The organism is Roseovarius sp. M141, from assembly GCF_024355225.1.
GTDB lineage: Bacteria > Pseudomonadota > Alphaproteobacteria > Rhodobacterales > Rhodobacteraceae > Roseovarius.
Genome location: NZ_VCNH01000008.1, coordinates 853,627 through 965,000, shown reverse-complemented (window position 1 = coordinate 965,000; position 111,374 = coordinate 853,627). Strand labels below are relative to the sequence as shown.

General features: G+C 63.7%; 114 protein-coding genes, 1 pseudogene and 2 riboswitches (2 of these 117 only partly in view). Of the genes and pseudogenes, 54 read left to right on the top strand and 61 right to left on the bottom strand.

Going from position 1 to position 111,374, the window contains the following annotated elements:
• On the top strand, window positions 1-142 hold the final stretch of the coding sequence (locus FGD77_RS08825) for an aspartate aminotransferase family protein (protein ID WP_255008612.1). 1,256 nt of this gene lie to the left of the window's left edge; only the last 142 of its 1,398 coding nucleotides appear in the window; its start codon lies beyond the left edge, outside the window; the stop codon is at window positions 140-142.
• A 235-nt stretch (window positions 143-377) separates the two neighbouring features.
• Here FGD77_RS08825 and FGD77_RS08820 read toward each other — a convergent pair whose 3' ends face one another.
• The 4 genes from FGD77_RS08820 to FGD77_RS08805 form a co-directional block, all read right to left on the bottom strand.
• Window positions 378-983, bottom strand: coding sequence for a hypothetical protein (locus FGD77_RS08820; RefSeq protein WP_255008610.1), 606 nt, complete (start codon window positions 981-983; stop codon window positions 378-380).
• Between the two features lie 33 nt (window positions 984-1,016).
• Entirely contained in the window at window positions 1,017-1,154 is a 138-nt protein-coding gene (locus FGD77_RS08815; protein ID WP_255008608.1) for an aa3-type cytochrome c oxidase subunit IV, read from the bottom strand.
• A gap of 199 nt (window positions 1,155-1,353) precedes the next feature.
• A complete protein-coding gene (locus tag FGD77_RS08810) occupies window positions 1,354-1,812 on the bottom strand; it encodes a DUF6173 family protein (protein ID WP_255008606.1) in 459 nt (152 codons plus the stop codon).
• A complete protein-coding gene (locus FGD77_RS08805; RefSeq protein ID WP_255008604.1) occupies window positions 1,809-2,876 on the bottom strand; it encodes an MBL fold metallo-hydrolase in 1,068 nt (355 codons plus the stop codon). The genes FGD77_RS08810 and FGD77_RS08805 overlap by 4 nt, the downstream gene beginning before the upstream one ends.
• Before the next feature lie 102 nt (window positions 2,877-2,978).
• Here FGD77_RS08805 and FGD77_RS08800 point away from each other — a divergent pair, with 102 nt between their 5' ends.
• Window positions 2,979-3,905 (top strand): L-threonylcarbamoyladenylate synthase, encoded by a 927-nt coding sequence (locus tag FGD77_RS08800; RefSeq protein WP_255014155.1) that lies wholly within the window; start codon window positions 2,979-2,981, stop codon window positions 3,903-3,905.
• Window positions 3,906-3,959: 54 nt separating this feature from the next.
• Here FGD77_RS08800 and FGD77_RS08795 read toward each other — a convergent pair whose 3' ends face one another.
• Window positions 3,960-4,550 (bottom strand): YqgE/AlgH family protein, encoded by a 591-nt coding sequence (locus FGD77_RS08795; RefSeq protein ID WP_255008602.1) that lies wholly within the window; start codon window positions 4,548-4,550, stop codon window positions 3,960-3,962.
• 107 nt (window positions 4,551-4,657) lie between these two features.
• On the opposite strand from FGD77_RS08795, the gene FGD77_RS08790 reads away from it, so the two are divergent.
• Window positions 4,658-5,470 (top strand): protein-disulfide reductase DsbD domain-containing protein, encoded by an 813-nt coding sequence (locus FGD77_RS08790; RefSeq protein ID WP_255008599.1) that lies wholly within the window; start codon window positions 4,658-4,660, stop codon window positions 5,468-5,470.
• 181 nt (window positions 5,471-5,651) lie between these two features.
• Here the strand turns inward: FGD77_RS08790 and moaB are convergent, their stop codons facing one another.
• Genes moaB through FGD77_RS08775 form a run of 3 tightly spaced genes read right to left on the bottom strand, consistent with a single transcriptional unit; the run spans window position 5,652 to window position 7,591 of the window.
• Entirely contained in the window at window positions 5,652-6,194 is a 543-nt protein-coding gene (gene moaB / locus FGD77_RS08785; RefSeq protein ID WP_255008597.1) for a molybdenum cofactor biosynthesis protein B, read from the bottom strand.
• Between the two features lie 3 nt (window positions 6,195-6,197).
• On the bottom strand, window positions 6,198-6,815 hold the full coding sequence (locus FGD77_RS08780) for a LysE family translocator (RefSeq protein ID WP_255008595.1): 618 nt from the start codon (window positions 6,813-6,815) through the stop codon (window positions 6,198-6,200).
• Window positions 6,812-7,591: a uracil-DNA glycosylase family protein gene (locus FGD77_RS08775; RefSeq protein WP_255008593.1), complete on the bottom strand. Its 780-nt coding sequence runs from the start codon at window positions 7,589-7,591 to the stop codon at window positions 6,812-6,814. Before FGD77_RS08775 ends, FGD77_RS08780 begins: the two co-directional genes overlap by 4 nt.
• A 172-nt stretch (window positions 7,592-7,763) precedes the next feature.
• On the opposite strand from FGD77_RS08775, the gene FGD77_RS08770 reads away from it, so the two are divergent.
• From FGD77_RS08770 to plsY, 5 genes are read left to right on the top strand one after another with little or no spacing between them, the layout of a single operon-like run.
• Window positions 7,764-8,720, top strand: a complete 957-nt coding sequence (locus tag FGD77_RS08770; protein WP_255008590.1) for an aspartate carbamoyltransferase catalytic subunit — start codon at window positions 7,764-7,766, stop codon at window positions 8,718-8,720.
• Window positions 8,717-9,271, top strand: a complete 555-nt coding sequence (locus FGD77_RS08765; protein ID WP_255008588.1) for a hypothetical protein — start codon at window positions 8,717-8,719, stop codon at window positions 9,269-9,271. The genes FGD77_RS08770 and FGD77_RS08765 overlap by 4 nt, the downstream gene beginning before the upstream one ends.
• 5 nt (window positions 9,272-9,276) lie before the next feature.
• Complete coding sequence (locus FGD77_RS08760; RefSeq protein WP_255014154.1) at window positions 9,277-9,720, top strand: hypothetical protein; 444 nt, start codon at window positions 9,277-9,279, stop codon at window positions 9,718-9,720.
• A gap of 1 nt (window position 9,721) precedes the next feature.
• On the top strand, window positions 9,722-11,014 hold the full coding sequence (gene pyrC / locus FGD77_RS08755; RefSeq protein WP_255008586.1) for a dihydroorotase: 1,293 nt from the start codon (window positions 9,722-9,724) through the stop codon (window positions 11,012-11,014).
• Window positions 11,014-11,619, top strand: coding sequence for a glycerol-3-phosphate 1-O-acyltransferase PlsY (gene plsY / locus FGD77_RS08750; protein WP_255014152.1), 606 nt, complete (start codon window positions 11,014-11,016; stop codon window positions 11,617-11,619). Before pyrC ends, plsY begins: the two co-directional genes overlap by 1 nt.
• Before the next feature lie 36 nt (window positions 11,620-11,655).
• Here the strand turns inward: plsY and FGD77_RS08745 are convergent, their stop codons facing one another.
• From FGD77_RS08745 to FGD77_RS08735, 3 genes are all read right to left on the bottom strand, one after another.
• Window positions 11,656-12,429, bottom strand: a complete 774-nt coding sequence (locus FGD77_RS08745; protein WP_255008584.1) for a 3'(2'),5'-bisphosphate nucleotidase CysQ — start codon at window positions 12,427-12,429, stop codon at window positions 11,656-11,658.
• A complete protein-coding gene (locus FGD77_RS08740; RefSeq protein ID WP_255008582.1) occupies window positions 12,416-13,780 on the bottom strand; it encodes a TldD/PmbA family protein in 1,365 nt (454 codons plus the stop codon). The genes FGD77_RS08745 and FGD77_RS08740 overlap by 14 nt, the downstream gene beginning before the upstream one ends.
• A 184-nt stretch (window positions 13,781-13,964) precedes the next feature.
• Window positions 13,965-15,485: a DUF2125 domain-containing protein gene (locus tag FGD77_RS08735; protein ID WP_255008580.1), complete on the bottom strand. Its 1,521-nt coding sequence runs from the start codon at window positions 15,483-15,485 to the stop codon at window positions 13,965-13,967.
• Window positions 15,486-15,617: 132 nt separating this feature from the next.
• Between FGD77_RS08735 and FGD77_RS08730 the strand changes: the two genes are divergently transcribed.
• The 6 genes from FGD77_RS08730 (at window position 15,618) to FGD77_RS08705 (ending at window position 20,311) form a co-directional block, all read left to right on the top strand.
• The gene (locus tag FGD77_RS08730) at window positions 15,618-16,376 is read left to right on the top strand and encodes an SDR family oxidoreductase (RefSeq protein WP_255008578.1); all 759 of its coding nucleotides are present in this window, start codon (window positions 15,618-15,620) and stop codon (window positions 16,374-16,376) included.
• Entirely contained in the window at window positions 16,373-16,993 is a 621-nt protein-coding gene (locus FGD77_RS08725) for an enoyl-CoA hydratase/isomerase family protein (RefSeq protein WP_255008576.1), read from the top strand. The genes FGD77_RS08730 and FGD77_RS08725 overlap by 4 nt, the downstream gene beginning before the upstream one ends.
• Before the next feature lie 1,170 nt (window positions 16,994-18,163).
• Entirely contained in the window at window positions 18,164-18,781 is a 618-nt protein-coding gene (locus FGD77_RS08720; protein ID WP_255008574.1) for an autoinducer binding domain-containing protein, read from the top strand.
• Window positions 18,782-18,883: 102 nt separating this feature from the next.
• Window positions 18,884-19,519 carry an acyl-homoserine-lactone synthase gene (locus FGD77_RS08715; protein WP_255008572.1) on the top strand — a complete coding sequence of 212 codons (636 nt, stop codon included), beginning with the start codon at window positions 18,884-18,886 and terminating at the stop codon, window positions 19,517-19,519.
• Between the two features lie 89 nt (window positions 19,520-19,608).
• Window positions 19,609-19,731: a hypothetical protein gene (locus tag FGD77_RS08710; protein ID WP_255008570.1), complete on the top strand. Its 123-nt coding sequence runs from the start codon at window positions 19,609-19,611 to the stop codon at window positions 19,729-19,731.
• A gap of 22 nt (window positions 19,732-19,753) precedes the next feature.
• Window positions 19,754-20,311, top strand: a complete 558-nt coding sequence (locus FGD77_RS08705; RefSeq protein ID WP_255008568.1) for an autoinducer binding domain-containing protein — start codon at window positions 19,754-19,756, stop codon at window positions 20,309-20,311.
• Between the two features lie 690 nt (window positions 20,312-21,001).
• Here FGD77_RS08705 and FGD77_RS08700 read toward each other — a convergent pair.
• Window positions 21,002-22,246 (bottom strand): IS3 family transposase, encoded by a 1,245-nt coding sequence (locus FGD77_RS08700; protein WP_255008566.1) that lies wholly within the window; start codon window positions 22,244-22,246, stop codon window positions 21,002-21,004.
• A 628-nt stretch (window positions 22,247-22,874) separates the two neighbouring features.
• Here FGD77_RS08700 and FGD77_RS08695 point away from each other — a divergent pair.
• From FGD77_RS08695 to FGD77_RS08680, 4 genes are all read left to right on the top strand, one after another.
• Entirely contained in the window at window positions 22,875-23,510 is a 636-nt protein-coding gene (locus tag FGD77_RS08695) for a sugar transferase (protein WP_255008564.1), read from the top strand.
• Between the two features lie 565 nt (window positions 23,511-24,075).
• Window positions 24,076-25,566, top strand: coding sequence for a glucan biosynthesis protein (locus tag FGD77_RS08690; protein ID WP_255008561.1), 1,491 nt, complete (start codon window positions 24,076-24,078; stop codon window positions 25,564-25,566).
• A 191-nt stretch (window positions 25,567-25,757) separates the two neighbouring features.
• A complete protein-coding gene (gene mdoH / locus FGD77_RS08685; protein WP_255008559.1) occupies window positions 25,758-27,545 on the top strand; it encodes a glucans biosynthesis glucosyltransferase MdoH in 1,788 nt (595 codons plus the stop codon).
• Complete coding sequence (locus tag FGD77_RS08680) at window positions 27,532-28,716, top strand: OpgC family protein (RefSeq protein WP_255008557.1); 1,185 nt, start codon at window positions 27,532-27,534, stop codon at window positions 28,714-28,716. The genes mdoH and FGD77_RS08680 overlap by 14 nt, the downstream gene beginning before the upstream one ends.
• Window positions 28,717-28,753: 37 nt before the next feature.
• On the opposite strand, the gene FGD77_RS08675 is transcribed toward FGD77_RS08680, so the two are convergent.
• The 9 genes from FGD77_RS08675 to FGD77_RS08640 form a co-directional block, all read right to left on the bottom strand.
• Window positions 28,754-30,538 (bottom strand): SLC13 family permease, encoded by a 1,785-nt coding sequence (locus FGD77_RS08675; RefSeq protein WP_255008554.1) that lies wholly within the window; start codon window positions 30,536-30,538, stop codon window positions 28,754-28,756.
• A 212-nt stretch (window positions 30,539-30,750) separates the two neighbouring features.
• The gene (locus FGD77_RS08670; RefSeq protein WP_255008553.1) at window positions 30,751-32,391 is read right to left on the bottom strand and encodes an MFS transporter; all 1,641 of its coding nucleotides are present in this window, start codon (window positions 32,389-32,391) and stop codon (window positions 30,751-30,753) included.
• Window positions 32,392-32,510: 119 nt separating this feature from the next.
• Window positions 32,511-33,791 (bottom strand): aspartate aminotransferase family protein, encoded by a 1,281-nt coding sequence (locus FGD77_RS08665; RefSeq protein ID WP_255008552.1) that lies wholly within the window; start codon window positions 33,789-33,791, stop codon window positions 32,511-32,513.
• Window positions 33,792-33,973: 182 nt separating this feature from the next.
• Window positions 33,974-34,117, bottom strand: a complete 144-nt coding sequence (locus FGD77_RS08660) for a hypothetical protein (RefSeq protein ID WP_255008551.1) — start codon at window positions 34,115-34,117, stop codon at window positions 33,974-33,976.
• Window positions 34,114-34,524: a hypothetical protein gene (locus tag FGD77_RS08655; RefSeq protein ID WP_255008550.1), complete on the bottom strand. Its 411-nt coding sequence runs from the start codon at window positions 34,522-34,524 to the stop codon at window positions 34,114-34,116. The genes FGD77_RS08660 and FGD77_RS08655 overlap by 4 nt, the downstream gene beginning before the upstream one ends.
• Entirely contained in the window at window positions 34,521-35,108 is a 588-nt protein-coding gene (locus tag FGD77_RS08650) for a dimethylsulfonioproprionate lyase family protein (RefSeq protein WP_255008549.1), read from the bottom strand. Before FGD77_RS08650 ends, FGD77_RS08655 begins: the two co-directional genes overlap by 4 nt.
• A complete protein-coding gene (locus tag FGD77_RS22430) occupies window positions 35,105-35,419 on the bottom strand; it encodes a zinc-binding dehydrogenase (RefSeq protein ID WP_369682712.1) in 315 nt (104 codons plus the stop codon). The genes FGD77_RS08650 and FGD77_RS22430 overlap by 4 nt, the downstream gene beginning before the upstream one ends.
• A gap of 5 nt (window positions 35,420-35,424) precedes the next feature.
• Window positions 35,425-36,165 carry a hypothetical protein gene (locus tag FGD77_RS08645; protein ID WP_369682711.1) on the bottom strand — a complete coding sequence of 247 codons (741 nt, stop codon included), beginning with the start codon at window positions 36,163-36,165 and terminating at the stop codon, window positions 35,425-35,427.
• A complete protein-coding gene (locus FGD77_RS08640) occupies window positions 36,162-38,612 on the bottom strand; it encodes an FAD-dependent oxidoreductase (protein WP_255008548.1) in 2,451 nt (816 codons plus the stop codon). Before FGD77_RS08640 ends, FGD77_RS08645 begins: the two co-directional genes overlap by 4 nt.
• A 67-nt stretch (window positions 38,613-38,679) precedes the next feature.
• On the opposite strand from FGD77_RS08640, the gene FGD77_RS08635 reads away from it, so the two are divergent.
• Both FGD77_RS08635 and FGD77_RS08630 read left to right on the top strand, forming a co-directional pair.
• Window positions 38,680-39,591 (top strand): MurR/RpiR family transcriptional regulator, encoded by a 912-nt coding sequence (locus FGD77_RS08635; protein WP_255008546.1) that lies wholly within the window; start codon window positions 38,680-38,682, stop codon window positions 39,589-39,591.
• Window positions 39,588-40,706, top strand: a complete 1,119-nt coding sequence (locus FGD77_RS08630; RefSeq protein ID WP_255008543.1) for an aromatic ring-hydroxylating dioxygenase subunit alpha — start codon at window positions 39,588-39,590, stop codon at window positions 40,704-40,706. The genes FGD77_RS08635 and FGD77_RS08630 overlap by 4 nt, the downstream gene beginning before the upstream one ends.
• Before the next feature lie 102 nt (window positions 40,707-40,808).
• On the opposite strand, the gene FGD77_RS08625 is transcribed toward FGD77_RS08630, so the two are convergent.
• Together FGD77_RS08625 and FGD77_RS08620 are read right to left on the bottom strand one after the other, a co-directional pair.
• Window positions 40,809-41,144 carry a helix-turn-helix transcriptional regulator gene (locus FGD77_RS08625; RefSeq protein ID WP_255008541.1) on the bottom strand — a complete coding sequence of 112 codons (336 nt, stop codon included), beginning with the start codon at window positions 41,142-41,144 and terminating at the stop codon, window positions 40,809-40,811.
• A gap of 89 nt (window positions 41,145-41,233) precedes the next feature.
• Window positions 41,234-41,593 (bottom strand): hypothetical protein, encoded by a 360-nt coding sequence (locus tag FGD77_RS08620; RefSeq protein ID WP_255008538.1) that lies wholly within the window; start codon window positions 41,591-41,593, stop codon window positions 41,234-41,236.
• A 77-nt stretch (window positions 41,594-41,670) separates the two neighbouring features.
• Here FGD77_RS08620 and FGD77_RS08615 point away from each other — a divergent pair, with 77 nt between their 5' ends.
• The 12 genes and pseudogenes from FGD77_RS08615 to FGD77_RS08560 all read left to right on the top strand — a co-directional run bounded on the left by FGD77_RS08615 (window position 41,671) and on the right by FGD77_RS08560 (window position 51,539).
• On the top strand, window positions 41,671-42,408 hold the full coding sequence (locus FGD77_RS08615) for a cytochrome c biogenesis CcdA family protein (protein WP_255008535.1): 738 nt from the start codon (window positions 41,671-41,673) through the stop codon (window positions 42,406-42,408).
• A 12-nt stretch (window positions 42,409-42,420) separates the two neighbouring features.
• The gene (locus FGD77_RS08610; RefSeq protein ID WP_255008532.1) at window positions 42,421-42,999 is read left to right on the top strand and encodes a thioredoxin family protein; all 579 of its coding nucleotides are present in this window, start codon (window positions 42,421-42,423) and stop codon (window positions 42,997-42,999) included.
• A gap of 95 nt (window positions 43,000-43,094) precedes the next feature.
• Entirely contained in the window at window positions 43,095-43,571 is a 477-nt protein-coding gene (gene soxX, locus FGD77_RS08605) for a sulfur oxidation c-type cytochrome SoxX (RefSeq protein ID WP_255008530.1), read from the top strand.
• Between the two features lie 48 nt (window positions 43,572-43,619).
• Window positions 43,620-44,042 (top strand): thiosulfate oxidation carrier protein SoxY, encoded by a 423-nt coding sequence (soxY, locus tag FGD77_RS08600; protein WP_255008528.1) that lies wholly within the window; start codon window positions 43,620-43,622, stop codon window positions 44,040-44,042.
• 14 nt (window positions 44,043-44,056) lie between these two features.
• Window positions 44,057-44,386 carry a thiosulfate oxidation carrier complex protein SoxZ gene (gene soxZ, locus FGD77_RS08595; protein WP_255008526.1) on the top strand — a complete coding sequence of 110 codons (330 nt, stop codon included), beginning with the start codon at window positions 44,057-44,059 and terminating at the stop codon, window positions 44,384-44,386.
• Between the two features lie 25 nt (window positions 44,387-44,411).
• A complete protein-coding gene (gene soxA, locus FGD77_RS08590; protein WP_255008524.1) occupies window positions 44,412-45,257 on the top strand; it encodes a sulfur oxidation c-type cytochrome SoxA in 846 nt (281 codons plus the stop codon).
• Between the two features lie 65 nt (window positions 45,258-45,322).
• Complete coding sequence (gene soxB, locus FGD77_RS08585; protein ID WP_255008520.1) at window positions 45,323-47,020, top strand: thiosulfohydrolase SoxB; 1,698 nt, start codon at window positions 45,323-45,325, stop codon at window positions 47,018-47,020.
• Window positions 47,017-48,315 carry a sulfite dehydrogenase gene (gene soxC / locus FGD77_RS08580; protein ID WP_255008517.1) on the top strand — a complete coding sequence of 433 codons (1,299 nt, stop codon included), beginning with the start codon at window positions 47,017-47,019 and terminating at the stop codon, window positions 48,313-48,315. Before soxB ends, soxC begins: the two co-directional genes overlap by 4 nt.
• Window positions 48,299-49,315 carry a c-type cytochrome gene (locus FGD77_RS08575; RefSeq protein WP_255008515.1) on the top strand — a complete coding sequence of 339 codons (1,017 nt, stop codon included), beginning with the start codon at window positions 48,299-48,301 and terminating at the stop codon, window positions 49,313-49,315. The genes soxC and FGD77_RS08575 overlap by 17 nt, the downstream gene beginning before the upstream one ends.
• A gap of 131 nt (window positions 49,316-49,446) precedes the next feature.
• Window positions 49,447-49,731: pseudogene (locus FGD77_RS08570) on the top strand (cytochrome c); the annotation flags it as partial.
• 30 nt (window positions 49,732-49,761) lie between these two features.
• Window positions 49,762-51,030 (top strand): NAD(P)/FAD-dependent oxidoreductase, encoded by a 1,269-nt coding sequence (locus FGD77_RS08565; protein ID WP_255008513.1) that lies wholly within the window; start codon window positions 49,762-49,764, stop codon window positions 51,028-51,030.
• A 77-nt stretch (window positions 51,031-51,107) separates the two neighbouring features.
• Entirely contained in the window at window positions 51,108-51,539 is a 432-nt protein-coding gene (locus tag FGD77_RS08560) for a DUF302 domain-containing protein (protein ID WP_255008511.1), read from the top strand.
• 111 nt (window positions 51,540-51,650) lie between these two features.
• Here FGD77_RS08560 and FGD77_RS08555 read toward each other — a convergent pair whose 3' ends face one another.
• Together FGD77_RS08555 and FGD77_RS08550 are read right to left on the bottom strand one after the other, a co-directional pair.
• Entirely contained in the window at window positions 51,651-52,595 is a 945-nt protein-coding gene (locus FGD77_RS08555; protein WP_255008509.1) for an MBL fold metallo-hydrolase, read from the bottom strand.
• Window positions 52,592-53,509, bottom strand: a complete 918-nt coding sequence (locus FGD77_RS08550; RefSeq protein ID WP_255008507.1) for an MBL fold metallo-hydrolase — start codon at window positions 53,507-53,509, stop codon at window positions 52,592-52,594. Before FGD77_RS08550 ends, FGD77_RS08555 begins: the two co-directional genes overlap by 4 nt.
• Before the next feature lie 259 nt (window positions 53,510-53,768).
• Between FGD77_RS08550 and FGD77_RS08545 the strand changes: the two genes are divergently transcribed.
• From FGD77_RS08545 to FGD77_RS08535, 3 genes are all read left to right on the top strand, one after another.
• Window positions 53,769-55,337, top strand: a complete 1,569-nt coding sequence (locus tag FGD77_RS08545) for a Re/Si-specific NAD(P)(+) transhydrogenase subunit alpha (RefSeq protein WP_255008505.1) — start codon at window positions 53,769-53,771, stop codon at window positions 55,335-55,337.
• 13 nt (window positions 55,338-55,350) lie between these two features.
• Window positions 55,351-56,814: an NAD(P)(+) transhydrogenase (Re/Si-specific) subunit beta gene (locus FGD77_RS08540; RefSeq protein WP_255008503.1), complete on the top strand. Its 1,464-nt coding sequence runs from the start codon at window positions 55,351-55,353 to the stop codon at window positions 56,812-56,814.
• Window positions 56,815-56,944: 130 nt separating this feature from the next.
• Complete coding sequence (locus tag FGD77_RS08535; RefSeq protein WP_255008502.1) at window positions 56,945-57,235, top strand: hypothetical protein; 291 nt, start codon at window positions 56,945-56,947, stop codon at window positions 57,233-57,235.
• Between the two features lie 233 nt (window positions 57,236-57,468).
• Here the strand turns inward: FGD77_RS08535 and eda are convergent, their stop codons facing one another.
• The 10 genes from eda to glpD all read right to left on the bottom strand — a co-directional run bounded on the left by eda (window position 57,469) and on the right by glpD (window position 69,198).
• Window positions 57,469-58,122 (bottom strand): bifunctional 4-hydroxy-2-oxoglutarate aldolase/2-dehydro-3-deoxy-phosphogluconate aldolase, encoded by a 654-nt coding sequence (gene eda / locus FGD77_RS08530; RefSeq protein ID WP_255008501.1) that lies wholly within the window; start codon window positions 58,120-58,122, stop codon window positions 57,469-57,471.
• 3 nt (window positions 58,123-58,125) lie between these two features.
• Window positions 58,126-59,937 (bottom strand): phosphogluconate dehydratase, encoded by a 1,812-nt coding sequence (gene edd / locus FGD77_RS08525; RefSeq protein WP_255008500.1) that lies wholly within the window; start codon window positions 59,935-59,937, stop codon window positions 58,126-58,128.
• Window positions 59,938-60,044: 107 nt separating this feature from the next.
• Complete coding sequence (glpK, locus tag FGD77_RS08520; RefSeq protein ID WP_255008499.1) at window positions 60,045-61,535, bottom strand: glycerol kinase GlpK; 1,491 nt, start codon at window positions 61,533-61,535, stop codon at window positions 60,045-60,047.
• 66 nt (window positions 61,536-61,601) lie between these two features.
• Entirely contained in the window at window positions 61,602-63,311 is a 1,710-nt protein-coding gene (locus FGD77_RS08515; RefSeq protein ID WP_255008498.1) for an ABC transporter substrate-binding protein, read from the bottom strand.
• A 51-nt stretch (window positions 63,312-63,362) separates the two neighbouring features.
• A complete protein-coding gene (locus FGD77_RS08510; RefSeq protein ID WP_255008497.1) occupies window positions 63,363-63,638 on the bottom strand; it encodes a DUF2160 domain-containing protein in 276 nt (91 codons plus the stop codon).
• Between the two features lie 30 nt (window positions 63,639-63,668).
• Complete coding sequence (locus FGD77_RS08505; RefSeq protein WP_255014150.1) at window positions 63,669-64,508, bottom strand: carbohydrate ABC transporter permease; 840 nt, start codon at window positions 64,506-64,508, stop codon at window positions 63,669-63,671.
• 42 nt (window positions 64,509-64,550) lie between these two features.
• Window positions 64,551-65,423: a carbohydrate ABC transporter permease gene (locus FGD77_RS08500; protein WP_255008496.1), complete on the bottom strand. Its 873-nt coding sequence runs from the start codon at window positions 65,421-65,423 to the stop codon at window positions 64,551-64,553.
• Window positions 65,420-66,505 carry an ABC transporter ATP-binding protein gene (locus tag FGD77_RS08495; RefSeq protein ID WP_255008495.1) on the bottom strand — a complete coding sequence of 362 codons (1,086 nt, stop codon included), beginning with the start codon at window positions 66,503-66,505 and terminating at the stop codon, window positions 65,420-65,422. The genes FGD77_RS08500 and FGD77_RS08495 overlap by 4 nt, the downstream gene beginning before the upstream one ends.
• Entirely contained in the window at window positions 66,505-67,587 is a 1,083-nt protein-coding gene (locus FGD77_RS08490; RefSeq protein ID WP_255008494.1) for an ABC transporter ATP-binding protein, read from the bottom strand. The genes FGD77_RS08495 and FGD77_RS08490 overlap by 1 nt, the downstream gene beginning before the upstream one ends.
• A 15-nt stretch (window positions 67,588-67,602) precedes the next feature.
• Window positions 67,603-69,198 (bottom strand): glycerol-3-phosphate dehydrogenase, encoded by a 1,596-nt coding sequence (glpD, locus tag FGD77_RS08485; RefSeq protein WP_255008492.1) that lies wholly within the window; start codon window positions 69,196-69,198, stop codon window positions 67,603-67,605.
• A 252-nt stretch (window positions 69,199-69,450) separates the two neighbouring features.
• Here glpD and FGD77_RS08480 point away from each other — a divergent pair, with 252 nt between their 5' ends.
• From FGD77_RS08480 to FGD77_RS08455, 6 genes are all read left to right on the top strand, one after another.
• A complete protein-coding gene (locus tag FGD77_RS08480; RefSeq protein WP_255008490.1) occupies window positions 69,451-70,221 on the top strand; it encodes a DeoR/GlpR family DNA-binding transcription regulator in 771 nt (256 codons plus the stop codon).
• Window positions 70,222-70,342: 121 nt separating this feature from the next.
• Window positions 70,343-71,524 carry a beta-ketothiolase BktB gene (gene bktB, locus FGD77_RS08475; RefSeq protein WP_255008488.1) on the top strand — a complete coding sequence of 394 codons (1,182 nt, stop codon included), beginning with the start codon at window positions 70,343-70,345 and terminating at the stop codon, window positions 71,522-71,524.
• A gap of 189 nt (window positions 71,525-71,713) precedes the next feature.
• Entirely contained in the window at window positions 71,714-72,172 is a 459-nt protein-coding gene (locus FGD77_RS08470) for a hypothetical protein (RefSeq protein ID WP_255008486.1), read from the top strand.
• 13 nt (window positions 72,173-72,185) lie between these two features.
• Complete coding sequence (locus tag FGD77_RS08465; protein WP_255008484.1) at window positions 72,186-74,057, top strand: alpha/beta hydrolase; 1,872 nt, start codon at window positions 72,186-72,188, stop codon at window positions 74,055-74,057.
• Window positions 74,058-74,086: 29 nt separating this feature from the next.
• Window positions 74,087-75,055: a bifunctional enoyl-CoA hydratase/phosphate acetyltransferase gene (locus tag FGD77_RS08460; RefSeq protein ID WP_255008482.1), complete on the top strand. Its 969-nt coding sequence runs from the start codon at window positions 74,087-74,089 to the stop codon at window positions 75,053-75,055.
• On the top strand, window positions 75,048-76,241 hold the full coding sequence (locus FGD77_RS08455) for an acetate/propionate family kinase (protein WP_255008480.1): 1,194 nt from the start codon (window positions 75,048-75,050) through the stop codon (window positions 76,239-76,241). Before FGD77_RS08460 ends, FGD77_RS08455 begins: the two co-directional genes overlap by 8 nt.
• 69 nt (window positions 76,242-76,310) lie before the next feature.
• Here FGD77_RS08455 and FGD77_RS08450 read toward each other — a convergent pair whose 3' ends face one another.
• Window positions 76,311-76,742 carry a hypothetical protein gene (locus FGD77_RS08450; RefSeq protein WP_255008478.1) on the bottom strand — a complete coding sequence of 144 codons (432 nt, stop codon included), beginning with the start codon at window positions 76,740-76,742 and terminating at the stop codon, window positions 76,311-76,313.
• 235 nt (window positions 76,743-76,977) lie between these two features.
• On the opposite strand from FGD77_RS08450, the gene FGD77_RS08445 reads away from it, so the two are divergent.
• Window positions 76,978-77,397, top strand: coding sequence for a universal stress protein (locus FGD77_RS08445; protein WP_255008476.1), 420 nt, complete (start codon window positions 76,978-76,980; stop codon window positions 77,395-77,397).
• 80 nt (window positions 77,398-77,477) lie between these two features.
• Here the strand turns inward: FGD77_RS08445 and cobF are convergent, their stop codons facing one another.
• From cobF to cbiE, 7 genes are all read right to left on the bottom strand, one after another.
• The gene (gene cobF, locus FGD77_RS08440; RefSeq protein ID WP_255008474.1) at window positions 77,478-78,215 is read right to left on the bottom strand and encodes a precorrin-6A synthase (deacetylating); all 738 of its coding nucleotides are present in this window, start codon (window positions 78,213-78,215) and stop codon (window positions 77,478-77,480) included.
• 58 nt (window positions 78,216-78,273) lie between these two features.
• Window positions 78,274-78,951: an energy-coupling factor ABC transporter permease gene (locus tag FGD77_RS08435; protein ID WP_255008471.1), complete on the bottom strand. Its 678-nt coding sequence runs from the start codon at window positions 78,949-78,951 to the stop codon at window positions 78,274-78,276.
• Window positions 78,952-79,007: 56 nt separating this feature from the next.
• A riboswitch (cobalamin riboswitch) is annotated at window positions 79,008-79,189 on the bottom strand.
• 27 nt (window positions 79,190-79,216) lie between these two features.
• Entirely contained in the window at window positions 79,217-79,936 is a 720-nt protein-coding gene (gene cobA / locus FGD77_RS08430; protein WP_255008469.1) for a uroporphyrinogen-III C-methyltransferase, read from the bottom strand.
• Window positions 79,933-81,249, bottom strand: coding sequence for a cobyrinate a,c-diamide synthase (locus FGD77_RS08425; protein ID WP_255008467.1), 1,317 nt, complete (start codon window positions 81,247-81,249; stop codon window positions 79,933-79,935). Before FGD77_RS08425 ends, cobA begins: the two co-directional genes overlap by 4 nt.
• Window positions 81,242-82,036, bottom strand: a complete 795-nt coding sequence (gene cobM / locus FGD77_RS08420) for a precorrin-4 C(11)-methyltransferase (protein ID WP_255008466.1) — start codon at window positions 82,034-82,036, stop codon at window positions 81,242-81,244. Before cobM ends, FGD77_RS08425 begins: the two co-directional genes overlap by 8 nt.
• Window positions 82,033-82,401, bottom strand: coding sequence for a cobalamin biosynthesis protein (locus tag FGD77_RS08415; RefSeq protein WP_255008463.1), 369 nt, complete (start codon window positions 82,399-82,401; stop codon window positions 82,033-82,035). The genes cobM and FGD77_RS08415 overlap by 4 nt, the downstream gene beginning before the upstream one ends.
• On the bottom strand, window positions 82,398-83,597 hold the full coding sequence (cbiE, locus tag FGD77_RS08410; protein ID WP_255008460.1) for a precorrin-6y C5,15-methyltransferase (decarboxylating) subunit CbiE: 1,200 nt from the start codon (window positions 83,595-83,597) through the stop codon (window positions 82,398-82,400). Before cbiE ends, FGD77_RS08415 begins: the two co-directional genes overlap by 4 nt.
• Here cbiE and FGD77_RS08405 point away from each other — a divergent pair.
• The gene (locus FGD77_RS08405) at window positions 83,596-84,351 is read left to right on the top strand and encodes a cobalt-precorrin-6A reductase (RefSeq protein ID WP_255008459.1); all 756 of its coding nucleotides are present in this window, start codon (window positions 83,596-83,598) and stop codon (window positions 84,349-84,351) included. The genes cbiE and FGD77_RS08405 overlap by 2 nt on opposite strands.
• On the opposite strand, the gene cobJ is transcribed toward FGD77_RS08405, so the two are convergent.
• From cobJ to FGD77_RS08370, 7 genes are read right to left on the bottom strand one after another with little or no spacing between them, the layout of a single operon-like run.
• Entirely contained in the window at window positions 84,324-85,076 is a 753-nt protein-coding gene (gene cobJ / locus FGD77_RS08400; RefSeq protein WP_255008457.1) for a precorrin-3B C(17)-methyltransferase, read from the bottom strand. The genes FGD77_RS08405 and cobJ overlap by 28 nt on opposite strands.
• On the bottom strand, window positions 85,073-85,816 hold the full coding sequence (gene cobI / locus FGD77_RS08395; protein WP_255008455.1) for a precorrin-2 C(20)-methyltransferase: 744 nt from the start codon (window positions 85,814-85,816) through the stop codon (window positions 85,073-85,075). Before cobI ends, cobJ begins: the two co-directional genes overlap by 4 nt.
• On the bottom strand, window positions 85,813-86,442 hold the full coding sequence (locus FGD77_RS08390) for a precorrin-8X methylmutase (RefSeq protein ID WP_255008453.1): 630 nt from the start codon (window positions 86,440-86,442) through the stop codon (window positions 85,813-85,815). Before FGD77_RS08390 ends, cobI begins: the two co-directional genes overlap by 4 nt.
• Window positions 86,439-87,572, bottom strand: coding sequence for a cobalamin biosynthesis protein CobG (locus tag FGD77_RS08385; protein ID WP_255008451.1), 1,134 nt, complete (start codon window positions 87,570-87,572; stop codon window positions 86,439-86,441). The genes FGD77_RS08390 and FGD77_RS08385 overlap by 4 nt, the downstream gene beginning before the upstream one ends.
• A complete protein-coding gene (gene cobN / locus FGD77_RS08380) occupies window positions 87,569-90,874 on the bottom strand; it encodes a cobaltochelatase subunit CobN (RefSeq protein ID WP_255008449.1) in 3,306 nt (1,101 codons plus the stop codon). The genes FGD77_RS08385 and cobN overlap by 4 nt, the downstream gene beginning before the upstream one ends.
• Before the next feature lie 4 nt (window positions 90,875-90,878).
• Window positions 90,879-91,937 carry a cobalamin biosynthesis protein CobW gene (cobW, locus tag FGD77_RS08375; protein ID WP_255008448.1) on the bottom strand — a complete coding sequence of 353 codons (1,059 nt, stop codon included), beginning with the start codon at window positions 91,935-91,937 and terminating at the stop codon, window positions 90,879-90,881.
• Entirely contained in the window at window positions 91,930-92,325 is a 396-nt protein-coding gene (locus FGD77_RS08370; RefSeq protein WP_255008447.1) for a DUF1636 domain-containing protein, read from the bottom strand. The genes cobW and FGD77_RS08370 overlap by 8 nt, the downstream gene beginning before the upstream one ends.
• Before the next feature lie 94 nt (window positions 92,326-92,419).
• A riboswitch (cobalamin riboswitch) is annotated at window positions 92,420-92,628 on the bottom strand.
• Window positions 92,629-92,838: 210 nt separating this feature from the next.
• Here FGD77_RS08370 and FGD77_RS08365 point away from each other — a divergent pair.
• The gene (locus FGD77_RS08365; protein ID WP_255008446.1) at window positions 92,839-94,065 is read left to right on the top strand and encodes a glutathionylspermidine synthase family protein; all 1,227 of its coding nucleotides are present in this window, start codon (window positions 92,839-92,841) and stop codon (window positions 94,063-94,065) included.
• A gap of 47 nt (window positions 94,066-94,112) precedes the next feature.
• Window positions 94,113-94,694, top strand: a complete 582-nt coding sequence (locus FGD77_RS08360; RefSeq protein ID WP_255008445.1) for a DUF1190 domain-containing protein — start codon at window positions 94,113-94,115, stop codon at window positions 94,692-94,694.
• A gap of 68 nt (window positions 94,695-94,762) precedes the next feature.
• Here the strand turns inward: FGD77_RS08360 and FGD77_RS08355 are convergent, their stop codons facing one another.
• Together FGD77_RS08355 and FGD77_RS08350 are read right to left on the bottom strand one after the other, a co-directional pair.
• On the bottom strand, window positions 94,763-95,257 hold the full coding sequence (locus tag FGD77_RS08355) for a YidB family protein (protein ID WP_255008444.1): 495 nt from the start codon (window positions 95,255-95,257) through the stop codon (window positions 94,763-94,765).
• 39 nt (window positions 95,258-95,296) lie between these two features.
• Complete coding sequence (locus FGD77_RS08350; RefSeq protein WP_255008442.1) at window positions 95,297-95,554, bottom strand: GlsB/YeaQ/YmgE family stress response membrane protein; 258 nt, start codon at window positions 95,552-95,554, stop codon at window positions 95,297-95,299.
• A gap of 444 nt (window positions 95,555-95,998) precedes the next feature.
• On the opposite strand from FGD77_RS08350, the gene FGD77_RS08345 reads away from it, so the two are divergent.
• Window positions 95,999-96,499, top strand: a complete 501-nt coding sequence (locus FGD77_RS08345; RefSeq protein WP_255008440.1) for a DUF2244 domain-containing protein — start codon at window positions 95,999-96,001, stop codon at window positions 96,497-96,499.
• A gap of 87 nt (window positions 96,500-96,586) precedes the next feature.
• Here the strand turns inward: FGD77_RS08345 and FGD77_RS08340 are convergent, their stop codons facing one another.
• Window positions 96,587-97,051: a GatB/YqeY domain-containing protein gene (locus FGD77_RS08340; protein ID WP_255008438.1), complete on the bottom strand. Its 465-nt coding sequence runs from the start codon at window positions 97,049-97,051 to the stop codon at window positions 96,587-96,589.
• Here FGD77_RS08340 and FGD77_RS08335 point away from each other — a divergent pair.
• The 3 genes from FGD77_RS08335 (at window position 97,050) to FGD77_RS08325 (ending at window position 100,492) form a co-directional block, all read left to right on the top strand.
• Window positions 97,050-97,181 carry a hypothetical protein gene (locus tag FGD77_RS08335; protein WP_255008436.1) on the top strand — a complete coding sequence of 44 codons (132 nt, stop codon included), beginning with the start codon at window positions 97,050-97,052 and terminating at the stop codon, window positions 97,179-97,181. The two genes, FGD77_RS08340 and FGD77_RS08335, sit on opposite strands and share 2 nt — an antisense overlap.
• A 141-nt stretch (window positions 97,182-97,322) precedes the next feature.
• Window positions 97,323-98,486 carry a glutamine-hydrolyzing carbamoyl-phosphate synthase small subunit gene (gene carA / locus FGD77_RS08330; RefSeq protein WP_255008435.1) on the top strand — a complete coding sequence of 388 codons (1,164 nt, stop codon included), beginning with the start codon at window positions 97,323-97,325 and terminating at the stop codon, window positions 98,484-98,486.
• Between the two features lie 80 nt (window positions 98,487-98,566).
• Complete coding sequence (locus tag FGD77_RS08325; RefSeq protein ID WP_255008431.1) at window positions 98,567-100,492, top strand: glycosyltransferase; 1,926 nt, start codon at window positions 98,567-98,569, stop codon at window positions 100,490-100,492.
• A gap of 9 nt (window positions 100,493-100,501) precedes the next feature.
• On the opposite strand, the gene FGD77_RS08320 is transcribed toward FGD77_RS08325, so the two are convergent.
• Complete coding sequence (locus FGD77_RS08320) at window positions 100,502-101,146, bottom strand: GntR family transcriptional regulator (RefSeq protein WP_255008429.1); 645 nt, start codon at window positions 101,144-101,146, stop codon at window positions 100,502-100,504.
• 109 nt (window positions 101,147-101,255) lie between these two features.
• Between FGD77_RS08320 and FGD77_RS08315 the strand changes: the two genes are divergently transcribed.
• The 3 genes from FGD77_RS08315 to FGD77_RS08305 all read left to right on the top strand — a co-directional run bounded on the left by FGD77_RS08315 (window position 101,256) and on the right by FGD77_RS08305 (window position 103,510).
• A complete protein-coding gene (locus FGD77_RS08315; protein WP_255008428.1) occupies window positions 101,256-101,900 on the top strand; it encodes a pyrimidine 5'-nucleotidase in 645 nt (214 codons plus the stop codon).
• A 94-nt stretch (window positions 101,901-101,994) separates the two neighbouring features.
• The gene (locus tag FGD77_RS08310) at window positions 101,995-102,219 is read left to right on the top strand and encodes a hypothetical protein (protein WP_255008426.1); all 225 of its coding nucleotides are present in this window, start codon (window positions 101,995-101,997) and stop codon (window positions 102,217-102,219) included.
• Between the two features lie 79 nt (window positions 102,220-102,298).
• On the top strand, window positions 102,299-103,510 hold the full coding sequence (locus FGD77_RS08305) for a UbiH/UbiF family hydroxylase (protein WP_255008424.1): 1,212 nt from the start codon (window positions 102,299-102,301) through the stop codon (window positions 103,508-103,510).
• On the opposite strand, the gene FGD77_RS08300 is transcribed toward FGD77_RS08305, so the two are convergent.
• From FGD77_RS08300 to FGD77_RS08290, 3 genes are all read right to left on the bottom strand, one after another.
• Window positions 103,507-104,634 (bottom strand): aminotransferase class V-fold PLP-dependent enzyme, encoded by a 1,128-nt coding sequence (locus tag FGD77_RS08300; protein ID WP_255008423.1) that lies wholly within the window; start codon window positions 104,632-104,634, stop codon window positions 103,507-103,509. The two genes, FGD77_RS08305 and FGD77_RS08300, sit on opposite strands and share 4 nt — an antisense overlap.
• Window positions 104,635-104,713: 79 nt before the next feature.
• Entirely contained in the window at window positions 104,714-105,172 is a 459-nt protein-coding gene (locus FGD77_RS08295) for an Lrp/AsnC family transcriptional regulator (RefSeq protein WP_255008421.1), read from the bottom strand.
• A complete protein-coding gene (locus FGD77_RS08290; protein WP_255008419.1) occupies window positions 105,169-105,624 on the bottom strand; it encodes an Lrp/AsnC family transcriptional regulator in 456 nt (151 codons plus the stop codon). The genes FGD77_RS08295 and FGD77_RS08290 overlap by 4 nt, the downstream gene beginning before the upstream one ends.
• A gap of 130 nt (window positions 105,625-105,754) precedes the next feature.
• Between FGD77_RS08290 and ilvC the strand changes: the two genes are divergently transcribed.
• Together ilvC and FGD77_RS08280 are read left to right on the top strand one after the other, a co-directional pair.
• Complete coding sequence (ilvC, locus tag FGD77_RS08285) at window positions 105,755-106,777, top strand: ketol-acid reductoisomerase (protein WP_255008417.1); 1,023 nt, start codon at window positions 105,755-105,757, stop codon at window positions 106,775-106,777.
• 76 nt (window positions 106,778-106,853) lie between these two features.
• The gene (locus FGD77_RS08280; RefSeq protein ID WP_255008415.1) at window positions 106,854-107,780 is read left to right on the top strand and encodes a DMT family transporter; all 927 of its coding nucleotides are present in this window, start codon (window positions 106,854-106,856) and stop codon (window positions 107,778-107,780) included.
• An 18-nt stretch (window positions 107,781-107,798) separates the two neighbouring features.
• Here the strand turns inward: FGD77_RS08280 and folP are convergent, their stop codons facing one another.
• The 4 genes from folP to FGD77_RS08260 all read right to left on the bottom strand — a co-directional run.
• On the bottom strand, window positions 107,799-108,812 hold the full coding sequence (gene folP / locus FGD77_RS08275) for a dihydropteroate synthase (protein ID WP_255008413.1): 1,014 nt from the start codon (window positions 108,810-108,812) through the stop codon (window positions 107,799-107,801).
• Between the two features lies 1 nt (window position 108,813).
• The gene (locus FGD77_RS08270; RefSeq protein WP_255008410.1) at window positions 108,814-109,746 is read right to left on the bottom strand and encodes a dihydroneopterin aldolase; all 933 of its coding nucleotides are present in this window, start codon (window positions 109,744-109,746) and stop codon (window positions 108,814-108,816) included.
• 99 nt (window positions 109,747-109,845) lie between these two features.
• Window positions 109,846-110,472, bottom strand: a complete 627-nt coding sequence (locus FGD77_RS08265) for a cell wall hydrolase (protein WP_255008408.1) — start codon at window positions 110,470-110,472, stop codon at window positions 109,846-109,848.
• Between the two features lie 175 nt (window positions 110,473-110,647).
• Window positions 110,648-111,374, bottom strand: partial view of a putative PEP-binding protein gene (locus FGD77_RS08260; RefSeq protein ID WP_255008406.1) — the end only. The gene runs 1,832 nt beyond the window's last position; 727 of the gene's 2,559 nt are visible here — the last part of the coding sequence; its start codon lies off the right edge, out of view; its stop codon occupies window positions 110,648-110,650.

The following is a 111,374-nucleotide window of genomic DNA, read 5'->3' as shown; positions in this document are numbered from 1 at the left end:
CGTCATCATCGGCATGACCAACCGCTCTCTGCCGGGGTTCAACAACACGCTGTGCTACTCACCCGCGCTGATCGCCACCAAGGACGACATTGACGAACTGATCACAGCCACAGACAAGGGCCTGACCAAGGTCTTCGGTTGAAACACTCCGCATCCGCCGCCCAACCAAGGCGCGGCGGATGGCCCTCGGGCGAATACGCCCCACTTTCATCGTTCCTGAAAATACTCACGCGCGGCGCGCTCCCGCCCGCGCAGCCTGCACCGGCATAAGCCATTCCGCGTCACCCGCCCACGCGCCAGTCCCGAGGCCCGCAGGGGCCGAGACATACCGCATGCGCCCCGCGCATTCCGCCGGATAACTGAAACGTCAGGCCCGGTCAGACCTTGGACGGATCCCACTGGGCCAGCACCTTGGAATTGTCGTCGCCATCATATTCATAGAGCACCTGCTCCCTGACGCCCGGCAACGCGCCAAATTCGGCGGCCAGCGTCTTGGGGCGCCATGTTTGGCTGATCTTGCCGGGGAACAATTGCGCCAGAATACCCGACGTACTGCGCGCGCAGTACGCCTGCGGCACGGCGCCATATCCAAGGGCCAGTTGCATTGCCCGTTCAGCCACGTCCGGCGTCACGTCCAATTCCTGAATCTGCACATGAAAGGTCTTGCGCGCATGAAACCGGGTATAGACATCGGCGACCGGGGGCGTCACGCCAAAGATCACGTCGTTGCGCTCGGGAATCGTCTCATGTTTGAACGATCCCGCGGGATCCCAGATCACCCGCTGCTGGCCATTGATCATCAGCGACGTATGTGCCCCCGTCCCCGTCTTGTTGTTCAGCATTGTGAACAGCGTCAGACGCGGCGGCCCGTCATGGCGGTAGGCTGCGCGCTCAACCGCCTCGTCCGTGGCCCAGACACCCGGCGGCGCGGCGCAACCGGCAAGCGCAAGGATGCCGCAGAGGGCCAGTATGAAAAAGCGCATCTGGCCCCTCCGTCGCGCCGCAAGGCGGGCAGTTCAGGCGTTGACCAGCGCCATGAAGATCAGAACGCAGATTGAAACGATGGCGACGCGCACGACCCATTTCATAAAGCCGTCAAAGGTCTTCTCCTGGACCGCGGTATCCATCTCACCATGTTTATAGTGCTCAGCCATGTGAAGTTCCGTCCTCTGCGTGCCGAATTCCCCGGCTGGTTATAGCGTCTTGCCAGAATTCTCAATCTGGAATTATGGCGAAACAGGTGCGATGCGCAAGCGTCTCGGGCGTTTTCCGGTCAATCAGTTGCCCCGGATCGAATGCAAGACGCGATACTGTAATCTTGCAATGCTGTCACCATGAAAGCAGCACCGGGGCCTAGTCCTTGTCCAGTTCCGCCGCCAGACGAAAGCCGATCCGCTCCGGCTCGGCCTGCGCCTTGGGTTTTGCCTGGGCGCGCAGGATCACGCTCAGCTGGTTGACATGCTGCACCAGCTGCGTTTTGCCCCCCGCCGCGTCGCTGCCGTAAAAGGTGATGATGTCGGGATCGAAATATCCCATACCTTCGATTTTCAACACGCCCGCGTCGCTTCCCACGAACCCCATCGCGACCTCATGTTCGTTATCCAGCATCTTTTCAAAGTTCTGGATATACAGGATCAGCCGCTCATAGGCCCATTGCGCCGGGCTTTTCTTCTCGACCGGCTTATCAATGATGCTGTCGGGTGCATCTCTGGTCACGCTGCCACGGCTGCCATCCTTGTGCACCTCGCGGCAGCGGGGCATCAGCGCGTCCGCTTCGGCGGCCTCGGCGGTTGTCCTGATCTCGTCGCTCATGGTTCGGCTCCCACTGCTTGCCATAGCCACGCGCCATCCTCGCGCGGGCGGCGCGTCACCCGGCCCAGCTTATGCAAGTGATTGAGATGTGCAACCGCCTCGACCAATGCCAGACCATACGTGCCCGCGTCGATCCGGCGCTTGAACAGCGGCACAAAGCATTCCGCTGCCGTATACGGGTGCGTCAGATGCGCCTCCAGCCGCCGCAGCGCGCCGTGGTGGTTCTCGATCAGCTGGCGCATCCGCAGGGGCAGACCGGTAAAGGGCAGCTTGTGCCCCCCCAGCACCAGATGATCCTCGCGCGCATGGGTAGCCAGCCGGTCGCAGGCCTCCAGCCAGTCCGCCAGCGGATCGGCCTCCGGCTCGGTCGCGTAAACGCCGATATTGGGGCTGATCGAGGGCAGGATCTGATCCCCGGCGATCACCAGATTGCAGTCCCGGCTCCACAGCGTCAGATGCTCGGGCGCATGCCCACCGCCGACGCGCACGTCCCAGACGCGCCCGGCGGCTTTGACCGTGCCACCCTCCTGCAACCTCGTGTATCCCACCGGCAAGGGCGCGCAGACATCCGCGAAATTGTAAGGCCGCGCACCCTGCCGCGCCGCATATATCTCGGGGTCCATGCCGGCCCGGCGCCAATGCTCCAGCGCTTGCAGCGTGGGCCGCGCCTCCTCGTCCATGATCAGCATGCGCGCCATCAGCCACGCGGTGCGGGTGGTCAGCAGCTCTGCCCCGCAGCGCTCCATCAGCCAGCCCGCCATGCCGATATGATCGGGATGATGATGCGTCAGGATGACCCGCCGCACCGGGCGCCCGGCCAGCGGCCCGGTCAGCAGCCCCTCCCACAGGGCAATTCCCCGGCGCGACCGGATGCCGGTATCAACGATGGTCCAGCCCTCCGCATCCTCCAGCGCATAGATGTTGACATGATCCAGCGCCATCGGCAGCGGCAGCCGGATCCACAGAACGCCGGGCGCGATTTGCGTCGCCCCGCCTATCTCGGGCGGTGCCGCCCAAGGATAGCGGATGCCGCTCGGCTCTACGCCTGTCGTCACTGGCCCCATATCCAGCCTCCTTCTTGGCAATTGCAGCCCTGCGCGCTAAGCAGGGCGCGCATCCTCCCTAACCGCATTGCCCCAAGGATTCCAACGCAAGTGCACACCCGCATGCTCTCCGTCGATGAGGCCGGCATCAGCGACGCAGTATCAGCGCTGGCAAACGGCGATCTGGTCGCCATCCCGACCGAAACAGTCTACGGCCTTGCCGGCGACGCGCGCTGCGGCATGGCGGTGGCCCGCATTTTCGAGGCCAAGGGCCGCCCCAGCTTCAATCCCCTCATCGTTCATGTTCCGGATATCGCGACGGCGCGGCTATACGGTGTGTGGTCGGATATGGCCCAAACGCTGGCACAGATCCACTGGCCCGGCCCGCTGACACTGGTCCTGCCCCTGCGCGCGGATGCGGGCCTCTCGACCCTCGTCACCGCTGGACAGGACAGCGTCGCGCTGCGCGTCCCGGCCCACCCCACCGCACTGGCGCTGCTGCGTGCGTTCGGCGGCCCGCTGGCCGCGCCGTCGGCCAATCCATCAGGACAGATCAGCCCGACACGACCCCCGCATGTCGCCAGCGGCCTTGGCGGACGCATCGCCGCAATCCTGGATGGAGGGGCCTGCGGGGTCGGCGTGGAATCCACCATCATCGGCCTCACAGGCGCCCCCACCCTGCTGCGCCCCGGCGGCCTGCCCACCGAGGCGATCGAGGCCGCCATCGGCGCCCCGCTGGCCCGGCACACCGATGGCGACCCAATCACCGCGCCGGGCCAGCTTGGCTCGCATTACGCGCCCAACGCCACGATGCGGCTCAACGCCGACAGCGCAGGCCCGGATGAGGTGCTGCTTGGCTTTGGACCCACACATGGCGCCGCGCTGAACCTGTCGCCCACTGGCGATCTGACCGAGGCCGCAGCGAATCTTTTCGATCACCTGCACCAGATGGACCGCACCGCGCGCACCATTGCAGTTGCCCCGATTCCCGACCACGGCCTCGGGCGCGCCATAAACGACCGCCTGCGCCGCGCCGCCGCGCCGAGATAAGCCCGGCTCTTTCAATGTTCTGAAAATACTCTCGCCGAAGGCGAAACTGCCCTGTCAGGCCGTACCGGCCTCGGACGACAATGCCAGCGGGTCGATCCCCAGCGCCGCCAGCGCGGCGCTCCATTTGGCAGCATTGGGCGTGCGAAATATCAGCTCTGTGCTGGCGTCGCAGATCAGCCAGCCATTCTGCCCGATCTCGTCCTCCATCTGGCCCGCACCCCAGCCGGCATAGCCCAGCGCGACCAGCGCGTGGCCCGGCCCCTCACCTGCGGCCATATCCTCCAGAATATCCAGCGTCGCGGTCATGGAAAACTGTCCGTCCACCTCCAGCGTCGATATGGACGACCGGTATCCGGCCTCGTGCAGGACGAAACCGCGCCCATGCTCGACCGGGCCGCCAAAATGGATGGGCATCTGGCGCGCGCCGGGGGCGGCCTCGATATCCAGCTGCTCCAGCAGATCGCTCAGCTTCAGATCGTCGGCCAGCTTGTTCAGGACCAGTCCCATCGCGCCCTCAGGCGAATGGGCGCAGACATAGACGATGGATTGGCCGAATCGCGGATCCTCCATTCCCGGCATGGCGATCAGGATGCGGCCCGTCAGGTCCATCATCATAGGCGAGGCGGTATCTGGTGGCGTCTTCATACCCTACAGAATGGGTGCTGCCGCCGGACAAGGCAAGGGGCGCTATTGCCGCGCGTTGACCGGAATGTGAGTTGGCTTTTACCGCGCCAAGGGGCATGTCGAAGGGTATGAAACATATTCTCCTGCCCCTCATCGCCGCTCTGGGCCTTGGCGCCGGTTTGCCCGCCGCCGCGCAGACCATGGACGCTGTCACCTCCGCACGGGTGCTGCCGGGCTGGCGCATGGCCGACGGTACGCATATGGCCGCGGTCGAACTGCGCCTTGCACCGGGGTGGAAGACGTACTGGCGCGCGCCGGGCGATCTGGGCATTCCGCCGCGTTTCGACTGGCGCGGATCGCAAAACCTTGCCGGTGTCGATATCCGCTGGCCCACGCCCCGGCGTATCCAGCAGGGCGATGATGTAACCATCGGCTATCACGACATTCTGGTGCTGCCGCTGCATGTGCTGGCACAGAACGCCGACAAGGGCGTCACGCTCAGCGGTACGGTAGATCTGGGCGTGTGCCGCGATGTGTGCATGCCCCTGACGCTGAGCCTCAGCGCCGATCTGCCCGCAAAAGGCGCGCCGCGCGACGGACGCATTGCCGCCGCGCTGGCCGACCGTCCCCTGACCGCGTCCGAGGCTGGCGTGCACGCTGTCAGTTGCACCGTTTCCCCCGGCAAGGACGGCCAGTTGAACCTGCGCGCCGAGCTGACCCTGCCGCCCACCGGCGGACCCGAATCGGCGGTCATCGAGGCGGGTGATCCGAATCTGTGGATTGCGCAGCCTAAACTCAGCCGTCAGGGCGACCGCCTGATCGCCGAGACGCGGCTGGCCCATTCCGGCGGGCGGGCCTTTGCGCTGGATCGGTCAAAACTACGGCTGACCATCGTAGGCGCGCGGCAGGCGGTGGATATCAAAGGCTGCCCGGCAGGCTGATCAGGCGCGCCACCAACACCGGCATAGAGCACCAACGCAGCCGGACTCCCCGCAGCCCTTGGCGGGATGCGAACCTCGCCGTAGATGATCAGCACCGGGGGGCGATGGTGGATGGTCCTCGCTCGGACGGCGCAGGCGGCAACGGCCTAACATAGGCCTTCAAACCGAAATACCAAGCGCGTCACTTGCGGCGCTGATGCTCGTCCAGACGCGGCATGATCTCGACAAAGTTGCAGGGCCGGTGACGGTAGTCCAGTTGCAGCGCCAGGATTTCGTCCCAGGCGTCCTTGCAGGCACCGGGGCTGCCGGGCAGCGCGAACAGATAGGTGCCCATGGCGACGCCCGCCGTTGCCCGGCTCTGCACCGCGCTGGTGCCGATCTTGGCCATGCTGACATGGGTAAAGACGGTGCCGAAGGCGACGATTTCCTTTTCATAGACTTCGCGATGCGCCTCGACGGTCACATCGCGGCCCGTCAGGCCGGTTCCCCCGGTCGAGATGATCGCATCAATCGCATCATCCGCGCACCACGCGCGCAGCTGCGCCGCAATCTCCGCGCGTTCGTCCCGCACGATAGTGCGGGCCGACAGGATATGCCCCGCCCCCTCGATCCGCTGCACCAGCGTATCACCGGACCGGTCGTCGCTGGCCTGCCGCGTGTCGCTGACGGTCAGCACGGCAATGCGCACTGGGATAAACTCGCGGCTCTCATCAATACGGCTCATGGGTCAGGCCCTTTCCAGAATGGCCAGCCGCAGGGCCAGCGCAGTGAATATCCCCGCCGAGGCGATCCCGAGCCCGCGATTGAACCGCTCGGACCCGGCAACAAGGCGGCCGAGGCTGCCGGCAAAGACGCCCACGGCGCCGTTTATGACCAGCCCGCCAAATCCCAGAATGGCGCCGAACACCATGAACTGCGGCAGCAAGGCGCGCGCAGGGTCGACGAACTGCGGCAGGAAGGCCAGCACGAAGAAGATCACCTTGGGGTTGGTCAGGTTCACCACCAGACCCTCGCGGAACGCGCGGCCCGCAGACATCGGGCGCCCCTTGGCGCGCATCGGCCCGGCACGCAAGGCGCCCTGCGCCAGCCACATCAGATAGGCCACGCCGATCCATCGAATGACGTCAAAGAGCCACGGGACCGCCGCCACCAGCGCGCCAAGGCCCAGTGCGGCCAGCGTCACATGCACCAGCGATCCCAGCGAAATACCGGCGCTCGCCGCCATCGCCTCGCGCGGGCCGCCGCGCAGGCCCTGTCCAAGGCAGAACATCATGTCCGCCCCCGGCGTCAGGTTCAGCGCCAGCGCGGCAGGCACGAAGGCCAGCAGAACCCACGGATCCATCATGCCCCGCCCTCGTGCAACCGTGCCTGAACCGCCAGCAGATCCGCCCAGGCCGCGCGCTTGGCACCGGGCATGCGCAGCAGATAGGCCGGGTGCAGCATGGGCATCGCAGGCGTGCCCCACGCCTCATCCCACTGGCCGCGCAGCCGCGTGATACCCTGCTTGCCCAGCACGGTTTGGCAGGACGTGTTGCCCATCAGGATCAGTATATCGGGCTTTGCCAATGCCACATGCCGCTCCACAAAGGGACGCATCATCTCGATCTCGTCCGGCTTGGGGTCCGCGTTCTGCGGCGGGCGCCACGGCATGACGTTGGTGATATAGACGTTTTCGGCGCGGCTCAGGCCAATGGCGCCCAGCATCCGGTCCAGAAACTGCCCGGCCCGCCCGACAAAGGGGCGCCCGGCGCGATCCTCCTCGCGACCCGGTGCCTCGCCGATGATCATCACGCGTGCGCCGGGCACACCATCCGAAAACACCAGATTGCGCGCCCCGCGCTTCAGGTCGCAATGCTCATAGGCTGCCAGCGCGGCGCGCAACTCCTCCAGATCGCCTGCGCCCTCTGCCGCCTTGCGCGCTGCCGCAACAGCGCCCCCGCCCGTGGCAGCCACCGGCGCCACCTTAGCGGCAGGCCCACCCGTCAGCGCCACCACCTGCGGCGCCTTCGCCTGTACCTCATAGCGGTTGACAGGCACGTCTCCGATCGCCTCATCGGCGCCCAGTTCGACCTGCCACTCCAGCAGCGCCCGCAAGCTATGAAAATCCAATGCCGAATCCATGCGCTCAAACTACTCCGCCGCCACGCCGGGCGAAAGCAGGCAATGCGCCCGGCATCGTTCAATGTTCTTCAAATACTCATCTCGCGCCTCTGCTCTGCACATCGGCTTGCCGATTGAACGCAACCCCGCTGCATGCGATAACGCCCCCACCTGCCAAACCGGAGCCATGCCCTTGTCCTTCGACCACACCCACCTTCTGGGGATCGAGCCTCTGGCCCCCCGTGACATAACCACGATCCTCGATCTGGCGGACCAATACGCCGACCGGGGCCGCAGCGCGGCCAAGCATGGCGATGCGCTGGCGGGCCTCACCCAGATCAACATGTTCTTTGAAAACTCCACCCGCACGCAGGCCAGCTTTGAACTGGCGGGCAAGCGGCTGGGCGCTGATGTCATGTCGATGGCGATGCAGGCCAGCTCCATCAAGAAGGGCGAAACCCTGATTGATACCGCCATGACGCTGAACGCGATGCACCCCGATCTGCTGGTCGTGCGCCACCCCCATTCGGGCGCGGTGGACCTGCTGGCGCAGAAGGTGAACTGCGCCGTGCTGAACGCGGGCGACGGACGACACGAACACCCCACGCAGGCGCTGCTGGACGCGCTGACGATCCGGCGCGCCAAGGGGCGGCTGCACCGGCTGAACATCGCGATCTGCGGCGATATCGCCCACAGCCGCGTGGCGCGCAGCAACATCATCCTGCTGGGCAAGATGGAGAACCGCATCCGCCTGATCGGCCCGCCCACATTGATGCCCGCCGGCATCGGCGACTTCGGTGTCGAGGTCTATGACGATATGAAAAAGGGGCTGGAGGGCGTCGACGTCGTGATGATGCTGCGCCTTCAGCGCGAGCGGATGGACGGCGGTTTTATCCCGTCCGAGCGTGAGTATTATCACCGCTACGGGCTGGACGCCGAAAAACTGGCCCATGCGGCGCCCGACGCCATCGTCATGCATCCCGGCCCGATGAATCGCGGCGTCGAGATCGACGGCGAGCTGGCGGACGACCTGCGCCGCAGCGTGATCCAGCAGCAGGTGGAAATGGGCGTGGCCGTGCGCATGGCGGCAATGGACCTTCTGGCGCGCAACCTGCGCGCGCGCCAATCAACAAAGGCGGTAATGGCATGAGCGACAAGATCGACATCAAATCCAGCGAGACCGGCATCGTGCGCGTCTTTGCCGTGGATATCGCGACCGACGAAATCGCCGCGTTCATCGCCCGCAATGGCCGCTGGCCCCTGCGCGAGGCGTTGGGGGCCGAGACGCTGGATCCCGAACATATCCAGGTGTTTGATGCCGCCGATCTGACCGGCGTCGGTCTGCCCGCCTATCTGATCGACGGCCACGCCATCCCCGAGGACCAGATCGCGCCGCTGCGCGGTCGGCTGGACGCCCAGACCGGCACGGTGATGGTGATAACCTCCAGCGCCTTTGCCGGCACGGCGCAGGTTCTGACGCCACGCGCGCCGCTGCGTCTGATCGCCAGCTTTTCCGAGGCGCACACGCCGATCACCTTCGGCGCGCTGCCCGATGCCTCGGCCCAGCCCGGGCAGCCCGACCCCGATACGCCCGCACCGCGCAAGAAACCGTCGGATGCGGCCATGTCGGGGCGCGTGGCGATGGTGGTGCTGCTGGTCCTGGCGCTATTGGTCGTCGTGATGGTCTGGATCGCCTCGTGAGCAACATGGCGCCCCCTTCACCCCCGGCGCTGGCGCCGGGCGAAACGGTGCGCCACGTCTTTCGCGCGGACAGGCGCGCCTATTGGCGCGATCACGCCTGGATGGCCGCCGGGGCGATGGCGCTGGGCATGGCGATCCTTGCCGCGATGGGCAATGCGCATGTCTGGACCGGCGCGGTCGGCGGTCTTGCCGCGATCGCCCTGCGCGCGTTCTACCTGTCGAGCGAGGCGTTGCACGCCGAATGGCAGCTGACCGATCGCCGTCTGCTGGGGCCGGGCCCCACTGCCGTCACCCTCAGCGATATCGAAAAGGTACGCGGCATCGGATCGGCGGTTCAGATCATCACGCGCGGCGGGGACAAGTTTCTGCTGAAATTCCAGCCCGACCGCCAAGCCGCCGAGGCCCGCATCAGTGCCGCCGCGGGCATCCCCAGCGCCAAAGATAAATGACATGACCAGAACCCTCATCACCAACGCCATCCTGATCGACCCCGAGGCCGGGACCGAAACCCCCGGCAGCCTGCTGATCGAGGAGGGGCGCATCACCGCGATCCTGCCCGGCGACGACCGGGCCGATTTCGGCGACGGGCCAGCACGCGTGATCGACGCAGGCGGTAAACATCTGGCACCCGGCATCGTCGATATCGGCGTCAAGGTCTGCGAGCCGGGCGAGCGGCACAAGGAAAGCTATCGCTCCGCCGGGCTGGCCGCCGCCGCAGGGGGTGTCACCACCATCGCGACGCGGCCCGATACGCTGCCCGCCATCGACAGCCCCGAAGTGCTGGAATTTGCCCGCCGCCGCGCGAACGAGGCCGCGCCGGTCAATGTCCTGCCCATGGCCGCGCTGACCAAGGGCCGTGAGGGCCGCGAGATGACCGAAATCGGGTTTCTCATGGATGCCGGCGCCGTCGCCTTTACCGATTGCGACCATGTCGTGCAAAACACCAAGGTGTTCGCCCGCGCCCTCACCTATGCCCGCGCCTGCGGCGCGCTGGTCATCGCCCATCCGCAAGAGCCGGGTCTGTCGGCGGGCGCCGCCGCCACCTCGGGCAAGTTCGCGTCGCTCTACGGCCTGCCCGCTGTCAGCCCGATGGCCGAGCGGATGAGCCTAGACCGCGACATCGCCCTGCTGGAAATGACCGGCGCGCGCTATCACGCCGACCAGATCACGACAGCGCGCGCCCTGCCCGCGCTTCAGCGCGCCAAGCGCAACGGGCTGGACATCACGGCCGGTACGTCGATCCATCATCTGACCCTGAACGAGCTGGACGTTGCGGGCTATCGCACCTTCTTCAAGGTCAAGCCGCCCCTGCGCAGCGAGGAGGACCGCCAAGCCATCGTCGCAGCCGTGCGCGACGGGCTGATCGACACGATCAGTTCGATGCACACGCCGCAGGACGAAGAGAGCAAGCGCCTGCCGTTCGAGGAGGCGGCGTCAGGCGCCGTCGCGCTGGAGACGCTGCTGCCTGCTGCGCTGCGCCTTTACCATGCGGGCGATCTGGATCTGCCGGTGTTGTTCCGCGCGCTGTCGCTGAACCCGGCCAAGCGGCTGGGGCTGGAATCGGGGCGGCTGGCGGTGGGCGCCCCTGCCGATCTGGTGCTGTTCGATGCGCACAAACCGTTCGTGCTGGACCGCGCCACCCTGCGCTCGAAATCGAAAAACACCCCCTTTGACGGTGCCCGCATGCAGGGCCGCGTTCTGGCGACCTATGTCGCTGGCACCATAGTATACGAGGCCGAATGATGCCCCTGATTGAAACCTCCGCTGCTTTGCTGATCCTGTGGGCCACCGTCGGCTATCTGCTGGGGTCGATCCCGTCGGGCATGATTCTGGCGCGCGTTCTGGGGCTGGGTGATCTGCGCAGCATCGGGTCGGGCAATATCGGCGCCACGAACGTTTTGCGCACCGGGTCCAAGGGCGCGGCGGCGGCAACCCTGCTGCTGGACGCGGCCAAGGGCGCGGTGGCCGTGCTGCTGGCGCGCTGGCTGGCAGGCGAGGATGCGGCGCAACTGGCCGGGCTGGCGGCGTTTCTGGGCCATTGCTTCCCGGTCTGGCTGGGGTTTCGCGGCGGCAAGGGGGTGGCGACGTTCCTGGGTCTGATGCTGGCACTCGCGTGGCCGGTGGGTCTGCTCTGCTGCGCGGCGTGGCTGGGGACGGCGCTGATCACGCGCATATCGTCCCTGTCGGCCTTGGTGGCAGCGGTCAGCGCGCCGGTCTGGATGCTGCTTCTGGGCGCAACGCAGATGCTGGTGCTGGGCATGTTGCTTGCCGCGTTGATCCTGTGGCGGCACCGCGCGAACATCGCGCGGATACGCGCGGGCGCGGAGCCGAAGATCGGCGCGAAGTAAGGGCGATCGGCGCGGCGGGCTTGAATTGGGGCAAACTCAGACCAGCCCGTCAATCATCACACGGTGCAAGAGCGGCCCGGCGGCCACCATGCCATCGACCTGCGGCACCGCATTGTTAAAGCGCAGCACCTGCCCCCGCCTATCGGTCGATAGCGCCCCCGCCTCGCGCAGGATCAGATCGCCGGCGGCCACGTCCCATTCCCACGTCTTGCGCAGGGTCAGCATGGCATCAAACCGCCCCTCGGCCACAAGGCTGAGGCGATAGGCCAAGGACGGGCGGTGTTCGCGCTTGAACGCAGGCACCGGGCCGCGCCAGTGATGCGCCTCCAGCATTGGGCGCGCCGCCAGAAGGCTGGCCCCCTCGGCGCGGTCCGCCCCGCTGGCATGGATCGGCAGACCGTTCAGCGTGGCCCCTTTGCCCGCAGCGGCGGCATACATCAGGTCCAGCATCGGCAGATAGACGACGGCGGCAGTCACGACGCCCTCGTCCACAACGGCCAGCGCATGCGCCCAGGCGCGGCTGCCGTCGATGAAACTGCGGGTGCCATCGATCGGATCGATGATGAAGGTGCGCGGCGCGGCGGCGCGCAGGGGGTCATGCGCGCTTTCCTCGCTGAGCCAGCCATAGGCGGGGCGGGCGCTGCGCAGGCGGGCCTCCAGCACATCGTTCACGGCCAGATCGGCCTCGGTCACGGGGCCGGCATCCTCGGGCTTGTCCCATCGCTTGACGGTGGCACCGCTGAAACGCGTTGCCACCTCGCCCGCCGCGCGCGCGGCGTCGATCAGCAGCGGCAGGTCACGCGCCGGCAAGGGTCATCCCCTCGACCAGAAGCGACGGCACCACCGACGACAGATGCGTGCGCGCGTCATTGGCGGGTGTCAGGCGCATCAGCATGTCGTGCAGGTTTCCGGCGATGGTCAGTTCGTTCACCGGATAGGCGATTTCGCCATTTTCGATCCAGAAGCCCGAGGCGCCGCGCGAATAATCCCCCGTGTTGGGGTTGATGGTTGACCCGATCATGGATGTCACCAGCAGGCCTGTGCCCATGTCGCGGATCAGGTCGCCGCGACTGGCCGTCCCTTGGGTCAGGGCAATATTCCAGGTGCCGGGGCGCGGCGGGCCGGACATGCCGCGCTTGGCATTGGCCGTCGATCGCATCCCCAGCTGGCGCGCGCTGGCGAGGTCCAGTACCCAGCCGGTCAGCACACCGCGATCCACGATGGCGCGCCGTTGCGTCGCCAACCCCTCGCCGTCATAGGGGCGCGATCCGGCAACGCGGGGGCGGTAGGGATCCTCAAGGATGCTCAGCCCTTCGGGCAGCACCTGTTTGCCCAGCCGGTCGCGCAGCCATGTCGCGCCGCGCGCGACGGCGGCACCGTTGGCAGCGCCCAGCAAATGCCCGATCAGCGAGGTCGAAATCCGCTCGTCGAACAGCACCGGATAGGCGCCCGTCTTGGGGCGGCGTGCGTCCAGACGTTCGGCGGCGCGCTGACCGGCGCGCGTGCCGATATCCTCGGCGCTGCGCATATCGGCATCCCAGATGCGCGCGTCACCGTCTGAATCGCGCTCCATCCCGGCACCGGTCCCGGCGATGGCGGTGCAGGAGATGTACCAATCGGTGCGCCGGTGATCGGCGGCAAAGCCGTTGCTGGCGGCCAGGCGCACATGGCGCCGCTCGTAACCCGCCGTCGCGGCCTGCACCTGAGTGACGCCCGGCACGGCCTGCGCGGCGGCCTCGGCGGCGGCGGCGCGGCGCTGTAATTCGGCCGGCTCAGGCTCGGGTGCGGGATCGGCCAGCTCCAGCGCGGCGATATCCCAGTGCTGCGCCAACTGGTCCGGGTCCGCAAGGCCGGCATAGGGATCCTCGGGCGCCTCGCGGGCCATGGCGACGGCACGCTCGGCCAGAATATCCAGCGTTTCTGGACGCGTGTCGGAGGACGAAATGTTCGCCTGCCGCCGCCCGACCAGAACGCGCAGGCCCAGATCGGCGGCCTCCGACCGCTCGGCCTGCTCCAGCGCGCCGCCGCGCACATCGATGACCTGACTGGCGCCAGAGGCCACGATCGCATCTGCGGCGTCCGCGCCGGCCCGGCGCGCGGCCGCAAGAACGGCCTGAGCCAAATCGTCGAGGGCCAGATCTTGAGTGGTGGGACGGGTCATGCGATGCCTTTCGAATGAAGCCTCAGAGGTAGTCCGCGCATGCCGCCTGCGCAAGGGGCGGCGCGCCCGGATGCGAAAGCTGCGCGAGCGGACGAAACACCCCAGAAAACGAAACGGGCCAGAGGATACCCCCGGCCCGCCTTGTGCCCGGCGTCCCCAAAGGGGCACCGCAAATGTCGCGCCGTTATTTCAGGCGTTGACCATTGGCCAGTATCTGGCCCTCTTCGGTGAATTCGATTTTTGAATTCAGCACGTCCTCGCCTTCGCCCGGCACGGCGAACACACCCATCATCATGCGCACGCCCATCACCTGTTCTTCGGGCACAAAGCCCATCGCCACCAGTTTGTCCAGCAGGGCATTGGCGCCGGTCAGTTTCAGACCAATATCGCCGATCGGCTTGGGCATCCCGTCAAACGTCACCTTGTCGGTGTTGTCGAAGGTCACGGCACCCTCGCCAGTCAGCTCGGCGCCGGCGATGCGCAGCAGCAGACGGTCCAGCGACAGGGCATCCAGCTCGCCCGGCACTTCAGTGCCGTCCTCGACCGCCGCCATCTGCGCGGCGTCCATCAGGTTGGCCATCACCCGGGCCTTGCCCGACATCTCTAGCGCCAGGGTGGCGGGATCGCGCGGCAACTGCGCCGCCGGATCGAACATTGCCCAGATCGCATCGCTGACCGTCAGATCACCCAGCACGAAGGTCAGGCCGAAATCCTGCGCTGCCTCTTTCTGTGCGATCGGCATGTCGAGCGCGAATTTACCCTCGGCCATAGCCATCGAGACGGGGAAGGGCAGATCGGGCACTGTCATCTCGATAGCCAAATCGTTCGATGTGCCGCTGTAATGCACACCGTCCTCGTTCATCTTGACGCTCAGCTCACCGCCTGAACTGGCGCTGGTGCCGCGGGTGACCACGCCCTCTTCGGTGGCGGTAAACGTGCTGGCATCCGGACCAAAGGTATAGGAGCCATCGACGGCAAAACCGGCTGCCAGCGCGGCGGCGATGTTTGACATGTCCATATCCGTCGGCAGCGTGGCGGTGCCCAGCATCTGAAGGTTGTCGATCTGCCCGGTCATCTCGAATTTGCTGGTCGGGTCTTCGGGGTCGACCATGGCGATTTCGTAGGTGACGGGGCCGGAATCGATCTGCTGATTGGACTGGCGCAGATCGCCTGCGGTGGTCACGGTGCGGCCATCGACGTCCTGCAACGCGATGCTGGCGGCGCCGAAATCAACCGGCTTGCCCTCTGACACAAGGTCCGACATCTCAACGCCCACAGACGCGGCCGTATAGGCATACGTCATTTCCGAGGCATCGCCCGACACCGTCATGTCCAGGTCCGACGTGGTATAGATCAGATCAAAGCTGACCGGTTCGGGCCCCTCGACAGCGACCGAGACCGGCATGCTTTCGGGGAAGCTGATCGAAACCGTGCCGTCGCCGTTATCGGTCAGCGACAGTTCGGGGAACTTTACTTCGGTATCGGCGCCGCCCTCGGGGGCGTCCAGCGACATGACGATATCGTTCAGCCTCAGATCGCTGCCCGACGGCGTTTCACGCGCGGACACGGCAAAGCCGAAATCCGTCATGTAGGCCTTCCAGTCGGTCCAAACCTCGGTTGGCGTCACATCCGCGACTGCCGTTCCAGCCGACATACTCAGGATCGCCCCCGCCGTCAGTGCGGCCCTGGATCTATACGTGGTCATCTCTAGCCCCTTTGCATTAAATACTTGCGCATAACTTCGGGCCAACCGCGCCCAGCGTCAAGTGCCCCTCGGGCGCTGGACCCGGCCCACGCGCGGCGCTACGCAGGGACCAAACGGAAAAGGGGCAGAACCATGGACATGACCGGCAAGAGCGTTTTGATCACCGGGGCCAGCCGGGGCATTGGCGCCGCCACGGCCCGGATCTTTGCCGGGGCAGGTGCGCGGCTGGTATTGATGGCCCGCAAGAGCGACGCGCTGAATGCTCTGGCCCGCGAACTGGGGGCGATTGCCCATATTGGTAACGTGGCCGCGTTCGCGGATATGGCGGAGGCGGTGCAGATGGCGCAGGACCGCCACGGCGGCCTTGACGTGCTGATCGGGAACGCCGGGGTGATTTCACCCATCTCGCCGCTGGCCACGTCGGACCCTGCCGAATGGGCGCGCGCGATCGATATCAACCTGACCGGCGTCTATAACGGCATGCGCGCCGCAATGCCGGTGATGCAGGCGGCGGGGGGCGGCACGATCCTGACCGTGTCGTCAGGCGCCGCGCATCGCCCCGTCGAGGGCTGGAGCGCCTATTGCGCGTCCAAGGCAGGCGCCGCCATGCTGACCGCCAGCGCCGACCTTGATGGGCGCGCGCATGGCCTGCGCGCCATGGGCCTGTCGCCCGGCACCGTCGCCACCGACATGCAACGCGACATCAAGGCCAGCGGCATCAACCCGATCAGCCAGCTGGACTGGTCCGAGCATATCCCGGCAGACTGGCCCGCGCGCGCCCTGCTATGGATGTGCAGCACACAGGCCGACGCGCATCTGGGCGGCGAAATCTCGCTGCGCGATCCGGCGATGCGCGCGGCTATTGGTCTGGAGAGAGAGGCGGGCGCATGATCGATCTGGACAAACAGGGCGGCATCTGGACCGTCACGCTGAACCGCCCCGAAAAGGCCAACGCCCTGACCGAGGCCATGCTGGCGCAGTTGGCAGACATCGCCGAAGAGGCCGCAACCGCCCCGCAGGACGCCCGCGCGCTGATCCTGACCGGCGCGGGCAAGGTATTTTCCGCCGGGGCCGATCTGGACGCGGCGCGCGCGGGCCTGGCCACCAGCGCGGTGTGGGAGCGGCTGTCCTCCGCCATCGCCGCCCTGCCCTGCCTGACCATCGCGGCGCTGAACGGCACGGTCGCGGGCGGCGCCATCGGCATGACGCTGGCTTGCGATCTGCGAATCGCAGTGCCCGGCGCCAAGGTGTTCTACCCGGTGATGAAGCTGGGCTTCTTGCCGCAACCGTCGGACCCGGTGCGGCTGGCCGCGCTGGTCGGTCCGGCGCGGGCCAAGCTGATCCTGCTGACCGGCGCGCGGATCGACGGCGAAACGGCGCATCACTGGGGCCTGTTCGACCGACTCGCCACGCCCGAGACCCTGCCGGACGAGGCCCGCGCATTGGCAGACCACGCACTGGCCGCCACGCCCGAACATGCCGCCGCGATCAAGGCTCTTATTCCCTGAACGGGCGCATCCAGAGGCACATTGCGTCACTCAGGGCGGTCCGGCGCCAAGGCGGCTCTCACGGCGGTCAAGACGTTCGACCCCTTGAAAACAGGCACATCTCAGCAACCGCCGGGCATTACTGAAAAGACCAGATTCGCCTGCAATGCGTTTGACGCGGGACCCTGTCCTAAAAGACAGGTCGCCGCACCACCTTGCATAGGGTTAGAAACGTGACAGTGCGGATGTCCAAAGTCACTTAGTTAACGAGTAACCGCACTTCAGTTTGTTTACATTGTATTCGCAGCGCGTTCTTTACCAATGCTGCCAGCCAATCACGCCCTTTCCGGAGGGCTACCGGCCTTGACGCCGCCGTGATCGTACCCGCTTGGACGGAAAGATCATGGCGGCGCCGCTATGGCGCGCATGATGGCCGCAATCCTGCCCAGCGCCGCCCTGACCTCCAGCCGGATGGTCACTGCTTCGCGGGTCACCCCCCATCGAATCGTCCAGTTTGAATTTGGCGCATGATCGGTCTTTGATTTATCGGCGCAGTGCTTTTTGGCACCGGTGGTCGATCGAAGCTGTCTCAATGTGCGACAGCCCCTGCGCCCCGATACGCCGAGGCGTTGGGCGCACCTGATCGATACGGTCGCGAGACGGGCTGGGGCGACCCTCTGTGCGGCGTCTGTCAGCGTCAACTTGGCCGCGGCGGAGGTGATTCGGCGCGCCCACGGCGTTGGCGTCCCACCTCGCACTCCCTCTCGCACGCAGTAATGGGCGGATTGCCGCTTATGCCCTCCCCCTTGTTTTTTGCGCCATGATAGCAGCTCTACACCGTCACGCCGATCTGACGGACTGCGTCCCGAGCCTGCTTTGCTCGCTTTGAGGCCATCCTCTGGTCCTGCTGCAAACAAATTTCTCACATCTCAGCGGGCGGACCACGCCAAAGGAGGCTTGCCAATGACGTCCCGGACAGAGCCCCTGATCCGTTGCCATCCGGATACGTTTCGGGCTAACAGGTCGACGATTCGCCCTTTGGTGGTGTCGGACGCAAGATTTGCCCATTCAAGTATTAGAGACTACATTCGTTATTCGCTTATATTTTAAAGACTACTTCGAGGGATCCTCATAGACTTCCCAATGCAGGACTTCCCCTGAGATTCCTTTAGGATACAATCCAAGGGACACATGGAAACGTTAGACCAACTCCTTGCCAAGTATGATTTCGATGCCCTCGCCACTGCTGGGTATCACTTGGCCTTGCGCGTGGGGTTTGCGTTTCCAGAATATCAGCGCAACTCGCTGCCGCAGGACTGGGTCGAAATGTACACGAGGGACGGGTTGATGATCTTCGATCCGATCATCCATTGGGTCTATGACAACTCAGGCCACACACGCTGGAGCGCCATTGCCAACAGGGACGAACGCAAGGTGCTGACAACCGCGGCCACGTTCGGTTTGCGCTATGGCGCAGCGATCAGCGTGATGCACGACGACACGCCTGGCCTGCGCTCTTTCGGGTCGTTCGCGCGCACTGATCGCGAATTCGAGGATGGAGAGCTTGAGCTTCTGAGCCACGCGGTGGATGAGCTACACCATGCGCTTTCTCCCGCGCGCGCGCTGACAAAGGCTGAGATCGAGGCGCTCGAAATGTTGGCGTCCGGCCTGATGCTAAAGCAAATCGCCCACGAGCTGGACATCAGCGAAAGCGCCGTAAAGCTGCGCCTGACCAACGCCCGATCCAAGCTCGGCGCACGCACAAATACACAAGCTGTTGGCCAAGCGAAGGGATATGGCTGGATTTAAACGCCAATTCAACACATTAATGCCATGTACCCGTTAAGAGCGGGGAAACAGCTGTGCGCGACACGTACAGCTTCACATTTCAAACTTAAGTGAGCATGGCAAATGGCAAACAAAATCACCGGTATCACCTTCGACCTGTCCAATATGCACCTGCACGGTTCAGCCTTCTACGAGTTCCTCGAACTGCGTAAGCGATTCTTCGTGGATACGCTGGCTTGGGACATTCCGCACAATGACAGTGTCGAAATGGATCAATACGACAACCCCACCGCGGCCTATTCAGTCGCGATCATGAATGGTCGCCTGGTAGGCGGTGCGCGCCTGATGCGGTTTTCCGACAAATGGGGCAGCCACGGCTGTATGCTTCAGGATGCGGCAGAAGGACGAATTGACGGCATTCCGGCGGATCTTCTTCCGCGGGCTCACAGGTTCGCCAATTCTTCGGAATGCACCCGGCTTGTCCTGTCCGATCAGCTGACATCTCAGGACGACAGGCAGGAGGCACTTGCGCTGGTTGTTCAGGGGCTTGTGCAACTGGCGATCGAACAGGGATCGGCCGATCTGGTGACCCTGACGGTTCCCGGCTTCCGCCGGTCGCTGCGCAAACTGGGCTACGATGTCGAGCAGGTGGGCGACAAGTACCGCAACAAGCATGACGGGCGGTCCTATGCGATCCTGTCAATGCCCGCAGTCCACGCAGACGCCACGGTCCACCTGCGGCGGCAAGCAAATGTTTGACAGGTTGCCCAAGGAACGCTATCGAATTAAAGTCTCAATAAATGCCCGGCTGAGCACTTCTTTGCTTCGGGCAGGAGGACTAGGGCACGATGCGGGAAATTATCAGCGAAACAGACGAGCGCTACTTCGTATTGGATTTCTGTCTGTTTCTGGTCCCGGCGGCCAACCTCAACCGTCCGGTAAGAACGGCGGCGGCTCCGTCCATGGCGTAAGGGCGCGCGTAGGGGGGGCGGAGTGGGCCGCGATTGTCCAGTTACGACACATATGTTGATTCGTCAGTCTGATACGGTGGAGCGTACAGTGAACCTTATAGACGACCTGAGGTCCTTATTGACCCGTCTGAAACAACAAAGCCCTTGTGGCTTTGCGACAGCTTTTCAGGTCGCATTCACCACTCCCAAATACCTCTTCCAGACCTATGGCGACGACTGGATGAACTATTATTCCAGCAAGGGGATCGTAATGAAGGATCCGGCCGTATTGTGGGGCTTTGCCAACGACGGAATCGCATCGTGGCCCGAACTCCAAAAGCTGGATAACCACGGTGTTTTCGAGAAGGCGACCGAGTTCGGCCTAAACTACTGGGCCGTCATGGCGACCTCTGAAAGCGGTTCAAAGAGCATCGGCGCGTTTTCACGGTCGGACAGGGATTTCACCGATGACGAACGCGAGCAGATCTTTGCAGATTTCCAAAGCCTGCACCGGCTGACCCTTCAGGGGCCGGAAAGCGAACCCGAATTCGGCGAGATGCTTCTGGACCTGTCAATCCGCCATACACACCCCATAAGCTGAACAGCCGACCTGCGCCTTTTGAGCGGTATTGGAATGCCGCTCACATTGGCCGCTTGAGGCCGTCACGCGCGACGGGGTTCGGAATTGGCCTGTCGCACCGGCGCACCAATCGAGACGGCTGCCTGAAGAGAGAAAAAAACGGATCGTCACAAACGGGGAGAACAGGTATCGGCCATTCCCGTGCAACCGCACCTTGGCCCAGCATCCTAGTTTACTGCGCGCCTTCGGACTGTGTCCTTTGCGTATCATGACGCATAGTAGCGACAAGGCGCAGGGCGGCCAAAACGGCGACAGACCCTGAACCAACCGCGACATAGGTTAGAAGGCCGACCCAAAGCGGCGCCCCAAGCAGCAGCACCACAGCCAGCGACATCAAGCCCAGAAAGATACCGACGACTAAATATCCTATAATCACAGCGCACCCTATTGGTTAACCTTAAAAACAACCTAAGCCTGAGCCGGCAGATTGCAATACATACCTTTAGGTAAGCGTCAAAACTTAGGTAAGCGTCAAAACTGTCGACGGCATGACTGCAACATCGCTTTTCCCACTGATTTGGATATGACGTTTGACCACCGTGGATTGACTGTGTTCCATAAATGGCCGCCGGATCATGAGTCACGCCGGAAACCCGATATGGCCGCTTGTCCGGATGAGCAAACTGATCTTGCCCCCTTTTCACCGGACACTCAGGCGGTTGCGGTTTGGGCTGCGATGAACTCGCGTGGTGAGCGCATCTTCAGCCCCGAATGCGGGTGGTTCTCATTGTAGTCTTCGAACCATCCGGCAATCAATCCAAGGACGGTGACGGCGTCTGGCAGCGGAGTGACGTTCACGTAGTCCCGCTTGAGCGTGTTCACGAATGCCTCGGATATCCCATTGCTCTGCGGGCTCTTCACCGGCGTATAGCAGGGTTTCAGGCCGAGCTGGCGGGCGAAGATGCAGGTTTCCTTGGCGATGTAGGGCGAACCGTTGTCGCTGAGCATCTCGACCTGGTGCGGCGCGCGATGGCCGCCAAACCGCGCCTCCACCGCCGCCAGCATCATGTCGCGCACGTCCGATCCGCTGATGCCTGCGTTCACCACGGCGCACCAGGCGATGATTTCACGGTCGTGGGCGTCGATGATGAATGCGCCACGCACGATGTCACCATTCCAGCATGTGAACTCGAAGCCGTCTGAGCACCATCGCAGGTTCGATCGCATAGTCACGATCTTGCCGTTGTGCGCGCGATCGGACCGTTCGGTGTAGCGACGCGCCAGCAGCAGGTTCTGGGCCTGCATGATCCGGTAGACGCGTTTGTGATTAACAGGCGATGCGCCGGTGGCACGCAACTGCCGGTTCAGGATGGCCGTGATGCGACGATACCCGTAGGTCGGTCGCGCCGCCACCAGCGCGGTGATGAGCGGCACCACCGCCGCGTCTTGCGCTTTATGATAGCGCCGACGCGGCTTCGCGCTTCCCGTCACGCGGGCGTGCAGGTTCGATCTGGAGACGCCCAGAGTTTCGGCCACGATGCTCATCCACTGCCCGGCAGGGCATGCCTGCATGCCCGAGAGGGGGGAACCGTCCTTGGGCTGCGATTGCACTTGCCACGTCAGTTTTTTTGAGCGTGACTTGTCGAGCGCCTCCTTGAGGATTTCGACTTCGAGGGTCTTTCGCCCCAGTTGGCGCTCCAGCTCGCGAATGCGATCCTCCATCTGCCGGACCGCGCGATTGCTTGTGACGTCATCGTCTCCAGATACGGCCACGGCCCCTCCCTCCAGCATCAGACGCCGCCAACGATACAGCAGGTTCGGCGCGACACCATTGCGGCGTGCAACGACCGAGATGCTGGCGGTCTCGTCCAGCGTCTCCTCCACGATGCGCAGCTTCTCGGACGACGACCAGCGACGCCGACGGCCGCCATCGGTGATAATCTCATAGTCAGACATAAGCACGTGCTTAGGGCTCCCCTAAGCCTCCATGGTTATGCCCGAGTCTCCGGTCGAAAGGGGGGCCAGTTCACAAACCTATCCTCCAGAGTTACGGCATGAAGAACCGGCCTGAGACAATAAGACTTCAAAGCAGCGCCGGTCCGTGACCAGCCACTACCCGACAGCACATTGCACGGCACGGTTTGGGAGGGGCAACAGGCGGCGCCAAGAGACGCATCGGCATTGCTGAAGAATCGCCGATGACTAGACCATGATGCCCGTGGCGGTCAGGTCCCTTGTACCCGCCTTGGCGCGTCAAGGCAGTCGGGCGAGGGCGTTACGGCGTCAAAGCCGGTCACCCCAGCAACCCGAAAAGCCCAAGAAGCCGGGCTGATGGCGCTAAAATCAATGCGATACCGCCTTCTCAGACCCTGATTAGCCGCCGACCTGTCTCAAAAGACAGGTCGCTAGGTCACCCGCTATACGGGTATGAACAGTAAGGGGCGGGTGTCCACAGTAGTTTCGGTAACCAGTAACCGCCCCTTTGTTTTTTCACCCCGTGTCCTGTCGGATACTTTGTTTTTGTTCCTTTGAGTGCCGGATTGTCGAACTGTCGGGCACGAGAGCGTTAAAGATCGAGTGATGCATGAGCAGCAATAGTTCCAAGCCTTTCGAAACGATTGGCACAGCCCCCGTTTCGGACATTTATCGCACATCGTGCAAACGTGCCCTCGACATTTTTCTGGCTCTCTTGGCCATGCCCCTTGTGTTGCCGATCATCGGCATTCTGGCACTTCTGTGCGCACTTGGCGGTAGCAAGCCGTTCTACGGTCAGGACCGGATTGGCATGAACGGGCGCATCTATCAGATGTGGAAGTTACGCTCGACGGTGAACGACGCCAATCCCCGCGCCGCGCAGGATCGGGTACATGCGCGGGACAGCGGCGAGGATATGATCGACGGTGCACGCCTTACCGGGTTCGGGCAATTCCTACGCAAGAGCGCACTTGACGATCTGCCACAGCTCTTCAATGTGCTGATCGGCGACATGAGCTTTGTGGGTCCACGTCCGATGACGGTGTCGCAGAGGGCACTTTACCTTGCCCAGGACTGCTGTGACCTTCGCCCCGGCATAACCGGACATTGGCAAATCTCCGATCACCAGCAACTGCCCCTTGTCGTGTGCGCCGCGTCGGATGCCCATTACAATCGCAACCTGTCGCTCAGCGGTGACATTGCCATCCTCGTTGCCGCGACCCAGGCCGCACTCCGCAGCACGTAATACGCGGGCACACGAGGGCTGAAGCCCACGAGTATTGCCGCGAATCGCCCGATCGTTCCTAGCGCGACACTCCCTATCGAAACATCGATTGCCAAAGGCAGCCGACCTATTCCCTCACTGATTCGACGCCGAGCCCTGACGGAATCGAACGCGCGGGCGCACCTACCGGGTTGGCAGCAATGTGCGCCGATGATGCCGCTCCGATCCCGGCGCAACCGGCACGCAGGTGCGCCCAGACCCTGCACAATATCATCCCAACGCCTGCTGCAAACGCGATAAGACCGTTACAACCACGTAATGACCATCGTCGTTTGCACGCTGAAATCGGCAAAGCATCGCCGCAATGCAGCGGATTATTGCCAGCCATGCACAGCTCCCCATTGCAGCCGGCTATGATTGCCCATTATTGGCTTCGTGAAGTGAAGAGTATTGGGGATACCTCGTGGGAAAGACAAACAATTTCCGGGGCTTTGCTTCGGGGACCGGGCCTATGGGTCGGCGCCGCTTTCTAGCGGCGCTTTCTGCATCCGTGGCGACGCCCGCTCTTTTCACCGCCGCAGGCGCAATGGGACAAGAGACTGCCGAGGCCGAGGTCACACCTTTCAGCTACGACAGCCTGACGGATCGCATGCGCTTGCTGAGCAAGGAACCCTACCAGCAGCCGAAGCCTGTCGAGGGGTTCTTGGCAGATCTCGACTATGACGGCTATCAGATGATCCGCTACCGGCGTGATCGGTCCCGCTGGCAGGAAGAGGCGCAGATCTTTCGCCTGCAAGCCTTCCACCTTGGCTGGCTGTTCGAAGAGCCGGTGGCAATCCATGAGGTTGTGGACGGGCACGTGAAGCCGCTCGGCTTTTCCACCACCGATTTCGAATACGGCGAGGGCATCACGCAAAAGCCACCCGCCGATACCGAAATGCCCGGTGTCGCGGGGTTCCGCCTTCTGTCGCCGCTGAATAGGGCTGACCGTTTTGACGAATTGATCGCCTTTCTGGGGGCGAGCTATTTCCGCGCGCTTGGGGCGGGAAACGTCTATGGGCTGAGCGCGCGTGGACTTGCCGTCAATACCGGCCATTCCGCCGCCGAGGAATTCCCGATGTTCTCCGAGTTCTGGCTCGAACATCCCGCGCCGGGGTCGGACGCGGTTGTCATCTATGCCGCGCTTACCAGCCCATCTGTCACCGGGGCCTACCGTTTTGTAGTGCAGCCCGGTGAAACAACGACAATGGACGTCACCGCGCGCCTGTTCCTGCGCAATGACATCGCGCAGCTGGGCATCGCCCCGATCACGTCTATGTTCCTGTTCGGGGACAGCGATCCGGACGAGATGGATGATTTCCGCGAGGCAGTCCATGACAGCGAAGCGCTGATCCTGAACACCCGCGCGCACGAGACCTTCTACAGGCCACTTAACAATCCCCCGCGCCTGTCCAGCTCGTATCTCGGCGCGCAAGATCCGGCCTCCTTTGGCCTCGTGCAGCGCAGTCGGCGCTTTGACGACTATCTCGATGCTCAGGCGCATTACGAAAAACGCCCCTCTCTCATGGTCGAACCCTTGGGGGATTGGGGCGCCGGAAGCGTGCGTCTGGTCGAAATTCCCTCAAACCTCGAGGGAAATGACAATATCGTCGCATTCTGGGTTCCCGGTGGCGATATGCGTGCTGGACGTGAGCTGGAAGTGATGTATCGGTTGCACTGGGGCATGAGCCCGCCGGGTGATTCTCATTCTCAGCGTGGCAAGGTGATTCGCACACGCGTGGGTGAAGGCGGTGTCGCTGGCGTCGAAGAGAAAACCGGTCGGCGGAAATTCGTAGTAGACTTCGGCGGGGGCCTTCTGAGGGAACTTCCTGCCGATGCAGAAGTTACGCCTAATGTCAGCGCCGTGAACGGAACCCTGACACAGGTTGTATTGAGCCGCATCAGCGGCACCGAAACGTGGCGGTTGGTCGTCGAGGCCGAGTCGGCAGCAGGGGCTGTTGTCGAGATCAAGGCCCAGTTGTCCGGCTATGGACGCGACCTGACCGAGACATGGCTCTATCAGTGGGTGAGAAAATGAACGTAGATCAGAACATAGATCAGATAGTCGATTTCGATATTCCGCATTCCGAGACGGTTGGTCACTGGGCACCTCCGGCAGCCCCTTTGGCCATGCCGCGGCAGGTGCTCGAGCAACCCGCGAGGAGGAGCTTCGCGGGGCAATTGGCGATGCTGCTCTTTCCCCGTGAGCGCACCTGAGGGATCTGAAGATTGCCCTCCAAGCTCGCCTTGAAACCCGGCACCATCGCGCTCAGAACAGCGGCTCTCACTTTCGCAGCACTTGCTGCCTTGACGGCGACGGCGCTGCTTGCAGAGGCCGCGGCGCAGGATGGCTTCGGTTTGTGGGACTTGGCACGGGTCGGCCTGATCTTCGTGACAACTGCATGGTTGGCATGGGGTGCCGCGCTTGCCTTGGTGGGGTTGCCGGGGCGGCGGCGCGCACAGGTCGGGGCCGCGATCAAAGGGCCGATCCCAAAGACCGTCGCACTGTTTCCAATCTATAACGAGGACCCGACGGCCACCTTTGCGCGCGTCGCCGCGATGGATCGCTCGATTCTGGAGGCTGGGCTGGAGGTCGACATTGCGATCCTGTCGGACACACAAGACGCCGCCGCCGCAGAACAAGAGCGCATCGCATTTGCGCGACTTTTGAAGGACACCAATTGCGGCGGGCGCATTTTTTATCGCCGTCGTACGGACAACCGGGGCCGCAAGGCCGGCAACATCGAGGACTTCATCCGTCAGTCGGGCGGCGCATACGAGTTCGCTGTGATCCTCGACGCGGACAGCCTTATGGAGGGGGAAACCCTGCGCATCCTCATTGCGCGCATGCAGGATGATCCGCAGCTTGGTCTGCTGCAAACCCTGCCCAAAATCATCGGCGCGCATTCGTTTTTCGGGCGCTCCATGCAGTTTTCCTCAGGCTTTCACAGCCCGGTCTTCACACGCGGCCTTGCGCGGTTGCAGGGCGTTACGGGGCCGTTCTGGGGGCACAACGCCATCGTGCGGGTCCGCGCATTTGCCGCAAGTTGCGCATTGCCGGAACTGACCGGCCCGCCCCCGTTCGGCGGGCATATCCTGAGCCACGACTACGTCGAGGCGGCGCTCCTTGCGCGGGCGGGTTGGAAGGTTCAAGTCGATGAAACGATTGGCGGCTCCTATGAGGGGGGGCCTGAAAACGTCGTTTCCTATGCCAAGCGGGATCGCCGTTGGTGTCAGGGAAACCTCCAGCATATCCGGCTGTTGTTCGCTCCCGGCCTTGCCGCCTGGAGCCGGTTCGTGTTTTTGCAGGGCATTTTCGCCTATATCGTTTCGGTGCTCTGGGCAGCATTTCTGATCGCGTCGATCATCGCGACCATGATGGCCCCCGAACCCAACTATTTCCCGCAGCCAGATCAGCTGTTCCCTGTCTTTCCCGGCGATCGGACCAAACAGATCACGGCGCTTGCCGTTGGCATCGGTGGGCTGCTTATTGTTCCCAAGTTCGCCATTCTGTTCGGGGCGATCTATTCGGGCCGCGCGTCGGGATTTGGTGGCGCGCTCAGATCGTCGCTTTCGGTCATAACCGAAATCCTGCTGACCTCGCTGCTTGCGCCCTTGATGCTCATGTACCAGACGCGCGCTGTCGTGCAGGTTATGGCCCGCAGGGATGGCGGATGGCCGGCCAGTTCACGCGCCGAGGGTTTGATCCCAATGACGATAGCAATGCGTAACGGTGCCTGGATTGCCATCACAGGCGCGGTCAGCCTGCTCATCGTGGCCTTGGTCGCCCCACGGCTCTCCCTGTGGCTGCTACCCGTTTGTGTCCCGATGATATGCGCGCCATTCTTGATTTCCTGGACGTCGCGGCCCCTCACCCGTTCCCTGTTCGGTGTGCCCCAAGAGCGGCGGGACCCGCCCGTCGTCAAAGCGTTTAGATCTCAGCTTATGCGCTGGTCGGCAACTGCGCCGTCTGGCAAATCCGAACAAGACAGGGCCGGTGTAGATGTCACAGCCTAATGCGGGCGGCGCGGTCGTGCGGCGCCCCAGAGACCCGCGTATCGACGCATTCCGCGGTCTCGCCTTGATCATGATTTTTATCGACCATGTTCCGGGGAATCCCTACGAATATTTCACCATTCGAAATATCGGGTTTTCAGATGCGGCCGAGGCTTTCTTTGTCATGTCCGGCGTGGCTGCGGGGCTTGCCTATAGTGGCCGATTCCTATCGGGGAATGTGGCAAAGGCTGGCCTTTGGCATGGCGTATCGCCAATCTGGAATCGGGCCTGGGTGCTGTATCTGGTTCATATTTTCCTGACGGTCTGGGCGATCGCCATATACTCCACCGGCGCCATGTTTTTTGACCTGCCCAGCTTGCTCAAACTGATCAATCTCACGCAGGTCTTCGAAAATACGCAGTCCGCCCTGATTGGCGTTCCGGCGCTGACGCATCAGCTTGGCTACGTTAATATTCTCCCGGCATATATGGTGCTGCTGATTGTGACGCCCTTCGCGATCATGCTGGGCCTGCGTCACCCTTGGCTGTTGGCGGCGGGGTCTGCGCTTTTGTGGTTCAGCGCTGGCTTGTGGCGTCTGAACCTGCCGAATTTCCCCAACCCCGGTGGTTGGTTTTTCAATCCCTTCGCATGGCAGGCCGTCTTTGTGTGCGGCCTGCTGATCGGCCTTTCCCTGGGCCGAAATGAGCGGTTCGTCCCAAAATCACGCGTGCTTTTCGGGCTGGGTATCGGATTTTTGCTATTTGTCGCCGCGTGGCGCTATGTGCCGGGCGTTGGTCCCTATCTGAACCATCAGATGGCGCGTCTGGGGGCGATGGGTGTGCCCTTCAACATCGTGTCGCACGACAAGACATTTCTTGCGCTCCCGCGCTTATTGCACTGCCTTGCTCTGGTATATGTTCTTTCATGTCTAAGCTCGGTCTTTCGGGCGACGGCCAGCCGCATTAGCGCGCCGCTTCGTCTGCTGGGGCGACACGGTCTTTTGGTGTTTGCATCGGGCACTCTTCTGGCGCTCATATTCAATGTGCTCCTCAAAGGTGCGAATGGCGCGCTGCTAAACCCGCTTTCCCTTCCTCCGTTGGGAATCATCGCTATGTTGGCGATTGCCTGGATTTATGAAGTCACCGCCTCGCGAAAGGCCCACACCGTCTATGCGACTGCGCGCGCGCTGTAACGCGGCGGCACGTTTCAGTTAATCAGGGTCACCGACGTCACAGCGGAAAAAAGATGCTTATCGCGAAGGACGAGGTCAGCCCGACGATCAGATTCATCGGAACGCCGATCTTCAGGAAATCCGTGAACCGGTAATTCCCGGCGCCGTAAACCAACGTGTTGGTCTGATAGCCGATGGGTGTCGCGAAACTGGCGCTGGCGGCGATCATCACGGCCACGGCCAAAGGACGCGGATCGACGCCCAACTGCGATGCAAGCGCGATCACTATGGGCGTAAACACGACGGCGACGGCATTGTTGGTGACGACTTCGGTCAGAATGGACGCGACGAAATACACGGTCAGAAGCGTCAGGAAAGGTGGCAGATCAATCAGCAGAGGCGTGAGGATGCCCACGATCAGCTGGACCGCGCCGGTATGTTCCAGCCCGGCCCCGATGATCAGCATCGCAAAGATCAGCACCAGGATCGACCCGTCGACCGATTGCCACGCCTCGTCGCTGTCGATGCAGCGCAGCAGCAGGATAACGGCCACAGCGACCAACGCCAGAATACCGATGGGCATGACGTTCAGCGCAGCCAACACCACGATTCCCAGAAGCGCGATGACCGCAATGGGCGCCTGCCTGCGCCGATAGGCGCGCCCGGAGGGTTCGCTGACCGAGGCAACATCACCGGCCTCGGCCAGCGCGCGGAAACCGTCGGCAGGCCCTTCCAGCAGCAGCTTGTCTGCCGCGCGCAGGCGCACACTGGACAGATCAGCGCCTGCGATGTGGCCATGGCGGAACGCGGCCAGAACCCGAATTCCGGCGTTTCGACCCAGCGAAAGATCGGCGATGGAGCGCCCGACATTATAGCGTTTGGGGGTCACGATCGCCTCGACCGTCATCAGTTCCACGTCGGGGTCGGGTTCGAACGTGCGCCGCATCCCGACCCGAAGCCCGGCATGTTCGGCGAAGGTCAGCAATTCGGATGTCGTGGTCACCACGATCACGACGTCCCCCTTTTGCAGAACGCATTCCTCCAGATCGTTACGGTCGATCTTGCCCGCGCGTTTCATCCCCTTGACCTGCACGGCCTCGCGTTGGAAATCGGTCACCTCGCCCAGCGCTTCGCCGATATGCGCATAGGATTCGAGGATCGTTATTTCCGACAGGAACCGGGTTTCGCCCTCGCCCTCGGTGCCGCCATCCACCTTGCGATGGGGCAGCAGCCAACGACCGAGGATCAGCAAGGTCACGCTGCCCACCAGCGTGGCGGCCAGACCAACGGGGGCGATCTCGAAGATGGAAAACGGCTCCATCCCGTTTTCGCGTGCGATGCCGTCGACGATGATGTTGGTGGATGTCCCGATCAGCGTGCAGGTGCCGCCCAGAATGGCCATGTAGGACAGCGGGATCAGCAGCCGGGTCGGCGCGAGCTTCAGACTGTTTGCCAGCCGGATGACAACCGGGATCAGCACCAGAACGACCGGCGTGTTGTTCATGAAGGCCGAGGCGGCGACGGCGGCAACCAAAAACACCCCCACCGCCAGCACAGGGCGGTCCTGCGCCCGCGTGATTACCATGTTTGCCAATGCATCAAGCACACCGGTGCGCACCAGCGCGCCCGAAACGATGAACATGGCCCCAATCGTGATGGGGGCCGAATTTGAAAACACTCCCATCACCTGGTCGTAGGGCACCAGCCCCAGCACGATGTACAGCGCGGCGGCGCCTGACGCCGTCACCTCGGGGGGGAATTTCTCCAGCGTGAACGCAACAAAAAGAAGCAGCAGGATCCCCAGCGCCAGATATGGGGCGTTCTGCCCGACAAGGTCGATCATCGGGTGGCAGGCCCGGTTGGGCCAGGTATGAGGGGGCCGCTTTCGGGCATGTGTCGCACGGACGGGCGGTATCTGCGGGCGCGAGATGTCTCCTTACGGTGCATTGTCACCTCCCTTGCCTTTTGACGACTCCATCTACTTTAACTTGCAATCTGGCCTGTAAGTTCCCGGCACTGAAATCGAGCGTTGGTCCGGCGCATCTGCCAAATCGCCTATGCCTTGCCCGCCTCATCCCCGATGTCAGGCTTCAGCGCCAGATCGTCGCGCAGGGGGACGGTCTGGCGTTCGATCATCCGGTGCACGGTCGGGCCGTTCGGGCCGCGATGCAGCCGTCGCAGCAGATCCGACAGATCCGCGTCCAACTGGGTCCGCCGCTCGTTATGGCGCACATATTCGCCCCAGGTGGGGACGTGGTAGCTTTCGCTCCAATGCTCGGGGTTTTGCAGATCGCGCAAGAGCGCCCATTGCTGCGCACCGTCGCGGATGCGCACGCGGCGGCGTCTGGCCATCGCCGCCAGAAACTCGGGCACGTCCGCCTGATCGATCTCATAATCCACCATCACCATGACAGGGCCGCTGCCATAGGTCAGATCGAACCGCAGCGTCGGCTCCTTGAACCGGCCCAGTGGATCCAGATTCAGGCCATGCGATTCAGGCAACGGCAGGCGCAGGCCGATCAGCGCGCCCACGATCAAAAGGCCCGCAACCAGCAGCAGCGTGGACGATGGGCCGACCCGTTCGGACATCGCACCCCAGATCCAGCTGCCCGCCGCCATCCCGCCAAACGTCCCGGTCTGGTAAAGCGCAAGCGCCCGCCCGATGACCCAACGCGGGGTGGACAGCTGCACCGTCACGTTGAACATCGACAGCGCCAGCACCCAGCATGCCCCGGCAAGCGCCAGCGCCGCGCCGCTCAGCGACGCATAGCTGCTGATCGCCAGCACAGCGCAGCTGACGGCAAAGCCCACAAAGGCACCGCGCGCGATGATCTCGTTCTTGAATCGCTCGCGCAGGCGGGCATTCATCAGCGCGCCGCCGACAGCACCCAACCCGAAACAGCCCAGCAACACGCCATAGACAAACGCCGTCCCCTCAAGCGTTTCGCGCACCACCACGGGCAACAGCGCCAGCAGCACGACACCCGTGAGGCCGAACCAGAACCCCCGCAATATGACCTGCAACAGGTTTGGCGACATCGCGACATAGCGCAGCCCGGCCGAAAACGCGCTGCCCATCGGCTCGCGCGGGAGGTGCGTGTCGCGCACCGGCGCCTTCCAACGCAGAAGGGCGAGGATGATCGCAATATAGCTCAGGGCATTCACGGCAAACGCCGCTGCCACCCCGGCCAGCGCGACGATGGCACCGCCCGCCGCCGGACCGACGCTGCGCATGAGGTTGAACCCCATGCTGTTGAGCGAAACCGCCGTCGGCAACTCTTCGCGGGTGACAATATCGCCCATGGTCGCCTGCCATGACGGATTGTGCAGCGCCGTGCCGCAACCGATCAGGAAGGTAAACGCCAACAGCAGCCAGGGCGTCAGCAACCCCTCGAACGCCATGATCGTCAGCCCGATCGAGACGGCGAACATGAACCCCTGCGCGATCAGCATCACGCGGCGCCGGTCAAAATTATCGGCAAAGACCCCCGCCAGCAGCGAAAACACCATGATCGGTAGCGAAACGGACCCCTGCACCAGTGCGACCATGCTTTGAGAGTCCGACAGGGTGGTCATCATCCAGCCCGCCGCGACCGCCTGCACCAGCCCGCCGAAGTTCGACGCCAAAGCGGCGATCCACAGGGAACGGAACGTCTGGTTGTGAAACAGCGTCAGGGCTGAGGGCCGGTCCTGCACGTCGGGGCTTCCTTGCTGGCGAGCCTCTTGAGGGTAGCGCCGACACCGGGCAGCGGCAAGTCAGCTCGTCGGAACGGAAAAGCCACCTGATCCCTGCCGCGCATCGGGGCGCAGTCAGATCACTCTGCCGTCACGGCCTCGGCCGCCTTGGCAATCGCTGCGTTCGTCATCTCGAAATCCTCTTCGGTCAGGGCCAGATGCGGATAGGTCTTGCCGGGCGATTTAAAGATGCCGTTCTCGCGCAACACCGCGTTGAAACGCGCGATTTTGGCAGCATCCGCGCCCACGACATCGCGATAGCTGCGCACCTCGTGCCCGGTGAAAACCACGTCGAACAATGTCTCATGGCCAACGATCCGGTGCGCGATGCCTGCCGCCTCCAGATGTTTGCGGTAAAGCCCCATCACGCGCGCACCATTCGCCTTCAGGCGGTCATAGGCGCCCTCGCGGCGCAGGATTTCCATCGTTTTCAGCCCCGCCACCGCCGCCACCGGATTGCCCGATAGCGTGCCCAGCATCATCAGCCAGCGCTCGGCGCCGACGCGGCCCTTGTCGAAATGATCCATGATATCCTTGCGCCCCGCGACCGCCGCAAGGGGGAACCCACCGCCGATGACCTTACCCAATGTGCACAAGTCAGGCGTCACGCCATACGCCTCTTGCGCGCCGCCATAGGCAAAGCGGAAGCCGGTCACGACCTCATCAAAAATCAACACGATGCCATAGCGATCGCACAGATCCCGCACCGCCTGTAGAAACCCCGGCGCAGGCGGGATGATCCGCTGGAGCGGCTCGACGATGAGACCGGCGATCTGGTCGCCATATTCGGCCAGCAGGCTCTCAAGGTAGCCCGGATCGTTGAACGGCGCGATCAGCATTTCACCGCGCACCGCCTCGGGGATGCCGGCGCTGTCGGGCACGGCTTGGGGGAAATTCACAAGGCGCGACGGCGCAAGACTCATCTGCGCCTCGGCCGACATGCCGTGATAGCCGCCCTCGAATTTCAGGATCTTGTCGCGCCCCGTACAGGCGCGCGCAAGGCGCATCGCATACATATCCGCCTCGCCCCCCGACGCCAGAAACCGCACCTGATCGGCGCAGGCCACGGCGTCGCAGATTTCCTCGGCCAGCTGCACTGCGGGGGCGTTGTTGGCAAAGAACGTCATGCCCTTTTGCAGTTGCTCGGCCACGGCCTCCAGCACCTCGGGGTGGCCGTGACCCAGAAGCATCGGACCTGAGCCGATCAGGTAGTCGATATATTCGCGCCCGTCCTCGTCCCAGACGCGACTGCCCTTGCCGCGCTGGATGAAAAGCGACGGATCGAAATTACCAAGGCCCCCGGCAGGCAGCACGGTGCGGGCGCGCGTTGCCCAGGTCTCCATTGCGGTTTGGTCGGGCATGGCGGTTTCCTAATCTATGATGGCCACAGCGTGGCCAAGCGGTTCAGCATCTGGTGTCACGCCCAGACCGGGGCCTTCGGGTGGGGGGATGCGGCCCGCTGAATTTCGACAGCTTCAGCGCCACCGCATCCATGCAGCCCAGTTCATGCGCCCGCAACAGCGACGCCGTGTCATGCCCATTCTCATCGACCTTGATCGGCAGGCCAGTGGCAGCGCGCACTGCCGCGCGGCCCACCCGCGTCGCCCGCCGCGCGCACCAGCGACAGCCGGGCGACATCGCACTGCCAGTCGCCATCAGCGCCCAGCTTGACCTGAAACTGGGTCATGCCCTCGGCCTTCGCCTCGCGCGCCATGCGCGCGATCTCGTCCGGTGCAACACAGCTGATCGAATGATACAACGGCAGGCCCGCCACCTTGCCGGTATATCCCAAAGCGCGATATCCAGCGCCGACTTGGCACAGACATGCCCTTGCAGCCAGGCATCCGCGCGTGTCATCAGTGCCTCTGCCCCCAGCGGGTCCCCCCCGATCAGCGCCGGACGCACGCCTTGCGCGTATGCGGGCAGGTAATGCGGGATCGGGCAGACCTCGCCCCAGCCACTGACGCCCGCGTCGGTGTCAATCCGCACGAATGTGCTGTCGAGGCATTCGAATTTCAGCCGCCCGCCCGACAGCCAGTAGGGCTGCGTCAGCGGCAGATCCAGCGCCCAGACAGTGATGCGGGTAATTTTCATTCCGTGCCCATCCTCGCAGAACCGCCAAGACCGGCCCCGCGCCACAGAACCAGTGTCAGCACCGGCGCGCCGTGGGTATCCATTGCATGGGGTTGATTGGACGCGTGGTGCCGGTTGTGTTCAGAGCCGAGTATGGCCGAAGGCTGCCCCTCGGCGTGAAATTCGGCGGCCCCGGCGAGAATATAGTAAAACTCCTCGGCCTCATGCAGGTGCATCGCATAATGAAGCCCCTCGCCCCACCATGCGATATAGGCGCGCATGCTGACGGACCGGAAATGCCCGGTCGGCCCGAGCAACTCGAACCAGCCATATCGGTTCAAAAAATCGCGCCCGACCTCAGCCACGGTATAGGTCTGCTGCCAATGCGCCAGAGGGGCCGCTACCTTGACCGCATCAACGACGTGCACGGTCCGGGGCGACGCCGCAGCGGTCATTCCCTCGATCAAGGGAATCGCTGGAATCGCAAGCGGCTCCAGCGCGTGCCGGTTGGGGCAATCGGGCCAGTCGACAAATTCGCGCAAGGCGGGCGTCGCCAGAACCAGATCAGCGACCGCTGCCTCCAACCTGTCCAAAGCATCGCTCATGGCTGCACCACGATATTGCCGGTGTACTGCTTGTCGATGAACGCCTGCTGCGCCTCGCGAAGGTCGCACAGCGGATACGTGGCGGCAAGGACCGGCCTGATTTCACCGCCTTCAATATACCCCATAAGCCTGTCAAAAACATCAAGCGGGATGACGGTAGAACCGGTAAGGGTCAGATCGCGCAGATAAAGGGGGCGCAGGTCCGGCGTCACCATCGGTCCCGCAATCGCCCCCGAGCAAGTGTAGCGCCCGCCGCGCTCCAATATGTCCACGAGCGTCGACCGATACGGCCCGCCAACGATATCGGCCACGACACTCACCTTGTCGCCCTCCCGCGCCGCGCGCGCGGCAGGATGTGATCAGGGCCAAGCGTGGCCACATCACCATGTTTCGCGTCCGATGCCATGGCGATCACTCGCGCGCCGCGCAGCTTGGCCAGATGGACCAGCGTACCGCCCACACCGCCCGATGCGCCGGGCACAAGAACGGTGTCGGCGGCCGTGACATTCGCGCGCGACAGCATGCCTTCTGCGGTCGAGTAGGAGCACGTGAAGGTCGCCAGTTTCGCATCGCTCAGATCGGAGGCCACGACCGCCATGTTGCGCACGTCGGTCTTGGTGAAGACTGTAAAACCACCATCGATTTCCGAGCCGAAATAGGTCGCCTTGTCCATGTTTTGCGGATCGGACCAGTCGCGCAGCCAGCCGTTGATCATGACGCGGCTGCCGATCAGTGCGGGAGCCGCCCCCGCGCTCACGGCGACGACTTCGCCCACCGCATCGGCGCCCTGAATGCGCGGAAAGGTGATCGGTGCGCCGCCCCCTGTCGGGTCATCCTGGGCCACTGTCGCATAAGCGCCGCCGGTGGTCGCCTCGCTGACGGTCTTGGAATACCAGCCCGAGCGCGTGTTGACGTCGGTGTTGTTCAGCCCGAAGGCATCCACGCGGATCGGCGCCTCCATCGGGCCCGGTTCGGGTTTCGGCCAATCCTCGTGCCAGTCATATTTGTCCAAGCCCCCATGCCCGGTCAGCACCCTTGCTTTCATGGTGTCGCTCATTGTGCTGCTGCCTCCTGTGCATCGGCGCGGGGCCGCAGGTTTTCGGCGTCATGGGCCGGGGCCGTCAGGATTGTGGCCCTACGCGGCGCGCCCATGATGACAACCTCCAGTTCCGAGCCGGGCGCGGCGTGATCTGCCTTCACATAGGCAAAGGCAAGTAGTTTGCCGATGCCGTGGCCGTAGGCGATGGAACTGACGGTGCCGACCTGCCTGCCATTCGACAGTACCGCCTCGCCGCCATTACCGTCGGATGTCCCGTCGCCGTCGACTTCCAGATATGTGCAGATCCAGCGCAGCGGTTTTGCCAGCGCGATCTCGGTCGCGGCCTTGCCGCGAAACGCCTTGTCCATGCGCACAAACCGCATCACATCGGCCTCGGGCAGTGTCACTTCGTTGGTCAATTCGCCCGCGCCCTTGAACCCCTTCTCCATCCGCATCGCATTCATCGCGAAGGATCCGTAATTGGCGACGCCATACGCCTTGCCCGCCGCCTTCACAGCCAGGAACGCGCCGAGGATCGCGTCAGGCGGGCCGTGGAATTCCCAGCCCAGCTCACCGGCATAGGACATGCGGAACGCCCAGAGTTTATGGCCTGCGATAGTGATCTCCTGCGCCGTCATCCATTTGAAACCGGCATTCGTGAGCTCCGCGCCGGTGCAGGCCGACAGGATTTCGCGCGCGCGCGGCCCGTTCAGCGTGAACGCGCCCCAGTCGGCGGAGCGGTTGATGATGGTGATGCCCTCGCCTTGGTGCGCAAAGGTCAGGTAGTCCAGCAGCCGCCGCTCGAAAAACGCAGCGCAGACCAGATAGAACCTGTCTGCGGTCAGTCGGACAATGGTCATTTCCAGCTCGATCCGGCCTTTTTCGGTCAGCAGATGGGTCAGCGCGATGCGCCCCGGCCCGGACGGCAGGCGGTTGGGCACCAGCGCATCAAGGAAGGCTGCCGCGTCCGGGCCGGATACCTCTACCTTGGCGAAGGCAGATATATCCATGGTCCCCGCCCGCTCGCGCACGGCGCGCACCTCGGCGCCGATGATGTTGTGCAGCGCGGTGCGCCGAAAGCCGTAGATGTCGCGCGCCTCCGTGCCGCCCGGCGCAAACCAGCGCGGGCGCTCATGGCCGCACACTTCCTCAAACACCGCGCCCTCGGATTTGAGCGCGTCGTGGAGCGGCGAGGGTTTCACCGGGCGGCCGACCAGCCGGTTGAAATGCGGAAAGGGGATTTCGTGGCGCAGAAGGTAATCCTCCTTGGCCTTGGCGATCTGGAATTTCTGATCCGCATAGGGGCCGAACCGGCGCGGATCGAATTCGCGCATGTTGATGTCGGACGCGCCATGCACCATCCAGCGGGCCAGCTCGCGGGTCAGGCCCGGCCCCCAGCCGATGCCGATCTGCGTGCCGCAGCAGCACCAGTAATTGCGCAGGCCGGGCGCCGGGCCGATCAGCGGATTGCCATCGGGCGGATGGCTGATCGCGCCATGCACGGCGCGTTTGATGCCCAGATCCGCCAGCACAGGCATCCGGCCCATCGCGCTTTCCAGCCATGGCATGATGCGGTCATAATCTGGCTCGAACAGCTCGTGCTCGGCGTCCCAAGGGCAGTGATCCTCCCAGACGGTGTTGGGGTTGGCCTTCTCGTAGATGCCGATCAGGCCCGATTTCTGCTCCATTCTAATGTAGCCCGACACCAGCCGGTCATCGCGCACGACGGGCAGTTCTTTGTCCAGATCCTGAAACTCCGGAACGGTATCGGTGATCAGGTAGTGATGCGTCATCGACGTTGCCGGCAGGTCGTAACCGGACCACAGCGCCATCTGCCGCGCGTAGGTGCCGCCGGCGTTGACCACATGTTCACAGGTGATACCGCCCGCTTCGGTCTCGACCAGCCATTCACCGCTTGCGGCCTGCGTCACATTCATGGCGCGGCATTGGCGGATGATCCGCACCCCGAGTTGCCGCGCACCCTTGGCCAGCGCAAGCGCCGCGCCCGCCGGATCGACATGGCCATCGTCGGGCGTATGCAGGGCCGCCCTGACGCCGTCCAGATTATAGAAGGGATGCAGTTCGCGGATCTGTTCCGGCCCGACCAACCCCATCGGGAACCCCAAACCCTTGCCGACCGAAATCGTCTGATGCAGCCAGTCCACCTCGTCCTCGGTATAGGCCAGCCGCAGCGATCCACAGCCATGCCAGGTGACGGATTGGCCGGTCTCCTTCTCCAGCACGCGGGAATAGAGATTGATGTTGTAGCCAACGCATGTGCCCAAGGCGAAGCTGGAGGTCGAATGGGTGATCTGCCCCGCCGCGTGCCACGTGGACCCGCTTGTCAGTTCGGCCTTCTCCAGCAGCACCACGTCGCTCCAGCCCTCGTGCGCAAGGTGGTAGGCAAGGCCGCAGCCCATGATGCCGCCGCCAATGATGACCACACGGGCGTGAGATGGAACCATGCGAAGATCGCCTTGAAACAAATGTTTTGCATGGACAAGCGTAAAAGACAAATGTAGCATCGTCAATATGAATAAAACAAATGTTCCCTCGCCCGCCACGCCAGCCGACCTTCTCGAAACGCTTCAGTCCGGGCGCTTGGACCTGACGCCTGAACTAAGGAAAATTGCAGATTTCCTGCTGGAAAACCCCTATGAGATCGGCGTCTGCTCGATCCGCCAGCTTGCTACCAAGGCAGAGGTCAAGCCGAACACTCTGGTACGTTTGTCCCGCGCCCTTGGCATGGACAGCTACGAGGCGTTTCGCGAAGTGTTCCGCGACGAGATCCGGCAGGGCCGCGAAACCTATCCCGACCGCGCCCGTTGGCTGCAATCGCTGGCGCAGCGCGGCGAGATGGGCGCGCTTTATGCCGCCAGCGCGGAATCGGCCATCGACAACATCGAGAGCCTGTTCGCCGCGACCGACCATCACCTGATCGAGGCCGCAGCCCGCGACATCGTCGCCGCGCGGCGCTGTTATGTGCTGGGGGTCGGGGTGAATAATGCCGTCGCCCGGAACTTTGCCTATCTCGCCGGAATGGCCATCGACGGCGTGCGCGCCCTGCCCCAAGGCGGCACGCTGCCGGTGGATGGCATCGCGCGCGCAGGCAGCCGTGACATCCTGATCGCCATGACCTTTCGCCCCTACCGCCGCGAGATCGTCGAGGCGGTCGCCGTGGCACGTGCGCAGGGCGTGCAGGTCATCGCCATCTCCGACAGCCTTGCCTGTCCGATCATGGTCGACGCGCAGCACCGCTTTGTCGTGCCGACGGACACGCCGCAGTTCTTCATCTCGACAATTGCGCTCAGCGCGTTTTTCGAGGTTCTGATTGCCTTCATCATCGCCGAGGCTGGTGAAGATGCCGTTACCTCGGTCGATGCCTATCACGCGCAGCGGCAGGCTTTGGGGATCTATGTCGAGGATAAGGATTGGCACTCATGACGGTTCAGGACGCGCCCACCCCGGCCCGTTCGCTGGAGGCGCGCTATTACACCGACCCCGCAATTTTCGCCAACGAGCGCCAAGGCCTGCTGGCCCGCACGTGGCAATTTGCCGGCCATGAAAGCCAGGTCCGGGGCGCGGGCGACTATTTCAGCTTTGACCTGGCCGGAGAAAGCCTGTTCTGCATCCGGGGCCGCGACGATGTTCTGCGGACATTCTACAACGTCTGCCAGCACCGCGCCCATCAGCTGGTCAGCGGCGCGGGCACCACGCGGGTCGTGGTCTGCCCCTACCATGCGTGGACCTACGAGATGACGGGCGAATTGCGCGCCGGCCCCAATATCAAATCCGTACCTGGGTTTGATCGCAGCGAAATTTCCCTGACGCCGGTGCGCACCGAAAACATGCATGGATTCATCTTTGTCAATCTCGACGAGGACGCCGCGCCGATGGAGGAGTGGTATCCGGGCGTGCGCGCCGAACTGGGCGACTATGTGCCCGATATCGACGCACTGGAGCCACTGGAATGGGTCGAGATCCCCGAGCAGTGCAACTGGAAAGTCTCGATCGAGAATTACTCGGAATGCTACCATTGCTCGCTGAATCACCCGACCTTTGCGACCGGCGTCATCAAACCCGAGACATATGACATCCAGCCTTCAGAACGGGGCCATGTGCTGCGCCATACGACCCAATGCCAGTCGCTGGACGCAATGACCTACGATATCGACCTGTCCAAACCCCATGCGGGCGAGTACCGCAGCCTGTTCCTGTGGCCGATGTTTTCGTTCCAGATCTATCCGGGCAACCTGCTGAACACCTATCACTGGCGCGCGCATGATGTGGATCAATGCACCGTCTGGCGCGGCTGGTTCACACCACGCGGCGAAGACAGCGACGTGATCCGCCGACTGGCAATTCAGGACCGCGCGACCACCGTAGAAGAGGATATCCATCTGGTCGAAAGCGTGTATCGCGGCCTGCAAAGCCGCGGCTACAAGCCCGGTCCGCTGGTTCTGGACCCGGCCTGCGGGCTGAACTCTGAACACTCGGTGTACGCGCTGCAACAATGGATGCGAGAGGCCGTCGATGACCGCGACCTGAACTCCAGCTAGGAACGATGCTTTCGTCGAAGAACAGGCCTACCGGCAAAGGCACCGCACAGACCGATGATGGCCAGCATCATCGCATCCGGGATGGTGTCACCGGGCGTCGGGTTATCCGTCCTTGCAGAACAGATCGTAGACAACATCGAGTATCTGAACGGCGCGCGGATCTGTCAAACTGTAGTAGATCGCCTTGCCCTCGCGGCGCGGGGAAACCAGCCCTTCACTGCGCAGCCGCGACAATTGCTGCGACACCGCCGCCTGGCGCGACGATAGCAGCCTTTCCAGCTCGGTCACCGATTTCTCGCCCGTGGCCAGATGGCACAGGATCATCAGGCGGCCTTCATGGCTGATCGCCTTGAGGAATTGCGCTGCGTTGCGGGCGTTTCGCATCATCCGCTCGATCTCGGCGTCGGACATGTCGTTCGTGATGACAGGCAATGACATTTCGGCTGATAATCCGTGTTTTTCCGGCTTGATTAACGTCTGCGCACCCGAATGGCAATTCTACTGAAATGTCGCAGATGCAAGCAGGCTCAGGGCGCGCTGGCTGCTTTCACGTCGTTATCGTCCAGCAGCTTGCCCAGCAAAAACCAGAAGAATTCGTGCCCGGCATAGCCTTCGACCCGGCCCAGTTCTTGCCCGTTTTCGACCAGCACGAAGGTCGGTGTAAAGACCGGGCGCGAGATGAATTCGATGTCCCCCGGCAGATCGCGCAAATCAACACGGCGCAGCGGCGCGCGCATGCCTTCGACGGTGTTCGGATAGATATGCGCGATTTCGGCGTTCCACTGCGCACACCAGTGACAGCCCGTTTGCTCGACCATGACAAGATCGGCCGCCGTCGCCGACGGGGGAACGAACCCCAGAAAGAGGACCAGAGCCAAACGCTTCATAGGAGTTCCGATTGACGGATCAAGAAAATATAGAATATCGTGAATATGTAACCCGCACAAGCGCCGGAGCAATTGCCATGTTCGATGTTTCCCTGATGGGCGCGTTTCTGGGCGGTCTGATCGTGTTCTTTTCGCCCTGCATCCTGCCGATCGTGCCGTTCTATCTGAGCTACATGGCCGGCGCGTCGATGTCCGAAATCAGCGCCGAAGGCGCGCTGGCCCCGGGCGTTCGTCTGCGGGCGTTTCTGGCGTCTGTCATGTTCTCGCTGGGGATCATCACCGTCTTTGTCCTGCTGGGCGCCGCCGCCTATGGGCTGAGCCAGACCTTTCGCGGGATGCAGACCGAATTCCGTCTGTTCGCCGCGCTGGTGGTGCTGGTAATGGGCCTGCATTTTCTGGGCGTCTTTCGGATCGGGTTTCTGAACCGGGCCTTTCAGATGGACGCCGGAAATACGCAGAACATGTCCGTCTTGGGTGCCTATGTGGTCGGCTTTGCCTTTGCTGCCGGGTGGACGCCCTGCGTCGGCGGCGTGCTGACGGCGGTTATTTTCACCGCCAGCACCGAGGCGACCGCCCAGCGCGGGTTGGTCCTGCTGCTGGTCTTTGGCGTCGCGATGACCGCGCCCTTTGTCGTGGCGTCGCTGTTCATCGGGCCCTTTCTGAAATTCGCCTCCAGGTTCCGCCGCCATCTGCCCAAGGTCGAAAAGGCGATGGGCCTGCTGATGATCCTGTTTGCCGGTCTGATCGCTACCGACAGCGTCAACTACATCGCGCAGTGGATGCTGGAAACCTTCCCCGCCTTTCAGAACATATAGGGAGAATTTGCCATGAAACGCCTGTTTGCCACCCTCATCCTGACCCTCCTGCCTGCCTTCGTCATGGCTGCCACGATAGGCGATGACGGCCTGCACAAGCAGGACTGGATGCGCGACACCTTCAAGGACCTGACCGAGGATCTGGCCGAGGCAAACGCCGAGGGCAAGCGACTGGTCGTCATGGTCGAGCAGCGCGGCTGCATTTACTGCACAAAGATGCACGAGGAGGTCTTCTCGCGCGCGAATGTGGCCAGCTACATCCGCGACAATTTCTTTGTCGTGCAGGTCAATCTGCACGGCGACACCGAACTGACCGATTTCGACGGCGAGACGCTGAGCGAAAAGCAGGCGGCGCGCAAATGGGGCCTGCTGTTCACCCCGTCGATTCTGTTCCTGCCCGAAGAGGTCGAGGCAGGCGCAACGGCCCAGAGTGCGGCGGTTGCGCTGATGCCGGGCGCATTCGGGGCCGGCACCACGCTGGATATGTTCACATGGGTAAATGAAAAACGTTACGGCGCTGATTTCGATGAGGATTTTCAGCGTTATCACGCGCGACGCATACAGGAACGGCAGGACGGCACGACCGATTGACGTCACCTCAAATTCATATTTCTGAACTTGTTCTTGCTTGCTAACGGCTTCGCATTCTAGGGTATGCCAAGACTTGAATGTGTTTGGGAGGACGCATGGAACGCAAAATCCTCATGATACTGGCCTTTGCCGCATCGACAGGTGCCGCCATCGCCGCTGAGACAGCGCCATCCGATGTGGCCTATGTCGATGGCAGCATCGAAACGTCGTTGACCGGCGCTCCGGGCGATGCGGCGAACGGGCGCACGATCGTCGGCAGCAAGGGGCTGGGCAACTGCATCGCCTGCCACCAGATCAGCGAAATGCCCGATATTCCCTTTCAGGGTGAGATTGGCCCGGCGCTGGATGGCGCCGGCGACCGGTGGAGCGAGGCGCAGCTGCGCGGCATCGTATCCAACGCCAAACTGACGTTCGATCAAAGCCTGATGCCGTCCTTTTACAAGGTCGACGGTTTCATCCGCCCCGGCAAGGCCTACACCGGCACGGCGGCGGATGACACGTTCGGCCCGCTTCTGAACGCGCAGCAGATCGAGGATGTGGTGGCCTATCTGGTCACGCTCAAGGAGTCCTGACCACCCCGACAGACTAACGGCCCGCGCGGGCCTTTTGGAGGTTCATAGATGCAACTGACACGACGCGATGCAATTTTGATGGGGGTCGGCGCCGCCCTTATGGCGGGCATTCCCCTGTCCGCCGCTGCCGCAGCGACGGGCGACGAGGCGATCGCGGCCTTCACCGGCGGCGCCGAGGTGGGCGAGGGCGACATAACGCTGACCGCACCCGAGATCGCCGAAAACGGCAACACCGTTCCGATCGAGGTGTCTTCGGACAGCGCGGTCGAGATCATGGTGCTGGCCCTTGGCAACCCCACGCCCGCAGTGGCGACATTCAAGTTCGGGCCGCTGGCCGCCTCGCGCGCCGCGTCGACCCGCATCCGCCTTGCCGGGACGCAGGACGTGATTGCCATCGCCAAACTTCAGGACGGCTCGTTCGTCAAGGCGTCCACGACGGTCAAGGTCACAATCGGCGGCTGCGGCGGCTAAAAGGAGTTAAAGTCATGGCAGAAGGCGTAAAACCCCGCGTCAAAGTCCCCAAGACAGCATCGGCAGGCGAGGCGATCACCATCAAGACGCTGATCAGCCACAAGATGGAATCCGGTCAGCGCAAGGACAGCGACGGCAACGTCATTCCACGCTCGATCATCAACCGTTTCACCTGCGATTTCAATGGCGAGAACGTCGTTGATGTGGTGCTGGAACCGGCAATTTCGACCAATCCGTATATGGAGTTCGAGGCAATCGTACCCGCGTCGGGTGAATTCAAGTTCACATGGTACGACGATGACGGATCGGTCTACGAAGAAAGCAAGAAGATCACCGTCGAATGAGCCAATTGTCTTGGGAGGGACAAGGATGAAACGACTGACCGTCACCCTTACCGCCGGCCTCATGGCCGCAACGCTGGCCTCGGCAGACCCGGTGGATGATACCCTTGTCCTGAATGAGGAAATGACCATCGTGACCCGAACGGACGCGCCGCCTGCCGTGTCGGACGTGTTGGACGAGGTGATTTCGGGCTGGCATTACCGCGGGGACGAAACCCGCGCCATGCAGGCGGACGATTTTGACAACCCCGGCATGATCTTTGTCGAACAGGCCGAGGATGTCTGGAACACGGCCGAAGGCTCGGAGGGCAAATCCTGCGCCGATTGCCACGGCGCGTCCGAAGACATGGCCGGTGTGCGCCCCGTCTATCCCAAGTGGAACGAGGAGGCAGGCGAGGTCCGCACCATGGAAATGCAGATCAACGACTGCCGCGAAAACCGCATGGGCGCGGAGCCATGGAAGTACACTGGCGGCGACATGGTCAACATGACCGCGCTGATCGCCTCTGTTTCGCGCGGCATGCCTGTCAACGTGGCCTCAGACGGCCCGGCGCAATCGACATGGGAGCAGGGCAAGGAGCTGTACTATACGCGCTTTGGCCAGCTCGAACTGGCGTGCGCGTCCTGCCATGAGCAGAATAATGGCAAGATGATCCGCGCCGACCACCTGAGCCAAGGCCAGATCAACGGTTTTCCCGTCTACCGGCTGAAAAACACCAAACTGAACGCGGCGCATGCACGGTTCAAGGGCTGCGTGCGCGACACCCGCGCCGAAACCTTCGCCCCCGGCAGCCCCGAGTTCGTCGCGCTCGAGCTGTATGTCGCAACGCGCGGCAATGGGCTGGGCGTCGAAGGTCCGTCCGTCCGCAACTGATCCAAAAGACCCCGCACGGTATTCGTGCGGGGTTTTTTCACCTTCCTACATTCAGGAACACGCATATGATATCCCGGCGCGATTTTCTTCAGACCAGCATGGCGGCCAGCGCGATCCTGGGGGCGTCCGGTTTCGGGCAGTGGGCGCGCATCGCCGCGCAGCAGGCCCTGACACAGGACCAGTTGCTGGAGTTCGACAGTTTCGGGAATGTCTCGCTGATCCATATCACCGACATTCACGCACAGCTAAAGCCGATCTATTTCCGCGAGCCTTCAGTCAACCTGGGTGTCGGCCCGAACAAGGGCGAGGTGCCGCATGTCACCGGCGCTGATTTCCGCCGCATGTACGGTATCGATGACGGATCTTATGCCCATTACGCGCTGTCCTCGGGCGATTTCACTGCACTGGCCAAGGGCTATGGCCGCGTTGGCGGGCTGGACCGCGTCGCGACCGTCATCAACCAGATCCGTGCCGACCGGCCCGACGCGCTGCTGCTGGATGGCGGCGACACGTGGCACGGCAGCTATACCTGCCATCACACCGAAGGCCAGGATATGGTCACCGTGATGAACGCGCTGAAACCCGACGCGATGACATTCCACTGGGAATTCACGCTGGGGTCCGAAAGGGTGGCCGAGATCGTCGAGGGGCTGCCCTTTGCCGCGCTGGGCCAGAACATTTTCGACGCCGAATGGGACGAGCCGGCCGAACTGTTCCCCCCCTACAAGATGTTCGAGCGCGGCGGCGTGCAGATCGCCGTGATCGGGCAGGCGTTCCCCTATATGCCGATCGCCAATCCGGGCTGGATGTTCCCCGAATACTCCTTTGGTATCCGCGACGAACATATGCAGCAGATGGTCGATGAGGTCCGCAGCAAGGGCGCCGAACTGGTCCTCTGCCTCAGCCACAATGGCTTTGACGTGGACAAGAAGATGGCCGGCATCGTCACCGGCATCGACGTGATCCTGTCGGGCCACACCCACGATGCCCTGCCCGAGCCTGTGCTGGTCGGCGAGACGATCATCGTCGCGTCGGGGTCCAACGGCAAATTCGCCAGCCGCGTCGATCTGGATGTGCGCGACGGGCGCATGATGGGGTTCCGTCACAAACTGATCCCGATCCTGTCGGACGTCATCACGCCCGACCCCGAGGTTGCCGCCGTCATTGACGAGGTCCGCGCGCCCCATGAGGAGGCGCTGGCCGAAGTGATCGGCAAGACCGACAGCCTGCTCTACCGGCGCGGCAATTTCAACGGCACGTGGGACGACGTGATTTGCGACGCGCTGCTGTCCGAGCGCGAGGCCGACATCGCGCTCAGCCCCGGCGTGCGCTGGGGGCCGTCTCTCCTGCCCGGTCAGGACATCACCCGCGAGGATATCTGGGGAGTCACCTCGATGTCCTACCCTGCAGCCTATCGCACGGAAATGACGGGCGAATACCTGCATATCGTGCTGGAGGACGTGGCCGACAACCTGTTCAACCCTGACCCCTATTACCAACAGGGCGGCGACATGGTGCGCACTGGCGGTCTGGGCTACCGGATCGACATCTCGAAACCGCAGGGCAGCCGCATCAGCAACATGACCCTGCTGAAAACCGGCGAACAGATCGACCCGGCCAAGACCTATCAGGTCGCCGGATGGGCCTCTGTCAATGAGGGCACCGAAGGCCCGCCGATCTGGGACGTGGTCGAGGCGCATATTCGCAAGCAAGGCACCGTAAGCGCCCCCGAAAACAACAGCGTCGAGGTGGTCGGCCTATGAGTGACAAGACACAGAAACCGGAGCAAGCAATGCAGCGCGGACCCTCACGCCGGAATTTCCTGCGCGGCGCTGCCGCCGGAACGGCCCTGATCGCGGGGGGCGCCGCCCGCGCCGCCACGCCGGACCCCCTGATCACCGAGGTGCAGCCTTGGGCCAGCGGCTTTGGCGATCCGGTCGACGCCACCCCCTACGGCCTGCCCATTCGGTTCGAGGATGATGTAATCCGCCGCAATGTCGAATGGCTGACGGCGGACACGATCAGCTCGATCAACTTCACGCCAATCCACGCGCTGGACGGCACCATCACGCCGCAGGGCTGCGCGTTCGAGCGGCATCATTCCGGCGCGATCGAGCTGAGCAAGCAGGACTACCGCCTGATGATCAACGGCCTCGTCGATCGCCCGCTGGTGTTCACCTACGCTGATCTGGAGCGTTTCCCGCGCGAAAACCACGTCTATTTCTGCGAATGTGCCGCCAATAGTGGCATGGAATGGGCCGGCGCGCAGCTAAACGGCGCGCAGTTCACCCATGGCATGATCCACAACATGGAATATACCGGCGTGCCCCTGCGCACGATCCTTGAGGAGGCGGGGCTGAATGCGGCAGGCGATCTATCGGACAAGTGGGTGTTTGTCGAGGGCGCCGATGCGTCCTCGAACGGCCGCTCGATCCCGATGGAGAAGGCGCTGGATAATTGCCTGATCGCCTTCAAGGCCAATGGCGAGGCGCTGCGCAAGGAACATGGCTATCCTGTGCGCCTCGTCGTGCCGGGCTGGGAAGGCAACATGTGGATCAAGTGGATCCGCCGGATCGAGGTCATGGATGGCCCCGTCGAGAGCCGCGAGGAGACCTCGAAATATACCGACACGATGGCCGACGGCACGTCGCGCAAATGGACATGGGCGATGGATGCGAAATCCGTCGTCACCTCGCCCAGCCCGCAGGCGCCGATCACCCATGGCACGGGGCCGCTGGTCATCACCGGGCTTGCCTGGTCGGGGCGCGGCGCGATCACCCGCGTCGATGTGTCCAGGGACGGCGGCAAGACATGGCAGACCGCGCGACTGGCCAAACCCGGCGAGAAAATGGCGCTGACGCGTTTTTACCTCGATACCGACTGGGACGGAGAAGAGATGCTTTTGCAAAGCCGTGCCATGGACGACACCGGCTATGTGCAGCCCACGAAAACGCAGCTGCGCGAGGTGCGCGGGCTGAATTCGATCTACCACAACAACGGGATCCAGACATGGTGGGTGCGCCCGAACGGGGAGGCGGAAAATGTCGAAGTTTCTTAGGATCGCCGCATCGCTGGTGTTGCTTGGCAGTTCTGCCTATGCCGAGGGTCTGGGACTGGGCCGTGACGCCCTGCCCGAGGAAATCGCCGCATGGAACATCGACGTGCGTCCGGGTGGCGCAGGCCTGCCCGCCGGGTCCGGTGATGCGTTCACCGGCGAAGAGATTTTCGCCGACAAATGCGCCTCGTGCCATGGCGATTTTGCCGAAGGTCTGGATAATTGGCCAAAGCTGGCAGGCGGCAGGGGCACGCTGAACCGTGACGACCCGGTGAAAACCGTGGGCAGCTATTGGCCCCATCTTTCGACCGTCTGGGACTACGTCAACCGGTCGATGCCCTACGGCAATGCCCAGTCGCTGCAGCCGGACGAGGTCTATGCGCTTGTCGCCTATATCCTCTATTCCAACGATCTGGTGGACGATGACTTTGTGCTGTCTGATGAGACGTTTGGCGATTTCGCGCTGCCGAACGCGGGCGGATTCCATGTCGATGACCGGGCCGAAACCGAGTATGCGATATGGAGTGGCGCGCCTTGCATGGAAAACTGCAAGGACAACGTCGACGTCACCATGCGCGCCATGGTTCTGGATGTAACGCCCACAGGCGAGGAGGAGGCCGCTACCCCATCGCAAGACGCCCCCGGAGAGGATACAGCCGAGGAGCAAATAGCCGCCCCGAACCCCGAACTGGTGTCGGCAGGCGAAAAGGTTTTCCGCAAGTGCAAGGCATGCCACCAGATAGGTGATGGGGCGAAAAACCGCGTCGGGCCTGTCCTGACCGGCATAGTGGGCCAGCCCGCAGGGCAGGTGGAGGGGTTCAAATACTCCAATGCGCTGACCGACATGGCCGATGAAGGGCTGGTCTGGGACGCAGCGGCCCTCAGGGCATTTCTGGGGGATCCCATGGGGTTCATGCAAGGCACGAAGATGAGCTTTGCCGGATTGCCCAAGGACGAGGATCTGGACGCGATCGCCGCCTACCTGGCGAGCCATCCCAAGTGACCGCCCGTGTGCCAGCGCCCCCTGCTGCCCTGGCCGCGGTCCTTGCGGCAGGCACAGCCCTTGCCGACGGGTTTGCAGATGCCGGGGCAGACGTCGCTGCCACCTGCACCGGATGTCCTGAGATCGAAGCGACTGCGCGCGGAACCGGCCATGATCTGGATCCGGAGATCCTCGCGCTTGAGGGCGACCCGGACTATGGCGCGTATCTGTCGAATGAATGCGTGACCTGCCATCAGGCCGATGGCAGCGCGCAGGGCATACCATCCATCACCGGATGGCCGACCAAGAATTTCGTCGTCGCGATGCATGCCTACAAGGCCAAGCTGCGCCCGCATCCCGTGATGCAGATGGTGGCGGGCCGCCTGAACGACGCAGAGATTGCCGCACTTGCCGCCTATTTTCAGGGTCTCGAATAACGAGGCCCATTTTCCGGGAGGAGCCGACCGATGAGATTGAACAGACGCCTGTTTCTGAGCACTGCCGCCGTCGGCGCCGCCACGCTTGGCGCCCCTGCCCTGCTGGCCGAAGCCACGGGCAAGCCCCGCGTCGTTGTCATCGGTGGAGGGGCCGGCGGCGCAACCGCCGCACGCTACATCGCCAAGGACAGCAAGGGGGCTGTCGACGTCACCCTGATCGAACCGTCGCGCGCCTATTTCACATGCTTCTTCTCGAACCTCTATATCGGTGGCTTCAAGGAGATCGACGATCTGGGCCACACCTATGGCACGCTGGCGGCAAAATACGGGATCAACGTGGTGCATGACTGGGCCGTGGACGTGGACCGCGATGCCAGGACGGTCAGCCTCGCCAGCGGCGCGTCCCTGCCCTATGACAAGCTGATCCTCAGCCCCGGCATTGATTTCATCGACGGCGCGGTTGAGGGCTGGTCGCTGGCATCCCAAAACGCCATGCCGCATGCCTACAAGGGTGGATCGCAGGCCGAGCTGCTCAGGGCGCAGGTTGCCGCCATGCCCGAGGGCGGCACATTCGCGATGGTGGCGCCGCCAAACCCCTTCCGCTGCCCGCCCGGCCCCTACGAGCGGATCTCGATGGTCGCGCATATGCTGAAAGACGCGAACCCGACGGCCAAGATCATCATCGCGGACCCCAAGCCGAAATTCTCGAAAATGACCCTCTTTCAGGAAGGCTGGCTGACCCATTATCCCGGCATGATCGACTGGATCGGCGCGGATTTCGGCGGCGGCAACGTGTCGGTTGACCCAAGCGCCATGACCATCACCATCGACGGCGAGACGACCGGCGTCGATGCCTGCAACGTCATCCCCGCGATGAAGGCGGGCCGCATCGCCGAGATGGCAGGCGTCATGGATGGCAACTGGGCACCGGTAAATGCCGCCGGCATGAGCAGCAAGGCCGATCCCGACATCCATGTTCTGGGCGACGCGGCCGATCAGGGGGACATGCCCAAATCCGGCTTTGCCGCCAACAGTCAGGCCAAGGTCTGCGCCAACGCGGTGCGCGGCGCACTGACCGGATCACGCGTATTCCCGGCCAAGTTCACCAACACCTGCTGGTCGCTGATCGCCGCCGATGACGGCGTCAAGGTGGGCGCGACCTACGAGGCGACGGACGAAAAGATCGCCAAGGTCGACGGCTTCATCTCGGCCCCCGGCGAAAGCCCGGACCTGCGCAAGGCCACCTATCAGGAATCCGAAGGCTGGTATGCCGGTATCGTCGCTGACATGTTCAGCTAAGAAAGAGGCGCGCAGCTGAGCCAACCCAATCTGCGCGCCACCATGTTACAACCCTACTGACATCTGGAGGACATCCCATGAAACGCTTCATCAGCGCCGCGATACTGGCGCTTGGCGCAGCCCCGGCCGTGGCTGCCGATCAGGCCGTCACCTACCCCTTTGAGGGCAGTTTCGACGACGCGGCCTTTGCCGTGGAAAACGCCATCGTCGGGCGCGGACTGGTTGTGGATTACGTCAGCCATACCGGCGAAATGCTGAACCGGACCGGCGCCGACGTGGGCAGCACCAAGGAGCTGTTCGTCGAGGCCGACATCTTCCTCTTCTGCTCGGCGCAACTGTCGCGTCAGGTGATGGAGGCGGACCCGATGAACATCGCACATTGCCCCTATGGCATCTTCGTGGCCGATCAGGGCGGCGACGTGATGATCGGTTACCGCACCTATCCGGACGGCCCCATGCAGGACGTGCAGGCGATGCTGGATGAGATCGTGAAGGCCGCGTTGGAATAACGGCAATAACGATGTCGGTGGCGATGCGCGACCGATTTGGCGATGACGACGCACCGCCCGCTTGGTGCGGACTTTGCCGTGAAGCCTTCCTGACCGCTGCGTGCGGGTGCGCTATTCAAACTCCATCTGCTCGAATACGCGCCCGGCGTTCTTGGTTGCCAGCTCCTCGAACGTGTCCAGATTGGCATAGGGCGACTGGTCCACGTAATAGGCCTCGGCCAGACCACCGCCTGCCTCCAGATGTGCGCCGATCTTGCCCCGCAAATAGACCAGATAGTCCCTCGTATAGCGGCGCACCTGCGCCATATTCGTCGGATGCCCGTGGCCGGGGATGACATAGGTGGCCTTCAGCGGCTCGAATTCGCTATCCCACGTCTCCAGCCAGTCGGCGGTGTAGGTGTCCGCGAAAATCGGCAGCATCCGCTCGTGAAAGGCCATATCGCCCGATATGACAAGGCTTTGCCCGGGCAGCCAGATCACGATGTCGCCGGGCGAATGGGCCGGGCCCAGATACCGCGCCTCGATCCGGAAATCGCCCATTTCGACGATGTATTCATCCTGAAACGTCTCGGTCGGGCCTTGCACTTCGGTCCCCTCGGCGCGGTCCTTGTTGTAACGTTTCATGTCCTCCAGAATGGTGCCGCCATTTTCCGCGACCACGTCGGCTGCATCAACATGCGCGACAATTGGCACGCCCTGCCCGGCCCAGTAGCTGTTGCCCAGTATCGCGTGGCCCTGACCGTTCTCGTTAAAGACCAGCTTGACCTCCTGATCGGTCACGGCCCTGATTTCGTCATGCAGCGCCTTGGCCAGACCGTAGGATGCGCCGCCGTTGATCACGACGACCCCATCGCCGGTGACGATGAAACTGAGATTATTGTTGTGGCCCGCGTTCTCGTAGGTTGGCGGCGCGGTGGCGCCGATGGCGGAAAAGACGCCGGGAATCACCTCGTAGGGTTTATCATAGAGCAGCGAGCCGGGGTATTTATCCGCGATATCCTCGCTGGCATGGGCAGTGGCAGCGGCAAGTATCAAAGGCAGAACCCAGCGCATCATGCGTCCGCCGGTAGAAATTGATAGGAATCTGCGGCCCGCTCGACCCGGCCCAGCCCGCCATGCGGCAGGTGAAACCCCAGCAAGGCGATATCATCCGTCGCAAGCTGATCCAGCAGACGCATCCGCGTCCTGGCCCCCAGATCTGCGTTTTGGTCCGCGCCGCTGGCCCAGTCCGGGCGCTCGAAGGCCACGTGATCATTGCCGATTGCGTCACCGCCAACCATCACGGCGCTGGAGCCATCGCGAATCTCGAATGACATGTGGCCGGGGGTGTGGCCGGGCGTGGCATGGGCCATCACGCCCGGCAGGATTTCTTCGCCGCCGTTGAACAAGCTGATCTGGCCCTCGATCGCGGCCAGCCTGCGCGCGGCGCCCACGGCAAAGGATGCGCGGGCCGCCCCGATGGTGTCCACCGTGTCCGGGTCTGTCCAATACTCCCATTCGGCCTGCCCGATCATCAGCTTGGCCTGCGAAAACACCGGCTCGTCGAAATCGTCCAGTATGCCCCACAGATGGTCGGGATGCGCATGGGTGAACACCACATGCGTGATGTCCCCGGGAGTCAGCCCCTCGGCCTCCAGACTGTCCGGAATCTCGCCCGCGCTCGGCATGAAGGCCGGACCGGCGCCTGCATCGAACAGCACGATCCTGCCCTCGTGGCGCAGCAGGGTCAGGTTGCATGGCGGCTTCAGCTGATCACGGGGCACGTTATGTCTGGACAGGATCAGATCCAGCTCATCCTGCGGCAGCCCTTGGAAAAAGAAGGCGGCAGGCAGGACCAGATTACCGTCGCTGAGGCCGATCACCTCGGCGTCGCCCAGGTGCATCACGGTGCGCGCGAACGATGGCAGAGCCACGTTTCCAAGCGCCAGACCGCCCAGACCTGCAAGAACCTGTCGTCTGCCGAACTGCATGCGGTATCCCCAGGCACAAATTCCACTTACTGAATATCACACCAACAACAGAAGAAAATCAAGGCTTGGCTGAGCTGCGCGGCGGCTGTTGCGGCGCCCAGCCACGCCGCGGCCCCGTCCTAGGCGTTGCCAAGCTATCCCACATATGCTTATTTTTCGACGTTACGCTGCGGGTGTGGTTTACTCACAAGAGATTTTGCGCCGCGACACGCCTTGCCCGGGCGCGTCGGCGCCAAACAAAACGGATTGGTAGGCAGACGTGAAAATTGGTGTTCCAGCAGAAGTCACAGACGGTGAAGCGCGCGTTGCGATGACGCCCGAAAGCGCGGCGCAATTGCAAAAGCTGGGATATGATTGCGCAATCCAAAGCGGCGCAGGGCGGGGCGCCGGGTTTGCGGATGCCGATTACAAGGCTGCCGGCGTCGAGGTGATCAAAACCGCCGCCGCGCTGTGGAAGGCCAGCGATATCGTGGCCAAGGTGCGCCCCCCGAATGGCACGGAACTGAAACGCCTGCGCGAGGATCAGACGCTGATCTCGTTCTTTGATCCCGGCGGCAACGATACGGGGATGGAGGCGGCGCGCGCCTCGGGCGCCAGCGTCATCGCGATGGAAATGGTGCCGCGGATTTCGCGCGCGCAAAAGATGGATGCGCTGTCATCCATGGCCAATATCGCGGGCTACCGCGCGGTGATCGAGGCGGGCGGCAATTTCGGGCGCTTCTTTACCGGGCAGATCACCGCCGCAGGCAAGGTGCCACCAGCGCGGGTGCTGGTGATCGGCGCCGGAGTCGCGGGGCTTGCCGCGATCGGCACATCCACGTCGCTGGGTGCGGTCACGCTGGCGTTTGACGTGCGCCCCGAGGTTGCCGAGCAGGTCGAAAGCATGGGGGCCGAGTTCGTCTATCTGGATTTCGACGAGGCACAGGACGGCGCGGCGACGGGGGGCTATGCCTCGGTCTCATCCCCCGAATTCCGCGAGGCCCAACTGGCCAAGTTCCGCGAACTGGCGCCGAACATCGATATCGTCATCACCACCGCCCTGATCCCGAACCGCGACGCGCCCGAGCTGTGGACCGAGGACATGGTCAAGGCGATGAAGCCCGGATCGGTCATCGTCGATCTGGCCGCCGAAAAGGGTGGCAATTGCAAGCTGACCGTCAAGGACGAAAAGATCGTGACCGATAACGGCGTCACCATCATCGGCTACACGGATTTTCCCAGCCGCATGGCCGCGCAGGCGTCCAGCCTCTATTCCACGAACATCCGGCACATGATGACGGATCTGACGCCTGACAAGAACGGCCTGGTCGTGCACAATATGGAGGATGACGTCATTCGCGGCGCGACCGTCGTGCATGCGGGTGCGATCACCTATCCGCCCCCACCGCCCAAGGTGCAGGCCATCGCGGCCAAGCCGAAACAGACCACGCCAGTACCGACGGCCGAGGAAAAGAAGGCAAGCGACCTGGCGCATGTGCGCAAGCAGACGAAAACGCAGGTGGGTATGCTGGCGCTTGGCGCCGTCATCATGGTGCTGATCGGCGGCTTTGCCCCCGACAGCTTCATGAGTCATTTCATTGTCTTCGTATTGGCCTGCTTCATCGGTTTTTCGGTCATCTGGAACGTCTCGCATTCCCTGCACACGCCGCTGATGGCGGTGACGAATGCCATTTCCGGCATCGTCATTCTGGGCGCCTTGCTGCAAATCGGGTCCGGCTCATGGCTGGTCGTGCTTCTTGCCGCCGTGTCGGTCTTTATCGCCAGCATCAACATCGTGGGGGGCTTCCTTGTGACGCGCCGCATGTTGGCGATGTTCCAGAAATCCTGAGAGGACAGCAACAATGACAATCGGAATCGTGTCTGCGGCCTACATCGCGGCAGCCGTCCTATTCATCCTGTCGCTGGGCGGGCTATCGGGGCAGGAAAGCGCCAAGCGCGCTGTTTGGTACGGCATCGTCGGCATGGGCGCCGCCGTGGTGGCGACGGTGTTCGGTCCCGGCATGGGCAACTGGTTCATCATCTTGGTGATGATCGCCGGCGGCTCGGTCCTTGGCTGGTATGTGGCGAAAAGGGTCGAGATGACCGAGATGCCCCAACTGGTCGCGGCGCTGCACTCTTTTGTTGGCCTTGCAGCTGTTTTCATCGGCTTCAACGCCTATCTGGAACTGCAATCGGTGCTGGCGCTCAAGGCGGCGATGCCCGCCAGTGGCGGCGACGCATGGCTGGACCAGCAGGGCCTGACCGGTTTTGCCAAGTCCCTCGCCAGCAAAAGTGGGGCAGAGCATACCATCCTGCGCGCCGAGGTGTTTCTGGGCGTTTTCATCGGCGCGGTGACGTTCACCGGGTCGGTCGTCGCCTTTGGCAAACTGGCGGGCAAGATCACGTCAAAGGCCGAGAAATTGCCCGGTGGTCACGCGCTGAACGCGGTTGCAGCGGGCCTGTCGGTGCTGCTGATGATCCTTTTTATGAGCGGCGCAGGCATCTGGACGCTGCTGCTGATGACGCTGCTGGCGTTCTTCATCGGCTATCATCTGATCATGGGGATCGGCGGCGCCGACATGCCGGTCGTCGTGTCGATGCTGAATTCCTATTCCGGCTGGGCAGCAGCGGCGATCGGGTTTTCACTGGGCAATGACCTGCTGATCGTGACCGGCGCGCTGGTCGGCTCGTCCGGGGCGATCCTCAGCTACATCATGTGCAAGGCGATGAACCGGTCGTTCGTGTCTGTGATCCTCGGTGGATTTGGCAACACGACCGGCCCGGCGATGGAAGTCGAGGGGCAGCAGGTCGCGATTGACGCGGACGGCGTTGCCGCTGCGCTGAACGACGCCGACAGCGTCGTGATCGTGCCGGGCTACGGCATGGCCGTCGCCCAGGCGCAGGGGGCGGTGTCGGATCTGGTGACCAAGCTGCGCGCCAAGGGCAAGAACGTGCGCTTTGCCATCCACCCCGTCGCGGGCCGCCTGCCCGGCCACATGAACGTACTGCTGGCCGAGGCGAAGGTGCCCTATGACATCGTGATGGAAATGGACGAGATCAACGACGACCTGTCCAAGACGGACGTGGTCATCGTCATCGGATCGAACGACATCGTGAACCCCGCCGCACAGGACGATCCCAATTCGCCGATCGCGGGCATGCCCGTGCTGCGCGTGTGGGAGGCGGCGCAGGTATTCGTGTCCAAACGCGGCCAGGGGACAGGCTATTCCGGCATCGAAAACCCGCTTTTCTACCGGGAAAACACCCGCATGTTCTATGGCGATGCGAAGGTGTCGATCAACACCCTGTTGCCTATGATTGACTGATTCAGGGGCTCAAGGCTGCGGCGCTGACCGGATTATGTTCAGTAGGAATGGCCGTCACCGCGCCTGACAGACGGTAAACTTGGGACCGGTTTCGTGATAGACTGCAATGATACCCTAAGGAGGCTGAGATATGCGCTACATTACAATCACGACCTGGGAGATTGCGGATGGGGTCGACTACAATTTTGCCCTGCGCTCAATCGAGGAAAAGCGGCTTCCTGCGCTCAAGAGTTTCGGGGCAACCCGCATCACGGTGATCCGCACCAGTGAACGGACCAGTGCGGTTATCACCGAATGGCCGGACAAGGCCACGAGGGACGCAGCCGAACTGAAGATCGACGAGGTTCGCAGATCGGTCGACCGGGTGGATCAAACCCGGATGACAGGAGAGATGAAAGGCGAGATAGTCGCCGATCTTTAGCGCGTGCTGCGCCGACCATGACCCGCGCCTTCGGGGAAACCGCACCGCCTGGCGATCCACCTCAGGTCCGGAGCGGGCCGTGGACGACATCCAAAGCACCCTCTGATCAGGCCCGATCATCGATAGGGATTGCGGGCCCATCGAACATGGGGGGCTGGGTACAGTTTCTCACGGATACGGGTTCCCGGCCAAGCGCGCGGATCGGTGAATGCAGGCGCCACTTCCCCCACCCATCATAGTTTGCGTCCAATTTTCACAGCAGCGCGGGCCAATGCCGTGATCGCGCCCCAATCTTCGGCCTTCACCAGATCACGGGGGGCAATCCAGCTGCCGCCGACACAGATGACATTGGGCAGGCTCAGATATTGCGCGGCATTGTCTACATTTACGCCGCCCGTCGGACAGAAGGTGATCTGCGGCAGGGGACCACCGATGGCCGCAAGGGCGGGCGCGCCGCCGGAGGCTTCGGCGGGAAAGAACTTCTGCATCGCGTACCCGCGCGCCAATAGCGCCATCGCCTCGGTCGCGGTGGCGGCGCCGGGCAGAAGGGGCAGGCCCTCGGCCTCGCAGGCATCCAGCAGCGCCCCTGTCGCGCCGGGCGAGACGCCGAACTGCGCGCCTGCCGCCTTGGCCGCGCGCACGTCATCGGGGGTTATCAGCGTGCCCGCGCCGACATGCCCGCCCGGCACCCCGGCCATCGCGCGAATCGCCTCCAGCGCGGCAGGGGTGCGCAGCGTCACCTCCAACGCGGGCAGACCGCCCGCGATCAACGCCTCGGCCAAGGGGCGCGCGTGGGCGGCGTCATGGATGACAAGGACGGGAACCACGGGGGCCAATGCGCAGATTTCACGGGTCTGACTGCTGGCCTCGGGTGCGGTTATGGGCATGAGTCAGTCTCCAAAAATCGTCGCGCCGGTTTCGGCAGAGCCGACATTGCCGCGAAATGACGCGAACAGCTCGCGCCCGACGCCGAACTGATTGGCGCTGAGGTCTGCCGTGGCGGCGGGGCGATCCAGCACGCCATCGGTGAGGATATCAAGCGTTCCGGCCTCGGCATCGATCCGCAGGATATCCCCGTCGCGCAGCTGTGCGATGGCACCACCATCCATCGCCTCGGGGCAGATGTGGATCGCGGCGGGCACCTTGCCCGAGGCGCCGGACATGCGCCCATCGGTGACCAGCGCCACCTTTTGCCCGCGCCCCTGAAGGATCGACAGAAGCGGCGTCAGGCTGTGCAATTCGGGCATGCCATTGGCCTTTGGCCCCTGAAACCGGACAACGACGATCAGATCGCCGGTCAATTCGCCCGCCTTGAACGCGATCTTCACAGCATCTTGGTCATCGAACACGCGCACGGGCGCCTCGACGATGCGATGCTCGGGCGCGACGGCGGAAATCTTCATCACCGCCGTGCCCAGCGCACCACTCAGCCGCACCAGCCCGCCCGACGCCTGAAACGGATCGGTCGCAGGGCGCAGGATCTTGTCGTTCAGGCTGCGCCCGGCGCCGTCCTGCCAGACCAGATCACTGCCCTGCAATCGCGGCTCTTGCGTATAGGCGTGCAGGCCGTCGCCGCCAACCGTGGCGGTATCGGGATGCAGCAGGCCGTTCGCCAGCAGGTTGCCAATCATGTAGCCAAGACCCCCGGCCGCGTGAAAATGGTTCACATCGGCCAGACCGTTGGGATAGACGCGCGCCATCAGGGGCGTGATGTCCGACAGGGCCGAGAAATCCTGCCAGTCCAGGATGATCCCCCCGGCCCGCGCCATCGCGATGAGGTGGATCAGCAGGTTGGTCGACCCGCCCGTGGCGTTCAGTCCGACGATGCCATTCACAAAGGCCCGCTCGTCCAGAATCTTGCACACCGGGGTGTAGTTGTTCCCCTGCGCGCTCAGCGCCAGCGCGCGCCGGGCGCCTTCGCGCGTCAGCGCGTCGCGCAGGTCGGTATTGGGCGTGACAAAGCTGGCACCGGGCAGGTGCAGGCCCATGAACTCCATCAGCATCTGATTGGTGTTTGCAGTCCCGTAGAATGTGCAGGTGCCGGGGCCGTGATAGGCGGCCATTTCGGCCTGCATCAATTCCTCGCGCGTGGCGTCGCCGGTAGCGAATTTCTGGCGCACCTTGGCCTTGTCGTCATTGGGCAGGCCGCTGGTCATCGGCCCAGCGGGCAGGAACACGGCGGGCATGTGGCCAAAGGCCTGCGCCGCGATCACAAGGCCCGGCACGATCTTGTCACACACGCCCAGAAATACGGAAGCGTCGAACGTGTCATGGCTCAGCGCAACAGCGGCGGCCAGCGCGATGACGTCGCGGGAAAACAGGCTAAGCTCCATCCCCGCCTCGCCTTGGGTGACGCCGTCGCACATGGCAGGCACGCCGCCCGCGACCTGCGCGGTGCCGCCTGCCTGCCGCACCGCGTCGCGGATCAGCTCGGGGAAGCGGTTGAATGGCTGATGCGCCGACAGCATGTCGTTATAGGCAGTGACGATGCCCAGATTGCCTGCGCTGGTGGTGGCCAGCGCGGCCTTGTCGCCATCATCCGCTGCCGCGTATGCATGCGCCTGCCCGCTACAGGACAGATGCGCGCGGGCCGGTCCCTTGGACCGGGCGGCCTCCATCCTTTGCAGATACGCACCGCGCGTTTTCGCGCTGCGGTCGATGATGTTGTCCGTCACGCGCTCCAGAACCGGGTGCAAGGCCATGTCGTCGTCTCCCTATCGAGTGCGATACTTATCGCTGCGGCACCAGCTAGCGCTAACATATTTGCCCACGGGGGAATAGTACAGCCATGCTGATCCGCTGGGTCGTCTTAGAAAACCTGAGCGGCCTCGACCGCGCGGCGCCATGAGCGGTACTTGGCATCGCGGGTTTCGGGCGTCATGATGGGCGTAAACTTGCGCTCCAGCGCCCACATGTCCGAGAATTCCTGCTGATCGGGGTATATCCCGGCCCGCTCGCCCGCCAGCCACGCGGCACCCATTGCCGTTGTCTCCAGCGTGGCGGGGCGATCCACCTCGGCGCCGATGATGTCGGACAGGAACTGCATCGTCCAGTCAGACGCACTCATCCCGCCATCGACGCGCAGCGTGGCGGCGCCCGCTGCACCACCGTCCCAGTCGAGCGTCATCGCGTCCAGCAGGTCGCGGGTCTGGTATCCGACCGATTCCAGCGCCGCGCGGGCAAATTCGGCGGGGCCGGAATTGCGCGACAGACCAAAGATCGCACCGCGACATTCCGCATTCCAGTAAGGTGCGCCAAGCCCGGTGAACGCGGGCACCAGCACCACGTTCTGTCCCGGATCGGCGGCCTCGGCCAAGGGCTGCGTCTCAGTCGCCGTGCGGATCATCTTCAGCCCGTCGCGCAACCATTGCACCACCGCGCCGGCGACGAAAATCGAACCTTCCAGCGCATAGGTCGTCTTGCCGTTCAGCTGGTAAGCGATCGTCGTCAGCAGCCGGTTTTGTGACCAGACCGGCGTATCGCCCGTGTTCAGCAGCGCAAAGCATCCTGTCCCGTAGGTCGATTTCAGCATGCCGGGGTTGAAGCACGCCTGCCCGATGGTCGCCGCCTGCTGATCGCCAGCAACGCCGTAGATGGGAATGGCGCGACCAAACAAATCGTGCCGCGTGGCGCCGAAATCGTGGGAACAATCATGGACCTCGGGCAGCATTTCCATCGGAATGTCCAGCAGATCGCAGATCGTCCGGCTCCACCGCCCCTTGCGAATGTCATAGAGCAGCGTGCGCGCCGCGTTGGTGGCGTCAGTCACATGCGATTTGCCACCCGTCAGGTTCCAGATCAGAAAGCTGTCGACAGTGCCGAACAGCAGATCGCCCTTGCGCGCCTTTGCGCGGGCGCCCTCCACATGGTCCAGAATCCACTTTAGTTTCGTGCCTGAAAAATAAGGGTCCAGCAGCAGGCCGGTGCGGTCCGTGAACATACCTTCGTGCCCCTCGTCGCGCAGGGCGTTGCAGATCGCGGCGGTGCGCCGGTCCTGCCAGACGATGGCGTTATGGATGGGTTGACCGGTCTTGCGATCCCAGACAACTGTCGTTTCGCGCTGATTGGTGATGCCGATGGCGGCAATGTCAGCCGAAGATAGCCCGGCGCGTTCGATCACTTCGCGGCAGGTGCCGGCGACGGTCGACCACAGATCGGACACATCATGTTCAACCCAGCCCGATTGCGGGTAGTGTTGGGGAAACTCCTCCTGCGCGATGGCGCGCACACGCAGCGCATCGTCGAACAGAATCGCGCGGCTGGAGGTGGTGCCTTGGTCGATCGCCAGAATATAGGTCATGGTGTCTCGGGTCCGGGGTTTTCGGGGTCCGGGGCGCACGCATGGCGCGCCCCGGTGGTGTTCAGCTTACTGGTTCCAAGAGCTGACCAGATCATCATAAGCGATGGTTTCCGGCTCTTCGTCCTCGTTCTCCAGCTTCGCCTTGGGGGCGCCGGGCTGCTCCAGCCAATAGGAGGCGTCCTGCTCCTCATTGAGGAGCGGGCCCAGATCACCCTGGATACCGGCGCGCTCAAGCCGCTCCATCACCTTCTCCATGTCGGCGCAGAGCTGATCCAGCGACTCTTGCGAGGTTTTGGCACCGGACATGGCGTCACCGATATTCTGCCACCACAACTGTGCCAGCTTGGGGTAATCAGGCACATTCGTTCCGGTAGGCGACCAGCGCACGCGGTCGGGCGAGCGGTAGAATTCCACCAGACCGCCCAGCTTGTCCTTGCGCGCGGTGAAGTGATCCGAATTGATGGTCGATTCGCGGATGAAGGTCAGGCCAATGTCGGCCTTCTTTACGTCCACGGTTTTCGAGGTGACGAACTGCGCATAGAGCCATGCGGCCTTCGCACGGTCCTCGGGGGTGGAATTCATCAGCGTCCAGGACCCCACATCCTGATAGCCGACCTTCATGCCATCCTCCCAATAGACGCCATGCGGGCTGGGGGCGAGGCGCCATTTCGGCGTGCCGTCCTCGTTCATCACCGCATCCGACGCGACCAGAGGCGCGACAAATGTCGTGTACATGAACATCTGCTGCGCGATGTTGCCCTGCGCCGGGACCGGGCCGGCCTCGGAGAAGGTCATGCCGGCAGCGGCGGGGGGCGAATATTCCTGCAGCCACTTGATCGCCTTGTCCACGGCATAGACCGCCGCGGGCGAGTTGGTCGCGCCGCCGCGGGCCACGCAGGCACCGACGGGCTGCGAATTTTCATTCACGCGGATGCCCCATTCATCGACAGGCAGGCCGTTCGGTTCGCCCACATCGCCCATGCCGGCCATCGACATCCATGCGTCGGTATAGCGCCAACCAAGGCTGGGATCCTTCTTGCCGTAGTCCATATTGCCGTAGACTTCGACGCCGTCGATGGTGCGGCCGGTAAAGAATTCGGCGATATCCTCATAGGCTGACCAGTTGACCGGAACGCCCAGATCATAGCCGTATTTTTCCTTGAAATCGGCCATGATTTCGGGATCGTTGAACCAATCGTAGCGGAACCAGTAGAGGTTCGCGAATTGCTGGTCGGGCAGTTGATACAGCTTGCCATCGGGCGACGTGGTGAACTGCGTGCCGATGAAATCAGCAAGGTCCAGAGTGGGCGAGGTCACGTCCGCGCCCTCATTCGCCATCCAGTCCGTCAGGTTGCGGACCTGCCCATAGCGGATATGCGTGCCGATCAGGTCGGAGTCGTTGACATAGGCGTCATATATATTCTCGCCCGACTGCATCTGCGTTTGCAGCTTTTCCACGACGTCGCCTTCGCCGATCAGGTCATGCGTGACCTTGATACCGGTGATCGCGGTGAACGCGGGCGCCAGCACTTGGGACTCGTATTCATGGGTGGTGATCGTTTCGGACACCACGTTGATCTGCATGTCCTTGAACGGCTGGGCCGCGTCGACGAACCACTGCATCTCGGCCTCTTGCTCGGCGCGGGGCAGTGTTGTCACATCGCCGATCTCTTCGTCGAGAAACGTCTTGGCCGCCTCCATGTCGGCCATGGCAGGTGCGGCCACCATGCCAAGGACAAGCCCCAGCGCGGTGGATGATTTGAGCAGAACGTTCATTAGGTTTCCTCCCTTATAGGTGAACGGTTTAATTCGGGCGGGCGTGCCCCGTCAGACCCAACGGAACACCGCCGCAGCGTAGACAAGGCAGACCAGCAAGGCGAAATATTGCGGCCCAAGGCCCAGCCCCAGCCACGCCAGATTGATAAAGGCCGACCCCAGCAGCGTGATGAACAACCGGTCGCCGCGCGTCGTCTCGATCCGCAGGATGCCGGTGCGCGGCACTTCGGGGAATTTCACCGCGAGGATCGTGAAGGTCAGCAACAGCCCCGCGATGACCAGAAAGAAGGTCGCGGTGGGCCATGTCCATGCCATCCAGTCAAACATTGTCGGCTCCTTTCACGAGCGACCAGCGCATCACACCCTCCCCAGGGCAAAGCCCTTGGCAATATAATTCCGCACGAAATAAATAACCAACGCGCCGGGAACGATGGTCAGCACGCCCGCCGCCGCCAGCACGCCCCAGTCGACGCCCGCCGCGCCCACCGTGCGCGTCATGGTGGCGGCGATGGGTTTTGCGTCTACCGACGTCAACGTGCGCGACAGCAGCAGTTCGACCCATGAGAACATGAAGCAGAAAAACGCCGCAACGCCGATGCCCGACGCGATCAGCGGCGTGAAAATCTTGATGAAGAAGGCCGGGAACGAATACCCGTCGATATAGGCCGTCTCGTCAATCTCCTTGGGCACGCCGCGCATGAACCCTTCCAATATCCAGACCGCCAACGGCACGTTGAACAGACAATGCGCCAGCGCCACGGCGATATGCGTGTCGAACAGGCTGATGCTGGAATAGAGTTGAAAGAACGGCAGCGCGAACACCGCGGGCGGCGCCATGCGGTTGGTCAGCAGCCAGAAGAACAGATGCTTGTCCCCCATGAAGCTGTAGCGGCTGAATGCATAGGCCGCAGGCAGGGCGACAGACAGGGAAATCGCCGTGTTCATCACGACATAGATCAGCGAATTGACATAGCCCATGTACCAGCTGGGATCGGTCAGGATCTTGGCATAATTGGCCAACGTCAGGTCGCGCGGCCACAGCGAAAACGATCCGAGTATCTCGTTATTGGTCTTCAGGCTCATGTTCAGCAGCCAGTAGATCGGCAGCATCAGGAATATCAGGTACAGCGCCATGACGACGGCCGACCCGGAGGGGCGATATCGGCGGGCGGCCGCGCGCGGCTTTTCGATGGTCATGGCCTCGGTGTCTATGACAACAGGGGTTGCTGTGTCGCCCATTCAGTTGCCCTCCCTTTTGTCCAGCGTCGTCATGACCGTGTAGAACACATAGGAGATCACGAGGATGACCAGGAAATACATCAGGCTGAACGCCGCCGCCGGACCCAGATCGAACTGCCCCAGCGCCATTTTCACCAGATCAATCGACAGGAACGTCGTCGCATTGCCGGGGCCGCCGCCGGTGACGACAAATGGCTCGGTATAGATCATGAAACTGTCCATGAACCGCAGCAGGATCGCGATCATCAGCACGCCCCCCATCTTGGGCAGCTCAATATAGCGGAACACGGCCCAGCGGCTGGCCTGATCGATCTTGGCCGCCTGATAATACGCATCGGGGATGGAGCGCAGCCCCGCAAAGGCCAGCAGCGCCACCAGCGATGTCCAGTGCCAGACATCCATGACGATCACCGTCACCCACGCATCAAAGCTGTTCTGCGTATAGTTATAATCGATGCCCAGCGCGTCCAGCGTGTAGCCCAGCAGGCCGATATCCACCCGACCGAAAATCTGCCAGATCGTGCCCACCACGTTCCACGGGATCAGCAGCGGCAGCGACATCAGCACAAGGCAGAAGGACGACCAGAACCCGCTTTTGGGCATATGCAGGGCCACATAGATGCCCAGCGGGACCTCGATCGCCAGAATGATACCCGAGAACATCAACTGCCGCGACAGCGCGTTCCACATGCGGTCCGAATGCAGCATTTCCTTGAACCAGTCCAGCCCGGCCCAGAAGAACTGATTGTTGCCGAACGTGTCCTGCACCGAATAGTTGACCACCGTCATCAGCGGAATCACCGCCGAAAACGCAACGAGGAGGAGGACCGGCAGGATCAGGAACCATGCCTTTTGGTTGACGGTCTTGTTCATGCTGCGCCCTCCCCTTGCGGCGCGACGCGCCAGTCATCGGCGTAGATATTGATGCCCTCGGGGGCCAGGATGATGCGGTCGGTATTCGCCGGGATCGCCTCGCCCTCGGCTGCGATCATGCTGACCTCGCGACCGGCCACGTCAAGGCGGACGATCTTGTGACGCCCCACATCCTCGATCCGCCGCACGCTTGCGGGGATGCCATCACCGCCGCTGGCAAGGGTGATGAATTCGGGGCGCACGCCGATCTGGGTGCGCCCCGTCGCTGAATAGTGGGCGCCAAGGTCGATGGAGGTCTCGCCAATGCGCGCGCGGCTGCCGTCGATCTGCGCATCGAACAGGTTCATCCCCGGCGAGCCGATGAAGTAGCCGACGAACGTATGCGCGGGCCGCTCGAACAATTCCTGCGGCGTCCCGATCTGCACCACGCGCCCATCATGCATCACGACGACCTTGTCGGCGAATGTCAGCGCCTCGGTCTGGTCGTGGGTGACGTAGATCATCGTATGGCCGAAATCGCGGTGCAGCTTTTTCAGCTGGGTGCGTAGCTCCCATTTCATATGAGGGTCGATCACGGTCAGCGGCTCGTCGAACAGCAGCGCGTTGACATCCTCGCGCACCATGCCCCGTCCCAGCGAAATCTTCTGCTTGGCATCCGCCGTCAGGCCTCGCGCCTTGCGGTTCAGCTGATCCTCCATGCCGATCATCGCGGCGACCTTTTGTACGCGGCGGGAAATTTCAGCGGCATCCATGCCGCGGTTTTTCAACGGAAAGGCCAGATTGGCGCGCACTGTCATCGTGTCGTAGACCACCGGAAACTGGAACACCTGCGCGATGTTGCGATCCGCCGTCGGCGCGGTGGTCACGTCCCGATCATCGAACAGCACCCGACCCTGCGACGGGATCAGCAGCCCGGAAATGATGTTCAGCAGCGTGGATTTACCACAGCCCGACGCGCCCAGCAGGGCATAGGCCTCGCCGTCGGTCCAGTCGTGGTTCAGCTCCTTGAGGGCGAAATCATCCTCGGATGTGGGGTTTGGCAGATAGGAATGCGCCAGATGTTCCAGCGTGATCTTCGCCATTATGCGGCCTCCGCATAGGGGGCCGACGCGACCAGCGCACCGTCCGTCGCAAACAGGTAAACGCGGCTGGGGTCCAGATAGACCGGCAGCGCCTGACCGGGTTTCAGATCGCGCAGCCCGTGGATCAGGCCGACCCATCGCTCGGTCCCGTGATCGAGATGAACGAACGTTTCCGAGCCGGTGATTTCCGTCACGTTCAGCGTCGTATCAAACCGGATTGCGCCGTCCGACGGCTCCAGCTTCAGGTGGTTGGGGCGAAAGCCTGCCAGATAGGGACCATCGGCCAACCCGCGGCCCAGCGCCCCCGCCGGGAATTCGGTATGACCGTGGCGCATCGTATCGCCGTGTTTTTCCAGCGTGAGAAAGTTCATCGGCGGGTCCGAAAACACCCGCGCCGTGGTGGCATCTGCGGGCTTGCGATAGACCTCGGCGGTGGGGCCGAACTGCGTCACGCGCCCCTCCCACAGGGTTGCGCAATTGCCGCCCAGCAGCAGCGCCTCCTCGGGTTCGGTCGTCGCATAGACAAAGATCGAGCCGGATGCCTCGAATATACGCGGAATTTCGGCGCGCAGTTCCTCGCGCAGTTTGTAGTCGAGATTCGCCAGAGGCTCGTCCAGCAGAACCAGCCCGGCGTTCTTTACCAGCGCCCGTGCCAGCGCGCAGCGCTGTTGCTGCCCGCCCGATAATTCCAGCGGCTTGCGGTCCAGCATCGGGGACAGTTGCATCAGGTCGGCGGTTTCGCGCACGCGGCGGTCAACCTCGGCCTTGTCGATGCCCATCAGGCGCATGGGCGAGGCGATATTGTCATAGACGCTCATCGACGGATAATTGATGAACTGCTGGTAGACCATGGCGATCTTGCGGTCCTGCACGCGCTGGCCGGTCACGTCATCGCCGTTCCAGATGATGCGGCCCCTGGTCGGCTGGTCCAGCCCCGCCATCAGGCGCATCAGCGACGTCTTGCCCGACGACGTCGGGCCCAGCAGCACGTTCATCGTGCCATTTTCCAGCGTCAGCGTGGTGTCGTGGATGAACGTCTGACCGCCGACCCTATACGTCACCTTGTCCAGCTTCAGTGTCACGCGCGTCCCCCCATTTCATTCAGCCACAGCAGAAACGCGTCCAGTATCGCGTGTGCGCATGTAATTGCCCAGCGTTTCCGCCTGCTCTGCCGTCAGCCTCAGCCCCAGTTTGGAGCGGCGCCACAGCACGTCCTCGGCGGTCGAGGCATATTCGTGGTCCATCAGCCAATCGACCTCGGATGCGGTCAGGGTGGCGCCGAAATCCTGGCCCAATGCGGCAGCGCTGGCCGCAGCACCCAACATGCGCGGCGCATCGGTGCCGTAGGCGCGGATCAGGCGGCGCGCCCATAGGGTGCCCAGAAACGGGTAACTGCGCTCAAGCTCGGCGATCTTGTCGTCCACACCATCCACCGCGAAATCACCGCCGGGCAGCGGAACACCGGCGGTCCAGTCACCGGGCAGATCACTGACCTCGTGGCCCACCAGATCCATCACCCCCTCGGCCAGCCGCCGATAGGTCGTGATCTTGCCGCCGAAGATGTTGATCACCGGCGCGCCGGCGGATGTATCAACCTTCAGCGTATAATCGCGCGTTGCCGCCGTGGCCGAGGAAGATCCGTCATCATACAGCGGGCGTATGCCCGAATAGGTCCACACGATGTCATCGGTCGAGATCGGATCCTTGAGATAGGCGTTCACGAACTCGACCATATAGGCCTGCTCTTTTGGGGTGCAGACAGGTTTTGTCTCGGGGTCGGAATGCTCCTGATCGGTGGTGCCGATCAGGGTGAAATCCGTCTCGTACGGGATCGCGAACATGATGCGCCCGTCGCTGCCCTGAAAGAAGTAGCATTTGTCGTGATCAAACAGGCGCCGTGTGACGATATGGCTGCCCCGCACCAGCCGCACGCTGTCCTTGCTATGCGAATGGATCGCGTGGCGGATCACGTCGCCCACCCACGGACCGCCCGCGTTCACCAGAACGCGGGCGCGCACGATCTGCGTCTCATCCGTGGTGATATCCTTGAGCGTGACGTGCCAGATGCCGTCCTTTTGCACTGCCGCCATGACCTGCGTGCGCGTCAGGATCCGCGCGCCGCGCGCCTCGGCGTCGCGGGCGTTCAGCACCACCAGACGCGAATCCTCGACCCAGCAATCGGAATACTCATACGCCTTGGCAAAGCGGTCCTGAAGCGGGCGCCCCTCGGGCGCGCGAATCAGATCGACCGTGGAGGTGCCGGGCAGGATCTTGCGACCGCCGAGATTGTCATAGAGCAGCAGCCCCAGCCGGATCAGCCATGCCGGACGCCGTCCGCGCATCCACGGCATGAAGATGCTCAGCAGCTTGGAGGTGGGCGTATCGCCCTCGAACCGCATGTCCTTGTGGTAGGGCAGCACAAACCGCATGGGCCACGCGATATGCGGCATCGCGCGTAGCAGTGTCTCGCGCTCGATCAGGCTTTCGCGGACAAGGCGGAATTCGAAATATTCCAGATAGCGCAGCCCGCCATGGAACAACTTGGTCGACGACGATGAGGTCGCCGACGCCAGATCGGACATCTCGGCCAGGGTGACGGACAGCCCCCGGCCCGCTGCATCGCGCGCGACGCCGCAGCCATTGATGCCGCCGCCGATCACCAGCAGATCGCAAATGCCCCTGGAGCCCTCCACGCAGGCCCTCCCAAATCCGTATTCCCAGACTCTAACCTAACAAACCGCGACAAAAAGAATAGATATTACTTTCGTTTATGTTCGATTTATTTCAAACTTCTGATTTGGTGCTCAAAAACGGCCACGATGTCGATCTAGATCGGCCCAAACCGGCACCAAAACCGCAAGATTCGCAATATTACGCACCTTTTCGAACAAACTTTGATAAAAGCGAAGATTGACGCAGATCCCACCGCCCGACAGGACGCCCTCATGTCGCAGACCATCCGATACCCCGAGATCCTCGAAATCGCCCGCCGCGACGGCAAGGTCACGGTAGAAAATCTGGCCGGGCATTTCGGCGTCACATTGCAGACCATCCGGCGCGATCTGTCGGATCTGGCCGATTCGGGTCGGCTCGAGCGGGTGCATGGCGGCGCTGTCCTGCCGTCGGGCACCACGAATATCGGGTACGAGGAACGCCGCCGCATCAACGCCGAAGGCAAGGCCGCCATCGCCCGCGCCTGCGCCGCACAGATCCCGGACTCCAGCGCCATTTTCCTGAACATCGGCACCAGCACCGAGGCCGTCGCCGCCGAGCTGATGCACCACCGGAACCTTCTGGTTGTGACGAACAACATGAACGTGGCCAATATTTTGGCGCAGAACCGCGATTGCGAGGTCATCGTCACCGGCGGAACCCTGCGCCAGTCCGATGGCGGCCTGATCGGCGACATCACCAAATCATCAATCCGCCAGTTCAAATTCGACATTGGCGTGATCGGCTGTTCGGCCATCGATATCGATGGCGATATTCTGGATTTCGACGTGCAGGAGGTCGGCGTCAGCCAGGCCATTCTGACACGATCGCGCCGCCGACTGCTGGTCGCCGATCACAGCAAATTCAAACGCACCGCCCCCGCGCGGATCGCCACACTGGGCGAGATCGACACGTTCTTTACTGACCGCAGGGTACATCCCGATCTGCTGGCGCGCTGCGATGAGTGGCAAACCGCTATCGTGACCGCCCCGGCACTTGATTAGGCCACCCGATGCGATAGCATTCCAAGCAGTCACCATGGCCGATACGGTACAAGATCTCTGACTGAAGGTCGGCTATGATTCCCTTCGGGCAGACTCCGGCCCTATCGCAAAGGAATAAACCATGACGAAATCTGTTGTCATCACCTCGGGCGTGCGCACCGCCATCGGTACTTTTTCAGGATCGCTGGCGGGGATGTCCCCGTGCGATCTGGGCGCCGCCGTCGCCGCCGAGGCCATTGCCCGTGCCGGGATAGACGCCGCCGAGGTGCAGCAGACCGTGCTGGGCAATGTCGTTCACACGGCCCCGGAAGATATGTATGTCAGCCGCGTCGTCGCCATCCGCGCCGGGGTGCCCGAAACCGCGCCCGCGCTGACGCTGAACCGGCTGTGCGGATCTGGCCTTCAGGCCGTGGTGACGGCAGCCGAGCAGATCATGCTGGGCCATGCAAGCATCACGCTGGCCGGCGGCGTCGAAAGCATGAGCCGCGCAGGCCATCTGCTGACGTCGGCGCGCCACGGCCAGAAGATGGGCGATACACGCGCGATAGACATGATGATCGGCGGGCTGACCGACCCCTTCGGCAACGGCCATATGGGCGTGACGGCGGAAAACATCGCGCAGCGCCATGGCATCGACCGCGCGGCGCAGGATGCCTTTGCACTGCAATCGCACCAGCGCGCCGCACAGGCCATCGCGGATGGCCGGTTCACCGATCAGATCCTGCCGATGACGGTCAAACAGGGCCGCAGCGAAGCGACGTTCGACACGGACGAGCATGTGCGCGCCGACATCACCGCCGAGCGGTTGCAGGGGCTGCGCCCCGCCTTTGCCAAGGACGGCAGCGTCACCGCGGGCAATGCCAGCGGCATCAACGACGGCGCCGCCGCGCTGGTGCTGATGGACGAGGATACCGCCCGCGGCAAAGGCGCGGCGCCGCTGGGGCGGATCGTGGCCTACGGGCTGGGCGGTGTCGCCCCCGAGATCATGGGCATGGGCCCGGTTCCCGCCACCCAACAGGCGTTGGAGCGCGCGGGGCTGAGCATCGGCGATCTGGACGTGGTCGAGAGCAACGAAGCGTTCGCCGCCCAAGCCTGCGCCGTGTCGCAGGAGCTGGGCTTTGATCCGGCACGCGTGAACCCAAACGGCGGCGCCATCGCCCTGGGCCACCCCATCGGCGCATCCGGCGCGATCATCCTGATCAAGCTACTGTACGAGCTACAGCGCAGCGGCGGGCGCTACGGCCTTGCCACGATGTGCATCGGCGGCGGGCAGGGCATCGCGGTGATCGTCGAGCGGATGTAGGATATCGCAGGTTTCCCCAGCATCAGATCGCCGTATGGCGCTAAAAACCGGCTATGTTCCGCCACCCGAACGACAGAGTTTAACCGACATCAAATTCGCAGCGCCGAACATGCCTTAGACTGGGCGCCGATCCCCATGGCAGATGTCACATCGGCCAGATGAGGGGACGCGCAACAGCAAGGTGTCGGCATGAGCGAGCAATCCCAGGCAAAGGTCATCGCCTTCCTGTCCAGCCGGATGGGCCCCGCGGACCATACGCCACTCAGAACCCTGCGCACGCATGGCGCCATCGTCCTGCTGGCGCGCGGCGCGCTGTGTGACACGACGGCTGCGGCGCTGGGTGAGGTGATCGCCCGCGACCATGCCATGGCACCGCCCAAGGCGGATATTCGCGGCTCCGATCTGATCGACACCATTCTGACCGAGCCGAAATCGGCCTATACGCCCGAGGTCGGCGCGCGCATCTATGACATTATGCACGACAAGGCACACATGGCCCTGTCTGCCGGTCAGTCAGTCGCGATGGATGCCACATGGCTGGCGCGACGAAACCCTTGGGCAAGCCGACCGGACATTCAGATCACAGCCCGCCGCCACTATGGGCAGCTGATCTGCGCGACGGCGCGCCTAAATGATACAAAACGATGAACAGGATGATCCGATGTCAAAGTCAAAAAAGAAACGCTCCAAACATAAAAGCAACGTATCGCCGATCCGACCCGAGGCGGCGCCCGATCTGCCATCTGCTGACACGCCTGCGCCCCGGATCACCCTGACCCCGGAACCGGTGCCGCCGGAACTGGGCCTGCGTTGCTGCAGCCCCGAGCCCGGCAGCCATCGCCTGGAAAATCTGGATCACGCGATCAAGGCGCAGCTGGCGCATCTGACATTGGGCGTGTCGCCCTTTGGGATGTCCTCCAGCATTTTCAACTGGTGGATGCATCTGGCCGCATCTCCGGGCAAGCAGATGGAGCTGATGGAAAAGACCATGCGACGGGCGACGCGGCTGGCGATGGCCGCGGGCGGGCAGAAACAGTCGGATCCGTGCATCCTGCCCCTGCCGCTGGACCAGCGTTTCGATGCCACCGAATGGCAGCGCTGGCCCTTTGACCTGATCTATCAGAATTTCCTGCTGACGCAGCAATGGTGGTACGATGCCACCAACGATATCGACGGGTTGTCGCGCCGCGACGAACAGGTCGTGTCGTTCATCACGCGCCAGATGCTGGATATGATGTCGCCCTCCAACGGGCTGTGGACCAACCCCGAAGTGATCGCCCACACCACGAAGGAACAGGGCGCAAATCTGGTGCGTGGCTGGCAAAACCTTCTTCAGGATTGGGAGCGGTCGGCCGCCGGCCAGCCCCCTGCCGGGGCTGAGGATTTCCTGCCCGGCCGCGACGTGGCGGCGACGCCCGGCAAGGTCGTCTATCGCTCGCATCTTATGGAGCTGATCCAATACGCCCCGCAAACGGGAACCACGGTATCCGAGCCGATCCTGATCGTTCCGGCGTGGATCATGAAATACTACATCCTTGATCTGTCGCCGGACAATTCGCTGGTGCGGTATCTGACCCGGCAGGGCTTTACCGTCTTCATGATCTCGTGGCGCAATCCGGATGCAGACGACCGCGATCTGGGGATGAGCGATTATCTGGATGCGGTCGGCGCGGCGCTGGATGCAATCGGCGCTTCGGTGCCCGATACACCCGTCCATGCGATCGGGTATTGTCTGGGCGGCACGCTGCTCTCGGCCAAGGCCGCGCAGATGGCGCGCGATCACGATGACCGGCTGAAAACCGTGTCGCTTCTGGCAACGCAGGTCGATTTCGAGGATCCGGGCGAATTGCAGCTGTTCATCAGCGAAAGCGCAGTGTCGTATCTGGAGCATATGATGCGCGATCAGGGCTATCTGGACACCAAGCAGATGGCCGGCGCGTTCCAGCTTCTGCGGTCAACCGACTTGATATGGTCGCGCTACGTGCACGAATACCTGATGGGACGCCCGCAACCGATGTTCGATCTGATGGCCTGGAACGCCGATGCAACGCGGATGCCCTACAGGATGCACAGCGAATACCTGCGCAGTTTCTACCTGAACGACGAACTGTCTCAGGGCCAGTATCAGGTTGACGGCAGGCCGGTTGCGCTCTCTGATATTTCGGTGCCGATGTTCTGCGTGTCGACGACGGGCGATCACGTCGCCCCGTGGCAATCGGTCTACAAGCTGCATCTGCTGACGGATACCGACGTGACGTTCGTGCTGACGTCGGGTGGCCATAACGCGGGGATCGTCAGCGAACCGGGCCACGCCGGGCGCAGCTATCAGATCTCCATAGCATCCCATGACGATAACTATGTCCCACCCGAAGACTGGCGCACGCAGACAGCCCTGCAGGACGGATCCTGGTGGCCTGAACTGGTGACATGGCTGCGCAGCCATTCCAGCGGCGAGGGGAAACCGCCCGCCATGGGCACCGGCGATGGCTCGGCCCTGCCGGACGCGCCGGGCAGCTACGTCTTGCAACGCTGAGTGGCCGAAATTCAAAGGAAAGACTGAACATGCACGATACCAAAAACACCAACACGCCATCAGGCTGGCGCCCCGACCGCTTGGACCGGCTGGAGCAGCTGGCGCGCGACGCCGGCGCGGTCCGGGTCGCCGTCGTCTATCCGGTCGACGGCCCCAGCCTGACCGGCGCATTGGAAAGCCAGAAAAGAGGCCTGATCGAGGCCGTCCTGATCGGCCCCGAAGCCAAGATCCGGCAGGTCGCCGCCGATGAGGGCCTGTCCTTGGGCAACACCCAGATCACCGAGGCGGACACGCCCGAGGCCGCCGCCCAGATGGCGGTCGACCTTGCCATCACAGGCAAGGTGCAGGGGCTGAAAAAAGGCGCGGTGAAAACCAATATCCTGATGCACGCCGTCATCTCGGAAAAGGCGATGCGCACCACCCGCAGGATCAGTCACGTCTTTGCCGTCGATGTGTCCAGCTATCAGCGGTTGCTGTTCGTGTCCGATGCCGCGATCAACATCCGCCCCGATCTGGGCACGCTGCGCGACATCACCGCAAACGCCATCGACCTGGCCCATGCGCTGGGGATCGAACGCCCCAAGGTGGCGCTGCTGTCCGCGTCCGAGAATATCAACGAAAAGATCGAGTCGACGATCTTTGCCGCGGCTATCTGCAAGATGGCGGATCGCGGCACGATCTCGGGCGCCGATGTCGACGGGCCGCTGGCGATGGATCTGGCCATCTCGCCCCGGGCGGCAGAGATCAAGGGCATCGTGTCGAATGTGGCGGGCCATGCCGATATCCTGATCGTGCCTGATCTGGTGTCGGGCAACATTCTGGTCAAGGACCTGGACTATCTGGCGAACGCCGAAACCGCCGGCATCGTCATGGGGGCGATCGTGCCCATTGCCCTGACCAGCCGCGCCGACACGGTCGAGCAGCGCTGCGCCTCGGCCGCGCTGGTGTGCCTTGTCGCGGCCGCGAAGAAAATGGCGGAAGGTCTGAAGAATGTCTGAAAAACTGGTCGTGACCTTCAACGCCGGATCGTCCAGCCTGCGCTGCGGCGTGTTCAAACTGGGCCGGGACGGGCCTGTTCAGGTCCGCAATTTCCACATTCGCGGACTGCCGGGCGGCATGGTTCTGACCGAAAAGGACACACTCACCGGCACGCAAAGCGAAACCGATCTGGGAGCCCCCTCTAACGCAGACAGCGCCCATCCCGAAGCGTTGGCGCATATGTTTGCGCGGTTGGACACGGTCGCAGACCTTGGCGCGATAACGGCGTTTTCGCACCGCATCGTCCACGGCGGCGCCGCATTTGCGGCGCCTGTCCTGATCGACGACGCCGTTCTGGCACAGCTGAAAACGCTGGAGCCACTGGCCCCCAGCCACCAGCCGCACAACCTGCGCCCGATCCGGCAGGTGCAGGACCATTATGCCGGCGTCCCTCAGATCGGCTGCTTCGATACGGCATTTCACCGCACCCAGCCGCGCCATGCACAGATATTCGGCCTGCCACGCGCCTTGGCCGATGACGGCGTCCTGCGCTACGGGTTTCACGGCCTGTCCTATGATTACATCGCGCACGAACTGCGCCGCTCCTATCCCGAACTGGCGGCGGGGCGGATCATCGTCGCGCAGATGGGGCGCGGGGTCAGCATGTGCGCACTGGAAAACGGGCGCAGCGTTACCACCACGATGGGTCTGACCGCGCTGGACGGGCTGCCGATGGGGGTGCGCTGCGGCGCGCTGGACCCCGGCGTCGTGCTGCACCTGATCATGGATCGCGGCCACAGCCCCGAGGAGGTGCGCGATATGCTGTACGAACGCTCGGGCCTGCTGGGGGTATCCGGAATCAGCGGCGAGATGAACGACCTGCTGGCAAGCGACCGCCCCGAGGCCGCCGAGGCGGTGGATTTCTTTGCCTATCAGTGCAGGCGCAATTTCGGATCTCTGGCCGCGGCCTTGGGCGGTGTGGACGGCGTGGTGCTGACCGGGGGCATGGCTGAATATATCCCCCAGTTGCGCGCGCGGCTGGTCAGCGCGCTGGACTGGCTGGGGGCGGTGCTGGACAACGATGCCAACGGGGGTGGCGGGCCGGTGCTGACGACACCCGGCAGCCGCCTGCCGGTCCTAATGCTACCCACCGATGAGGAACAGGTTCTGGCGCGCCATGCCTGTGATGCGCTGGAAGGCCCCTAGATCGTGTGCACGATGCGGCGTGCAGGATCGACCCCGGACAAACCGGGGTCCACCACGCGCCGTATCCACTCAAACAGGGTCGGATTTTGCGGTTTTCGTGGCTCTTTGCGTCTTTTCGGCGGTTTCCTGAATCGCGGTGATTTCATTGCGGGCCAGCGCATCTGCACAATGCGTCAACATCTCGGTGCACTCTCTGGCATCCGCTGTCAGGCGCTCCATGGCGCCGGATTGCAATTCGGTCACTTCCTTGATCATCAGCGCCGGATCGCGGCCACCTTCGGAGGCGATTCGCCGGCCGGCATCGATTATCGCGTGCGTTGCAGCCTGCCTGCGGCGAAACCAGGCTGTCGAAAACGTTTCGATTTCGTCCCAGAACCGCTCCTGCGCCTGAAACAAATGCTTGCTCTGGGGGGGCAGAAACAGGGGATTCGCTGTAAATAGAACCTGCGACGCATTCAGTGCATCTTCGATCGCAGGGGTGGTATTTTCGTGACGTGCCATCTTGTTGTCCTTTGCTGTTCAAAATCTGCTGACCATGATTGCGGGTGATGGTAGCGACCTCCACGTGGATCGGCATCAACTTCCGGCACCGCCTCGCGGCACCCGGCAGAACACTGCCCAATCTCAGGCAGTCAATGACAGCCTATTCCGAAATCTGTTGGCCTTCTTTGCGCCATGTCATTGTTGCAGCGACGGGATGTGTCACGATGACCCGACAACGCGAGGAGAGTGAAACATGTACAAGCACATTCTGATTCCCACCGACGGCTCTGATCTGTCGCTGAAGGGGGTCGAGCATGGTGTCAGACTGGCCAAGGAAAACGCCAGCCAGGTGTCCGTGATCAAGGTCAGCCAACCCTACCCGCTGCAAAGCGCGGCAACGCTGGACTCCTGGAGCACCGCCCAGAAGGCCCACGCCCAGGACGCTTTGGCCAAGGCCAAGGCGATTGCCGAAAAGCACGGCGTCGACATCACAACGCGCCAGGACACCAACGATTCGGCTGCCGACGCGATTCTGGAGTCCGCCCAAAGCCTGGAATGCGATCTGATCGTCATGGCCTCGCATGGCCGACGCGGTATCAGCCGTCTGTTGCTGGGCAGCCAGACGTCCGAAGTCGTCAGCCACAGCCCGATCCCGGTGCTTGTCGTTCGCTAAGCCGGATCGGGCGGCGGCGCGCCAGCATTGGCAAAATGGCGCGTCGCGCGATGGCAGTGTCCTCATCCGGACACCACCCGTCACCTCCTGCGAAGCAGATAGATGTCCATGATCCAGCCATGTTCGGCGCGGGCGGCCTTGCGCATGGCCTCGATAGGATCCGCGGCATCGGCCAAGGCGCCGTGATGTAATACCTGTTCCGGCATCCCCAGAAAGGCGCCCCACCAGATCGTGACGCCCTTTGGGTCCAGATTTCGGAAACTGCATTCGCCATCCAGCATGACCACTATCGTCTCGGCGTCCTCGGGCCAGCCGTGATCGCGCAATCGCCGCCCGGTGGTGATCTGCACCGGGCCGTTTATCGTGTTCAGCGGGATGGCATGGGCCGCCGTCAGCGCCTGAATCGCCGTAATCCCCGGCACCACGCGGACCTGAGGCGGCGCAGGCAGGCGCGCGGCGATACGCATGGTGCTGTCATACAGCGATGGATCGCCCCACACCAGCAGGGCGACGGGGCCGTCTGCCCCGCCAGGGCCCAGGGCCGCCTGCCAGCGCGCGGCGATCTGATCATGCCATGCGTCCACCCGCTCGATATACGGCAGGTCCGGGTCGCGCACCGGATAGTCAAAGGTGATGATCCGCGCCGCCGTGCCGCTGGCTGCAATGATGCGGCGCCTCAGTTCGGCCAGGTCGTCCTTGCCCGCGCCCTTGTGCGGCACAAGGATCGTCGCCGCGTCGCGCAGCGCCTGCATCCCCTCGCCCGTCACATGGCCCGGACTGCCGGTCCCGATCCCGATCAGCCAGAGATCTTCAATCACAGCGTCATCCCATAAAAAATCCGGGCCCATCGCTGGACCCGGAGATATCTACCTGCGATCAGGACGCGTTATACAGGCGATGCGTGAACAGCCCCCGGATACTGCCGTCGCGCAGCGCCTTGGCGCCCGCCAGAATGGCCAGATCGGCAATCGGTTCGACCAGAACGACCAGCATGTAAGCCGCGCCAAAGGTCCAGACGGCGTTCAGGTTGGCCGCGCCGAAACCCTGACCGTAGACCGCCCAGAACGCGACCCAGGCGACGACGCCGCCCTGATACGCGACCGACAGCTTGAACACGTCCGCATAGGCCAGATCGACATAGGCGCGGTCCTGCGGGATGATGCGCTGCGCCAGCGCGTCGATGGCAAACAGCGGTACAAGCAGCGTCGTGACGTTGACAAAGTACATCGGCATGTCGGTCGGCGCAAAGAACATGCCCTGCACCAGCAGACCCACGGCCAGACCCAGCGCAGCCGGGGCTGAACCCAGCAGCAGGAACAGCGTCGTGCCAAGGATGAAATGCACCTCGGACACGCCGACGGCGAAATGCGGCATCAGTTCGAAAAATATGAAGACGCCGATGGTGGCCAGCACGGTGCGGACAGCAAAAGAGGCGACGTTGTGCGTGGCCAGATCGCCCGCGATCAGCTTGACGGCATACCCGGCAGCGGCGGCGGCAGTGCCATAGGCAAATATCATTTTTGCGCCGTCGACGACGCCCGGTTCGATATGCATGAAACAAGTCCCTTGTGATGCCGCCCCTCCGGCGACGTTGGATATAATGAATGCGTATCGGCCTTCGGTTTCACGGCAGGTCTCCTGACTTGCGGGTCAATGCGCGCCGGCCCTTCCCAGCCATTCGGCCAGTGGTTTCGCCTTTGCACTCACCGCTTACAGTTGCGGGGGCAGTCCGGGTGTTTCACCCGATTCCCTTTGAAGTCACAGATGTGACGCCGTAACCAGACGCTACGTCAAAGAGCCGCCTCTCGCAAAGACTAAATCATCCCTCGGCAAGCGGACCGTAGAGGATCAGCGCTGGCGTCTCGCCTATTTCACTGCTCAGCCGGTCAGCCAGCGCCGCGACGCTCATCCGCGTCAGGCGCTGATCGGAACCACTGACATCCTCGGCCAGAAGCGCGGGGGTATCGGCGGGCAACCCGTGGGCATGCAGCGTCTGATACAGTTTTGGAAACGTCCGTTTCCCCATGAAAACGACGGTCGTTGCCATCGGATCGGCCAGCGCTTGCAGGTTCATATCCTGCGGCAGCTGACCGCTGATGTCATGGCCGGTGACAAATTGCACGCGCCGCGCGGTCAGGCGGCGGGTCAGCGGGATGCCCGCGGCGGCGGCGGCGGCAATGGCCGACGGCACGCCGGGAATGATCTCATAGGGAATGCCCGCCTCGCGCAACGCGATCAGTTCTTCCTCCAGCCGCCCGAACAGGCCGCTGTCACCGGATTTCAGCCGCACGACACGCTGATCGATCTGCGCATATTCAACCAGCAGACGGCTGACATGGTGCTGACGCGGCGATGCCCGCCCTGCCCTTTTGCCCACACCGATCAGGTCGGCGCCGCTGCGCGCATGGCTCAGGATCGGCCCCGAGGACAGATCGTCGAACAGCACCGCATCGGCGCGTTTCAAACGGTCCACCGCCTTCAGGGTCAATAGCTCGGGATCGCCGGGGCCGGACCCGACAAAGCTGACGAAACCGGTCATGCCTCCTCCTCCGCCGTGATAAGGTGAAAGAACGTGCCCGAGACATGACCGCGATACGACCCCGTTTCCGGCACCGGGTTGCCATCGGCATCGCCCACGGCCGCCAGCGGCGCATCGGGCTGTTCCAGAATGGTGGAGTAGTGGTACTCATGCCCGCGCAACCGGGCGCCGGGCGCGTGCCCCGGCAGGGGCGCATGCAGCACTGCCTGCCGGTAGCCCAGATGAAATTTGCGTTTCTCATAGCTGGTGACGAGGCCCAGCAGCCCGGCCATCGCGTGGCGCTGTCCCTCCTTGTCGATCAGCGCCGCGCCCAGTGCCATGTAGCCACCACATTCACCATGCACGGGCCGCGTTTCGGCGTGATGCCGCAGGCCGGTGCGGAAAGTATTCGCCGCCGCCAGCCGACCTGCGTGCAGTTCGGGATAACCGCCCGGCAGCCAGACCAGATCGGCGCCGGGGTCCGGCGCCTCATCCGCCAGCGGCGAAAACGGCAGCACCTCGGCCCCCGCCGCGCGCCAGCCTTCGACCAGATGCGGATAGGTGAACGAAAACGCCGCATCCTGCGCCAGCGCGATCCGCTGCGCGGGCGGCGGGGGCAACCTGCCGCCCTGTCCCGCGCCCTTGCCGCGAGCCGCCGATTTGATCGCGTCTATATCGACGTGTTCGCGCAGGAACGTGGCATAACCTGTGATAGCGGCCTCCAGATCGGGATGCTCGACCGCCTGAATGAGGCCCAGATGCCGCTCGGGCAATGTCAGATCACCGCGCCGTGGCAGGGCGCCCAGCACTGTCAGCCCGGCCTTTTCCATGCCCAGCGCCGTCAGACGTTCATGCCGGGGCGACGCAACCCGGTTCAGGATCACACCGGCAAACGGCACATCCGGGTTATACATCCTGAATCCCAGCGCCGCCGCTGCCGCCGATTGCGCCTGTCCGCTGACGTCGACGACCAGCACCACGGGCCAGCCCATGCGCAACGCCGTTTCGGCGCTGGTGCCAAAGCCGCTTTGCCCGCGCGTGGCGACCCCGTCATAGAGACCCATCGACCCTTCGGCGACGCAGATCTCGGCGCCCTTGGCCTGCGCCGCGATGGCGTTCAGCAGCCCGTCGCCCATCGCCCATGTATCGAGGTTGAACGACGCGCGCCCGGCGGCGGCCAGATGAAACGCCGGGTCGATGTAATCGGGCCCCGATTTGAACGGCTGCACCCGCATCCCATCATCGGCCAGCGCACGCAACAGGCCCAGCATCACCGTCGTCTTGCCCGTCCCCGAGGACGGGGCCGAGATCATTATGCCGGGTGCATCACTCATCGCTGTCGCTCCACCCGGCCCAAGGGCTGTTCGCGCTTTGCGGTCTGTAGCGGCGGTCGTAATCCTTGGCGTAAAGGCAGCTTTCCGCGAACCCCTCCCCACCCAAGGCAGGCCCGACGAGGATCAGCGCGGTGCGCGTGATCCCCGCGTCCAGCCGCCCGGCAATGTCGGCCAGAGTGCCGCGAATGATCCGCTGATCCGGCCAGGAGGCGCGAAATACGATGGCGACGGGGCACTCCGCGCCATAGGCGGGCGTCAGGCTGTCTGTCACATGGGCCAGGTTCTGGATCGACAGATGGATCGCCAGCGTCGCCCCGGTGGCGGCGAAATTAACCAGCGTCTCGCCCTCGGGCATCGAGGATGCCCGCCCCGGCGTGCGCGTCAGCACCAGCGATTGCGCAAGGCCGGGCAGCGTCAGCTCCGCCCCCAGCGCGGCGGCGGCGGCGGCAAAGGACGGCACGCCCGGCGTGACCGACACCGGGATGTCCAGGGCGTGCAGGCGGCGGATCTGCTCGCCCATCGCGGACCAGACCGACAGATCCCCCGAATGCAGCCGCGCGACATCCTGACCGGCGCCGTGCGCGCGTTGCATTTCGCCAATGATCGCATCCAGATCCATCGACGCGGTGTTCACGATATGCGCGCCCTCGGGGCAGTGGCTCAGGATTTCCTCCGGCACCAGCGATCCGGCGTAGAGGCACACCGGGCAGGATGCGATCAGATCGCGCCCCCGCAACGTCAACAGGTCCGGCGCGCCGGGACCTGCACCGATGAAATGAATGGTCATTGTCCGTCTCCTTCTGCGATAGCGCAGCTCGCCATGCGATCGGGTGAAATGTGCCGCGCCGCGATCAGCCGCGCGCCGGGGCCGGCAGCCGCCAGCGCCGCCGCCTCGGCCACGCTGCCGGTGCCATGGGCGGCTTGTGAGGGGGGGGATCGTGTCAGTGTCGTTTGGGCCCTCAGACGCTGGGGCGGCACCGCATGGATATTTAGGCCCATCTCATCCGCCAATGCCTGCAACGCTATGCTGTGTTCCTTGCCAGCCGCAGTTGCCAGCAGATCGGGATCCGGCCCGCTATATGCCAAGCCGAGCGCCGCGCGCAGGCTGTCCAAACCGGCGCTTGCGCGAAATCCGAACCCCGCGACGATCATAGCGTCGCGCTCCACTGGACAACCGGGTAACTGGCCTTCCAGCCACGTTTTGTCCCCAGCGGCGCGGCCTGCGCCAGTTCGATGCGCAGCAACTCGCCGCCCAGACGCGCGTGGGCGTGGGCCAGCAGCGCTTCGGTCTCCAGCGTCACGGCATTGGCGACGATCCTTGTACCGCCGGGCAGATGCGCCTCCAGCCAGTCCAGCAGCGCTGGCGTCAGCCCGCCGCCGACGAATACCGCATCGGGGCGCGGCAGATCTGCCAGCGCGTCCGGCGCCGCGCCCTGCACGACATTCAGGCGATCCGCGCCCAGCCGCGCGGCGTTCTGCGTGATCCGCGCCGCGCGATCCCCGCGCGGCTCGATCGTGGTGGCGCTGACGCTGGGATGCGACAGCAGCCACTCGATCCCGATAGACCCCGAGCCGCCGCCGATGTCCCACAGATGTTGAAACGGGCGCGGCGCCAGCGCCGACAGGGTCAGCGCCCGAACCGACCGCTTGGTCATCTGACCGTCACTGTCGAACCACGCATCGGGCCGACCGCTGGCCAGCGGCAGCGCATCGCCCGCGCCGCGCACCTGAACCGCCGCGCAGATCGGGTGGGCAAACTCAACACTCGGGACATCCGCCGCCGTGCCATCCGTGCGCCGCTCGCGGGGGCCGCCCACGGCCTCGTGGATGACCAGATCGGACGCGCCGAACCCGGCATCGACAAGGTACTCGGCCAGATCCCGCACCGCCGCCCCATCGCGCAGCAGCACGATCATCCAAACGCCAGCGGCAAGCGCCGGCCGCAGCCGGGCAAGGGGCGCGGCATGCAGGCCAAAGCATTCCGTGCGCTCCAGCGACCAGCCCATGCGCGCCGCCACCAGCGAGAAGGTCGACGGCCCGGGCAAGGCCATCCATTCGCCTGGCGCCAGATGCTGCGCAATACTGCTACCCGCGCCGAACCAGAACGGATCACCCGATGCCAGCGCCACAACGCGCCGCCCGCGCAGGGCAAGAAGCTGTGCAATCCCATCCGCGAAGGGCACGGGCCACGCAATCCGCTCGGCCTTTAGATCCGGCAGCAGTCCCAGATGCCTTGGCGGCCCCATCACGATTTCCGCCGCCTCCAGCGCGGCAAGGCTTGCGCGCGCCAACCCGTCCGGCGCATCTTCGCCCAATCCCACGATGGTCAGCCACGGAGCGTCAGCCATGCATGAAAACCTTCTGGTGTTGGGCGGCACGAGTGAGGCCACCGCACTTTGCCAAGCCCTGAGCGCAGCGGGTATTCGCGCAACCGTCTCCTTGGCGGGCCGGGTTGCGCGGCCCGTGCGCCAGCCGCTGCCGCAGCGCGTGGGGGGCTTTGGCGGTGTGGCGGGGTTGGTGCGCTACCTGCAAAATCACGCAATCACCCACGTCGTGGATGCAACACACCCCTTTGCCGCGCAGATGAGCGCCAATGCCGTGGCCGCCTGCGCCGCAGCGCGTGTGCCCCTGATCGCGCTGACCCGCGCGCCCTGGCAGGCCGGGCCGGGTGATCGCTGGACGCATGTGCCCGATATTGCTGGCGCCGTCGCGGCGCTGGACCGCGCGCCCGCCCGCGTCATGCTGGCCGTCGGGCGCATGCAACTGGCTGAATTTGCGCCCAATCCGCAGCATTTCTACCTGCTGCGCCTGATCGATGCGCCCGATGCGCCGCTGCCCTTTGCCACCTGCGACATCGTGCAGGATCGCGGCCCGTTCAGCGTTGCGGGCGATCTGGCGCTGATGCGCGACTACCGGATCAACCTTGTCGTTTCGAAAAACTCCGGCGGCACCGGCGCCGCCGCCAAGATCACGGCGGCGCGCGATCTGGGCCTGCCCGTCATCATGATCGACCGCCCCGCCATTCCAGCGCGGCCCGAAGCACATTCGGTGCCCGAGGTGCTGGCGTGGCTGGTTCATTCCGGCACCGACCGGGGGGTATAAACAAAGGGCGCGCCGTCACGCGTGATCAGCCGCGTGGTCGATGTGCCGACCAGCACCATGGTGCGCATGTCGGCCATTTCAGGGCGCGCATCGGGCAGCGCCACGACGCGGATCGCCTCTTCGGCGGTCGACACGGCACGGGCAAAGATCACCGGGCGGGCGTCGCGGCAGGACTCATTGAGGATCTCCAGAACACGGGCGAACCCTTTGGGGCGCGCCTTGGACCGGGGATTATAGAACGCCATGGCAAAATCGGCCTCGGCGGCAAGGCGCAGACGCTTTTCGATCAGCGCCCAGGGCTTCAGATTGTCGCTGAGGTTGATGGCGCAGAAATCATGGCCCAAGGGCGCGCCGACGCGCGCGGCAGCGGCCAGCATGGCGGTAATGCCCGGCAACACCTCGATGTTCAGGTTGCGCCATGCGGGCGGCCCGGACTCGACTGCCTCGAACACAGCCGCCGCCATGGCGAACACCCCTGGATCACCCGACGATACCACGACGACGCGGCGGCCCTCTGCCGCCATTTCCAGCGCGTGGCGCGAACGGTCCAACTCGACCCGGTTATCGCTGGGATGCAGCGTCAGGCCCGGACGGGCGGCAATGCGCGCCACATAAGGAATGTAGCCGACCACATCCGTCGCCTGCTCAAGCGCGGCAGTGACCTGCGGCGTCACCAGATCCCCGGCGCCTGGCCCCAGCCCCGCGATGACCAGCGAACCGCTCATGGGCGGCGTCCGTTGCCATGCACCAGCACGATTGAGAAATACGGCGTCATGCGGCCCTCGGCCTGCGACAATTTCTGCACGGCCTGACCTTCCATGCTGGCATATTCCACCAGCCACGCGTCGTCATATTTGCCCGCCCGGTGCAGGGCGCGGCGTACCTTGTCGATGTTGCGGCCGATCTTCATCACCACCAGCGCGTCGGCGGCTTCCATGTGGCGAACCAGCTCATCCTCGGGCAAGGTCGCCATCAGCACGCTCAGCACGTCGTCGCCCCATGTGATCGGCCGCCCCGAGGCCGTCCATGCCGCCGACATACCGGTAGTTGCGGGAACCACCTGCACCGGCACGTCGTCCTTGAGCCGCGTATACAGATGCATGAACGAGCCGTAAAAGAACGGATCGCCCTCGCACAGCACCACAACATCCTCGCCGCGCGCGGCCAAGCTGCGCAAATGGGCGGTGCAATCCGTGTAAAAGGCCGAAAGGGCGGCATTGTAGCCGGGATGCGCCAGCGGGATTTCGGTGGTGACGGGATATTCCATGGCAAATTCCACGACGCCTGCGGGCAGCATCCCCTCGACCATGCCGCGCGCGCGGCCTGAACGCCCTTGCTTGCGAAAGAATGCGACATGGCGGGCACTGGTGACGAGCCGGTGGGCGCGCACGCTCATCAGGTCCGGGTCGCCGGGGCCGAGGCCGATGCCGTGAATCGTGCCGGTGGTCAGGGCCGCGCCGCTCATTCTGCGCGACTCGCAATGGCGTTGATCGCGGCGACGGTGATGGCGCTGCCGCCCAGACGCCCCTCGACGATGCAGCACGGCACCGGCTGATCTGCCCAGAGCGCATCCTTGCTCTCGCGGGCGCCGACAAATCCGACGGGGCAACCGATGATCGCCGCAGGGCGCGGGCAGGCCGGATCCTCCAGCATGTTCAGCAGATGAAACAGCGCGGTCGGCGCGTTGCCGATGGCCACCAGCGCGCCCTCCAGATGCGGCCTCCACAGTTCCAGCGCGGCGGCGGAACGGGTGTTTGACATCTCGCGGGCAAGGTCCGGCACGGCGGGGTCCCAGAGCGTGCAGATCACCTGATTTTCGGCAGGCAGGCGGGTGCGCGTCACACCCTCGCTGACCATGCGGGCGTCGCACAGGATCGGCGCGCCGGCATCCAGCGCAGCGCGGGCGGCGCGGGCAAAATCCGGCGACAGGCGCACGTCGCGCTCCAGCCCGACCATTCCGGCGGCGTGGATCATGCGCACGACGATCGGCTCTTCGTCGGCGCTGAAGCGGGCCAGATCCGCCTCGGCGCGGATCATGGCGAAGGATTGCGCGTAGATCGCGGCGCCATCGGTCTGATAGGTATAGCTCATTTCAGTGCGCTCACTTCGGCCAGAATGTCATCGGGGCTGAGTCCGTATTGCTCAGGGGTGTTCTCTACGCAGCCTTGGCGCAGCATGTCAAAGCGTCCCTCACGCCCGATCAGCGTCACATCCGCCGCCCGCTTGCGTGCGCAGCCCTTGGAGCAACCCGAGACATGCAGCGTGCCGGTGACATGGGGCGCAAGGCGACGCGCAAGGGCGCGTGTCGGGACGGTCGCCGAGGGGCAGTAGGGCGCGCCGGGGCAGGCATCGACGCGCATCAGCGGATCGTCCGGGTCGGTGACGAAAGCGGGTTCATCGGGGGGGGCGCCGCCCTCCAGAAACAGGGTGCGCCATGGGGTGACGCGAATGGCGGCCAGCCCCTGCGCCCTGATCACCCGCGTCAATGCCGCGGCATCGACATGGCCGAACGCGGCCCCGATCATCGCACCGTTCGCCTGCACGCCGATCTGAGGCCGCTGTGCAGGCGGCAAGAGCGGCGTATCGCACCACTCCGGCGGCAGGGGCGCCGCAGCGACGACGCGCGCCATGCGGCGGTGGTCCGGCGTGATATGGTCTGCCAGCCAGTGCGCCATTTCGATCAGCGCGGGGATTGCGCTGTCTTCGCTGACCGCGCGCCCCGCCGCCGCACCATCCGCGCGCAGGATCAGGCCGGAGGCCGCGCGCTCGATCCGCAGATCAGCGCTGTCTGCGGTCAGCACCGGACCGGCGCCGCAATCGATGGCAAAGCCGACCTTGGCGGGCAGATCCGGCAGGTCTGACAGGCGCGCCAGCAACGCCAGCGTGAGGCGACGAACGATGTCCCCCTCCTGCCAGAACGGCGAGACCAGAATGTTGCGCCGCTCCTCCAGCGCCGGATCGGCATCCAGCAGGCCCAGATCGCCCAAGCTGTGCAAAAGCGCGGCATGATCGCCCTCGGCCACGCCGCGAATTTGCAGATTGGCGCGGTTCGTCAGGTCCAGATAGCCATGACCATAGCGCCGGGCCAGATCGCACAGGCCCAGCGCCTGCGCCGCCTCAAGCCGCGCCAATCGCGGGCGGATGCGCACGACCAGCCCGTCGGCAGCCAACATCGGGCGATGTGCGCCGGGGCACCAGCCCTTGATCTGCGGCGCGCTCATGCGCCTGGCCCCAGCGCGGCCATCACCGAATTGCGCCGCGTCTGCCACAGCCCCGCCTCCAGCAGCGCGGCAAACCGCGCCTGCATCGCGCCGTGCGCCTCGGGGTTGGCGTCTTGCAAAAACCCGTCGGTTTCCGGATCACCCAGCGTCGCGTCATGGTAGAGATCAAACAGATACGTCGGCACCACCCCGGCCAGATGCGCGAAACTGGCCATGTGATCCAACGTCGCCGCAATCTCGGCCGCACCGCGAAAGCCGTGCTGTTTCATGCCGTCGATCCAACCGCCATTGGCAGCGCGGGCGCGCACGACACGGGCGATTTCCTCAGATAGGTCGCGCGCACGCGGGCGCTCGGGGTCGGTATTGTCCAGATGATAGAGGGCAGCCTTGCCACCTGTCACAGCCTGCGCCGCGGCAAATCCCGCCTCATGCGCGGCATAATCGCTGGCCAGCAGCAGGTCAGTTTCGGGCAAATCCTGCGGATGCACGAAACTATCGGCGCGTGCCACGCGGGCGCGGATGCCTGCGCCATCCTTGGTTGCCGCCTCGCCGTCCAGCGCCCAGGTGCTGGCATCGAGCCACGCCAGCCCCGCCTTTTCGCGGCCTGCGGCGCTGTAGTCGTCCAGCGCCGCCCCCATGCCAAGGCCGAACTGACCCGGCGCCGGGCCGTAGACGCGCGCCAGATCGCTGTGGCCGGCATAGGGGTTCCAGTCCGGCGCCTCGTCGCGGTCTGCCAGTGCGCGCACCGCTTGGGCAAACAGTGCCGACAGCGTCGGAAACACGTCGCGGAACAGACCCGAGACGCGCAGGGTGACATCGATGCGCGGGCAGTCCATTTCGGCCAGCGGCAGCACCTCGATGCCCGAAACACGCTCGGAGCCGGCATCCCAGACGGGGCGCACGCCCAGCAGATGCAGCGCCATGGCAAATTCCTCGCCCGCCGTGCGCATCGTGGCCGAGCCCCACAGATCGACGATCAGGCCGCGCGGCCAGTCGCCCTCGTCCTGCAAATGGCGTCGGATCAGCTCATCGGCCAGCCGCACGCCCTGCGCATAGGCGGCGCGTGTCGGCACCGCGCGCGGATCAGTGGTGAACAGGTTGCGCCCCGTCGGCAGCACATCGCGCCGTCCGCGATAGGGCGACCCGGAGGGGCCGGGTACGATCCGGCGCCCCGCCAGCGCGTCCAGCAGCGCCTGCCGCTCGGCCGCCACCGACTGCGCGGTGGCAAAGGGCGCCGCGCCGCGCGGCGCGCGGCCCCAGATATGCAGACCTTCGCCAAACTGGCTTTCCTTGATGTCGCAGACGAAACGGTCGATTCGCGTGATCGCCTCGGCGCTGCATCCGGCGCGGTCAAGGCCCAGATCCTCCTCCAGCCCCTGCGCCTGCGCCTCAGCGCGGATATCACCCTGAAGGCGGTCGCGGCGACGCGGGTCAAGGCCGTCAGCGTTGGAAAACTCGTCCAGCAATGCCTCAAGCCGCGCCAGCCGCTCAGGCGTGCCGCTGCTGCGCAAGGGCGGCGGGATATGCCCCAGCGTGACCGCGCCAATGCGCCGCTTGGCCTGCGCGGCCTCGCCGGGGTCGTTGACGATGAAGGGGTAAATGACGGGCAGCGCGCCGGTCAGAACCTCGGGCCAGCATGTGCCGGACAGCGCCACCGACTTGCCCGGCAGCCATTCCAGCGTGCCATGCGCACCGATATGGACCAACGCGTCAGCATGGCATTGCAGCCACAGGTAAAAGGCCACGTAGGCATGGCGCGGTGTGCGGACCAGATCGTGATAGCTGTCCTCGCGGCCCTTGGGCGTGTCACGCTCGGGCTGGAGCGCGATCCATGATTTGCCGCGCGGGGCGGCGGCGAAGTGGAATGCGCCGTCATGAGCGTCGGGGTCATCCTCGGGTTCGCCCCACACCTCGGCCAGCGTTTTGCGCAACTCTTCGGGTAGCTTGGCCAACGCCGCCTTGTAGTCGTCCAGCGGCCAGACCGTGCTGCGCGCCAGCAGCGCCTCCTGCAAGGGCGCGCCCCCTGCCCCGATGTCGTACCCGGCGCCGCGCAGATCGCTCAGGATTGCCTCGGCCGATTGCGGCGCGTCCAGACCGACGGCGTGGCCCATGTTCCAATCCTTGCCGGGATAGGTGGACAGCACCAGCGCAACCCGCCGCTGCGTTGCCGGTGTCGCCGCCAGCCGCGTCCAGCCCTGAACGCGGTCGGCAATCGCCTCGATCCGTCCCGCCTCGGCGCAGTGGGCAAAGCGGGAATATTGCAGATGTGCGTCGCGCTTGCCCGGATCCTTGAAGCTGGCGACGCCGCCCATGATGCGCCCGTCCACCTCGGGCAGGACCACATGCATGGCAAGGTCCGCAGGCGACAGGCCCCTTTCGGCCTCCGCCCACGCCTTGCGCGTGGAGGTGGCCAGCGCGATCTGGAATACCGGCACATCTGCGGCATCGAGCGGGGACGTGCCGCCCTCGCCCTTGCCGGAAAAGGCGGTGGCGTTGACGATGGCCGCAGGGGCCAGATGCGCCACCTGACGGCGCAACCAGCCCGCCGCCTCGGATGCCTTCAGCGACGGCGCAAAGAGCGCGATCACATCAAAGCCGCGCGCCCGAAAGGCGGCGAACAGCGCCGTGATCGGCGCAAGGTCGGCGGCAACCAGATAGGAGCGATAAAAGACGATCAGGATGCGCGGCGCGTCTGTCAAAGCGGGCGCAGACCCCAGTGCGAAAACCGGGCAGCACGCGCCCTGCTCGGGCATCCACGCCCCCACCTGCGGCAGCGATTTCGCGCCGCGTACCGGACCAGCATAAAGCCCCGCCGCCAGCGACATCTGCGCCAGCGCCGCCTGCGCCGCTATGGCGCCGCCAGTATCGCACAAATGTGCCAGCCGCCGCAGCGTGGATTTCGGCAAGGTCGACAACGCGTCCAGCCGCGCATCAGGCCGCCCATCGGCGGGCAGCACAGCCAGCGCGATACCTTTTTGCTGCGCCAGGGCGCGGATCTGTTGCAGACCGTAGGGCCAATAAGGCACGCCGCCGATCAGGCGGATCAGAATGCCCTTTGCCCCGCTCAGCGTTTGCTCGACATAGGTATCGACCGACAAGGGATGCTTGAGCGCCACGATATTGGCCAGCCGGAGCGTGGGCAGCCGCCCCTCGGGACCGCCGCCGCGATGCCAGCCCTCCGCAAAAGCACCAAGGTCGGAATCCGACAGCGACAGCACCACCAGATCTGCGGCGTCCTGCCCCAGATCGGTGGGTGTCTCGGTCTCTTCCAGCCCGTGGCTTTCGCGGAAAACAACATGCATGGCGTTACTCGGCTGCTTGGGCGCGCGCGGTGCCCAGTGCGGCGTGGATCACGCCTGCGTCGATATTGTCATGCTCGGCAATGACCACCAGCCGCCCGGCGCGCGCCTCGCCCGGTGCCCACGGGCGGTCGAACTGGTGACGCACCCGCGCGCCGACAGCCTGCACCAACAGGCGCATCGGCTTGCCTGTGACGGCGGCATAGCCCTTGATCCGCAGGATGTTGTGATCGTTGGCCAGCCCCTCGATGGCGCGGACCAGATCGGTGGGGTCGGTGACTTCGGGGATGTCCACGACGATGCTTTCGAAATCGTCATGCTCGTGATCGTCGGCGCCGTCGTGATGCGACGGGCGCGCGTCTATATCGTCCTCGGCGGCGGCCTCCAGCCCCAGAATGACACGCGGATCTATCATGCCCTCGGCCACTTCGATCACGGGGATCGGGCGCGGCGCTTCGGCGGCGATGATCGCCTTGGCGCGGGCCACGCCCTCTGGGCCGGCAAGGTCGGGCTTGGTCAGAAGGATGATATCGGCGCAGGAAATCTGATCCTCGAACACCTCCGACAGGGGCGTTTCGTGGTCGATGCTGTCGTCAGCTGCGCGCTGCGCGTCCACGGCCGCCACGTTCGGCGCGAAACGGCCCGCAGCGACCGCCTCGGCATCGGCCAGCGCGATCACGCCGTCGACGGTGATCTTGGAACGGATTTCGGGCCAATCAAACGCCTTGAGCAGCGGTTTGGGCAGGGCCAGCCCCGAGGTTTCGATCAGGATATGATCGGGGCGCGGATCCAGCGCCATCAGCGCCTCGATCGTGGGGATGAAATCATCGGCAACGGTGCAGCAGATGCAGCCATTCGCCAGTTCCATGATGTTCTCGGCAGGGCAATCGGGGATCGCGCAGGATTTCAGAATGTCGCCGTCGACGCCGACATCCCCGAATTCGTTGACGATCACGGCCAGGCGTCTGCCGCCCGAATTCTGCATCAACTGGCGCACCAGCGTGGTCTTGCCCGAGCCGAGAAAGCCGGTGATGACGGTGACGGGCAGTTTTGCAAGATCAGACATTCGAGGTCTCCAGTGGGGGAAGTCGGGCGACGCAGTTGCGCTTGAAATGTTCGGGGCGTTCGCGCCACGGGATCAAACCGTCGGCGGTGGCGTGATAGCGGGCGGCGCCGTCAAGGATCATGGCCGGGTCCGCCACCTCATCGACATTTGCGAAAACATAGGCCCAACGCGCCCCGCCGCGCAGCGCAACGGTGCAACCGTGATTGCAGTTCTGCAAACAATCGACCGGCGTCACGCGCACGCCCTCGGGCAGCACCATAGCGCCCAGCGCGTCAAACAGCGCCTGCCCCGGCCAACGATCATCGGACGGAAGCTCGCGGCCACGCCGACATTTGACGCAAACCAGCAATTCTGTAGGATTTGGCGGCGTTTCTGCCTGATCTTTCATGGATCTCGGCCCCATATGTCATGGGACGCGGGCAAGGGTGGCGAGGACACTCCAGATGCCGGAGTCGCCCCGACACCGGAAGCACCCCGTCCGGTTTCGTCGTCATGTGTCTGGCAGGTCTCCCGGCTTGCGGATTCAGGGCTGGTGGCCCTGCGGTCGATCTGCCTTCCCGGCATATGCCAGTGGCGCTGATCGGCCTTTCCGCTCACGGTCGCGGGGGCGGCTGCGCTTGACCGCGACGCATCGCGATTGCACATTCCCTTTTCACCTGCCGAGGCAGGCACCAACACACCCGCAGCTTTCGCCGAATCCCGACAGCCTGTCAAGCTGAAGCCCCCCGACCTAGCCGAACGCGCTGGCCCATCTGGCGACCGGCGAAATCTGGCCGAAGGCGCCGCGCGGTGGCAGTGCGGATGCGCGCACGCACGATATCCCCTGCGCAAGAATACCAAGTCTGGCTGCCACGCTGAAAACCATCTAAACGGGATCCAAGATCTGACAAGGAAGAGCCGAATGCAGAAAATCACGCTGCCCGAAAGACCGCATTGGCGCGACCATGCCCGCGAAGTCGGCTTTACCTTTGCCGATATGCACGGCGAACCCTACTGGGACGAAACCTCGGCCTATGCCTTTTCTCTGGATCAGATCGAGACCGATCTTGAGGATCCCGCAACCGAGCTTCATGCGATGTCCCGCGAGGCGGTGGCCAATATCGTCGCTGACGAGGCGCTCATGGACCGCCTTGCCATTCCCGAAAAACATCGCGACCTGATCGCCGAAAGCTGGCGGCGCGGCGATCCTGAAATCTATGGCCGTTTTGATTTTGCCTATGACGGCAAAGGCCCGGCCAAGCTGCTGGAATATAACGCCGATACCCCAACCTCGCTGTATGAAAGCGCCGCGTTTCAGTGGCAATGGCTGGAGGATCAGCTCGCCGCTGGCGTGCTGCCCGAGGGATCGGATCAATTCAACGGCATTCACGAGGCGCTTGTCGCGCGGTTCGGCGCGGTGTTTGAACCCGGAAGCGATCTGCATTTCACCGCCGTCGGCGGCAATCCCGAAGATTACGGCACAGTCGAGGCGATGGGCTGGGCCGCGCGCGAGGCAGGGCTTGGGGCACATTACTGTGATCTGGACAAGATCGCGCTCAGCGAGGACGGCCAGTTTCTGGATGACGAAGATCGCGTCATGGGGGTGCTGTTCAAGCTCTACCCTTGGGAAGACCTCTTGCGCGATGAGTATGCCGATCACATCGCCGGATCGCGCTGCCTGTTTCTGGAACCGGCATGGAAGGCGCTTTTGTCCAACAAGGGGCTTTTGCCGGTGCTTTGGCAAATGTTCGAAGGCCACCCCAATCTGCTTCCTGCGTTTTTCGAGCAGGACATCGGCGACGCCATCGCAGGTCAGGGTACGGCCTGCGCAAATGTAGCCGATGCTTTTGACCGCGCCGGGGCGCAGCTTGTGGCGGGCCATGTGTCCAAACCGATCCTGTCGCGCGAAGGCGCCTCGGTTACGATCGTCAAATCAGGCGAGATCGTGGAGCAAGCCCAGAACACCGAATACGCCCAGCATCCCCGGATCATTCAGGCCTATTCCCCCCTGCCCCAGTTTGATGGCTTTCGTCCGGTAATTGGGGCATGGATCGTGGGCGAGGCTTGCGCCGGGATCGGTATTCGCGAAGACCGCTCGCGCATCACGCAGGATCTATCGCGGTTCAAGCCGCACTATATTACCGGATGAACCCACCCGCTGCTTTTCGCCCTCTCTATCCAAAAGGTAAGATTGTCATGACCAAACGCTCCAACCGTGTCGCCATCACGATCCTCGGCGCTGCCGCCTTCACGCTGGCCGGGTGCCGCGAAGAACAGGTGGACGCCGCAGCCTTCCCGGATCTGCAAAGCTGCACCAGCGAGGCAACGAATGGCGGGCTGTTTTCCGTTCAGGATTGCGAGGCGGCCTTTGCCGACGCCCAGACGCTGCATGTCGAAGCGGCCCCCCGTTACGACAGCGTCGAGGTGTGCGAAGAACAGCACGGCGTCGGCGCCTGTAGCACCGAACAGGCCGCAACGCCGGGCGGCTCGGGCAGCATCTTCATGCCCCTTCTGGCGGGGTATCTGATCGGCAATATGCTGAGTGGGCGTTCGGGAATGTCAGCTGGGCAGCCGCTGTATAAAACCGCGGACGGGCGGTTCACGAATGCCGCGCGCTCCAGCGCATATTCCGGTAACAAGGGCGCTGCCAAACTCAGTACGTCGCAATTCACCCGCCCGGCATCGACCGTCGGCAAGGCCCCGATGAACCGGGCCGCCGCAACTTCGCGCGGTGGTTTCGGCAAGGCCGGTGGCGGGCGCACGGGCTTTGGCGGTTAAGCAATGAGGTCGTCGCCCGGCAGAACGTCGTCGCACCATCATGGGATCATGGGCGTTCAGCTGGCGCGCTATCCGGTCTGCCGTGGCAGTTGCCCCTGAGGCGTGTATTGATCCACCGCGCCGGGCAGGTCGCGAGAGAGACGTTCCAGCAATTCCTCGCGTGACAGACCGGTATGCTCGGTCAGCTCTGCGAGAGTGTCGGAGCCGATCGCCTGTTCAAGATCGCGGGGGGCAACGTTTCTGTTCGGCCCCGTACCCATCCAGGACTCCACGGTCTCGGACTGGCCGCTCTGTCCAAAGCGTTCGGACAGTTCTGCCAGCGCACCTCCGAGAAGGCCGTCACTGCCTGCGTCGCCAAAGAATTTGCCCAGCAGACCTTCAAGGCCCGATGGGGGTTCCGGACTGCGCTCTGTCGCGCCGCCGGGCGCGTCGGCGAGACGTTCGCCGCCAGCGCCACCTCCACGGTTCGCGAGCATCTGCGATATCTTGTCACGGTTCTGGTAGCCCGCCACGGCCAGAAGGCCAAGGAGCGCGGTCATAGAGGGAAAGCCGCCTCGTGCCATGATGAATCCTTTCTGTGGGTTGTGAATTTTCCAGGTTCGTCAGGAGTCGCGGCTGCGCAAGAAAGCACCCCAGACCAGCAGCACGATCACCGCGCCGACAATGGCGCCGATAAATCCCGCGCCCTCACCTGCACTGTACCATCCCACGGCCTGACCCAACCAAGTCGCGACGAAAGCCCCCACAATGCCGAGAATGGTGGTCAAAATGAAACCGGAGGGTTCATTGCCTCCCGGAGTGATAAACTTTGCGATGATGCCGGCGACAAAGCCGATGATGATGGTCCAGATAATTCCCATTGGGATCTCCTTGATTGCGCGGACTGCGGGGCGACCGCAGGGTGGCGCCCCCTGCGGTCAACATGCAAATCAAACATTCGCGTATGCAGCTATAGTGCCCGTTCGCTACAGCCTAACGACGCAAACAAGGCGCTGGTTCCGCGCATCCGTCGTATAAGTTTACGGGGGGGCATCATGCGGCGCGGGCGCGAGGATGCGGCGTTGATCCGGTATGCTGTCTGCCTGCACCAACAGTTACCGTACCTTGCGACGCCACATATCCAGATAGCATTTCTTGGGCTGGCACTGTAGTTGGCGGGCAAAGATGCCGGTGTCATGCGTGATGACAGGGGGCCGGAATGGAGTGTTCATGCTGCCGGACATCAGTTGACTAACCGCACTCCTTGACCGCTGCGACGCGCCGGGACACTTTTCATCACCGCCAACCAACTTAGATTGACTGTCATGCCCTACGAATGGTCCCTTCCCGCCTCTGATCAGGGCGCTCAACGGCTGGATTTGTGGCCCCATCAGTCACTGCCGCGGCGCGGCTTTGCGTGGTTCATGCTGGCAACGTCGGTGATGATCTCGATCCCGCTGTTTGCGCTGCTCGGCACGGCCGTGCTGTGGGGGCTTTTGCCATTTCTGGCAGGGACCGTTGTCCTTTTATGGTGGGCGCTGGAGCACAGCTATCGCGCAGGCAGACTGCACGAGGCGCTGATCATAGACGATTGCGAAGTGCATCTGACACGGACGAGCCCGCAGGGCGATGTGAAGACCTGGGATTGCAACTGCTATTGGGCGCAGGCGCAGATCTATCCATCGGGTGGGCCGGTGGCGCATTACATCACCCTGCGCGGCGCAGGCCGCGAGGTGGAGCTGGGCGCGTTTCTGTCCGAGGACGAGCGCAAGACCTTGTATGGAGAGTTGCGCGGCGCTCTTGGTCGCGCGCGCGCCAAGTGCTGACCGGAACGATACGGGTCGGCGGTGGATTTTTGAGTATTTTCAGAACGATGAAAGCCGGGCAATAGGCAGCCGACAGTCAGCAGCGCTTTAGCAAAGACGGTCCTTGATACGGGGACCGACGGCGCCGAAATCCATCTGGCCGGCGTATTTCGCCTTGAGCGTACCCATGATCTTGCCCATGTCGCGAATCGACGTCGCGCCGGTTTCCGCGACGGCCTGTTCGATGGCGGCGTCGACTTCGGCCTCCTTTAATTGACGGGGCAGGAATTCGGCGATGATGGCGACCTCGGCCTCTTCGCGCTCGGCCAGATCGATGCGGCCGCCCTCCTCGTAGGCGCGCACGGATTCCCGTCGCTGCTTGGTCATCTTGCCCAGAATGGCGAGAACGTCATCGTCGTTCAGCGCGACTTCGCCGCCCTTGGCGCGCTCGGCGATTTCCTGATCCTTGATGGCGGCGTTGATCAGCCGCAGGGTTGCCAGACGCGGGGCATCCCGGTCACGCATGGCCTGTTTCAGGGCCGCATCGACCCGTTCGCGCAATGTCGTATCCATGTCCATCCTCACAGTCGTGACCCCGGCCGATGATCCGGCCCCTGTCACAACCTTCGATCCCTATACAAATGGGGCGTCGCTGGCAACCAAGGGTAGCCGGATGCCCCCGCGTCATGTGCGACTACCCTGACGGCGCCTGACACTTGACCGTTCCCGCGCGCAGGTCGAGGTCAATTTGCGCTTCAACTTATACTCGAAACGCTTTAGGTTCGCGCAGATTTTGCCCCCACCTTCCAGATATCCCGTCATTCCAGATCACCGGAGAGCCGCCATGCCCCATGCGCCCCAGCCCCGCCCCACCGCCTGCCTTGCGCTGGCCGATGGCACGTTGCTTTATGGACGCGGTTTCGGCGCCACCGGTGAAGTCGTGGCAGAGCTCTGCTTTAACACCGCGATGACCGGCTATCAGGAAATCATGACCGACCCCAGCTATGCGGGCCAGGTCGTGACGTTTACCTTTCCCCATATCGGCAACACCGGCACCTGCCCCGAGGATGACGAAACCGCAGACCCCGTCGCCGCCGGCATGGTCGTCAAGTGGGACCCGACCGAGCCCAGCAACTGGCGCAGCACCCAGCGGTTACAGGATTGGCTGGCCCAGCGCGGGCGCATCGCGATTGGGGGCGTCGACACGCGGCGCCTGACCCGCGCAATTCGCCAGCAGGGTGCACCGCACGTTGCGCTGGCGCATGATCCGGACGGCAATTTCGACACCGATGCGTTGATCGCCAGGGCGCGCGGGTTCGCCGGGCTGAAGGGGCTGGATCTGGCCAAGGACGTCACCTGCGCGCAATCCTACCGCTGGGACGAAATGCGCTGGGCCTGGCCGGATGGGTATCCGCGCCAGACCGATGCCAAGTACAAGGTCGTCGCCATCGACTACGGCGCCAAGCGCAATATCCTGCGCTGCCTCGCCTCGGCGGGCTGTGACATCACCGTTTTGCCCGCAACCGCGACGGCAGAAGACGTGCTGGCGCACAAGCCTGACGGCGTATTCCTGTCGAACGGCCCCGGCGATCCCGCGGCGACGGGCGTCTACGCCGTGCCGGTGATCAAGGATCTGCTGAACGCCGATATCCCGATCTTTGGCATCTGCCTCGGCCATCAGATGCTGGCGTTGGCGCTGGGCGCCCAGACCGTCAAGATGGGGCACGGCCACCATGGCGCCAACCATCCGGTCAAGGATTACACCACCGGCAAGGTCGAGATCACGTCGATGAACCACGGCTTTGCCGTAGACGGCCAAAGCCTGCCCGACGGCGTGGAAGAGACGCATGTTTCGCTGTTCGATGGGTCGAACTGTGGCATCGCGGTCAAGAATCGCCCGGTCTTTTCGGTGCAGCACCACCCCGAGGCCAGCCCGGGACCGCAGGACAGCTTTTACCTGTTCGAACGGTTTGCAACGTCGATGTCCCTGAAAACAGCCGTTTCCTGACGCCCGTTAAGGAAATCTTCACGTTCCATTAACACCAATGGACGAACCTTTACGCCAAGAGTGAGGGCGGAAGGTATCTTATGGGCATCTCGGAACTGCGAGAGCTGGACACGCAGTCCTGGCATGGCGTCCGCAGACGGGGCACCGGGCCGCAGGGCAGTGATCTGTGTGATCTGGGCCGCTATCTGGTGCGGACCGGGGTGATTTCCCGTTCGGACGCCGAGCTGGCACAGATCGTTCAGGCCCATTGCGATGCGCCGCTGCATCGCGTGCTGCTGGCCGAAGGGCTGGTGGATGCGCCCGACATCCTGAACGCTCAAGCCACGCGCGCAAACCTGCGTCTGGCGACGCCCCAGGAATTGGCGCACGGTGCCGAATTGCCGGATGGCGTGGATGCCCGCCATCTGATCAAAACCACGCAAGCGCCGCTGCGAGGCGCGGATGGTCAGCTGCGGCTGGCGGTGGACAGCCCCGATACACGTGCAGCCAATGACAATCTGCCCGGCGGCCTGCACGATCTGCCGCGCATCATCGCGCCGCGCCGCGCCATCCAGACCTCAGTCGCCCAAAGCGCCCGCAGCCGCCTGACCATCGATGCACAGACCCGCACCCCCGAGCAGGAAAGCTGCCGCACCTGGAGCGCCTCGCCCGCGCGGCGCATTTTGCTGGCGCTGGCCGCGATGGTGGTCTGCATTGCGCTGACCGCGCTGTATCCGGCCACGGTCTTTGTCGGCTTGGTCGGCTGGGCCACGCTGACGTTGATTCTGTCGGCCACGCTGAAAATGGCGGCGGTCTGCGCGCGTGTCGCCATGGGCCCGCTCGAAGGGGTACAACCTCCGCTCCCGTCCGGCGCCAGACTGCCCAAGGTTTCGATCCTCGTGCCGCTGTTCCGCGAGACCGAGATCGCCCATGCGCTGATTACCCGGCTGACCCGGTTGACCTACCCCAAATGCTTGCTCGACGTCATTCTGGTGCTTGAGGAAAAGGACGACACCACACGGCAGACTCTGGCCGAGATCGACCTGCCGCCCTGGATGCGCGCCGTCGTCGTCCCCGATGGCCAACCCCGCACCAAACCGCGGGCGATGAACTATGCGCTGGATTTTTGCGAGGGCGACATCGTCGGCATTTTCGATGCCGAAGACGCGCCGGACCCCGACCAGATCACCCAGATCGCCCGCCGGTTTCAGGCCGCCCCGCCCGACGTGGCCTGCCTTCAGGGCGTCCTCGATTACTACAACCCGCGCCAGAACTGGCTGGCGCGCTGTTTCACCATCGAATACGCGACATGGTTCCGCGTCATGCTGCCCGGTATGGCACGACTGGGCTTTGCCATTCCGCTGGGCGGCACAACACTGTATTTCCGGCGCGACGCGCTGGAGGCCCTCGGCGGCTGGGACGCGCATAACGTCACCGAGGATGCCGATCTGGGCTTTCGTCTCGCCCGGCACGGCTATCGCACCGAAATGATCGGCACCGTCACCGGGGAAGAAGCGAATTGCCGTCCCTGGCCGTGGGTCAAGCAGCGATCGCGCTGGCTCAAGGGCTATATGACGACGTACCTGGTGCATATGCGCCGGCCCCTGACGCTGCATCGCCAGCTTGGCACGTGGCAATTCTGCGGATTTCAGGCGCATTTCGTGGCGGCGCTGTCGCAATTCCTGCTGGCGCCGTTCCTGTGGTCGTTCTGGCTGGTGGTGTTCGGGCTACCGCATCCGCTGGACTCGATTCTGCCCCAGACAACGCTGGCGCGGTTCGGCCAGCTGTTTCTGGCGGTCGAGTTCCTGAATATCGGCTTTTACATGCTGGGCGTGTCGGGACGTCAGCACCGGCATTTGCTGCTATGGGCACCGACGATGCATCTGTACACGCCGCTGGGCACCATTGCGGCAATCAAGGCGCTGTATGAGATGATCGTCGCGCCGTTCTATTGGGACAAGACCAGCCATGGCCATTCGCTAACGAGGTCGGCGAAAAAGGCGGGGGCGCCGATCCGCACACCTTAGCCCGGAGCATCACAGGATCGACTCAACCTCACCCGATTCCAGCCGCAGCCGCGTCATGAACGCCTTTGATATATGCGCCTTGAGCGCGTCATGCGCGGCGCGGGCATCGCCCGCCTCGATCGCGGCGACGATGGCCTCGTGTTCGGCAATCGCCACCTCGCCCCGGCCCTCGGCGGCCAGCGACGTCGTCGCCATCAGCGCCATCGACCGATGGACAAGGTCCAGTTGCTGCACCAAAAACCGGTTATGCGAGGCCAGATGGATCTGCTTGTGAAACCGCCGGTTGGCGCGCGCCATCAGATCGGGCCGGCCAATCAGGGCGCGGTCATGTTCGACCATGCCGCGCAGCACCGTCACCTCTTCGGGGGTGGCATGGCGCGCGGCAAGGCTGGCGGCCAGCCCCTCAAGCTCGGCGCGCACGACGTATAGCTCGGCGCGCTGGTTGTGATCCAGTGATGCCACGATCAGGCTGCGCCCGTCGCGCGCCACCAAAGACTGCGTCTCAAGCCGTTGCAGCGCCTCGCGAATCGGTGTGCGCGACACGCCGAACCGCTCGGCCAGATCGCTTTCGACCAGACGGTCGCCGGGCTTGAACATGCCCATGTCGATCGCCTCGAGGATCAGGGCATAGGCGTCGGTCGGGGCGGGTTTCATGGCGAGGTTTCCGGTCATCTGAAAGGGTCGCCAGACCCTAGGGGCGCCGGGCGGGCCAATCAAGCCCGCGCATGTTGACAACGCCTGAATTGCGCTTACCTCTAGCGCCATGCCGAAACATGATTTCAGCCATGTCGACACCTGGGTGTTCGATCTGGATAACACGCTTTATTCCCCCGACATCCGCCTGTTCGATCAGATCGAGGTGCGGATGACGCAGTTCGTCATGGACACGCTGGACGTGGACCGCGCCGAGGCGGATCGCCTGCGTGCCCTGTACTGGCACGAACACGGCACCACACTGGCCGGGCTGATGCGCGTGCATGGCATGGCGCCGGATGACTACCTGATCGCGGTACATGACATCGACATGGCCCCCCTTACCCCCGATGCCACCCTGCGCGACCGCATCACGGCGCTGCCGGGGCGCAAGATCATCTACACCAACGGCACCGCGCCCTATGCCACCCGCGTCGCCGCCGCGCGCGGACTGGACGGTGTGTTCGACGCAATCTATGGCGTCGAACATGCCGGCTATTCGCCCAAACCGGACGCCGAAGCGTTCCGCGCCGTGTTCGATGCCGATGGCCTGACCGCCAGCCGGGCGGCCATGTTCGAGGACGACCCGCGCAATCTGGCCGTGCCGCACGCCATGGGCCTGCGCACGGTACATGTCGCGCCGTATCCGCAACAGGCCGCGCATATCCATCACCACACCGACGATCTCAACGGTTTTCTGGCGCAGATCATTTAGGGCTGCGGCAATTAGCGCGCGCATTCGCCAGATGAAATGATCAGGCAAATGCGGTATCTGTCTATTCATCCGAACAAAGAAGGAAGGCCGCCAGATGCCCAATGCCCCCATGACCCAAACCGACGCCGCCCCAACCGGCCGCCGCACCGAATCATCCGAGAACGTTGTCGCCGCAAAAATCCTGCTGACGGTTCTTGTTGCGCTGGTGGCATGGGGGCTGTGCGTGTTCATCTGGGGCGTACCCGGCTTGTACCTGCCCGCACTGGCGATGGTTCCGGTGATCTGGATCGCGCTCATTGCCATAACCTTGGGGAAATAGGGCCTGCGCCCAACTGGCGTCCGCGCGCGCGCGGCCGTAAGGTATCCGCGCGCGGAATGATCAACGGCAAGAGGGCGATATGGCTGATTTCGACATTCTGATTTCCGGCGGCGGCGTGGCCGGACTGACTGCAGCCTGCATTTTCGGCAATGCCGGGTTCACCGTGCTATGCGTCGATCCCGCTGCGCCCATCACCGACCGCGAAGCGGAAGGTTCGGATTTGCGCAGCACGGCCTTCTTGCAGCCTGCGCAGGCGCTACTGACGCGCGCGGGAATCTGGGATCGCCTCGCCGCCCATGCCACGCCACTTGAGACCATGCGCATCGTCGACGCGGGCGGGGTTGAGGCCACACCGCGCCTTGTGCGCGCCTTTGCGGCGGACGAGCTGTCAGACCTGCCCTTTGGCTGGAACCTGCCCAACTGGCTGTTGCGCCGCGAAATGCTGGCCCGAATCGGTGAATTGTCCAGCGTCCAGTTCCGCCCCGGCACCGGCACCGGCGATCTGCTGACCCGCGATGACGAGGCGATCGTCACCCTGTCGGACGGCGCCCGCGTCACCGCGCGGCTGGTTCTGGCCGCCGACGGGCGCAATTCGCCCATTCGGCGCGCGGCGGGCATCGACGTATGCACCACGCGCTACGGACAAAAGGCGCTGGCCTTTGCCGTCACGCACCCGATCCCGCACGAAAATGTATCGACCGAAATCCACCGTAGCGGCGGCCCCTTCACGCTGGTCCCGCTGCCCGATCACGAGGGCATGCCGTCTTCAGCCATCGTCTGGATGGAGCGCGGCGCCGAGGCGCAGCGCCTTGCCGCGCTGAATGAGGCGGCGTTCGAGGCCGAGATGAACATCCGCTCCTGCCACATCCTCGGCCCGCTAACCTTGGCCAGCCGCCGCACAGTGTGGCCGATCATCACCCAGCGCGCGGATCGGATGAGCGCCCAGCGCGTCGCGCTGATCGCCGAGGCCGCGCATGTCGTGCCGCCCATCGGTGCGCAAGGCCTGAACATGAGCCTTGCCGATGTCGCTGCGCTATTGGATCTGGCGGAAAAGTCACCCGAAACCTTAGGCGATACCGCCATGCTGGACGCCTATCACCGCGCCCGCCACGCCGATATCGTCGCACGCACGGTCGGCATTGACCTGCTGAACCGCGCGTCGATGGTGGACGCGCAGCCCCTGCGCGATGCACGCGCAATGGGGCTGAACGCGCTCTATGCGTTGGCGCCGGTGCGCCGGGGCCTGATGCGTCTGGGCCTCGGCGCACGTGGACACAAGGCGGCTGACTAAAGCACCTTGTCCAACGCAGCCCGCAACCGCGACAGCGCACCGTCCACATCGTACAGCTTGTCCAGGCCAAACAGGCCCAACCGGAAGGTACGGAACCCCTCGGGTTCACCCACCTGTAGCGGCACGCCTGCGGCGATCTGCAGGCCTTCGGCCGCGAACTTCTTGCCGTTCTGGATGTCGGGATCGTCGGTGTAGCTGACCACGACGCCCGGCGCGCCGAAACCCTCGGCAGCGACCGACTTCACGCCGCGCTCCTTCAGCATCGCGCGCACGCCATCACCCAGCGCCCATTGCGCGGCGCGCAGCTTTTCAAAGCCGTATTCCTTGGTTTCCAGCATGGTATCGCGGAACGCGCGCAGCGCGTCGGTCGGCATGGTGGCGTGATAGGCATGGCCGCCATTCTCATAGGCCAGCATGATCTGGTGCCACTTCTTGAGGTCAATCGCAAAACTGTTGGACTGCGTGCCTTCCATCCGGTCCACCGCACGTTGCGACATCATCACCATCCCCGCCGAGGGTGAGGCCGACCAGCCCTTTTGCGGGGCCGAGATCAGTACATCGACGCCGGTGGCCTTCATATCGACCCAGGCACAGCCCGACGCGATGCTATCCAACACCAACAGCGCGCCCACGTCATGCGCCGCATCCGCAAGCGCCTTGAGGTAGTCATCGGGCAGGATGATCCCCGCCGAAGTTTCCACATGCGGCGCGAACACCACGTCCGGCTTGGCCTCGCGGATACGCGCCGTTACCTCTTCGATCGGAGCCGGAGCAAATGGCGCGGTGGCATCATTGCCCGACTGGCGCGCCATGCAAACGGTTTCCTCGGACGTAAACTTGCCCGCGTCGAAAATTTGCGTCCAGCGATAGGAAAACCAGCCGTTGCGCACGATCAGCGCATGCGCATCGCTGCCAAACTGGCGCGCGACCGCCTCCATCGCATAGCTGCCGCCGCCGGGGATCAGCGCCACGGCATCGGCGTTATACACATCTTTCAGCATTCCTGAAATATCGCGCATTACGCCCTGAAAGGCGGCCGACATATGGTTCAGCGACCGGTCGGTGAACACCACCGAATATTCCAGCAGGCCATCGGGATCGACAGTATCGAGAAGGGCAGTCATATTGCATCTCCGGGATTAGGTTTGCCAACTGTTAGCGCGCAACAATCGCAATGGCAACGGATACATCGGCATACTAATATTACCCGATAGGGCCGGGCCTGCGCTCCTCGCTCAGCAAAACGTTGGCCTCGACATCGCCGACGCCGGGCAGCGTCATGATCCGGCGCCGCAGGACGCGCTCGAAATCGCTGATATCCCGCGCGACAACCCGCAGGCGATAATCATAGACGCCCAGAATATGCTCGACACTCTGCACTTCGGGAATGGCGCTGACCGCCCGCTCGAAATCATCAAGGCTGACGCGCCCCTTGGTCGCCAGCTTGATCCCCAGAAACACGGCGACGCCGAATCCCAGCCGCTCGCGGTCCAGATCCAGACGCTGCCCCTTGATCACGCCCGTATCATACAGCCGCTTCACCCGCCGCCACGTTGCGGGCTGCGACAGGCCCAGCTTGCGCCCCAGCGCGCTGGCGTTCTGCGTGGCGTCCGCCACCAGCGCACGCAAGATCCGGCGGTCCGTCTCATCCAGATCAATCACAGTGGCAACCCCTCGTCCGACTTGATCCGCGCCATATGCATCAACGCCTCGATATCGGTGATATGCGGCAATGGCAGAATCGCGGTGCGATAGATATGCTGGTAATGTGCCATGTCCCGCGCGATCACGTAGAGCCGCAGATCGACCCGGCCCAGAAAGGTCTGAATCTCGATCACTTCGGGCACCTCCCGCGCCGCCGCCGTGAATTCGTCAAACGCACGCGGCTGCGTCTTGTCCAGTTGCGCGCGCAACGACACCTCGACCTCATAGCCCAGCCTTGCCCAGTCGATCACCGCGCGGTTGCCCAGAATCACGCCGCCCGCCTGCATCCGCTCCAGCCGCCGGGCACAGGTATTGGCCGTCACCCCCGCCAGATCCGCCAATGCGGTCAGCCCCAGCCGTGGGTCGTGCTGATAATGCCGCAAGATCCGCCTGTCCGTATCGTCCAGCATGATTATCCCGCCAATCTTTCAATGTTCGAATAAATACTCAAAAAAACCAGCCCATCAACAGGCTTTTGTATTTCCTCTCGGGGCACATCGCGTAGTTTCAGCGCCAACAGTGCAACGAAAGGACAAAATCATGCGCGTTTATTACGATCGCGATTGCGACATCAACCTGATCAAGGACAAGAAAGTGGCCATCCTCGGCTACGGCAGCCAGGGTCACGCCCACGCGCTGAACCTGCGCGATTCCGGTGCCAAGAACCTCGTCGTCGCCCTGCGCGAAGGCTCCAAATCGGCCAAGAAGGCCGAGGGCGAAGGCCTCAAGGTCATGGGCATCGCCGAGGCAGCCGCCTGGGCCGATCTGATCATGTTCACCATGCCCGACGAATTGCAGGCCGAGACCTACAAGAAATACGTGCATGACAACATCCGCGAAGGCGCCGCGATCGCGTTTGCCCACGGCCTGAACGTGCATTTCGGCCTGATCGAGCCGAAGGCAGGCATCGACGTCATCATGATGGCACCCAAGGGCCCCGGCCACACCGTGCGCGGCGAATACGTCAAGGGCGGCGGCGTGCCCTGCCTCGTGGCTGTCGACACCGACGCATCCGGTAAGGCGCTGGAAATCGGCCTGTCCTACTGCTCCGCCATCGGCGGTGGCCGTTCGGGCATTATCGAGACGAACTTCCGCGAAGAATGCGAGACCGACCTCTTCGGCGAACAGGCCGTCCTGTGTGGCGGTCTGGTCGAGTTGATCCGCATGGGCTTCGAGACGCTGGTCGAGGCCGGTTATGCGCCCGAAATGGCGTATTTCGAGTGCCTGCACGAGGTCAAGCTGATCGTCGACCTGATCTATGAGGGCGGCATCGCCAACATGAACTACTCGATCTCGAACACGGCCGAATATGGCGAATATGTCTCCGGCCCGCGCGTCCTGCCCTACGAGCAGACAAAGAAAGAGATGAAGGCGATCCTGAACGACATCCAGTCGGGCGCATTCGTGCGTGACTTCATGACCGAAAACGCGGTTGGCCAGCCGTTCTTCAAGGGCAGACGCCGGATGAACGACGAGCATCAGATCGAAGAAGTCGGCAAGAAGCTGCGCGGCATGATGCCGTGGATCTCCGCCGGCAAGCTGGTCGATCAGGACAAGAACTGATCGCACCGACATTACCATCGAAGGGGCATCCGGTCGCCGGGTGCCCTTTTTAACGTCCAAACGCGGGGCCGAGGCCATGACACCCATCAGTCCGATCAATTGGCTGCGCCTTGTGATTCTCGGTGCCATGTTCGGCGCCGCGTTCATGTTTACCAAGCTCGCCCTCGAGGGCGTCGGCCCGCGTCTGGTGGTTGCATCGCGTCTGGGCCTCGGGGCGATCTTGCTGCTGACCATCGCCTACGCGCGTGGCACCGGCCTGCCACCCATCCGCGGCAAGGGCGCCGGGATTGTCTGGAGCTTTGCCCTCGGCATGGGCATTTTCACCAACGCATTGCCGTTCTTCCTGCTCAGCTGGAGCCAGCAATTCGTCGCCTCGGGCTTTGCCGGGGTCTGCATGGCGATAGTGCCATTGCTGATTCTGCCGCTGGCGCATTTTCTGGTGCCGGGCGACCGGATGAACCTGCGCCGCTTCATCGGGTTCATGATCGGCACCTGTGGGGTGGTCGTGCTGATCGGCCCCGCTGCCTTTGCGGCGACGGGCACCGAGTTCGAACTGACGGCGCGGATTGCCTGCGTTGCGGCTGCGCTCAGCTATGCGATCGGCGCAATCCTCACGCGGCTATGCCCGGATGTGGACATGATATCGCTGTCCGCAGCAGCGCTGACCATCGCAGCGGCGCTGTTCGTGCCCTATGCCCTGATGGTCGAAGGCATCCCCGACAGCGTTCCGACCACCAGCCTTCTGGCGCTGCTGTACCTGGGCACGCTGCCGACCGGCACGGCGCAATTGCTGCTGGTGCAAGTGATCCGCAGCGCCGGGCCAGTGTTCATGTCATTGCTGAATTATCAGGTGCCGCTGTGGTCGATGATGCTGGGCATCGTTTTTCTGGGCGAGGAGCTGCCGACCAACATCTATTGGGCATTACTGCTGATCCTGTTCGGCCTCGGCCTCAGCCAGGCGGGGGCGCTGCGACGCCTGTTCACCGCTCGCCGCCGGGCCTGAGAGTATTCGCGAATAATCTCAGTGGCGTCCGGATGTCGTCGCCCGCCACAACGCAATGGCAGACCGCGTCGCCGCCACGTCATGCACACGGATGATCTGCACGCCCTGCGCGACCCCCGCCAGCGCCACGGCGACCGAACCGGGCATGCGCGCCGCAGTATCCGGGGCGGCGCCGATGGTGGCGATGAATTTCTTGCGCGAGGCGCCCAGAAGGACGGGACAGCCAAGACCGTGAAAGAGGCTGAGCTGGCTGAGCAAGGTCAGGTTATGCGCCTGTGTCTTGCCGAATCCGATACCGGGATCGACAATGATCTGCGACCGGGCGACACCCTGCACCACCAGCGCGTCGATCCGGCCCGACAGGAAATCAAAGACATCCAGCGTCACATGATCGTAGACCGGATTGTCCTGCATCGTCTGCGGATCGCCTTGCGCATGCATCACGCAAACCGGCAGGCCGGCCTCGGCGCACCATGGCGCAAGCGCCGAATCGTAGGTAAATCCCGACACGTCATTGACCAGATCTGCCCCTGCCGCGATTGCCGCGCTGGCGACGGACGCCTTGCGCGTGTCGATGGAGATCGGCGTTTGCAGCCCTGCACGGATGGCGGCGATGACGGGCGCTGTGCGCGCGATCTCTTCCTCGGGCGGCACCGGAAGAGAGCCGGGGCGAGTCGATTCGCCCCCCACATCGATCATGTCCGCGCCCACCTCGGCCATGGCATGGGCCTGCGCCAGTGCAGCCTCGGAACCATTGAACTGGCCGCCATCGGAAAAGCTGTCAGGCGTCACGTTGAGGATACCCATAAGGCGCGGCGCATCGAACCCCAGCCGCGCAACCGGCGCGCGCGGCGCGATCAGGCGGTCACGCACGTCGCCCGGAATATCGTGGGCTGCGATCAGATCACTGCCGCCATCGCGGGTCAGACGCTCGGCGCGGTCAAACCATGTCCAGCCCCCCGCCAGCGGCAATGCGCCCGCCGGGCGGCAGGGATCGGTCTGCGCGATAGGGCGGTAGTAGACGCGGCTCATCTCACAGCCCCGATTGCGCGATGTCCTGCACCAGAACGGGTACCTTGGCACCATTTTCGGGCGGATCTTCACCGATCAGCAATAGGTCGGAGGCGTCCATATGCCCTGCGAACCACGCGGCCAGTGCGACGGGCTTGTCGGGGCCGACGGTCGGCCCGTCGACAGCGTCCAGCACAATCTTGGACGGCGCCCAGACGCTGATCCGGCCGTGACGCATGGCCCAGTCCAGCTCGGTCCGCGTGTCGACCACGACAAAGCGATCGTCGCGCCCGGCCAGCACCCATGCGTTCTGCTCGATCGCCAACAGGTCCACCCGGCGCTGGGTCATGCGGTGACCGGTCTGGGGCGGCATCACATCGGCACGTCCAACGCATAGAATCACTGGCTCGGCGCGCTGCTCCAGCTGGTCCAGCCAACGGATCAGGTTGGGGGATTTCACGGCGCCATTGCTGAGAAATACGACATGCGGGCGCGGTGCGGTCTGATCATGTGCGCCGACCGGCTTGGTCGCCAGATCGCTGACCGAGCGGACGATTTCAACGCCCAGCGCGCCCGGCCCTCGATCCAGCTTTTCGATACGCACAAAGGTGCGCACGGCCTGCGGTTCGGCCAAAATACGCTCGGCCACATTCTCGGCCAAGGTTTCCAGCAGGTTCAACCGCTCTTCGGCCAGTTCGGCGGCAATCGCCTCGGTCACGCGGTCATAGCTGAGGATGCGATCGACGTCATCCTCCAGATCCTCGCCCGCCGGGCGCACTTCGACCACGACATTGAAGCAAATGCGCTGGGTGATGCCCCGCTCCGCCTGAAAGGCGCCTATTTCGACCTCGACCATGTGATCGCGCAGGGAAATGCGGTCAAGCGGGCCATCGGGCGCCGTCGCCTCGGCACGGGCGTCCGGATGCCCGAAGGCCAGTGAAATCTCATCGCTCATCGCGTATTCCTGCTGGTTGCGCGGCGCGAGAACATCCGCGCTGATCGCGACTTAGCATGGCGCCGGACCGCGCACAAATCCGCAAAGCGGTGCACAGGGTCAGTTCTGCGACAGCCGCGTCGGTTGCTTGTAAAAATAATGGGTTCCGATGGACGCGGTACGCGGGAAAACGCGGGCCCAGCCGGGGCTGACCGATCTGGTGTGATAATGCGTTGCGCCGCCCGTCAGCGGGCGTTCCGCGCCGCTGACCATGATCTCCGCGATCTTGCCGACGCGCTCGAACGCGCGCGGCTCGGCGATGACTTCGGCGCGGCCATCGCAGGTATAGGTGAACTGGCAGGCATATAGCTGGCCGGTGCCCTGCTTGACGACACCGCAGACGGTGCCCGGATAGCGCGGGCTGTCGACGCGGTTCAGGATCACTTCGGCAACGGCAAACTGGCCTTTGACCGTCTCGCCGCGCGCCTCGAAATACAGCGCCTCGGACAGGCAGCGCCAATCCTCGCCGCCCTTGACCGGGCGCTGGGAATCCAGCCACTCACGGGTATAGCCCGAGGTAGCGGCCGGCGCCTTGAGGTAGCTGGCGACACGGGTCTGGGACATGGCACTGAGGCCGCGACGTTCCTGCCCCAGCAGTTTTGCGATAGCGGTATCCGCCCCGGCGGGCAGGACGGATGTCAGCGCAAGGGCCAGCGCGACGGCAATATATCTGAGACTCGGTGACATGGGTCAACCTGCGAATAACGAGAGGCCACGCCCCCCAGGATCAGGGCGACCTACCGATTTTGGCCGCACCCGTCCAGTCCGCGCCGATTTTGGGCGGTTTCGTGCCGTATTCCGCCGATGGGCGGTGGTGTAAACACCGGCCCTTTACCCATTATATAGTGGGATATCAAGGGCGTTACTCCCCGATCTTGTCCCGCACCGCCAATTGGGCGGCAGCCAGCCGCGCCACCGGCACGCGGAAGGGCGAACAGGACACATAATCGAATCCCGCCGCCCGGCAAAAGGCAATCGATTCGGGATTGCCGCCATGTTCGCCGCAAATCGACAGCGTGATTCCCGGTTTGGCCGCGCGCGCGCGCTCGGCCCCGATGCTCAGCAGTTCGGCCACGCCGTCCAGATCCAGTGTATGAAACGGATCCTCAGCGTAGACACCCTGCTTGACATAGTCGGACATGAAGCGTCCGGCGTCGTCACGGCTGAGACCGTAGGTCATCTGTGTCAGATCGTTCGTGCCAAAGCTGAGGAACGACACCTGCGGCGCGATATCGCCCGCCCGCAGCGCGGCGCGTGGCGTTTCGACCATGACGCCCAGGCGGTAGGCAAAATCCTGTCCCGTCTCGCTGCGCACGGCGGCGGCCACAGCATCGACGCGCGCCTTGACCAGTTCGACCTCGCGACTGGCGGATACCAGAGGGATCATGACTTCGGGCACGATCTGCACGCCCTCGCTCGCGACCTTGATCGTCGCCTCAAAAATGGCGCGCACCTGCATTTCGTAGATTTCAGGCACCGTGATGCCCAGCCGAACGCCGCGCATGCCCAGCATGGGGTTGTATTCCGACAGCGCCTCGACCCGGCGAATAACCGTGCTCAGCGGCAGATCCAGCGCCTCGGCCAGCGCG

What these genes read in the sequence shown, in the direction of transcription:
- FGD77_RS08820 (WP_255008610.1), bottom strand. Translation starts at nt 983, where the DNA reads ATGCGCTTTTTCATACTGGCCCTCTGCGGCATCCTTGCGCTTGCCGGT.
- FGD77_RS08815 (WP_255008608.1), bottom strand. Translation starts at nt 1,154, where the DNA reads ATGGCTGAGCACTATAAACATGGTGAGATGGATACCGCGGTCCAGGAG.
- FGD77_RS08810 (WP_255008606.1), bottom strand. Translation starts at nt 1,812, where the DNA reads ATGAGCGACGAGATCAGGACAACCGCCGAGGCCGCCGAAGCGGACGCG.
- FGD77_RS08805 (WP_255008604.1), bottom strand. Translation starts at nt 2,876, where the DNA reads ATGGGGCCAGTGACGACAGGCGTAGAGCCGAGCGGCATCCGCTATCCT.
- FGD77_RS08800 (WP_255014155.1), top strand. Translation starts at nt 2,979, where the DNA reads ATGCTCTCCGTCGATGAGGCCGGCATCAGCGACGCAGTATCAGCGCTG.
- FGD77_RS08795 (WP_255008602.1), bottom strand. Translation starts at nt 4,550, where the DNA reads ATGAAGACGCCACCAGATACCGCCTCGCCTATGATGATGGACCTGACG.
- FGD77_RS08790 (WP_255008599.1), top strand. Translation starts at nt 4,658, where the DNA reads ATGAAACATATTCTCCTGCCCCTCATCGCCGCTCTGGGCCTTGGCGCC.
- moaB (WP_255008597.1), bottom strand. Translation starts at nt 6,194, where the DNA reads ATGAGCCGTATTGATGAGAGCCGCGAGTTTATCCCAGTGCGCATTGCC.
- FGD77_RS08780 (WP_255008595.1), bottom strand. Translation starts at nt 6,815, where the DNA reads ATGATGGATCCGTGGGTTCTGCTGGCCTTCGTGCCTGCCGCGCTGGCG.
- FGD77_RS08775 (WP_255008593.1), bottom strand. Translation starts at nt 7,591, where the DNA reads ATGGATTCGGCATTGGATTTTCATAGCTTGCGGGCGCTGCTGGAGTGG.
- FGD77_RS08765 (WP_255008588.1), top strand. Translation starts at nt 8,717, where the DNA reads ATGAGCGACAAGATCGACATCAAATCCAGCGAGACCGGCATCGTGCGC.
- FGD77_RS08760 (WP_255014154.1), top strand. Translation starts at nt 9,277, where the DNA reads ATGGCGCCCCCTTCACCCCCGGCGCTGGCGCCGGGCGAAACGGTGCGC.
- pyrC (WP_255008586.1), top strand. Translation starts at nt 9,722, where the DNA reads ATGACCAGAACCCTCATCACCAACGCCATCCTGATCGACCCCGAGGCC.
- plsY (WP_255014152.1), top strand. Translation starts at nt 11,014, where the DNA reads ATGCCCCTGATTGAAACCTCCGCTGCTTTGCTGATCCTGTGGGCCACC.
- FGD77_RS08740 (WP_255008582.1), bottom strand. Translation starts at nt 13,780, where the DNA reads ATGACCCGTCCCACCACTCAAGATCTGGCCCTCGACGATTTGGCTCAG.
- FGD77_RS08735 (WP_255008580.1), bottom strand. Translation starts at nt 15,485, where the DNA reads ATGACCACGTATAGATCCAGGGCCGCACTGACGGCGGGGGCGATCCTG.
- FGD77_RS08730 (WP_255008578.1), top strand. Translation starts at nt 15,618, where the DNA reads ATGGACATGACCGGCAAGAGCGTTTTGATCACCGGGGCCAGCCGGGGC.
- FGD77_RS08725 (WP_255008576.1), top strand. Translation starts at nt 16,373, where the DNA reads ATGATCGATCTGGACAAACAGGGCGGCATCTGGACCGTCACGCTGAAC.
- FGD77_RS08720 (WP_255008574.1), top strand. Translation starts at nt 18,164, where the DNA reads ATGGAAACGTTAGACCAACTCCTTGCCAAGTATGATTTCGATGCCCTC.
- FGD77_RS08715 (WP_255008572.1), top strand. Translation starts at nt 18,884, where the DNA reads ATGGCAAACAAAATCACCGGTATCACCTTCGACCTGTCCAATATGCAC.
- FGD77_RS08710 (WP_255008570.1), top strand. Translation starts at nt 19,609, where the DNA reads ATGCGGGAAATTATCAGCGAAACAGACGAGCGCTACTTCGTATTGGAT.
- FGD77_RS08700 (WP_255008566.1), bottom strand. Translation starts at nt 22,246, where the DNA reads ATGTCTGACTATGAGATTATCACCGATGGCGGCCGTCGGCGTCGCTGG.
- FGD77_RS08695 (WP_255008564.1), top strand. Translation starts at nt 22,875, where the DNA reads ATGAGCAGCAATAGTTCCAAGCCTTTCGAAACGATTGGCACAGCCCCC.
- FGD77_RS08690 (WP_255008561.1), top strand. Translation starts at nt 24,076, where the DNA reads ATGGGACAAGAGACTGCCGAGGCCGAGGTCACACCTTTCAGCTACGAC.
- FGD77_RS08680 (WP_255008557.1), top strand. Translation starts at nt 27,532, where the DNA reads ATGTCACAGCCTAATGCGGGCGGCGCGGTCGTGCGGCGCCCCAGAGAC.
- FGD77_RS08675 (WP_255008554.1), bottom strand. Translation starts at nt 30,538, where the DNA reads ATGATCGACCTTGTCGGGCAGAACGCCCCATATCTGGCGCTGGGGATC.
- FGD77_RS08665 (WP_255008552.1), bottom strand. Translation starts at nt 33,791, where the DNA reads ATGCCCGACCAAACCGCAATGGAGACCTGGGCAACGCGCGCCCGCACC.
- FGD77_RS08660 (WP_255008551.1), bottom strand. Translation starts at nt 34,117, where the DNA reads ATGACCCAGTTTCAGGTCAAGCTGGGCGCTGATGGCGACTGGCAGTGC.
- FGD77_RS08655 (WP_255008550.1), bottom strand. Translation starts at nt 34,524, where the DNA reads ATGAAAATTACCCGCATCACTGTCTGGGCGCTGGATCTGCCGCTGACG.
- FGD77_RS08650 (WP_255008549.1), bottom strand. Translation starts at nt 35,108, where the DNA reads ATGAGCGATGCTTTGGACAGGTTGGAGGCAGCGGTCGCTGATCTGGTT.
- FGD77_RS08645 (WP_369682711.1), bottom strand. Translation starts at nt 36,165, where the DNA reads ATGAGCGACACCATGAAAGCAAGGGTGCTGACCGGGCATGGGGGCTTG.
- FGD77_RS08640 (WP_255008548.1), bottom strand. Translation starts at nt 38,612, where the DNA reads ATGGTTCCATCTCACGCCCGTGTGGTCATCATTGGCGGCGGCATCATG.
- FGD77_RS08635 (WP_255008546.1), top strand. Translation starts at nt 38,680, where the DNA reads ATGAATAAAACAAATGTTCCCTCGCCCGCCACGCCAGCCGACCTTCTC.
- FGD77_RS08630 (WP_255008543.1), top strand. Translation starts at nt 39,588, where the DNA reads ATGACGGTTCAGGACGCGCCCACCCCGGCCCGTTCGCTGGAGGCGCGC.
- FGD77_RS08625 (WP_255008541.1), bottom strand. Translation starts at nt 41,144, where the DNA reads ATGTCATTGCCTGTCATCACGAACGACATGTCCGACGCCGAGATCGAG.
- FGD77_RS08620 (WP_255008538.1), bottom strand. Translation starts at nt 41,593, where the DNA reads ATGAAGCGTTTGGCTCTGGTCCTCTTTCTGGGGTTCGTTCCCCCGTCG.
- FGD77_RS08615 (WP_255008535.1), top strand. Translation starts at nt 41,671, where the DNA reads ATGTTCGATGTTTCCCTGATGGGCGCGTTTCTGGGCGGTCTGATCGTG.
- FGD77_RS08610 (WP_255008532.1), top strand. Translation starts at nt 42,421, where the DNA reads ATGAAACGCCTGTTTGCCACCCTCATCCTGACCCTCCTGCCTGCCTTC.
- soxX (WP_255008530.1), top strand. Translation starts at nt 43,095, where the DNA reads ATGGAACGCAAAATCCTCATGATACTGGCCTTTGCCGCATCGACAGGT.
- soxY (WP_255008528.1), top strand. Translation starts at nt 43,620, where the DNA reads ATGCAACTGACACGACGCGATGCAATTTTGATGGGGGTCGGCGCCGCC.
- soxZ (WP_255008526.1), top strand. Translation starts at nt 44,057, where the DNA reads ATGGCAGAAGGCGTAAAACCCCGCGTCAAAGTCCCCAAGACAGCATCG.
- soxA (WP_255008524.1), top strand. Translation starts at nt 44,412, where the DNA reads ATGAAACGACTGACCGTCACCCTTACCGCCGGCCTCATGGCCGCAACG.
- soxB (WP_255008520.1), top strand. Translation starts at nt 45,323, where the DNA reads ATGATATCCCGGCGCGATTTTCTTCAGACCAGCATGGCGGCCAGCGCG.
- soxC (WP_255008517.1), top strand. Translation starts at nt 47,017, where the DNA reads ATGAGTGACAAGACACAGAAACCGGAGCAAGCAATGCAGCGCGGACCC.
- FGD77_RS08575 (WP_255008515.1), top strand. Translation starts at nt 48,299, where the DNA reads ATGTCGAAGTTTCTTAGGATCGCCGCATCGCTGGTGTTGCTTGGCAGT.
- FGD77_RS08565 (WP_255008513.1), top strand. Translation starts at nt 49,762, where the DNA reads ATGAGATTGAACAGACGCCTGTTTCTGAGCACTGCCGCCGTCGGCGCC.
- FGD77_RS08560 (WP_255008511.1), top strand. Translation starts at nt 51,108, where the DNA reads ATGAAACGCTTCATCAGCGCCGCGATACTGGCGCTTGGCGCAGCCCCG.
- FGD77_RS08555 (WP_255008509.1), bottom strand. Translation starts at nt 52,595, where the DNA reads ATGATGCGCTGGGTTCTGCCTTTGATACTTGCCGCTGCCACTGCCCAT.
- FGD77_RS08550 (WP_255008507.1), bottom strand. Translation starts at nt 53,509, where the DNA reads ATGCAGTTCGGCAGACGACAGGTTCTTGCAGGTCTGGGCGGTCTGGCG.
- FGD77_RS08540 (WP_255008503.1), top strand. Translation starts at nt 55,351, where the DNA reads ATGACAATCGGAATCGTGTCTGCGGCCTACATCGCGGCAGCCGTCCTA.
- FGD77_RS08535 (WP_255008502.1), top strand. Translation starts at nt 56,945, where the DNA reads ATGCGCTACATTACAATCACGACCTGGGAGATTGCGGATGGGGTCGAC.
- eda (WP_255008501.1), bottom strand. Translation starts at nt 58,122, where the DNA reads ATGCCCATAACCGCACCCGAGGCCAGCAGTCAGACCCGTGAAATCTGC.
- edd (WP_255008500.1), bottom strand. Translation starts at nt 59,937, where the DNA reads ATGGCCTTGCACCCGGTTCTGGAGCGCGTGACGGACAACATCATCGAC.
- glpK (WP_255008499.1), bottom strand. Translation starts at nt 61,535, where the DNA reads ATGACCTATATTCTGGCGATCGACCAAGGCACCACCTCCAGCCGCGCG.
- FGD77_RS08515 (WP_255008498.1), bottom strand. Translation starts at nt 63,311, where the DNA reads ATGAACGTTCTGCTCAAATCATCCACCGCGCTGGGGCTTGTCCTTGGC.
- FGD77_RS08510 (WP_255008497.1), bottom strand. Translation starts at nt 63,638, where the DNA reads ATGTTTGACTGGATGGCATGGACATGGCCCACCGCGACCTTCTTTCTG.
- FGD77_RS08505 (WP_255014150.1), bottom strand. Translation starts at nt 64,508, where the DNA reads ATGACCATCGAAAAGCCGCGCGCGGCCGCCCGCCGATATCGCCCCTCC.
- FGD77_RS08500 (WP_255008496.1), bottom strand. Translation starts at nt 65,423, where the DNA reads ATGAACAAGACCGTCAACCAAAAGGCATGGTTCCTGATCCTGCCGGTC.
- FGD77_RS08495 (WP_255008495.1), bottom strand. Translation starts at nt 66,505, where the DNA reads ATGGCGAAGATCACGCTGGAACATCTGGCGCATTCCTATCTGCCAAAC.
- FGD77_RS08480 (WP_255008490.1), top strand. Translation starts at nt 69,451, where the DNA reads ATGTCGCAGACCATCCGATACCCCGAGATCCTCGAAATCGCCCGCCGC.
- bktB (WP_255008488.1), top strand. Translation starts at nt 70,343, where the DNA reads ATGACGAAATCTGTTGTCATCACCTCGGGCGTGCGCACCGCCATCGGT.
- FGD77_RS08470 (WP_255008486.1), top strand. Translation starts at nt 71,714, where the DNA reads ATGAGCGAGCAATCCCAGGCAAAGGTCATCGCCTTCCTGTCCAGCCGG.
- FGD77_RS08465 (WP_255008484.1), top strand. Translation starts at nt 72,186, where the DNA reads ATGTCAAAGTCAAAAAAGAAACGCTCCAAACATAAAAGCAACGTATCG.
- FGD77_RS08460 (WP_255008482.1), top strand. Translation starts at nt 74,087, where the DNA reads ATGCACGATACCAAAAACACCAACACGCCATCAGGCTGGCGCCCCGAC.
- FGD77_RS08455 (WP_255008480.1), top strand. Translation starts at nt 75,048, where the DNA reads ATGTCTGAAAAACTGGTCGTGACCTTCAACGCCGGATCGTCCAGCCTG.
- FGD77_RS08450 (WP_255008478.1), bottom strand. Translation starts at nt 76,742, where the DNA reads ATGGCACGTCACGAAAATACCACCCCTGCGATCGAAGATGCACTGAAT.
- FGD77_RS08445 (WP_255008476.1), top strand. Translation starts at nt 76,978, where the DNA reads ATGTACAAGCACATTCTGATTCCCACCGACGGCTCTGATCTGTCGCTG.
- FGD77_RS08435 (WP_255008471.1), bottom strand. Translation starts at nt 78,951, where the DNA reads ATGCATATCGAACCGGGCGTCGTCGACGGCGCAAAAATGATATTTGCC.
- cobA (WP_255008469.1), bottom strand. Translation starts at nt 79,936, where the DNA reads ATGACCGGTTTCGTCAGCTTTGTCGGGTCCGGCCCCGGCGATCCCGAG.
- FGD77_RS08425 (WP_255008467.1), bottom strand. Translation starts at nt 81,249, where the DNA reads ATGAGTGATGCACCCGGCATAATGATCTCGGCCCCGTCCTCGGGGACG.
- cobM (WP_255008466.1), bottom strand. Translation starts at nt 82,036, where the DNA reads ATGACCATTCATTTCATCGGTGCAGGTCCCGGCGCGCCGGACCTGTTG.
- FGD77_RS08415 (WP_255008463.1), bottom strand. Translation starts at nt 82,401, where the DNA reads ATGATCGTCGCGGGGTTCGGATTTCGCGCAAGCGCCGGTTTGGACAGC.
- FGD77_RS08405 (WP_255008459.1), top strand. Translation starts at nt 83,596, where the DNA reads ATGCATGAAAACCTTCTGGTGTTGGGCGGCACGAGTGAGGCCACCGCA.
- cbiE (WP_255008460.1), bottom strand. Translation starts at nt 83,597, where the DNA reads ATGGCTGACGCTCCGTGGCTGACCATCGTGGGATTGGGCGAAGATGCG.
- cobJ (WP_255008457.1), bottom strand. Translation starts at nt 85,076, where the DNA reads ATGAGCGGTTCGCTGGTCATCGCGGGGCTGGGGCCAGGCGCCGGGGAT.
- cobI (WP_255008455.1), bottom strand. Translation starts at nt 85,816, where the DNA reads ATGAGCGGCGCGGCCCTGACCACCGGCACGATTCACGGCATCGGCCTC.
- FGD77_RS08390 (WP_255008453.1), bottom strand. Translation starts at nt 86,442, where the DNA reads ATGAGCTATACCTATCAGACCGATGGCGCCGCGATCTACGCGCAATCC.
- FGD77_RS08385 (WP_255008451.1), bottom strand. Translation starts at nt 87,572, where the DNA reads ATGAGCGCGCCGCAGATCAAGGGCTGGTGCCCCGGCGCACATCGCCCG.
- cobN (WP_255008449.1), bottom strand. Translation starts at nt 90,874, where the DNA reads ATGCATGTTGTTTTCCGCGAAAGCCACGGGCTGGAAGAGACCGAGACA.
- cobW (WP_255008448.1), bottom strand. Translation starts at nt 91,937, where the DNA reads ATGTCTGATCTTGCAAAACTGCCCGTCACCGTCATCACCGGCTTTCTC.
- FGD77_RS08370 (WP_255008447.1), bottom strand. Translation starts at nt 92,325, where the DNA reads ATGAAAGATCAGGCAGAAACGCCGCCAAATCCTACAGAATTGCTGGTT.
- FGD77_RS08365 (WP_255008446.1), top strand. Translation starts at nt 92,839, where the DNA reads ATGCAGAAAATCACGCTGCCCGAAAGACCGCATTGGCGCGACCATGCC.
- FGD77_RS08360 (WP_255008445.1), top strand. Translation starts at nt 94,113, where the DNA reads ATGACCAAACGCTCCAACCGTGTCGCCATCACGATCCTCGGCGCTGCC.
- FGD77_RS08355 (WP_255008444.1), bottom strand. Translation starts at nt 95,257, where the DNA reads ATGGCACGAGGCGGCTTTCCCTCTATGACCGCGCTCCTTGGCCTTCTG.
- FGD77_RS08350 (WP_255008442.1), bottom strand. Translation starts at nt 95,554, where the DNA reads ATGGGAATTATCTGGACCATCATCATCGGCTTTGTCGCCGGCATCATC.
- FGD77_RS08345 (WP_255008440.1), top strand. Translation starts at nt 95,999, where the DNA reads ATGCCCTACGAATGGTCCCTTCCCGCCTCTGATCAGGGCGCTCAACGG.
- FGD77_RS08335 (WP_255008436.1), top strand. Translation starts at nt 97,050, where the DNA reads ATGTCCATCCTCACAGTCGTGACCCCGGCCGATGATCCGGCCCCTGTC.
- FGD77_RS08340 (WP_255008438.1), bottom strand. Translation starts at nt 97,051, where the DNA reads ATGGATACGACATTGCGCGAACGGGTCGATGCGGCCCTGAAACAGGCC.
- carA (WP_255008435.1), top strand. Translation starts at nt 97,323, where the DNA reads ATGCCCCATGCGCCCCAGCCCCGCCCCACCGCCTGCCTTGCGCTGGCC.
- FGD77_RS08325 (WP_255008431.1), top strand. Translation starts at nt 98,567, where the DNA reads ATGGGCATCTCGGAACTGCGAGAGCTGGACACGCAGTCCTGGCATGGC.
- FGD77_RS08320 (WP_255008429.1), bottom strand. Translation starts at nt 101,146, where the DNA reads ATGAAACCCGCCCCGACCGACGCCTATGCCCTGATCCTCGAGGCGATC.
- FGD77_RS08315 (WP_255008428.1), top strand. Translation starts at nt 101,256, where the DNA reads ATGCCGAAACATGATTTCAGCCATGTCGACACCTGGGTGTTCGATCTG.
- FGD77_RS08310 (WP_255008426.1), top strand. Translation starts at nt 101,995, where the DNA reads ATGCCCAATGCCCCCATGACCCAAACCGACGCCGCCCCAACCGGCCGC.
- FGD77_RS08305 (WP_255008424.1), top strand. Translation starts at nt 102,299, where the DNA reads ATGGCTGATTTCGACATTCTGATTTCCGGCGGCGGCGTGGCCGGACTG.
- FGD77_RS08300 (WP_255008423.1), bottom strand. Translation starts at nt 104,634, where the DNA reads ATGACTGCCCTTCTCGATACTGTCGATCCCGATGGCCTGCTGGAATAT.
- FGD77_RS08290 (WP_255008419.1), bottom strand. Translation starts at nt 105,624, where the DNA reads ATGCTGGACGATACGGACAGGCGGATCTTGCGGCATTATCAGCACGAC.
- ilvC (WP_255008417.1), top strand. Translation starts at nt 105,755, where the DNA reads ATGCGCGTTTATTACGATCGCGATTGCGACATCAACCTGATCAAGGAC.
- FGD77_RS08280 (WP_255008415.1), top strand. Translation starts at nt 106,854, where the DNA reads ATGACACCCATCAGTCCGATCAATTGGCTGCGCCTTGTGATTCTCGGT.
- folP (WP_255008413.1), bottom strand. Translation starts at nt 108,812, where the DNA reads ATGAGCCGCGTCTACTACCGCCCTATCGCGCAGACCGATCCCTGCCGC.
- FGD77_RS08270 (WP_255008410.1), bottom strand. Translation starts at nt 109,746, where the DNA reads ATGAGCGATGAGATTTCACTGGCCTTCGGGCATCCGGACGCCCGTGCC.
- FGD77_RS08265 (WP_255008408.1), bottom strand. Translation starts at nt 110,472, where the DNA reads ATGTCACCGAGTCTCAGATATATTGCCGTCGCGCTGGCCCTTGCGCTG.